This window comes from Paenibacillus sp. KS-LC4, assembly GCF_036894955.1.
GTDB lineage: Bacteria > Bacillota > Bacilli > Paenibacillales > Paenibacillaceae > Pristimantibacillus.
Genome location: NZ_CP145905.1, coordinates 12,501 through 120,000 on the forward strand (window position 1 = coordinate 12,501; position 107,500 = coordinate 120,000).

A 107,500-nucleotide genomic window follows, 5' to 3' on the forward strand; every position below is an offset into this window, starting at 1 on the left:
AGCTAAGGTCCCCAAGTGTGTGTTAAGTGGGAAAGGATGTGGAGTTGCAAAGACAACCAGGATGTTGGCTTAGAAGCAGCCACCATTTAAAGAGTGCGTAATAGCTCACTGGTCGAGTGACTCTGCGCCGAAAATGTAACGGGGCTAAACACACCACCGAAGCTATGACATGTACCGAATGGTACTTGGGTAGGGGAGCGTTGAATATAGGTTGAAGGTATACCGTAAGGAGTGCTGGACTGTATTCAAGTGAGAATGCCGGTATGAGTAACGAAAAGACAAGTGAGAATCTTGTCCGCCGAAAGCCTAAGGGTTCCTGAGGAAGGCTCGTCCACTCAGGGTAAGTCGGGACCTAACGCGAGGCCGAAAGGCGTAGTGGAAGGACAACAGGTTCAAATTCCTGTACCACCGTAAACCGTTATGAGCAATGGGATGACGCAGAAGGGCAGTGACGCGGACTGATGGAATAGTCCGTCCAAGCAGTGAGGCTGATGAGTAGGCAAATCCGCTCATCATAAGGCTGGGCTGTGATGGGGAGCGAAAATTACAGTAGCGAAGGTCATGCACTCCGGCTGCCGAGAAAAGTCTCTAGCCAGGTGAAGGTGCCCGTACCGCAAACCGACACAGGTAGGCGAGCAGAGCATGCTAAGGCGCGCGGAAGAACTCTCGTTAAGGAACTCGGCAAAATGACCCCGTAACTTCGGGAGAAGGGGTACCTCGGTAGGGTGAATAGCCCGAGGGGGTCGCAGTGAAAAGGCCCAAGCGACTGTTTAGCAAAAACACAGGTCTGTGCGAAGCCGTAAGGCGAAGTATACGGGCTGACGCCTGCCCGGTGCTGGAAGGTTAAGGGGAGCGGTTAGGGGTAACCCGAAGCTGTGAACCGAAGCCCCAGTAAACGGCGGCCGTAACTATAACGGTCCTAAGGTAGCGAAATTCCTTGTCAGGTAAATTCTGACCCGCACGAATGGCGTAACGACTTGGGCGCTGTCTCAACGAGAGATCCGGTGAAATTTTAATACCTGTGAAGATGCAGGTTACCCGCGACAAGACGGAAAGACCCCATGGAGCTTTACTGTAACTTGATATTGAACTTTGGTACGATCTGTACAGGATAGGTGGGAGCCTAAGAAGCATGAGCGCCAGCTTGTGTGGAGGCGACGTTGGGATACCACCCTGATCGTATCGGAGTTCTAACCTAGGACCATGAAACTGGTTCGGGGACCGTGTCAGGTGGACAGTTTGACTGGGGCGGTCGCCTCCTAAAATGTAACGGAGGCGCCCAAAGGTTCCCTCAGAATGGTTGGAAATCATTCGGAGAGTGCAAAGGCATAAGGGAGCTTGACTGCGAGACCAACAAGTCGAGCAGGGACGAAAGTCGGGCTTAGTGATCCGGTGGTACCGAATGGAAGGGCCATCGCTCAACGGATAAAAGCTACCCTGGGGATAACAGGCTTATCTCCCCCAAGAGTCCACATCGACGGGGAGGTTTGGCACCTCGATGTCGGCTCATCGCATCCTGGGGCTGAAGTAGGTCCCAAGGGTTGGGCTGTTCGCCCATTAAAGCGGTACGCGAGCTGGGTTCAGAACGTCGTGAGACAGTTCGGTCCCTATCTGTCGCGGGCGCAGGAAATTTGAGAGGAGCTGTCCTTAGTACGAGAGGACCGGGATGGACGTACCGCTGGTGTACCAGTTGTTCCGCCAGGAGCACCGCTGGGTAGCCAAGTACGGACGGGATAAGCGCTGAAAGCATCTAAGCGCGAAGCCCCCCTCAAGATGAGATTTCCCAATTTAGTAAGACCCCTTGAAGACGACGAGGTTGATAGGTTCGGGGTGGAAGCGCAGCAATGCGTGCAGCTGACGAATACTAATCGGTCGAGGGCTTATCCTAACAATACGCTAAAGTTTCAGAGCTTGTCTTTCGCATCCAGTTTTCAAGGTAGCAATACTTTGATAATCGTTGGATCTTTTCGAAGCTGATTCGAGAAGCAACTCAATGAAAAATACCCGTTTGGTGGCGATGGCGGAGGGGAACCACGCGTTCCCATCCCGAACACGACCGTTAAGCCCTCCAGCGCCGATGGTACTTGGACCGCAGGGTCCTGGGAGAGTAGGACGTCGCCAAGCACGAGAAGCCTGCCGCAGTTTGCGGCAGGTTTTTTGTTTTATTTTTAAACAAAGCCTTATAGTTTAGAGGCTGTGTATACATAAAAAGAAGCTGTTTCTCGGCCAACTATGGCGGAACAGCTTCTTTTTAATGATAATAAGGCTATGAAATAGTAAATTACCTATGGTAATACGAGGCTTCGTATTTTCCGAGCCGGAGAATACCTTCTTTTTTTTGCTTGCGGAAGGTAACGGATAAAAGGAGGCGTGGAACGATGAGCCACAGATGCCAACAGATAATGCTGATCATGAGCGATTCCGAAATCCATGGATACAAGATGCCCGTGCCGCAAAGTCCTATCCAGAACAGCTGGCGATGTACACGGCGGAACAGCTGAAGCTTAATATCGTTAGCAGGCTTAAAGCCAAACCAAGGTGGTGTAATACCCCAGACCCAGCGGCGATCAGCTGCCTCATCCACTCGAATAAAGGTTAGCAGCAAAATAATAAGATGAATGACCTGAATAACTGCAAATCCGAATAACCAGCTGAAAAGTCCATCTCTTCCATACATAATAAGTTGAAAAGCTACGAATATAACAGCAATAAGGATATGGCTTTGGACGAGCTCAGGCCTAATGATTTTGCGTTTAACGAGCTGGTATTGATAAATCGTTGCAGCTTGCTGCTCAGATAATGATTGGCGCATCTTTCTAACATCCCTTCTATAACGTTCAAGCTATTATATATATCGGTTAATTAGAGCTTTCCCGCCATAGCACAGAGCTAATTTTGTATTCACCATCTGGGCTATGGCGGCATACGATATATAAATATTTGAAATGGGCTATGAAACAAGTTTAAAAAGCTAGAATATATGCCATAATAGTAGCTATAGAGTTGCGATGAAAGGCGGGATTCGAATGCTTGAAAATCATCAGCTTCATTGTATTATATGCGGCGAGCATAAAGCCGAAGGTGAAGGAATTCGCATCGTTACTGAATTTATATGCCAATCATGCGAAATGGAAATGGTGCAAACCGATGTTAAAGATGCAAAATATCCGTTCTTTATCCATCAGATGAAGCGAATTTTCGTTGAAAAAAACGCTTGAGCGAACTCTAACTATAGAATTCGCTCTTTTTTTCTTATTCAAATCCTATACAATAGATTTAAGTTTATAGGGAAAGGGACGGCTATTTTTGATGCAACATGTACATGCTCCATTATATGAAATGCTGCTTAAACATACAGATTCACAGCCGGTTAGTTTTCATGTACCTGGGCATCGCTACGGTCAAGCACTTGGAGCGATTAAGACTGAGCGGGAAGGCGAAGGGCTGGAGTCCGATTATATAAAGGAAATGAAAGAAACCTTTGCAGCAATGATGAAGCTGGATGTGACAGAACTGTCCGCTACAGATGATTTGCATCATCCGGAGGGAGCCATTGCCGAAGCGCAACACTTGGCAGCACGCTGCTTTGGGGCGGAGGAAAGCTTTTTTCTAGTGGGAGGGAGCACCTCTGGCAATCTAGCTATGCTGCTGGCTGTATGTGAGCCTGGCGATTATATTCTTGTACAGCGTAACGTGCATAAGTCAGTTATTAACGGTTTGAAGCTGGCGGGCGCCAAAGCGGTTTTTATAATGCCGCAAATGGATGAACGAACAGGAATTGCGACGCAGCCTTCGCTAGCACAGGTGAAGATGACGATGGACCTATACCCGAAGGCGAAAGCTGTATTTCTCAATAATCCGAATTACTATGGGATGAGTGTGAATCTCCAGCCTTATGCTGAAGCGATCCATCAGAGCAACATGCTGCTGCTTGTTGATGAAGCACATGGTGCGCATTACGGCCTGCATCCTGAGCTGCCTGGCTCAGCGATTGCGGCTGGCGCTGATGCCGTCGTGCAGTCCACTCATAAAACGCTCACTGCACTTACAATGGGAGCGATGCTTCATGTGCAGGGAGAGCTCCTTAACCGATCCTCATTAAGGGAGGCCTTAGCTACAATTCAAAGCTCAAGCCCTTCTTTTCCCATTATGGCCTCACTCGATATTTCCCGTGCAATGATAGATGCGGCAGGAGCTGGATGTTTTGAAGCTGCTCTAGCTGCTGCGGCATATTTGCGTATGGCAATAGAAGAGAGCTGTGCCGCAATTGAGATATTAACACCGTATGCGAATACGTTAGTAGTATCTCCTGCATACAATCAATTAGATCCATTGCGAATTGTATTATGGGATCGAACAGGTGCGTTGAGTGGTTTTGAGATATTGAAGCTGCTGGAACAGCAGGGGTGCTGGGCAGAAATGGCGGATACGCGCCATGTCGTTCTTTTGCTGGGGATAGGCATTCAGTTCGCGGATGTGGATCGTCTTGTTCATGCCTGTCAGGCGGTAGAGATGATTATCGCTTCTAAAGGACGGGTAATAGCTGAACAACTGCCTGTAAGAGCTGGGAGCCCGCTGTTTTTACAAAAATCAGTAGAGCCTATTACCTTTTCAAGAGCAAGTATGGGGTCCGTGGTAAGAGTAAAGCTGGAAGAGGCGGTAAATTGTAAGGCGGCAGAGATGGTCGTTCCTTATCCACCAGGCATACCAATTGTATATCCCGGAGAACGGCTGACTTTGGAAATACTGGGCTATATACAGGAGCTTGCAAGCAGTGGTGCGAAGTTCCAAGGAGCGTTAGATCCAGCCATGCAAACCATTGCAATCGTGGAATAAATATGATTAAGCGGCAAAAGCTCGTATACAAGGGAAAGTCGCTTTGTTAAAATGGAAGTAAGCATTACGCTGAAAATTCAGTTTCATAGATTAGGAGTTACGAACCGTTGAATAAGGGGATTTTTATTACAATAGAAGGCGGCGAAGGAGCAGGGAAAACGACACTGATTGAGCAGCTTGCGCATAAGATGCAGCAGCAGGGCAAGGCAGTGTTGACTACTCGTGAGCCGGGAGGCATTCCTATTGCGGAGAAGATTCGATCAGTCATACTGGATCGGAATCATACCGCAATGGATGCCAGAACAGAAGCACTCTTGTATGCGGCTTCAAGACGTCAGCATCTTGTGGAGAAGGTTATGCCTGCACTTACTGCAGGTCAGCTTGTCATTTGTGACCGCTTCGTAGATAGCAGCTTAGCCTATCAGGGTCATGCAAGAGGACTTGGCATGGAGGAGGTGTGGTCGATCAATCAGTTTGCGATTGAAGGGGCGATGCCGCAGCTCACGATCTACATGGATGTGACGCCAGAGGTAGGACTTGCCCGTATTGGACAATCGGATGAGCGTGAGGTTAATCGGCTCGATTTGGAGGAAATCGCTTTTCATGAGCGAGTAAGGGAAGGTTATTTTATATTGCTGGAGAAATTCCCTGAACGAATGGTTCGTGTCGATGCGAATCAAGAGCCGGATAGCGTGCTGAAAGATGTTTTAGCCGCAATTGAAAGCCGAATCTAGCCTTTTTTGCAATTAGACAGAGTTACTTATTTCCGCATAAACGATAACGATTAATGGGAGGAATCAGGATGAAATTAGTCATTGCGATTATTCAGGATAAGGATAGCAACCGCTTGTCGAATGCGCTTGTGACCGAAGGATTTCGGGCAACAAAGCTGGCAAGTACAGGCGGTTTCCTGCGGGCTGGCAATACAACATTTATGATTGGTATCGAAGACGAGCGCGTACATGAAGTGTTTCAAGTAATTAAAACCAACTGCAAAGTACGTGATCAGCTAGTTACGCCTGTATCGCCAATCGGCGGCTCAACGGATTCTTATATTCCTTTCCCGGTAGAAGTACAAGTTGGTGGTGCTGCTGTATTCGTCGTTCCGGTAGAACGCTTTGAACATTTCTGATTGGACGTGATAACGGATGAAAATTGATCCAGGCTTTCGTCCGCTTGGGGCGAATCGCGCGAATAACGACCTAGCTTCCAAGCAGCCGCAGATGAAAAGCTTCGGCGATGTTATGGTTCAGCAGGAAGCACAGCGGACACAAGAGCAGTTGCAGCAGAAGCTGCAGGATATTCATAGGCAGGGCGATCATTTATCCAGAGTGATGACGGTGCGCGAATTAAAGCTGTACCGTCAGATGGTAAAGAAATTTCTGGAGGATACCGTTAGGCGCGGCATTGGGCTTAAAGAGCTGAGAGGCTTTGACCGCCGAGGCCGCACGAAGCGCTATAAGCTGCTTGACGAGATTGATGCAGAGCTCGTTAATATGGCCGAAGAGCTGTTGGAGACCGAGGAAGGGCGTATTGAGTTGCTAGCCCGAATTGGTGAAGTGCGTGGCATGCTAATTAATTTATTGTTTTAGGTCGTGTAGGCTACGATCGAGGAAGGAATATTTGAGCTTATGAGCATGGAGCAGCTAGCCGGTCAATGGAAAGCGAAGCGTATTTTACAGCATGCGCTGCAAAGCGGTAAAGTATCGCATGCTTATTTATTTTATGGACCGAAGGGCAGTGGCAGACTGGCGATGGCGGAGGCTTTCGCTAAAGCATTATTCTGTACAAGCGGAGGAGATGATGCCTGTGGGCACTGTCTGGAATGCCGTAAGTTCGATAATAACAATCAGCAGGATATGATTCGAATCGCTCCGGAAGGCCAGTCGATCAAGATTGATCAAATTCGCGAGCTACAGCGGGAGCTTGGACTGCGGGGCAGCGGGTCGAAACGAAAAGTATACATGATTGAGCGAGTAGAGACGATGACGCTTCAAGCGGCGAACAGTCTGCTGAAATTTTTGGAGGAGCCTCTATCCCCTGTTGTAGCGATATTAATAACCGATAATGGACAAGCTGTTCTGCCGACCATTCGTTCGCGCACGCAGTGGGTACCGTTCCTTCCGATGTCTTCCACCGAGATGCTTCAAACGTTAACAAATGAAGGACTGCCCTCCATTCTTGCCCGCGCAGCTGTGCAGCTGAGCTCAGGATTGGACGGTGCTAGGGAAATCATCCAGCAGAATCAGTTTGCAGAAATCCGAAACGTAGTGATACAATTAGGGAAGGACAGTCTGACCCGATTCACCGCGGCAATGATTACCGTTCAGCAGCAGTTCATCAAGAAGGATATTGGTGAAGATCCACAGCTGCTGTTATCTCTGTTTGTATTATGGTTTAAGGACATGATTAAATTTCAGGCCGGAAGGCAAGAAGATATTGTATATATAGATCAGTTGGAATGGATTAGCAAGCATGCATTCAGCCGGCCAGTTGAAGGCTGGGTCACTTGCATGGAGCATACACTCGAAGCAAGCAAGCGTATTCGGTCGAATGTATCTGCTCAACTCGCTTTGGAGCAATTAATGGTAAACTTACAGGAGGGTTAAATCCTTGTATAATGTCGTGGGTGTCCGCTTTAAGAAGGCGGGTAAGATTTATTACTTTGATCCAGCCCTGCATCCTGTTGACAAGGACCAGCATGTCATTGTTGAGACGGCCAGGGGGATCGAGTATGGCAAAGTAGTGGTTGGACAAAAGCAAGTCGGTGAATCGGATGTTGTCCTTCCGTTAAAGCGCGTTATACGAATCGCCAGCGATGTGGATGCGAAGGTAGTAGAAGAGAATCGTTCTGCTGCTCAAGCTGCATTCTCAACCTGTTCAGACAAAATAAAAGACCATCAGCTGAAGATGAAGCTGGTTGATGTCGAATTTACGTTCGATCGCAACAAGATCATTTTTTATTTTACAGCTGAGGGCAGGGTGGATTTTCGCGAGCTTGTGAAGGATTTGGCTAGCGTATTTCGTACCCGGATCGAGCTGCGGCAAATCGGGGTTCGTGACGAGGCGAAGATGCTTGGCGGTATTGGACCATGTGGGCGTATATTATGCTGCTCCTCATGGCTGGGCGATTTCGAGCCAGTGTCCATCAAGATGGCGAAGGATCAGAATTTGTCGCTCAATCCGACAAAAATCTCTGGTTTATGCGGTCGCTTGATGTGCTGCTTGAAATACGAGCATGACAATTATGAAAGCTCTAGAGAAGAGCTTCCAGCCATCGGCAAAATCGTTATCACTTCGCTTGGTGAAGGCAAGGTAACGGGAATCAATGTTGGCTCCAAAACCGTGTACGTGCACTTGTTTGAGGTTGCGGGGAAACCGAAGGAACTTCCGTTAGACGATGTTGTTTTAAAATGATAGCATTAAGAACAATTCATAGCATGTCCAAACGACCAAGCGCAATGCTTACAGCTAAGGTGCAAGACGATGCTTGAAGCTCTGGGGTGGGAACTTGGAGAAAAAAGAGATTTTTGTTCAAATGGATCAGCTTGATAGCCAGATGGGCGAGTTTCATCGCCAGGTTGGGGATCTGAAGCTGCGAGTGAAGGAACTGCTCGAAGAGAATAAGCGATTAAGCATGGAAAACCATCAGCTGCGCAAAATTTTGAAGCGGGAAACGATTCCGCCACAAGTGGAGGAGCCTCTGCCAGTTAAGGCAGCAGGAGCCTCAAAATCAATTGCGGGCAAGACGATGGGGACAAGCACAAAGGTAGAGCAGCAGACAGAAGCAGCCGATCTGTTCACCTCCGCTGAAGATGCAGCTGCATATTCAGTAGGAGAAGGACATGATAATTTGGCTAGACTTTACCATGAAGGCTTCCATATTTGCAATGTCTATTATGGGCATTTGCGGACAGAAGGAGATTGTCTCTTCTGCTTATCCTTCTTAAATAAATAATGCAATCGGTTAACACTATGCCGTCCTTGCTAAGAGGACGGTATCTTTATGTCAAGGGAGCAGTGGGAAAGTCGTGGATGATCAGATTAAGCTGGAGGCCAATGAACGATTGGATGATTTAATGATGGATACCGGACTGCGAATTATTCAGAGCAGAGAGGTATTCAGTTTTTCTACAGATGCGGTGCTGCTTTCCAAATTCGCCAGCATTCCGAAAAAAGGAAGGATCATTGACCTTTGTACAGGAAATGGAGTCATTCCATTGTTATTGACGGGGCGGACGAAAGCGCAAATTGATGCTGTGGAAATTCAGCCTAGACTTGCAGATATGGCTAGGCGGAGCGTTAGCCTGAATGGGCTGGAGCAGCAAATTAACATTGTAGAAGCAGATTTGCGACATTTTGCAGCGAATAAAGCGATTTATGGAACTTATGATGCGGTGACGGTAAACCCGCCGTATATGTCGACTGAAGCAGGCGACTCTAACGAAAACGAGCATTATGCGATTGCCAGGCATGAGGTACATGGTACCTTGCAAGATATTGTTGAAGCATGCTCAAGACTTGTGCGTCCAGCTGGAAAGGTAGCTATGGTGCACCGCCCATCGCGCTTTGTAGAAATTATCGAGACAATGCGTAAGTATAAGCTGGAGCCAAAACGGGTACAGTTCATTCATCCAAACAAAAATGGCGAAGCGAATATGGTGCTTATTGAGGCTATGCGCGATGGAAGACCAGAGCTCAGGCTGCTGCCGCCAATTATGGTATATGATATTTAGCCTAGTGGAAGGCTAGTAGGAGGACTCAATAATGTTTGTGCAAAAAAGCTTTAGCGGGCAGCAGCAAAATGGTGCTGGGACGTTATATCTAGTCGGAACACCAATTGGAAACTTAGAGGATATGACCTTTCGTGCGATCCGCACATTGAAAGAAGTTGACCTTATAGCTGCCGAGGATACGAGACAGACACGAAAGCTTCTTTCCCATTTTGAAATTGCGACACGCCTTGTCAGCTATCACGAACATAATAAGCAAGCCAGTGGCGTTGAGCTTATAAGATTGCTGCAAGAGGGCCAATCCATTGCTCTTGTAAGCGATGCAGGACTGCCTGCTATCTCCGATCCAGGAGCGGATTTAGTCGCTGAGGCGGTCGAGCAGGGTGTTTTCGTCGTTCCGATTCCTGGTGCAAATGCGGCCTTGTCTGCTTTAATTGTATCAGGCTTGCCAACAGAGCGTTTTATGTTCGCGGGATTTCCGCCCCGAGAGAAAAAGTCGCTTGCGAACTGGCTGCGTCAGCTTCAAGGACAGGAAGGCACATTGATGCTGTATGAGTCGCCGCATCGCTTGCGGAAGACGCTGGAGGCCATACTGGAGCATCTGGGAGATCGTCGCATCGCAATGGTGCGGGAGCTGACGAAACGTTTTGAAGAAATGGCGCGTGGAACAGTAACGGAATGTATCGCTTGGATTGAGGAAAATCCGCCTTTAGGAGAGTATTGTCTTATAATAGAAGGAAGTAATTCGGATGAGAATAATGGGGAGCTTGCTGCTGCTTGGTGGGCGGAGCTGAGCATGGAAGAGCATGTGACGCATTATGAGGCGGAGCTTGGACGTAAGGATGCGATTAAAAAAGCGGCTACAGATCGTGGACTATCAAGACGTGATGTTTATAATGAGGTAAACCGCTAGAAAAACAAAAAATAGAGAAAAAAAGACCTTCCTGGCCGGGTTCTAGCGCAGGAAGGCAATAAGGAGTATTAAAAGGTTAGAATTAACTAGTTGAATAAGGTTATTATAACCTATTTTTTTTATTTTGTCACAGGTGAAGGCATTTCTGATAAACAAATGTGACAAACAATTTTTCCTTTGAAGTAAGATACGTTCTCAGCGTTGCCACAGAAGATACAAGCTGGCTCGTATTTCTTCAACATAATGCGCTCGCCGTCTACATAAATCTCTAGTGCATCTTTCTCTCCAATACCAAGCGTGCGGCGAAGCTCAATCGGAATAACAACGCGACCTAATTCATCAACCTTACGGACAATACCTGTGGATTTCATCATAATAATTTGTTTCCCCTCTCATCAAAAAGTGTATTCGTCACTTTTCGACATAGTTTCTCTTTTTATGTCTACTATAATACCAACGTTTCCCATAATAGTCAACTGAAATTATTGAGGTAAATTGCAGGTAACAAGGGAGTTTGACTATATAGTAAGGTCATATTACTCTTACTATAGAATACAACAGGTTCGACATTTTGGAAACTGTTTTGCGACAATCTTCGACATATTTCTTACTTTTTTATGTCGAATCAGAGAACAAAAGGAGTTGATTTGTTGAATGAACCGACAGCTATCGGAAGAAAAAGTTTTTAAGGACCCTGTTCATAAATATATTTATGTGCAGGATCAGACAATATGGGATTTAATCAACACGAAGGAGTTTCAAAGATTAAGGCGTATACGGCAGCTTGGTACCTCTTATCTCACTTTTCATGGTGCTGAGCACAGCCGATTTTCCCACTCCCTCGGTGTGTATGAAATTACGCGAAAGATTATTTCGCAATTCGAGCGCAATGGTTTTCCCGGCTGGCCGCAGGAGGAACGGCTATTGGCGCTTTGCGCAGCCCTGCTTCATGACGTTGGTCATGGGCCATTTTCCCATTCGTTGGAGCAAGTGTTCGATACGCATCACGAGCAGTGGACCTGCAGCATCCTGCTCGAGGATACCGAGATCAATCGTATACTACGAAATGTAGCAGACGACTTTCCTGAACATGTAACTGCTGTTATTAATAAGACATATCCAAATCCAATTGTCAGCGGGCTCATTTCCAGTCAGCTTGATGCGGACCGCATGGACTACTTATTGAGGGATGCTTATTTTACAGGCGTTAATTATGGCAACTTTGATCTGGAGCGTATTTTGCGCGTGCTCCGTCCTATAAATGGAAGGATTGTTGTTAAAGAAAGTGGCATGCACGCCGTAGAGCATTATTTGATGTCGCGCTATCAAATGTATTGGCAAATTTATTTTCACCCGGTGACGAGAAGCTCGGAAATCATCCTTAGACAAATATTTCGTAGAGCGAAGGAGCTTTATGAGGGTGGCTATGCGTTTGACTGGCTGCCGGAGCCGCTGAGACGACTGCTTGACGGTACAATTGCCGTTAAACAATATTTGAAGCTTGATGAGGCGTATTTACAAACGGCCTTCACAGAATGGAGTGAAGAGGGCGATGAATTGCTCTCAGAGCTATGTGATCGTTTTCTGACGCGTCGCCTCTATAAATACATTATGCTGGATAAACCGGATATTAGCCTCTTTAATGAAGTAAGACAACAATTTGCGGCAGTTGGATTGAATCCGGATTATCATATGGAAATTGATTTTCCATTTGATCAACCCTATGATGTGTATCGGCCTGATACGAAAAAAGGGGGAAAGGAGGAAAAAACGCCGATTTTGTTAATGGACGGGTATGAGGCTGTCAGTGAAATTTCCACGAAATCCGACATTATTCGCTCCATCACCGGGCTTCATCAGGGCCAGTCCCATTTGTATTATCCGGAAGATAAGCTGCGTGCTGCTGCAGATCAATTAAGCGATAAAGTACGAAAATTATTTAAAATATAGTATAGAAGGAGCTTGCTCAGCTATGATTTCTTTATTCGACACACACACGCATTTGGACTCCCCGCATTTTGACGAAGATCGCGAGGCCGTTATCGAAAGAGCGCGTGCAGCAGGAGTAGACCTGATGGTTAATATTGGTTTCAATAGAGAAACGATTCCAACTACGCTTGCACTCGCAGAAAAATATGATTTTATATATGCAGCGGTCGGCTGGCATCCCGTTGACAGCATTGACATGCTGCCAGAGGATCTTAACTGGATTGAGGAGCTTTGCTCTAACCCTAAAGTGGTAGCTATCGGCGAAATTGGACTGGATTATCATTGGGATACGTCTCCTAAGGACGTACAGCACCGCGTATTCAGGGAGCAGATTCGCTTGGCAAAAAAGCTAAAAAAACCAATTATTATTCATAATCGCGATGCTCATGAGGACATTGTCAAGCTGTTGAAGGAGGAGGATGCCGCAGCAGTTGGCGGCATTATGCATTGTTTTTCAGGGAGTCCGGAAACGGCTCAAAAATGCCTCGATATGAACTTCTATATTTCGTTTGGGGGACCGCTTACATTCAAAAATGCAAGGGTACCAAAAGAGGTGCTCGCGATGGTCCCGAGTGACCGAATTTTGATCGAAACGGACGCCCCATATTTGACCCCTCATCCCTTCCGAGGGAAGCGAAATGAGACGTCTTATGTGTCGCTTGTTGCGGAAGCGGCAGCAGAAATATTAGGAAAATCGGTGGCCGAAATCGCCAATTTGACAACCGAAAACGGTAAAAAATGTTTTGGAATTAAGTAAAAATGGCTATAAAAGCGAGAATAAGTGACCTTTCCGGCGATAAAACTAATTTTTCATGCTGAAATAGACTCTCTTTTCCGTAAATATCCTAAAATTTCGCTTAAATCGGTTTTTATCTGATCTTTACAATTAGGCTCCGATGAAGGTATGATTCATTTCAGAGCTTTAAATTTTTGTATTGGATTTCCAGTTTGCGCTTAATCTTCGAACTTTGGAGAGCGGGGGAACCAGGCACGTTGCTGTGAGGAAATTGCGGATCACATTGCACGCGCACTTGAATTTCTTCTAGGGGTGAATTTGGCGGGGATTGCCATGAGCATTCTTCCGACGATAGGGCAGCTCTCTTGCCCGAACCCGACAGCTAACCTCGTAAGCGTTTATAGAGAGTGATCAACCTCGTGCATTCACCTTTCCTGAATAGTCTATTCGACATTCCCAGGAAGCCACGAAACAGATCCTCTGTCGACGGGCTTTCTTTTTATTTTTGAATATTGGGTAAATCGTCGTCATAGGGTAAATCTAGGAGGTTGCAGAGGAAATATACTGGAGCGTGCTAGAAGCACGCCAATATACTATAGTCGCGTCAATGGTATCATGCGTAATTCGACGGCGGGGCTATGAAGGAGGACCGATGAAGTGGGCATTATTCAAGCAAGTGAGACCCATGGGAAACGATCATCCAGCATGTCTTTCGCATTGCGATGGAAGCGTGAAAACTTGCGTTTGATTCTTTTGAGTACTACGATCTCAATCGCTATGACTTTCATGTTTTTGGTGTTGTTGTACGGATCGGCTGACAAAAGCGTATCCGTAGTAGTGAATGGACAAGAAACTGTTGTTTCAACGAAACAATGGGTCCTGCAACGCCTACTGGATGAACAAGCTATTACAATTGGCCCGCATGACGAGGTATCTGTACCTCTGAATACGGCTGTAAAGGATGGGGACCGCTTTGAGGTTAAGCATGCGGTACCGCTACTTGTAAAAGCTGATGGCAAGACATCAACGGTGTACACGACAGAGAAAACCGTGCAGGCAGCGATAAAGAAATTAAATATTCCTGTTGAAGATGATGATAAAGTATTACCTTCGCTTGGCTCGGGTGTCAGCGCAGATATGACCGTAACGGTCATTCGCGTCGATACGAAGCTAGGCAAGTCGTCCAGCACAACACCGTTCACCATTGTGAAGAAGGAAGATCCGAACCTGGAAGTAGGCAAGGAGAAGATTGTGCAGACGGGCAAAGAAGGCGTCGTAACGATCAAAATTGAGAAGCAGTTTGAAGATGGCGTGCTTGTCTCCAAGAAAGTGGTAGACAAGGTAGTCGAATCGGCTGCGGTTAATCAGGTCGTTGCAATCGGTACGAAAAAGCCGGAGCCTAAGGTTACTGTGCTGTCCACAGCGACAACCAGCAACAATGTAACGGTAGACGGCACTACGCTCAAATCCAAAAAAGTGCTTAGCAACGTCACATTGACCGCTTATTCAGCTGGAGTAGCTTCGACGGGCAAGAGCGAAGGCCACCCTGATTATGGTATTACGGCCTCTGGTGCTAAAGTTTCGGAAGGACGGACGATTGCCGTTGACCCGGATGTTATTCCACTCGGTTGGTGGGTGTACATCGAGGGCATAGGATTCCGCCGCGCTGAAGATACCGGAAGTGCGATCAAGGGTAGTAAGATTGATGTGTATTTTGACAGTGAAAAGCAAGCTAATCAATTCGGGAAGAAAAAAGGTTTTACCGTCTATGTGATTGGTCCTAATAAGCCATCTCTTAGCTGATTAGCGTCAGTTCTTTATGGAAATACAACGATTCATAAGTTTCACATTTATCATTAGGCTTATATTTCTCGGAGAGAAACGCGCTGCGCCGCCTGAGGAAGGTGACCGCCGTTTCACTTTGATTGTGCTCTAGTTTATCGCAATCATAAGCTAAATATGACAGGTTACGGAAGAGGCCTTGCCTCTTCTTTTTGTTTGCGTAGGATTCGCTTGAATCGTTAATTGGGGGTATAATATAACAGACGTAAATGAGCGGGTTGTTGTTGCAGCAATCGCCCATTTTTTTGAAATATAAGCATGTATAAGTTTCCCTTTGTGAAAGGATTGTTCGATGTGATCAAGGAAATGATTGTAGTAGAAGGCAAAGAGGATACGGTAGCGATTAAGCGGGCCGTTGAAGCCGATACGATCGAGACGAATGGATCGGCCATTGGCGAGGATGTGCTGCGGCGCATTGCGCTGGCACAGGAGCGCCGTGGCGTTATTATATTTACAGATCCGGACCATGCAGGAGAGCGCATTCGCAAAATTGTCGCTCAGCGCGTGCCGGGCTGCAAGCATGCTTTCTTACCGCAGGAGCTAGCCTCCTATAAAGGGGATATCGGCATTGAGAATGCGGCTCCTGATGCGATCAGGCAGGCGCTCTCGGAGCTGCGGACAGAAACGGCTGCAAGCGTGGGGAGCATTACTTGGGATGATTTGATGGCGGCTGGCCTAATCGTGCATGAGGAAGCGGCGAAACGGCGGCTGGTTATGGGCAAGCTGCTGGGCATCGGCTACGCTAACGGGAAGCAGTTCTATAAGCGCTGCACAAGCTTCTGCATTACGCGCGAGGAGTTTGACAAGGCGCTGCAAGCCATGGAACAACAGGAACAGGGGTGACGAGGGCGTATGACGGAACAACAGAGCTTGAATAAAGGCGCGGTTAAGAACGCAGAGGTAGCCACGCCTAAACGGACGAAGGAAATCATTGCGAAGTACGGCTTTTCCTTTAAAAAGAGCTTGGGACAAAACTTTCTCATTGACCAAAATATTTTAAACAATATTGTCAGTGCAGCTGAGCTTGACGAAACGAAAGGCGCGCTGGAAATCGGCCCAGGTATCGGAGCGTTGACGCAGCGCCTTGCGGCAGTTGCGGGTACCGTAACCGCTGTTGAAATCGACAATCGGCTGATTCCAATTTTGCATGATATTTTTGAAAACGAGGCAAATGTGGGCATCGTGCACGGCGATGTGCTCAAGCTAGACCTGAAGCAGTTGTTCGATGAGCGTTTCAGCGGCGTAACGGGTGTTAGCGTCGTGGCGAACCTGCCTTATTACGTGACGACCCCGATTCTGATGAAGCTGCTGGAGGAGCGCCTGCCGCTGGAAAATATCGTCGTCATGATCCAGAAGGAAGTTGCACAGCGGATGGCGGCGAAGCCAGGCGGCAAGGAATATGGCAGCCTAAGCGTGGCTGTGCAGTATTATTGCGAGCCGAAGCTTGTATGTACGGTTCCGCATACCGTGTTCATACCTCAGCCGAATGTAGACTCGGCGGTTATCAAGCTTGCGCTGCGGGATAAGCCGGCTGTTGATGTGCCCGATGAGGCACATTTCTTCCGCATTGTGCAGGCGAGCTTCGCACAGCGCCGCAAGACGCTTTATAACAATTTGACGGCACTTGTGGGCAAAGAACAGCGGGAGGCGCTGACAACGCTGCTGCAGGGGCTTGCAATCGATCCTGCGCGGCGGGGTGAAACGCTGTCGTTAGAGGAATTCGCCAAAATTAGCCGCGCATTTTTGGAAGCGGGCTGGAGAGGCTAAATAAAGATGGGCGCCGCCGGGCAATTGCCTCGGGGCGCCCGTTTGATTTTTCCGCACACTACACGCCATTTGCCCATAGGATAGACGAAGAGGTGATTTACCTATGGAGCAAGGGGAGCTGGTCGTCCGCAAATCGTATGGCGGTGACGTGCTATTCCGCGTAGAAGCTGTTCGAACGGATCATGCCCTGTTGAAAGGCACGGATTACCGTTTGCTTGCGGATGCGCCGATTCCTGATTTATCGGTTGTTCGCGATCCAAAGAAAGAAAAAGCTACGCAGCTGGTTCGAGTGAAAGTAAACGACTCGCTCAGCCGCATACGTCAGCAGCATGAGCAAATGGCCGTTCAGGTGAAGGCGGATATTCGGCATGCGATGCCACAAAGCCAGCCTTTCTTTGAGGTGCCCGGCAAAGTGCTGCATTTGGATGGCGACGGCAATTATTTGCGTAAAAGCATGCAGCTGTACCAGACGATGAATGTGCCGGCTCATGGCGTGCATGCGCATGAGTCACAGATGGCTGATTTGCTTTACCGGCTGCTGCCTCAAGTGAAGCCGGATATTGTGGTCATTACAGGGCATGATGGCGTGCTGAAAACAAGGCTGGAGGCAGATCTGCACAGCCTGAGCAGCTATAAAAACTCGCAGAGCTTCTATAACGCAGTTCGCGTAGCACGGGAGTATGAGAAGAATCGCGACGGTCTTGTCGTCATTGCAGGAGCGTGCCAGTCGCACTTTGAAGCGCTGCTGCAAGCCGGATCGAACTTTGCTAGCTCGCCCGGGAGAATTTTGATTCATGCGTTAGACCCGGTATACATTGCAATCAAAGCAAGCTATACGTCCATACGCGATACCATTAACCTGGCAGATGTCATTCATGGCACGATCAGCGGTATTGATGGCGTAGGCGGCATTGAGACGCTCGGAAGGTACCGCATTGGCTTGCCAAAGCCTAAATTGAAGGCAGCTGAGTCATCCTTGCAAAGCATTTCTTAACAATTAGCCGAGTGCAGTTGAGACTCGCAACCGTTCTCGGCTCCTTTGATTTTATAATTTTTCGAAAAATTATTCATGGAATGATAAAAATGGATGAAAACACCGTTGACAATTAAATCGGTTGACTGATATAATATTTTGCCTTGTTTGACAACCCCTCCCCCTTTTGTTATAATGGACAAGGAAAGAGGTGGTAGTGGACAATGGCAAAAAATGCCCTACTGGATATAAAACGCAATTTGGAAGCTCATGTGGGCTCCAAGATTCGTCTGCGAGCAAATGGCGGTCGTCGTAAGACCGTTGAGCGCACCGGTGTGTTGGAAGAAACCTACCCTTCTGTTTTCATTGTTAAACTGGATCAGGAATCGCAGTCATTCAAGCGTGTTTCCTACAGTTATGCGGATATACTGACGGAGTCGGTGGAAGTGACCGTATGCAATGATGAAGGTCAAGTCCGAATTACCCAGACATAACATTAGATCTATAGATGCCGATAGGCTATACTAAACGCGGAGACGATAGTTCTTCGCGTTTTTTTTCATTTTTCAAGCTGGAATCGTTCGGTTGGTGGTCATGCGTATAGGGCGGCTGGGTTGTCGCATACTAAGGGGGCGTAACCAATTCAGCCAATAAGGGGGGCCTCACGCATGAGCCGCAGAAGACGCAGTGTAATGTCCGAGGAATTGAAGTATGAGCTGGCGAAGGATTTAGGTTTTTATGATACGGTGCAAAAGGAAGGCTGGGGCGGCATTCGCGCCAAAGATGCTGGCAATATGGTAAAGCGGGCGATCCAGATGGCCGAGCAAGCCGCGGCAAATGGAATGAATCGGCCTTAACTGGGTATCTGGAATGCAACGAAGAAACGCAAATAATCGGCTAAGAGTTGCCGCTCTGCATATAAGCGGCAGGACTCTTAGCTTTTCTTCTGCCCGTTTGCTATAATATTGGATAAGTTAATGATAGGAACGGGAGAGCTTAGGATGAAAATTTATGAAAAAGCTCCGGCTAAAATCAATTTGTTGCTCGATGTGCTTCGTAAGCGTGAAGATGGCTTCCACGAGGTCGAGATGATCATGACGATGGTAGACCTTGCAGATCGTCTCGAAATGCAGGAGCTGCCGCGCGACACGATTATTATATCGAGCCAGGCCGGCTACATACCTTTAGATGAGAAGAACCTGGCGTTTCAGGCAGCGCGGCTTATTAAAGACCGCTATGATGTGCGTAAAGGTGTATATATTCATTTGGACAAAAAGATTCCGGTTGCCGCTGGCCTTGCCGGCGGCAGCAGTGATGCGGCAGCAGCCCTTAGAGGGCTGAACAGGCTGTGGCAGTTAAATATCCCTGAGCAGGAGCTGTGCACGCTTGGTGCGGAGCTTGGCTCGGACGTCCCGTTCTGCGTAACCGGCGGGACTGCCATCGCTACCGGACGCGGGGAGCGTCTGGAGCCGATTGAGAGTCCGCCGCAGTGCTGGGTCGTCCTTGCGAAGCCCCCCATTAATGTTTCCACCGCAGACGTGTACGGCAAGTTTCGGGTAGCGGGCATTGACCAGCATCCGTCTGCTGCCGACATGGTGTCAGCTATTCAGCGCGGCTCCTTCGCCGATGTGTGCGGGGGACTTGGCAATGTGCTGGAATCGGTAACGCTTGATCTATATCCGGAGGTGCGCCAGCTCAAGGAGAGCATGATTCGTCTCGGAGCGGATGGCGTGTTAATGTCAGGCAGCGGGCCGACGGTATTCGGGTTAGTATCGAAAGAAGGCAAGCTTCCACGTATTTATAATGGTCTGCGCGGCTTTTGCAAGGAAGTTTACGTGGTAAGAATGCTAACATAAAAGTGACGTTTCCCTTGCTAAAATCCGTATAAAAATGTTATATTAACATTATAATATTCGGATTTTAGCAGGGGGAGAATTCCTTGAAAAAGTTAAAACGCAGCGCAAGACTGGTAGAGATGACGCAATACCTGCTAAGTCGCCCACATACGTTAATCTCGTTGACAGCTTTTGCGGATCGCTATCAGTCAGCCAAATCATCCATTAGCGAGGATCTGGCGATCATTAAAGAAGTATTTGAAGAAGAGGGCATTGGCGAGCTTAACACCCTTGCGGGCGCCGCAGGCGGCGTAAAATTCGCACCGAAGATGCATGCCTCTGATGCACTGGGCATTATGAATAATATTTGCCGTCAGCTGGAGCAGCCTGAACGGGTGCTCCCTGGCGGTTATTTGTATATGACGGACATGCTCGGCCAGCCTGAGCTGCTGGCTGATATCGGCCGCATGTTTGCGACCGCTTTTGCCGCTAGGAAAATTGATGTCATTATGACGGTAGAGACGAAGGGTATTCCGCTTGCTTACGCAACCGCTGCCTGTCTGAATTTGCCTGTCGTTATCGTACGTCGAGATAATAAGGTGACGGAAGGCTCTGCGGTTAGCATTAATTACGTCTCCGGCTCTAATAAACGCATTCAGACGATGTCGCTTGCTAGGCGCGCACTTAAGGAGCAGTCCCGCGTGCTTATTATTGATGACTTCATGAAAGCAGGCGGCACCATTCAAGGGATGATGGATCTGCTCTTTGAATTCAAGGCGACGGTTGCTGGAGTTGGCGTATTTGTAGAATCGGGCGAGGTGGAGCTTGAGGAACGACTGCTTGAAGATTATGTGTCGCTTGCTAAGCTGGCGGCTGTAGATTTGAAGACCAAGCAGACGACGGTCATACCAGGCAATTATTTTCGCACAGAATAACGAGTATAATTAAAGAAGGGTTGGAATAAATGATGTCTCAGCATTTAGAACCGAAGGTTATTGCAACAGATAAGGCGCCTGCCGCTATCGGACCTTATTCACAAGCGATTCAGCTTGGAGGACTTCTTTTTACATCGGGGCAAATTCCACTTAACGCGGCTGGCGAGCTTGTGACAGGCGATATTACAGTGCAGGCGAACCAAGTGTTTCGCAATCTGGAGGCTGTGCTTGCCGAAGCGGGAGCGACACTGCAAAATGTAGTGAAAGCAACCGTCTTTATGAAGGACATGAACCAGTTTGTGGCGATGAATGAGGTGTATGCTTCTTACTTTGGCGACCACAAACCAGCACGTTCGGCAGTAGAAGTAGCAAGGCTTCCGAAGGATGTTTTTGTCGAAATTGAAGTGATTGCAGCGATTCCTGTCGAATAGAGTCAGATAAAATTCAAATAGAAAATTTTTTTTAAAATATGCACTTTTTTTCCAAAATAGGAGAAGGAATTGGCACAAAAATGTGGAATATTACACCAAGTCCCAGATAGGCAAAGGTGGTGAACACAAGTGCAAATTACTGATGTAAGACTCCGCCGTGTCAATTCGGAAGGTCGCATGAAGGCTATTGCTTCCATCACGATTGACAACGAATTCGTCGTTCACGATATCCGTGTAATCGACGGAAACAATGGAATGTTTGTTGCAATGCCGAGCAAGCGTACCCCCGATGGAGAATTCCGAGATATCGCTCATCCGATTTCTTCGACCACTCGGGAGAAAATTCAAGCTGCCGTACTCGCTGAGTACGAGCGCGCTGCAACGGAAGAAGAAGTGGCCATTGAAGAGGGTGCTTAATAGCAGCTTCGTTAGAGGGCAAAAATCAGTATCCGCATGAGAGGATAGGGGGGCCAAGGGGGCTCCCTTTTCTTTTTGCCCAAGATGGGATATATTCAACTAGACTTTTAACTTGGGAGGAATAGCAATTGAAAGTAATGGCGATTGTGCTTGCAGCAGGTCAAGGCAAGCGGATGAAATCCAAACGATATAAAGTGCTTCACCATGTATGCGGCAAGCCGATGGTAGGCCATGTGCTGGATACGGTGAAACAGGCTGCTAGCGAGCGGACGGTTGTCATCGTTGGGCATGGCGCAGAGACGGTTAAAGCTTATTTGGGCGAGCAGGCGGAATATGTGCTGCAGGAGCAGCAGCTTGGTACGGGCCATGCGGTGCGTCAAGCTGAAGCGCTAATTGGCTCAGAAGACGGCAAAACGATCGTTATTTGCGGCGATACGCCGCTGGTGCGTGCAGAGACGATTCAGGCGATGCTGGCCTTGCAGCAGTCAAGCGGAGCGGCGGCAACGGTGCTGACGGCTTCTTTCGCTGATCCGACAGGCTATGGTCGGATCATTCGCGGCGAGAACGGCGAGGTTGAGAAAATCGTCGAGCAGAAGGATTGCACGCCAGAGGAAGCAGCGACGAAGGAAATCAACACGGGTACGTATGTGTTCGATAACCGCAAGCTGTTCGAGGCGCTTGCCAAGGTAACGAGCAATAATGCCCAAGGCGAGTTTTATTTGACGGATGTCATTGGCATCTTCCGCCAAGCGGGCGAGTCCGTTCAAGGCTATTGTACAGAGGATACGGCGGAAGCGATTGGCATTAATGACCGTGTAGCGCTTGCTGAAGCGGAAGGCTTGATGCGGGCGCGTATTAATCGCAAGCATTTAATTGAAGGCGTTACGATTATTGATACAGCATCGACTTATATAGAAGCAGATGTACAAATTGGTGCCGACACCATTATTTACCCAGGTACAGTGCTTCGCGGCTCTACGGTTATTGGCGAGGACTGCATCATTGGACCAAATGCGGATATTCAGGATTCCGTTATCGGAGATGGCGTCAGCGTTAAATATTCGGTTGTTGCCGAATCAGAAGTTGGCAATAAAAGCTCGGTTGGGCCATACGCGAATTTGCGTCCTGGCTCCAAGCTGGGCGAAGACTGCAAAATCGGCGATTTTGTCGAGCTGAAAAATGCTACGCTTGGCGACGGCAGCAAGGTATCGCATTTGAGCTATGTGGGCGATGCAGTAGTCGGTAAAGATGTGAACATCGGCTGCGGCGCAATAACGGTCAATTACGACGGCTTCAATAAGTCGGTGACGGAAATCGGCGATGGTGCTTTTGTCGGCAGCAACGTTAATTTGATTGCTCCTGTGAAGATTGGCGACGGTGCTTTTGTCGTTGCTGGCTCGACGATTACAAAGGATGTGCCAGCAGGCGATTTAGCGGTTGCGCGCGCCCGTCAGGAGAATAAGGAAGGCTACGCCGAGAAGATTCGTACTCGTGCGAAAGCGAAGAAGGAAAAGAGCAAAAAGGATAAGAGCAAGAAGGACTGATGCTCCCATCCATCCTTCCTTTTTTCCATATCGAAGAAAGGGATTGCCGTTCAGGTTTGTTTATTTTTTGGCTCATTAGGGTAAAGCTATATGGAATATCACTTTTCTAGGAGGTTTCCATGATGTCTAACTCGATGATTGCCGAAACAAGAGCTGCTCTTACAAACGGTGAGCTGCGCTCCCTGAGACAGCGGGGCAAAGTGCCTGCCGTCGTATATGGCAAACAGTTGTCCCAATCTACAGCTGTCTTGCTTGAAGAGAAAGAATTGCTGGCTTTGCTCCGTTCGCATCCAAAGGCCGTACTGGAACTGAATATTCCATCCCATGGGAAAAAGCCGGTTATGATAACGGAGGTGCAGCGTGATCCCGTATCGCGCCAAGTGCTGCATGTGGATTTTCATCAAATTAACATGAATGAAGAAGTGAAAACGCAGGTTCGTATCGACTTTCTAGGTGAGGCGAACGGGGTGAAGGAAGGCGGCATTTTGCAGGTGATGCTCCATGAGCTTGAGGTGCAGTGCTTGCCGGGCAGCATTCCAGATTCCATTGAGCTAAATGTGGCGGATTTGGAGATGGGCAGTAACCTGCTCGTCAGCGATATCGTAGTGCCAAGCGGTGTGGAAGTGAAGTCCGATCACCAGCAGGTTGTCGTGACCGTGCTAGCTCCTCAGAAGGAAATTTCCGAAGAGGAAGCAGCGGAATCGGCAGCCGAGTCGTTTGCTCAAGAGGTACGCTCAGAGGATGCGAAAGAGGTTAGCAGCAGCTCGTAGCTTGCAGGCTCGCTGGTTGCTCTTAGCTAGCAGCTCGCAGCGCATAGGACAAGCGTGACAGGTCGCTTCTGCTGGATCATGATATAGGTATTGAGGAAATATTGCCATACGATAAAAGCGGCTAGCGGCTCCATGCATTTGCATGGGGCCGCTTTTTGTATGTCCGTTAAGGCAGATGATGCCCTCTAGCGTCAATGCAACGGATGGCAGCGCCTCGCGATGCATACATTGAGATACCGAAATTGAGATGCAAGGAATACTCAGGTACCTTTTTCGAAAAAGGCTCCCGCCTTGAGCTGATCCACGAATTGCTGGAGCCAAGCGTAATATTGTACAGCATGCCGCAGCTTCTGCAAATCCTCCAGGCAGCGCATACGCTCCTCCTCGCTCGTCTTCATGTCCAGAATCAGCTCGCTGAGCAGCGGAATCGTCGATTCGGCCGCTTTTGTCATGACATCCACTTCGTGCTGAAGCTTGGAGGTGAAAAAGTTTTGGAACGTTTTGAAAAAATCGGTCTCCGCCTGATACAGATCCTGCCGCTCCCGCTTCTCTGGCAGCTTCATAATCATTTGCGATGACATTAACGAGCGTACAGCGTAGCTCATATTGCTTTTGCTCATATTCATATGCGCCTTCATCTCATCAAGCGTCATCGGCTTATCCTCGAAAAACATAATGCCATATAATTGCCCGAACGAATAGTTCGCCCCGTATAAATTCATCGTTTGCGCGATTGCGTCAATCATCGTTTGGCGCAAGGCAAGCCGCTGCGTCTCCTGCTCCTCCATATGGTCTGGCATAACCATCCTCCATTTCTCCCGTCTGCCTCTTGTCCATATTATAGCGAACTCTTAGAAATCCAGCTTTATATTTGTATCTTTACAAGAAATTAAGCTGGTGATGACGATGCGTTAATAGTTCTACGACATAATGAGTGTACAATAAATTTTGAATTTATAGATTTTTATTTCGTTAAAACGGCTGAATGGATCATTAATTAAATTTTGATTGAATGGAGAGTTAAGGTGCTGAAACGGACAGAATGGTTGAACGAGTTAAAAGCAGTGCTGTTCACGCTGCCGGCAATGATTCCAATTACGGTCTTTTGGCTGGCGCCGCTGGTGTATGTCTTTTATTTGAGCTTTGTGGAATGGGATTTTATGAGTCCAGATAAGCTGTTCGTCGGCTTGGACAATTATGTATATTTGCTGCAAAATCCTGCCTTCTACCAGTCGCTGAGGGTGACGCTTCTATTCTGCCTTGGCAGTGTGCTGCCTATTATGGCAGGCGGGCTTGGGCTGGCGCTGCTGCTAGGGCGCTCGCTTAAGGGCTCCGCTCTGTATCGAACGCTAGTATTTGCACCTTGGGTAACGCCAACGGTAGCCGTTTCGATTGTATGGTCATGGATATTAGAGCCTAAGGTCGGGCTTGGCAATACGATTCTAGGGGCGATGGGGCTTCCGGCAATTGGTTGGCTGCAAGACCCCAAATGGGCATTGGTCGGGGTGCTGCTGGTCGGCATCTGGAAATCGGTCGGATGGGCGATGATCTTCTACATTGTAGCGCTGCGAAGCGTACCGACGGATATGCTGGAGGCGGCGGGGCTGGATGGAGCAGGTGCTGTTCAAAAATTTCTGCATGTCACGCTTCCGCTTATCTCGCCAACAACGTTTTTCCTGTTCGTTGTACAGACGATTGAGGCGCTGCAAGCTTACGATTCCATTAATGTATTGACGCAGGGTGGTCCCTCAGGCTCGACTCGGACGCTGCTGTATCTGTATTATCAATCGGCCTTCGAATCATTCCAGGTTGGCGAAGCGTCGTTGATTTCTATCGTCATGATCGTCATTTGCGTTCTATTGTCCGCGCTATCCTTCACGGTCAGCCGCAAAATGGTCCATTACAACTAGCTATTAGGGAGGAATTAGGGGTTATGAAGGCTGTTTACCAAGCAGGGCTGGCGCTGCGGCATATTAGCTTGCTGGCTATAGCGCTGGCAATGGCATTTCCATTCTATTGGATGATGACAAGCGCGCTGAAGACAAACGATGAGATTTGGCAGTTTCCGCCGACATTATGGCCGGAGGTGCCGTTATGGAGCAATTATGCGGAGGCGTGGCTTGCAGCACCGTTCGGTCAATACATCGCCAACAGCGTTATCGTGGCGGGTGCCATCGTTATTTTGCAAATGATTAATTCGGCAATGATGGCGTTCGCCTTGACCCATATGAGCTTTCGGTTAAAAGGCTTTTTGACCAGCATGATTATGCTCGGTTACATGATTCCAAGCACAGCGGTGTATTTGCCCAGCTACATGATTTTGTCCAAGCTCCATTTGCTGGATTCATATGCGGGCCTGATTATATCAAACGCGGTCAGCGTCTTCTCGATTTTTCTCATCAGACAGGCCTTTCTGCAAGTGTCGCATGAAATGGTAGAAGCGGGACAAATAGATGGCGCATCGCACAGCCGGATTTTATGGACGATTATGGTGCCGCTAACCCGCGCCTCGTTCGTCGTGCTTGCGCTAATTACGTTTATCTCGCAGTACAACAACTATTTTTGGCCGATGCTGATTACGAAAAATCCCGATCTCCAGCTCGTATCGGCGGGACTGCGCAGCTTCTTCGTGGAAGGGGGTGCTTACGGGCTGAAATGGCCGCTCATTATGGCGGCAAGCTCTTTCACGATTATTCCGCTCTTGCTGCTGTTTTTGTTCGCTCAGCGGACGATTATGCAGAGTGTTAACTTATCTTCTGGCATTAAGGGGTAGCTTTAAGCAAAGAAAATAATAAAAAGTGGAGGAATGGACCATGTTGAAAAAAATGAAATGGATGAGCACGATGTCACTTACCCTTGCAATGGTGACGCTTAGCGCATGTGGACAGACGGCAGGCACACAGACGGGTGAAGCGGGCAGCAGCAGTACGCCTGAGCAATCGGCAGCAGCCTCGGAGGCGCCGAAAGCGCCGGTGCAAATTGAGTTTTGGTACGGCCTTGGCGGCAAGCTGGGCGAAAATGTAGAAGCGACGATTAAAAAATTTAATGAATCGCAAAGCGAGGTCATCGTCAAAGGTGTCGTTCAAGCCGATTACAACGAAACGGAGCAAAAGCTTCAGGCGGCTATTGCAGCGGGACAACCGCCTGCTGCGGTGCTGGCCTCCAATGTGGATTGGGCGGCTAAAGGGTATTTTGAGCCGCTGGATGACTATATCGCCGCATCGCCAGATTTTAAGAAAGAGGACTTTATTCAAACGTTTCTGGAGCAAGGACAAGTAGCGGGCAAGCAGTATTTTATGCCGATGTATGGTACGACTCAGCTCATGTATTATCGCTTGGACACGTTCGAGAAAGCGGGCATCAAGGCGGAGGAGATCAAAACGTGGGAGGACCTTGCGGCAGCAGCTGAGAAAATGGCAGTAAAGGAAGGCGGCAAAACGACCTTCTATGGCTGGGAGCCGATGTGGGGCGCAGACAATATGGTTGATGCGACGTTCAGCAAGGGCGGCAAAATTTTGAGCGACGACGGAAAGACGGTTGTCATTGATTCGCCAGAATGGATCGATACATGGGAATCATTCCGCAAATGGCTGCATGAGGATAAAACGATGGCGATTCACTCCGGTGGACAAGGCTGGGAATACTGGTACAAAACCATTGACGATGTTATGAAGGGTCAAGCGGCAGGCTATACGGGCTCAAGCGGCGATCAAGGCGATTTGGACTTCAGCATCGTTGGCGCTATGCAGCAGCCGGGCTGGGAAGGCGTAGGAGAGGGCAAGCCAGTGGCTCGCGCAGTTATGGCTGGCGTTCCTGCTAAAGCGAAGGAAGAGCAGAAGGAAGCGGCTTTTAAATGGCTGTCATTCTTTACGAAAAGCGAAAACACAGCATCGTGGTCGATGAACACAGGCTATATCGCGGTACGTCTATCTGCACAGGATGATCCGGCGTTCAAGGCGTTCAGCGAGACGAACCCGCAAATTAAAGTGCCGTTGCAGCAGGCGTCGCATGCCTCAAAGCCGTTCCTTGATCCGACTGGCGGCAAAATCACTGATGCGTTGACCGTTGCAGCTGATCAGGTGCAAATCGAAAATATTCCTGCCGAGCAGGCGCTGAAGCAGGCGAAGGAAACCGCGCAGCGTGAGCTGGATAAAGCGCTGAAGGGTAAATAAGCGATGATGAATCGTTTAGGTGAAAATAAACAGCGTACAATGGCTAGTCTTAAGGTTGACGACGGCAAGCCCTGTGACGTTGAAGCCATTCTTTTTGATAAAGATGGAACGATTATTGATTTTGTCTCCATGTGGGGGAATTGGAGCGAGCTGCTGGCGAGCCGTTATACGGCGCGCCTTGCGGCTAAAGGCTTGCATCTGTCCAAAGGGATATTCCCCTCCCTCTGGGGAACCAGCCTGGATGCGGCGGGAAAGGTACGCGCCTATGACCGCAATGGGCCGCTCGCGATGGGGACGATGAATGACTTATATGCGATTGCGGCCTTGCAGGGCTATAAGCTCGGCTTGTCTTGGGGCGAGTCGATGCAGCTAGTGAGGGAAAGCAAGGAAGAGGCCGATTTGGAGCTGAAAAGACGAAAATCTGCTATCCCGCTTGCGGGGGTCGTCCCTTTTATTGAACAGTGCAAAAAGGCAGGACTGAAGCTCGGCATCGTCACGGCTGATGATACCGAGGCGGCGCTTGAGCATTTGGAGTGGATGGGGCTGCTGCCCTATTTCTCCGTTGTTATAGGGGCGGATCTCGTGCCGCGCAGCAAGCCGTATCCCGATATGCTGGAGCTGGCCTGCCAGAGGCTTGATGTTGTCCCTTCGGCAATCGCTGTTATTGGCGATACCGATGGCGATATGCGAATGGGGCAGGCAGCGGGGGCAGCATTATGTATTGGCATAGCGAATCAGGCGGCAAGTATGCTTCCCTCGGCAGATGTCATCATTGCCTCCTATTCGCAGCTTGTTTTGGAGGAAGCTCATACTGAAGGGTGAGTAAATAGTGGGTTATGTATGGCTGGCACTGGCGATAGTGCTTGAGTTATCAGGTACAATATCAATGAAGCTGTCGGCGAGCTTCACGCGCGTGGTGCCGTCGATTGCTATGTTTATTTTTTATGGAAGCAGCTTTACCTGCCTGAACTTTGCCCTGCGTTATATGCATGTGAGCGTTGCGTATGCAGTATGGTCAGGGATAGGCATTACACTCATTACAGGGGCTGGCTATATCTGGTTCGGCGAGCGAATTCCGCTGTCGGCTCTGCTATGGGTCGGAGTGATTGTGATCGGTGTTGTTGGGCTAAATATGAGCATTAGCGCACATGGTGCAGCGGTTAGGGGAAATTAGCGGAGTTAGAGCGGTGAAGCAGCTAAGGCTAAGGAAGCGAAGCGGCAAAAGGAGTTTTTGTGATGAAGAAGGTTAGTTTGTGGTGTGAAACGGATAGGGTGTCAAGCCTCGGCGAGCCGCTGATGTTTTTTCAAGTCATTACGGATACGCATGTAACGGTTGACCCGAATCATGTGCATAATCAGCAATTTGAGCGGGCGCTGCTGGATATTCAGGAACGGGCGACAGCTTCGGGCAGCGCTGGCATTATGCATATCGGTGATATTACAGATCATGGGGCCGAAGCGGAATATGTACAGTTTTCAGCTATTGTCGAGCGTGTGAAGCAAAGCGGCACGCTTCCGCCTGTGCTTTATACGATTGGCAACCATGATACGTGGCTGGATTGGGAGCAAGGGCAGGAGCTTGGAAGCTTTAAGCAATTTACGGGAATGAACAGCGTTTATTATGATCGCTGGATCGCGGGCAGTCATTTTATTTTTCTTGGTTCTGAGGCGCAGGCGGCGAAAAATGCGGAGCTATCCAGCACGCAGCTGGCATGGCTTGGAGAAAAGCTGGAGGAGCACCAGGGGGATGCGCGTCCCGTGTTCCTATTCCTTCATCAGCCGCTGAAAAATACCGTTGCCGGCTCGTTGGAGGAGCAGGAGTGGTACGGCGTGAATCAGGACGAGGAACTGCGCGCGGTGCTGGCCGGCTGGCCGCAGGTGATTCTGTTCACCGGGCACACCCACTGGGAGCTGGGTGCGCCGCATACGGTGTTTGATGGGCAAGGCGAGATCGCGACTATGTTCAACGCAGCGTCCGTCGCGTATTTATGGACGGATGAGGATGAGCATAAGGCCGGAAGCCAAGGTTATTATATTGAAGTCTACGAGCAGGGCGTGCGTGTCCGAGGCCGTGATTTTGCGGCGCGCCAGTGGATGGAAGCCCAGGACTATTTTGTGCATAACGGTCATGCGGATAAAAAAGAAAGCTAGCTCCGCCATTTTTCGTCTTCAATATTGTTCCAAACGATAACGCCTGTCTTATTGATGTAAGCATGCATAGCGGGCGTTTTCATTTTTGAATTTTCACGAAGCTCCACAACAGCCAGCTCTCCCCGGAACGGCTCGGCATTGCTATATGCTGCCGACGGTTTAATCGCATAAGCACCTTGCTGATTGATATAGCCAAAGGATGAGCCCGCTTGAACAGGGGCTAGTCCGTTTGAGAAAGGGCCGCCGGAACTTACGTTCATGGTAGCTCTTTTTCCTTGTTTATTAATGAAAAAGGATTTACCGTTGCGTTCAACATAGGCAAGACCTTCCGAGAAAGGCTGAACAGCGGTGAAATTGGGCTCGAACAGAAACTCGCCGCTCTTGTTAATAAAACCATAGGTATCTCCAGAAGACACGCGTGCAGCACCCTCCGTAAATGAATCGGCATAGTTGAAGCGGGCAGGAATTACGAGCTTTCCAGTTTGATCAATAAACCCGTATTTGATTGTCACGCCTTCCTTGCTTTTTTTTAAATAGCCCACTAAAGCCATGCCATCTGAAAAGCTTGTTGCGCTGCTGAACTGATAAGGAATAACAAGCTTTCCGTCCGTATTAATATACCCGCTGCCTTTACCTATCGTTACGATGGCGAGCCCTTCGGAAAAATCGCGAGCTTTATGAAAAATAGACTCGGTTACCTTTTCACCCTGGGCATTCAGATAACCATACCTCTTATGGAGTTTTCCATCTGCTTCCTTAACTTGCTCTGTGTAAATCACCCGCTCGTTCTGCATAATGCCGATGCAGCGCGTCTGAGGGCATTCCAGCAGCTTCGTTCCGTCAGCCGAAAAATAAATGACCTTTTTCTGTTTGTTGTCGTAAACTTGTACCGGCTCATTCGGCTTTGTAGAGAACGAGCGTGAACCGCTGTCGTATACGGGCTCGATGACGATTTTCCCGCTTTGATTAATGTAACCGTATTTGCCGTCCTTCTTAATCAAATACAAATAATAGCGCGCCTCAGCCGCCGGTTTCGTCTCCTTTTGCGAACCATTGCCTTCTGCACTGCTTGCAGATACCGTACCTGTAATCAGGCTGGTGATGATGGCAAACATAAATAATGCTCGAATTAATCGCATACGCTCATTTCCTCTCTGGTAGCTAGTTTGGTTGGATATGGAATTAATTTACCACGTCTAATGGACGTTGTGGTGGTGAGTTAGGTTGCAGTGTTGGAGTCTTGTATACAAGGTTTCATAAATATATAGAATTAAAATATCGTGAAATCAACTTTATGCTGAATATTAAGAAGGCAAACAGATAGAAGTGCAGAGGTCATTTTTTCACGTGGAACATTTTTCGAAAAGAAGGGGTAAGCCATGTTAACGTTCATAGCGGTTATCTGCTGCAATATATTGCCCGCAGTGAAGGAAAATAAGGTAAAATGGAGAACATAACGAATGATAAATAAGGATCGAGATAGCAAGGAGTGAAAGACCGCTATGAAATGGATTGTGGGACTCGGCAACCCTGGGACGCAATATCAGGGCACGAGGCACAACGTTGGATTTATGGTTATTGATGAGCTCGCACGGCGATGGGGCATTCAAGTAACGCAAAGCAAATGCAAAGCGCTGATTGGCGAGGGTAATGTGAATGGTACGAAGGTTGTGCTGATCAAGCCGATGACTTATATGAATTTGTCAGGAGAATCGGTGCGCTCGTTCATTGATTATTTTAAATCTGATGTGACCGAAGGACTTGTCGTATACGATGATCTCGATACGGAGGTTGGGCGTATTCGTCTTCGTTTCCAAGGCGGGCCCGGCGGACATAATGGCATTAAATCGCTGATTGCACATTTGGGCACGCAGACGTTTGACCGGATTCGGATGGGGATTACGCGTCCACAGCCCGGCGGCAACATTGCCGACTATGTGCTATCCAACTTTCCGAAAAGCGAGCAGGAGCAGCTGAAAATGATGATTGAGCAGGCTTGTGATGCAGCGGAATTTTCACTGAAAGCGTCTTTTGAGGAGACGATGGCGAAGTTTAATCGCTAGCTTGGTCAAAAAGGCTGTGCTGTTCATGGCGTACAGCATCTTTTTCCCGATGCTGCTGCAGTAGATGCGTAAAATAGGCTATAGCTGGGCATACTGAAGGGTATAACCATTCTTCAGGAGGCATACATATGGCTGTAAACTATATTTGCAAACACTGCCGTACGCCTATCGGGACGATTGCAGGCGGTGGCGAAATTACCGAGCAGCAGCTCGGTTTCGATTTCTTGACCCTTGAAGAGCGCAGCGATATAATTACGTATGACCAGCACGGAGACGTGACGGTTAAGGTAATTTGCGATTATTGCCGGGAGGCGCTAGAGGCGAACCCTGAGCTGAACTTAATTGCGAGCCCGTTGCAGTAGAATGAAATCAAGTTGAAAGAAGGACGGCTACAGCCGTTTCACCTTGAGCTCACAAGTAATGTAAGGCCTTGGCGGCTGGCTGAGGCTTCTTTTCGATGATAGCGATTCATACATGCAAAGCGAGGAGCTCACCTTTTTAGGTGGGCGGTTTTGCTTGAAATTTAAGAATTTATAAGTTGTATGCTTATAAGCCGCTTAAATTTCTACGCGAAACGACAGCCTTGCCGCAAGGGGACGGCATCAGCCGTTTACGCTTGAAATATAGGAAAGTATATCCTTTTGTTATCCTTTCTCTATATTTCTCGGAATGAAACGCGCCGCGCCTCCAAAGGATGGCTACAGCCGTTTCACCTTGAAATTTAAGAGTTTATAAGTGGTCTGTTTATAGAAATGGGGTGCCGAGACGATTGAAAGCGTTAATACAGGCTTTTGCGGCTGATCCGGATGTGCAGTCCATAATAGCCGGAATCCGTTCAGGAATGCGCGAGCAAATGGTATCAGGGCTTGCCGGTTCATCCAGACAAGTGCTAATGGCCGCAATGAAAGAAGAGATAGACCGTCCGATGCTTGTCGTGACACATAATATGTTTTCAGCGCAGAAAATTGCAGAGGATCTTCAAGAATGCTTCTCCTCGGATACTGTGCTGCTCTATCCCGCTAATGAGCTGGTAGCTGCCGAATCGGCGGTCTCGAGTCCTGAGACGCTGGCGCAGCGAATGGACGTGCTGATCAAGCTGTCCGAAGGCTTCCGCGGGATTGTTGTCGTGCCATTTTCCGGTATGCGGCGCTACTTGCCTGTAAGCGGCGTTATGGCAGAGGCGAAAATTACGATTAGCGTGGGCGATGTTCTGCCGATTGATAGCTTTCTGCGAAAAATGACTGGACTGGGCTACGTTCGTGCAGACCGCGTTGAATCCCGTGGTGAAATGAGCGTACGCGGGGGAATCGTCGATTTTTATCCGCTAACGGAGGCTTCCGCTTACCGGATAGAATGGTTCGGCGATGATGTCGATTCCATTCGGACATTTGACGCCGCTGACCAGCGGTCGCAAGGCAATATTCAGACTTATACGGTTCCGCCATGCCAGGAAATTGTTGCGAGCGCAGAGCGCTTTGCATCAGCAGCTAGCCATGCGGCCGCCTTGCTGGAGCAGCAGCTTGGCAAAATGTCGGATCGTACAGCCAAGGAGCGGCTTCGCTCGGAAATCGGCAGCGAGCTGGAGAAGCTGCGCGAGCATATGTATTTCACCGATATCTATAAATATATTTCCCTGCTGTATCCGGAACGCCAGACCATTATGGATTATATGCCAGAAGATACGCTGCTTATTATGGATGAGCCTACCCGTTTGATTGAAACGGCGAAGCAGCTTGAGCGTGATGAGGCGGAATGGGCGACGCATTTGCTGCAAAATGGAAAATCGCTGCCGGGCTTTGAGCTTGCGTGCAAGTCGGAGGAAGTTCTGTATAGTAAGCGGTTTCCTACCCTGCTCTTATCCTTGTTTTTAAGGCAAATTCCGCATTCGCAGCCGCAAAATATTCTCAATATGACGAGCCGGGCGATGCAAAATTTCCACGGACAAATGAATGTGCTTAAGGCAGAGATGGACCGCTGGCGCAAAATTGGGGCTAACGTGCTCATGCTCGCCGGAAATGCCGAACGCATGGAGCGCATGCGCCGCGTGCTGTTTGATTACAATATTGAGCCGCCTACGCTGCTGGAAGGCAACCTGCAATCTGGATTTGAGCTGCCCTCCTCGCATCTGGTCGTCATTACAGAAGGAGAAATGTTCTCTCAGAAGCAGCGCAAAGCGCGCCGTATCGACAAGAAGATAGATAATGCCGAGCGGATCAAAAGCTACACCGAGCTGAAGGTTGGCGATTATGTGGTGCATCAGAACCACGGTATCGGCAAATACGTTGGTATCGGCACGCTGGAAATTGCAGGTATTCATAAGGACTATTTGCACATCGTATACGCAGGCGGGGATAAGCTGTCTGTACCGATTGAACAAGTCGATATGATTCAGAAATATGTCGGCAATGAGGAAAAAGAGCCGAAGATTAATAAGCTGGGCGGCAGCGAGTGGACGAAGGCGAAAAGCAAGGTGCAGTCGTCGGTTAAGGACATTGCCGATGACTTGATCAAGCTGTATGCGCAGCGCCAATCGGCGCCAGGCTTCGCCTTTGGACAGGATACCGCTTACCAGAACGAGTTTGAGGAAATGTTCCCTTACGACGAGACGCGTGATCAGCTGCGTGCCATCGAGGAAATCAAACGGGATATGGAGAAGCCGATGCCGATGGATCGTTTGCTTTGCGGCGATGTTGGCTATGGCAAGACGGAGGTTGCTGTGCGGGCTGCATTTAAGGCAGCTATTGAGGGCAAGCAGGTTGCGATTCTCGTGCCGACGACCATTCTTGCGCAGCAGCACTTTGAGACTTTCCGCGAGCGATTCTCCGGCTATCCATTTAATATTCAAGTGCTGAGCCGTTTCCGCTCCCGCAAGGAGCAAAACGATACAATGAAGGGCCTCAAAGCCGGGACCGTCGATGTCGTCATTGGCACGCACAGACTGCTGTCTCAGGACATTGTGTTCAAGGATTTGGGACTTCTGATTGTCGATGAGGAGCAACGGTTCGGTGTATCGCATAAAGAGAAGCTCAAGAAGCTGAAAAATAACGTCGATGTACTGACGCTGACAGCAACACCGATTCCGCGCACCCTGCATATGTCGATGCTTGGCGTTCGCGATTTATCGGTTATTGAGACGCCGCCGGAAAATCGTTTTCCGGTACAGACCTATGTGGTCGAATACAACACGGCGCTTGTCAGAGAGTCGATTGAGCGTGAGTTGGCCCGTGGCGGTCAAGTCTACTATTTGTACAATCGCGTTCAAGGAATCTATCAGATGGCGGAGCTGATTTCAGAGCTGGTGCCGGATGCGAAGGTAGCGGTCGGGCATGGACAAATGTCGGAGCAGGAGCTGGAGAAGACGATTCTCGACTTCCTCGACGGCGAATCCGATGTGCTCGTCAGCACGAGTATTATTGAAACGGGCGTTGATATTCCGAACGTCAATACGCTTATCGTCCATGATTCGGATAAAATGGGCCTGTCGCAGCTTTATCAGCTGCGGGGACGGGTTGGCCGCTCCAATCGGATCGCTTACGCCTATTTCACCTACCAGCGCGATAAGGTGCTGACGGAGGTTGCCGAGAAACGGCTGCAATCCATTAAAGAGTTTACAGAGCTTGGCTCCGGGTTCAAAATCGCGATGCGCGACCTTGCGATTCGCGGTGCCGGCAATTTGCTTGGCGCAGAGCAGCATGGTTTTATTGCGTCGGTCGGCTTTGACTTGTACTCGCAAATGCTTGCCGATGAGATTAGCAAGCGCAAGGCGGAGCTTGATGGCGCCCCTGTACAGGAAACCAGAGTTGTTAGTACGCTCATTGATGTCAGCGTAGATGCTTACCTGCCATCCGATTATATTTATGACAGTATTCAAAAGATTGAGATTTACAAGAAGGTGGCGTCAGTGCGCTCCTTCGATGAGGCGGAGGATCTTACCGAGGAAATCATCGACCGTTTCGGCAACCTGCCGCAGGCGGTAGAGAATCTGATGATGGTAGCCAAATTGAAGGTGTATGGCGCAATGTATGGCATTGAGCAGATTAGTCAGCGCAATGATGAGCTCGTCGTACGATTTGCCTCCGCCGAGAAGAAGCGGATTGATAGAAAACAGGTCGACAAGCTGTGCCTGCATTTCGAAAATCGCTTCCACCAAGGCAGCTCGTTGGAGGACAATCCGGTAATTACCCTTCGAGGCAAGGGACTCGATATGGATCAGCGTCTGCTGCTGCTTGAGCAGTTTTTGAAGCGTTACGCGGATGCACGAATTGTGAAGGAGGAGCTGCAGGATACAGCTCCTTGATTTCCGGTAAATTCGCAATAGGACCCACATATCTGTTACAATACAATCAACTTTATGATTTGAGAGGAGATTTATTAATGTTGCACAATACACGTAAATCGACATGGCGCAGAATGGCTCTGCTCGTAGTTGCGGCCGTGCTGGTCATGTCGGTTTTGGCGGCTTGCGGCTCGAAGAAAGAAGAAGGAAACGGTACAGCGTTCAGCGGTACAAGCGAAGGGGCGACTGTTGCTACTTATAAGGACAATGGCAAAGTAACAGAAGCTGAATTTACAAAGTATTTGGCGGTATTTAATTTCTTGCAGCCAGGCTATGAGTCCGTCACGGCTCTGCCGCAATTCCAGGAGCAATTGCTACAGCAGTACATTGCTTACAAAATCTTGGCGGCTCAAGCAAGCGAAGAAACGGTAAAGCAGGCTGCTAAAGATACGGACAAGCAGTTCGCGGATTTTGAAGCGGCACTGGCGCAGCAAGCCGAGCTCAAAACGCAGCTGGAAGCGAAAAATATTACAAACAGCGATGTAAAAACCTACATGAAGCTGATGCTTGTTGTTGTAGATCACATGAAATCCAAAGTGACCGACGAGGAGCTTAAGAAAGAGTTCGAAACGAACATTGCCAAATATTCGACTGTAACGCTCCGTCATATTCTAATTGCCACTTCCGAGAAGGATTCGGAAACACAAGAAACGAAGGAGCTGCGCACGAAAGAAGAAGCGCTGAAAATCGCGAAAGAAGTAAAAGCGAAGCTGGATGAAGGCGGCGACTGGGCAGCTCTTGCTAAGGTCTATTCTGATGATCCAGGCTCGAAGGAGTCTGGCGGCCAATATGCAAATGCAAAGCCAGGCGACTGGGTTGAAAACTTCAAAAATGCTGCCATGACGCAAAAAATCGGCGTTATCGGCGATCCAGTAGAAACCGAATATGGCTATCATGTCATTATGGTTGAGAAGCGCGATGAGCTGACGTACGATAAGCTTGACGATGCGACGAAAGAAGCTGTAGAGAGCGCTGTGGCTTACGCCCACATGAGCACTTTCATGAGCGAAGATATGAAAAATCAAGATGTGAAAATTACGCTGCCTGAGCAATCTCCTGCACCAGATGCAGAGCAATCCCCAGCAGCAAGCGACGCTGCGAAAGCGACTGATGATGCTGCGGCATCACAAGAGCCTGCTGCATCGGCTTCACCTAGCGCGTCGGTAGAGCCGTCCGCATCGCCTGCGGCGAAGTAATAAACGCCTATCGCATATGCGATGAGTGTATAGAATAAGCAAAATCCCCATGCCTTAGCTAACTAGCTGAGGCATGGGGATTTTTGCTGTGCCTGCTTGGCGCACGCGTTTAACCATGCGAGAAGCGCTGGCGGTATTGGCGCGGCGAAAGCCCCTCATAACGCGAGAAGCAGGAGGTGAAATAGGCAGGCTGATTAAAGCCGACCTCCTCGGCAATGCGGGCGACTGCAAGGTCAGTCTGAAGCAGAAGCAGCTTTGCTTGTTCTAAGCGGAAGCGCATTAAATAATCGAAGGGCGCGCAGCCGAACTCTTTTTGCATGCATCTGGCAATGTAGACGGAATGGAAGTTAACCGCCTCGCTTAGCTCCTGCGCTGTTATGTTATCACGGTAGTGCTCACGCAAATAGGAGGCGGCTTGCTCGGCGCAATGTGCGGAGGGTGAAGGCCCGGCTACCTCCAAGGAGGCAGATAGCTGCTCCATAATCTCTTGAAAAGCGAGCTGCTGCTTCCATTTGACGCCGGAAATATGATCATTTGTATTCAACTGCACGAGCTGCCGCAGCAGGCTGTCCATCCGCGAAGGCTGGAGCAGCCTGGCAAACTGCGGGAGCTGTTTTGTAAAGGTTGGCATCGTGTAAAAGTTATTGTTTTGTATACGTTCAAGGCTGCTGCCGCCAGGCTGTTGATCGGCGAGCCTTTCTGAAACACTCCATGCACCGGTCGTCTGAAAATGTATCCAGTAGTAAGCCGTTGTTTCTTGGCAGGCCCTCGTCGCGTAATGATGAGCATCAGGCCGCAAAATGAGGGCGTGACCACCACGCACCTCATATTCTCGCTCTTCCTCCCCGATATAAAGGCAGCCTTTATTCACGACGAGTAGGTCGAACACGCCAATATTTCTTCTGCTCGGGTGTTTCCGTCCGGCAGGGGCGATGGAAAGACCGCCTATAATGTAATGGGGAAGCGGGGGAATCGTCAAATGAATCATCGTCATCTGGCCATGCCTCCTCCTTGCCTTGAAGTTTGTATTTTAATAGTTTCGGTTTTGAAAATGATACATCATGCTCAGTATAGCATCTATAATTTGAGAAGACGAATGACATAAGAGCAACGGATGAGCCAGCAAGTCTGGCTCCAGAGGGAGATAGGAAGATGGCAGTAAAGAACAAAAAATTATCGCTGTGGCTGCTGGCGTGGCCGATTTTTATTGAGTTGTTTTTACAATTTTTGCTTGGCGCGGCAGACACGCTGATGGTAAGCCGGATATCGGATCAGGCGGTTGCCGTGGTCGGCTTCTCCAATCAGCTGTTTCAGGCGCTCACGACGCTGTTTATTACAGTGGCCAGCGGAGCAGGCATACTCATTGCTCAAAAGCTGGGTTCACGCAAAAACGAGGAGGCTCGGACGATTGCGATAATGGCGGTCAGCGTGAGCGGTATTATCGGCATTGGGCTGAGCATCGTACTATTTACGATGCCTGGGCAAATCGCTTCGCTCCTTAAGCTGCCGGAGCATTTGATGCCGCTTGCTGAAACTTATATTTCTATCGTGGGCGGGGGCATGGTACTCATTTCCTTAATGGCGGCGCTGAGCACGGCGATTCGCAACACCGGCAATACGAAGGGGCCGATGTATACAGCCATTGGCATGAATCTTATACATGTCGTTCTCAACTATGCGTTTATTTTTGGCGCCTTCGGCTTTCCGGAATGGGGGCTGAAAGGAGTAGCGATATCGACCGTTATCTGTCGTGTGCTTGCCGTCACGGTGCTGTTTGTTATGTTCATGCATGCTTTTGAACGTACCATTCGGGTCCGCGATCTTACAAGCTTCAGCCGCAAGTTGTTTGGCGATGTGCTGCGAATCGGTTGGCCGCTTGGCGTCAATGTGTCCTGCTGGGTATTTACACAGCTGCTTATTTATACGTTTCTGGCGATGCTCGGCACGACCGAGCTGGCGGCTCGCACGTATTTAAATACACTGGAATCGTTTTGCTTCATGTTAGGCTATTCCATTGCTTTGGCGGTGCAAATTCAAATTGCTCATTTGTTTGGAGCCGGCCGAACGAAAGAGGCTTATGGCATAGCGTATCGCGCCATGTGGATTGGGCTTGCCATCGTTACGGTCAATGCCATGCTTATCTTCCTATTCGGCAAGCAGCTGCTCGGATTATTTACGGAAAATCGCGAAATTATAGCGCTTGGCGTTTCGCTGCTTGGGCTCAATCTAATTCTGCAACCAGGAAAAATGGTCAATATGGCGATGGGAAATGCGCTGAACGCCGTCGGCGACACAAGATTTACAATGTGGAGCTCGCTAATTTCCATGTGGCTCGTTGCAACGGCGCTGGCGTACTGGGTTGGCATTGAGCTGGGCTGGGGGCTGCTTGGCATTTATGCCTGCATGATTTTGGATGAGTACATTCGGGGGGCGTTAGCTCTATTTCGCTGGCGGGGGCGGAAATTTCTGCTCAAAGCCGAGCTGCAGAATGAACGGGAGCAAAAGGCTGTACAAGGCACGCTAGCGGCGGGCTCGGGTGCCCTTGCTAAGTGAAGATGGGTCCAAAACATTGGGGTGTCGTTTGAGGTTATTGCATGTCATTGCATCACAAAAATAGCCGTACCAACAAGAGTAAGTATCCATAAACAAGGAAAAGCAGCTATGCGCCAAGCGTGTAGCTGCTTTTTTATGCTTGAAAACAAGAGCTGAGCATGAACGAACGGGCATCATCCTTAGTAAAAGCGAGTTGAAAGTCTAATTTTATGTTAGATAAAATAACTTAAATATAAAGAGGGAAGCGGATTGAAACGCGAATGAGGCATTGGAATCATTTTCAGACTGAATAAATATGTCATAAAAACTATCTTTTTGTCGATTGAAATAAAAAAAGAAAAAGTTGTGTTAGATATATTGACATGAGATAAAATGCCAATCTATAATGAACCTGCGAACGTTCCCTCTGGACGAACGATTTATACATAACTTCTCATAACGTTCGGTTTTAGCTGTCTCTTATACAAATAATGCGTCACTTAGGGGAGTGGGAAAATGAAAAACAGAAATTTCATTCAAGCGGGGATTATTGTATTGCTTATTAGTCTTATTGTAGCGGCATGCGGGGGAAATAAAGAGACGGCCTCGACAGCAGCTTCGGAAACGGCGGGGGGAAGCGATGGGGCTGCACCGTCAGATGGCATTAAGGTAGGTATCCTTCACTCGCTTAGCGGGACGATGGCGATAAGCGAAGTGTCGGTAAGAGATGCAGAGCTAATGGCTATTGAAGAAATTAATGCGGCAGGCGGTGTGCTGGGCAAGCAGATTGTTCCGGTTGTGGAAGATGGGGCGTCGGATTGGCCGACCTTTGCCGAGAAAGCCCGCAAGCTTATTTCTGAGGATAAGGTGGCGACTGTGTTCGGGGGATGGACCTCCTCAAGCCGTAAGGCAATGAAGCCGGTATTCGAGGAATTGAATGGCTTGCTCTGGTATCCAGTGCAATATGAGGGGCTGGAGGCATCGCCAAACATTTTCTACACAGGAGCGACGACGAACCAACAGATTGTGCCGGCGGTTGACTGGCTGCTCGAAAATCGCGGCAAAAAAATGTATCTGCTTGGCTCGGATTATGTATTTCCGCGCACGGCTAATCTGATCATTAAAGAGCAGCTCAAGGCTAAGGGAGGCGAGCTTGCAGGCGAGGAATATACACCGCTTGGACATACCGATTACAGCACTATTATTAGCAAAATCAAAGAAGCGAAGCCGGACATCGTATTTAATACGCTAAACGGCGACAGCAACGTCGCTTTCTTCAAGCAGTTGAAGGATGCAGGCATTTCCGCCCAGGATTTGACGACATTGTCGGTATCTGTGGCAGAGGAGGAAATCCGCGGCATTGGGGTTGATGTGCTGGAAGGGCATTTGGCGGCATGGAACTACTATCAGACGACAGATACGCCGGCCAATGCGGCTTTTGTAGCTAATTATAAGAAGAAATATGGCGCGGATCGGGTGACGGCTGACCCAATTGAAGCTGGATACACAGCGGTGTATTTGTGGAAGGCGGTCGTAGAGAAGGCGGGCTCCACTGAGGTTGCCAAAGTAAAAGAGGCGGCGAAGGAGCTAGAGTGGGATGCGCCGGAAGGCAAGGTGCGCATTGACGGGGAGACGCAGCATATTTACAAAACGGTAAGGATTGGCGAGGTTCAGGCAGACGGGCAGTTCAAGGAGCTGTGGAATTCTGGCGAAGCGGTGAAGCCTGACCCATATTTGAAAAGCTATGAATGGGCAGCAAGCATTCAGCCATCCGAGTAGAAGGCTTGGTTTTATAATTTCGGGATGCTCTGGGGCTTCGGATGTGTATGGCCTATAGCAGCAGCGGTATAATGGCGATGGCGCAAGCCATCGCAGGAGGTGGAGAGTGGGATGGATGTATTTATATTGCAGCTGTTCAATGGCATTAGCGTAAGCTCGATTTTGCTGCTGATTGCACTAGGGCTGGCGATTACATTTGGTTTAATGAAGGTCATTAATATGGCCCATGGCGAGCTGATTATGATTGGCGCTTATTCCACCTATTTGACGCAAAATCTGTTTCAAGCTTATATGCCGGGCTCTTGGTTCGACTGGTACTTTATTTTAGCGATTCCAGCAAGCTTCCTGATTGCGTTCTTGTTTGGATTTCTCCTTGAAGTTAGCCTGATTCGCCATTTGTATGGCAGGCCGCTTGACAGCTTGCTGGCAACCTGGGGCGTTGGGCTTGTGCTTCAGCAGCTGGCACGGTCTATTTTCGGAGCCCCCAATGTGGCGGTAACCAGTCCTGCTTGGCTGAATGGTGGCATGCGTCTATTGAACGATGTCGTGCTTCCTTACAAAAGGCTCTTCATTGTCGCTTTGGTCGCGGCCTGTCTGATCACCATGTACTTCTATATTTATCGCAGCCTTGAAGGCAGGCGCATGCGTGCCGTTATGCAAAATCGCGATATGGCGGCATGCCTTGGTGTATCGACCCGTCGCGTAGACGCCATGACCTTCGCGATTGGCTCAGGCATTGCTGGAATTGCGGGCTGTGCACTCACGCTGTTGGGGCCGATTGGGCCCTCTCTGGGCACCTATTATATTGTTGATGCGTTTATGGTTGTCGTGCTTGGAGGTGTCGGCAAGCTGGTTGGAACGGTGCTTGGTGCGCTCGGCATCGGCGTGTTTAATACAATGTTTGAGTATTGGACGAATGCTTCGCTTGGTAAGGTGCTGGTGTTCTTGTGTATCGTGGCATTTCTGCAATGGCGTCCATCCGGGTTTGTGGCGATGCGTACACGCTCGCTTGATTAATAGAGAAAGGGGTGACGGGTGTGAAAATAGAGCAGCGAGGTTTATCACCCCAGCGTTTGTGGATTTTGGCGGGTTATGCAGCTGCGGCCGTGGCGTTGTTCTCGGCGCCGATGTTTTTGAGTGATTTTCGCCTCAACCTGCTCGCAAAGTTTCTTGCTTTTGCTATTGTGGCGCTAGGGCTGGACTTAATTTGGGGCTATACCGGCATTCTCAGTCTCGGCCATGGCATATTCTTCGGCATCGGCGCGTATGCGATGGCGATGTACTTGAAACTTGCGGCAAGCGGTGGGAAGCTGCCGGATTTTATGGGCTGGAGCGGACTTAACGAGCTGCCGCTGTTCTGGCAGCCGTTCAGCAGCTTTGGCTTTGCGGTAGCTATGGGGATTATGCTGCCTGCACTGCTGGCGCTATTTCTCGGCTTTTTCACCTTCCGCAATCGCATTCGCGGTGTGTATTTTACGATTTTGACGCAGGCGTTGGTCATTATTACGACGACACTGCTAATCGGTCAGCAGGCTTTCACTGGGGGGACGAACGGCGTAACGGGGTTTAGTCAAATATTAGGAGCTTCGCTCGCCTCCCCTGATACGAAGCGGATTTTATATTTTGTTACGGTGCTGGTGTTGATTGCGGTTTTTGTAGCATGTCGTTATGTTGTCGGCAGCCGCTTCGGCAAGGTGCTCCGCGCCATTCGCGATGGAGAAAACCGCGTGCGCTTCATCGGTTACAATCCTGCTATGTATCAGATGGCTATTTTCACTTTATCCGCCGCGTTTGCGGGTATTGCGGGTATGCTGTTTGTGCTCCATGTGGGCATTATTTCTCCTTCCATGATGGGCATTGTGCCCTCCATTGAAATGGTGCTGTGGGTGGCTATTGGCGGGCGCGGCACCTTAATCGGAGCGGCGCTGGGCGCTGTATTGCTTAATTGGGCAAAAAGTGAATTCAGCACCTCCTATCCCGAGGGCTGGACGTATTTTCTCGGTGCCATGTTTGTCGTCGTTGTCGTATTCCTGCCCAATGGCTTAACGGGACTGCTCGGCAAAATCAAGCTCGGCAAAAAACGGAGGGTGACGAAAAATGAGCCAACCATTGAGTATCCTGCAATGTAATGACGTGACGGTGGAATTTGACGGCTTCAAAGCGATTCAGGGCATGAGCCTCAACTTGGCAAAAGGGGAGCTGCGCTTCCTAATCGGTCCGAACGGCGCGGGCAAAACGACGATGCTGGATGTTATTTGCGGTAAGGTCCGCCCTTCAACGGGGCAGGTTACATTCAATGGCGCTATTGATATTACGCGAAAAAAAGAGCATCAAATTGCCGAGCTTGGCATCGGGCGCAAGTTTCAGGCGCCTTCGATTTTTCCTTCCATGACCGTGCTGGAAAATCTGGAAATTGCACTGCGTCAGCGGCGCGGCGTGTTCGCTACGCTGTTTGCAAGGCCGCAGGCAGAGGAGCAGAAAAGGATGAGAAGGCAGCTGGAGATGATCGGTTTATCCGACCAAGAGGATAGCCGTGCAGGCGGGCTTTCGCATGGCGAGAAGCAGTGGCTGGAAATCGGCATGATGCTGCTGCAGGAGCCCGATATTTTGCTGCTCGATGAGCCGGTGGCTGGAATGACCGATAAGGAGACGGATAAAACAGGGGAGCTGCTTCAGGAAATTGCTCGGGAACGCTCCGTCGTCGTCGTCGAGCATGATATGGAGTTTGTGCGCGGCTTTGCGAGCAAGGTGACGGTCATGCATGAAGGCAGACTGCTCAAGGAAGGCACAATGGAGGATGTGCAGCGGGATGATCGGGTAGCCGAGGTGTATTTGGGGAAAAGGCGGGATGCGGATGCTAGCCGTTCGACAGCTTGAGGCCGGATACGGGGAAAGTATTATTTTGCGCGATGTATCCTTGAAGGTGGAGCCGGGTCAGGTGGTATGCCTGCTCGGTCGTAATGGCGTTGGGAAAACGACGCTGATGAAAAGCATTATGGGGCTGCTGAAAGCGCGGCATGGTACAGTGGCCTATAAAGGTGTGGATCTGACAAAGAGAGCGCCGGGCAGAAGGGCGAAGAGCGGCATGGGATACGTGCCGCAGGGAAGAGAGATTTTCGGGCAGCTTACGGTATACGAAAATATATTGATTGGCTTGGAGGCTGCGCCGCGGGAGGGGCGAGGGCGTGGACAGGCGAATAGAATTCCGCCTGCGGCCATTGCGAAATTTCCGGTGCTGCCGGAAATGTATGCGCGGCGCGGCGGTGATCTGAGCGGCGGACAGCAGCAGCAGCTTGCTTTTGCCAGAGCGCTCGCTTCGCAGCCATCTCTGCTGCTGCTCGATGAGCCTTGCGAGGGCATTCAGCCCTCCATCGTGGAGGATATCCGCGAGGTCATTCGTTCCGTTAAAGCGGATGGCCAGACGGCGATCCTGCTCGTTGAGCAAAGCCTCGATTTTGTAAAAAGCGTAGGCGATTATTTTTATATTTTGGAAAAGGGCGCTATGGCTTGGGAAGGAACACTCGCGCAGTTGAGCAACGACGTGATCAAAAAATATTTGACGGTATAATACCGCGTTTCAACTAAAAGAATGGCCTACTTCTCTAAAGGTGCAAGCTGCTTTTTAGAGAGGTAAGCCTTTTTCTGTATTTATTTTCTATTGTTGTTATCGTTGAAGCCGCTTTGGTCTGCTTAACGTGCTGGGACAACGTGGTTACATTTTCGTTTTGCGATAATGGTTCCACAGCATAACAATAAATAAGGGAATGGCAACTGCATTTGTAGTGTGGGCAAGCGGCATGTCGGTGATAGGGGAGATAAGCTTGCTTAAGAGACTTACAAGCAATAAGAGGATGGCTCCGATAATGGCTGATCCTGGAATAATAATTCGGTAATTATTTCTGGACCATTTGCTGAGCAGGGCGGCTGTTACAAATCCTACGCAGGCTACTGGTCCAACAAGCCACACGGCCATACCCGTCATAACGATAACGACAATAGCGGACAGACTATATACAACAACACCGGCATTTTTCTCTTGATAATAATGTTTGGAAATAAAGAATGACAGAATCATAGCGCCAATTAGAGCGACGACAATCAGGGAAGCTAGGGCATACGATTCTCCTTTAAAAATGCCGTGCCCTAATACTGAAATGAAAATGGCACCTTGATCAAAGGTGTGACCCATATATAGACGCAATAATAATGAGAAGAAATGGGCAGTTGTTCCGATTAAAGCGCCAGCAAAAATAAGCTGAATCGAGGTCAATGGGATTTTGAGCATTCGAAACATGATATATAGGATGATGCAGCCTATGAGACAGCCTGTTATAGCGCTTACTGCTGTAATGATAGAGACTGTGCTTGAATGAGGAATATTAGTCATACTTGGCCAGGTGACAAGCAGGGCAAGGCTTGTCATTTCCGTCAGCCCAAAGGTTGTGGGTGCAGCCATACGATTGCGCGTAAGTCCTTGAAGCATAGCGGCAGATGCGGCGAGTGCTGCTCCTGCTAATGTAATGGCAAGGGTATTGGGGAGTCTTAATGTCATCAGCACTTCGTATGTGTTGGATTCCCAATCCTTTGCAAAAATAACTTCTTTAAAATCAATGAGGGTTAGTCCCATGACACCAGTTGACAAATGCCAAGCAAAACAAGCAATTAACAAAATTGGCCCTAAAATAAACAAGGCAGAGACAAACAGAGGATTCGCTTTCGTACGTGTGGTCATGAATCAATAGTCCTTCCTAAAAAATCTATTTCCCTTTATATCGGAAATATAGAGGGAATATTACACCCGGACTGTTCATCACACTTAGTAGGTCTGCTTATAGCTTGAGCCATTGCCGCAGCAACTGGGCTGTTTGCTCTGGGTGGGAGATCGGAAAATGATGCCCATAAGAAAGGCTGCTCAGCATCAAATGGCGGTAGCGCTCAGGCAGCTGATAGTTCCGTTCCTGTTCTCCCCATAAAATATGAACCTTCTTCTCGTCCCACTGTTCCGGCGTTAGCTGAAAGCTTTGCGGACGCGTCAACTCGCGCAATAGCTCGGCAAGTGTCCTCCTTACCCGCGGTGAGCGCAGCTCATCTTGGACGTATCGGGTATATTCGGCTGGAATTTGTGCTGCTGATTCGAAGCAGCTTTGCTTAATCAGCGACTTGATGAGCGCGTCCTCACTCATGCGTGAGAGCGCCATTTCCGTAAGCCAGCGCTGTTTATACATGGAGGGTGCCGGATGAAAAACGGGCTGCAGCAGTCCGAGCGCTTGAATGCGTTCGGGCAGTCGCTCCATGACCTTGGCGGCAAGGAGAGCTCCATAAGAATGCCCGATTAAGATAACGGGAGTATCCATTTCGGCAATGGCTTCTATAAGGCTCTCCAAGTGGCCTTCTATGACGTTGGACTTATGGTGATAGGGGCTTCTGCCTAGTCCAGGAAGGTCGGGGAGCCAGACGTTGGCATTTTGAAAATAATTGGCTAGAGGAATCAGGCAATCCGCTCCGCTAAAGGTGCCGGGTATGAACAAAATTGGATTTCCGCTGTGGTTGTTATTGTGCAAGGCAGTCATATTGCCTAGCTTGCGCTGATGGTAGCCCTTATGCGCCATCACGGAATGCGAGAGGCGAAAATCGAGATCAGCGATTGTGCGGCGCAAAGCAGACGGTGTCACCGTGTAGTCCAGCGCATATTTTTGTTGAATGTATCGGGCGGAATCGAGCGAATAAGAATCGTCTACGACAAAGTTCAGTGATTGTTGAGGAATGCCCAGCTTGCCGCCCAGCGGGCTTCCGAGTACTTTGGATAAGATCCCCAGCGGTAGAGAGCCGACAGGCTTAGCTACGCGAAGCTCCTTGGCCATCGTTGTAATAAGCTCCATCATATTAGGATTGTCCTCCTTCGCTTGCAGCAAATAATACGTTTGACTGAGAGGCTGCTCTTCTTGGGCAAGTGCGGCGAGAAAGGCGGCGGCGTGATCAAGGTGAAACAGGGGCAGCCAATATTTTTCACCCCCCGGCGCAAGGGCCATCAGTTTTCGGCGTGCAGCATCAACGAGAATGCCGAGACCGCCAAGCTGCTCTGTCTCTCCTGTTGCGGAATCGCCGATGACGACGCCGGGGTGGACGACGGACAGAGGATAGCCTTGTTTGGCGCTTTGCTCCCGCAGGTGAAGGTCAGCAAGGAACTTGGCCTGCTCATAAGGCGGCTCATGGTTTAAAGAGGCAAGAGCCTGCGCTTTCTGCGATAGATCCTCATTGCGAAACGGGCTTTTAAAGCCGACCAAGTGGATAAAATGGCGCAGCGACTTTTCTGTATGAATAAGAGAGGCGATTTCAGCCATATGCTGTGAGGCCTGTAAAAACACCAGCTTGGCCTGTTCGTCACTCAGACTGATATCCATAGGACCGCCCGCATGAATAATGACATCCGCTGTTTTCACTCGCGCCAAATCCTCTCTGCTCAAGCCCAATAAAGGCTGTGTCAAATCGCCGCATACCGGCTTAATGAACTCGTTATGCCGTAGGTTCAGCTTGTCCAAAAGCTGCTCATACTTGCTTAAAGAACGAACGAGAACGGTTGTGTGCTGCTTGGTTTGTGCAAGGGCCTGTATTAATCGTTGTCCAATAAATCCTGTGCCGCCTGTAACAAATAAATGTGTCATCATTTTGCTCCTTCTATATCCATCTTTTTGTGAGTTAAAAGGGGGTTGCTGTCTAAAAATTAGTACTTAGTAGTACTAAAATGGTTAAAAAAATTACTTTAGCAAGGCTGCTAAAGCATGAAACGCATGTGTAACGGTATTTGGATTCTGGCTGGCATGCTGCAAAAATAAAGCTCCTTCTATCGTAGACAGCATAAGGGCGGCGGTTGGTTCGACCGGCAAGTCGGGCTTGAGCTCTTTGCGCGATATTCCCTCGTGCAGCAACTGCTCAATAAAGGAAAGCTGGCTTTGGAAAAAACGGCGGAACTGCTCGCTGAAGGGGCCGTTATCCAGCGGTGCCTGCGTATAGAGAGTCAGAAAGGGGCAGCCGCCAAGGCAGCGTGCATCCTGCTCGGTCAATAGCCAGGCGAGCTTAGTCAGACGCTCAAGTACAGGCAGATCATTTTGTCTGCCAATTTGCTCGAACAAGCTTTCGTATTGGTTAATCATTCGTTCAATAATGGCGGACAGCAGCTCTTCTTTGCTTTTGAAATAATAATAGATGTTCGTTTTGGACACTTTGCTGGCAGCTACGATGTCATCCATGCTCGTAACCAGATAGCCTTTGCTCAAAAATAACTGTTGGGCCGCGTGCAAGGCGACCTCGCGGTTGGATTGTTTTGTTTTCATATTAGTACTGTATAGGACTAATTTTAATTTGTCAATGCTTGAATATACGCAGATATTTGTAATAGGGACCTTAAATAATTGTTAAGTTAATGTTATATATAGTTACATAACTAGGTATAAAGTCACTTGTTCAATTTATTTATGTGAGATAATATAACGCAATAGAGATTATAATATAGTTAAAGTGGAGGGAACCAAGATGATGCTGTCTATTAAAAGGATGACTGTTTTTTCGCTTTCTGCCATTATCGCACTGATTACATTTATTTCCCCTGTAGGAGCTGCCGAGGCTGCTATTCAGGCCATTGCTTTTCCAGAGGTACCTGCTTCCTTCCAGAAATCGAAGCTGCCTAACATTTTGGTTATTGGTACAGGCGGTACAATTGCTGGACAATCGACGGATGAGACAAGCTTTCAAACGTACCGTGCGGGTACGCTTTTAATTAAAGATATGGTGAAAAGTCTGCCGAATCTGGATAAGATGGCGGACGTTGAGACTGTGCAATTTGGCAACAAAGGCTCATCGGCTTATCTGATGGACGATCTGGCAAGCCTGTCGATGACGGTGGATGCAGCGTTGAAGAAATACGATGGTGTCGTCGTTACGACGGGTACGGATACGATGGAAGAGATCGGTTATTTCCTCGACCTTACGGTTCGCAGCTCGAAGCCGGTTGTTATTACAGGCTCTATGCGTCCGTGGACGGTAATCGGAAGTGATGCTCCGGCGAATCTGTTCAATGCCATCAAGCTGGCGGCCAGCGGCAAGACGAAGAAATTCGGCACCGTGCTGATGCTGAATGATGAAATTCATGCTGTGCGTGAAGTGACGAAAACAAATGCACTTCGTCTCGATACTTTCGAATCGCCTGGATTTGGTCCGCTAGGCTACATTGACGAATCAATTATTCAAATTTACCGTGTGCCGACAAGAGCGCTGAAAACCGATGCAGAGTGGGCGACACCATTCGATCTGTCTAAGCTGCCGAAGGCAGGCTTCTCGAAGGTCGAAATTGCTTATTCGTATCAAGGGGCTGGCGGTGAGGCCATTAAAGGCTTTGTAGACGGTGGTGCAAAAGGGATTGTTACAGCGGGTACGGGAGCTGGCGGCATTTCCGCTGCAATGAGAGAAGAGCGTACGAAAGCGATTGAAAAAGGCGTGATTTTCGTAACGACGACAAGAACCGGATCGGGCAATATTTACGGCGGCAGCGAGGGGATTTTGGCAGGAGATAATTTGAATGCGGCTCATGCTCGTATCCTGCTTATGCTGACTCTGACGTACACAAGCGATTTCCCGACTATGCAAAAATGGTTCACCGTTTATGGTGCGCTGGAAGTGCCTGAAGCTACAGCGGTGAAAGCTGCTGCGTAATAGAAAGTATTTAGACGAGGGTTGAATAAATAAGACGGAAGGATAAAAGCCTGGGAGATCACAATCTCCTGGGCTTTTGTTTTTTTAGAAATATACACATGTATGAGTTATACCCTTGTACGTGCTTATATAACACCAGCGGAACGGCAGCTTCACCGCCAGAGGATGACGGTGGCTGTGGGCTTTTTTAGAATTTGCATATAAATGTAAAAAGTGATATCATAAATATATCAAATTAATACTAAGGGGTGTGCTGACAGATGAAGGAGTTCAAGGCTTGGCATGTGAATGGATTTTTGGCATTGCTGGTTGGCGTATTGTCGCTTATTGGGGGTGTTATTCTGATTTTGTTTGGCGCATCGGGCGCACAACCGGACTTTCTTTCGATTATCGCGGGTGCATTGCTGATTTTTGTTTTTATTATCGCGGCCTCCTCGCTGACGATTGTGCAGCCGAATGAAGCGAAGGTCATTACCTTTTTCGGAAAATATATCGGTACGGTCATAAGTGCGGGGCTGTGGATGACGCTTCCGCTGACGAACAAGCAGAAGGTATCGCTTAAAGTGCGCAACTTTAACAGCCATACGCTGAAGGTCAATGATGCCGACGGCAATCCGATTGAAATTGGTGCGGTTGTTGTTTTTAAAGTAACGGATACGTCCCGTGCAAGCTTTGATGTCGACAATTATGAGCGTTTCGTGGAAATTCAAAGCGAGACGGCTGTTCGCCACACGGCAGCACAGCACCCTTATGATACGCATATGGATGAGAACGCGATGTCTCTGAGAGGCAATTCCGAGGAAGTGGCAGAGGAACTGCTCAAGGAGCTGCAAAGCAGGCTTGCGGTTGCAGGGGTTGAAGTCATAGAAACTCGGCTGACGCATCTGGCCTACGCGCCGGAAATTGCTAGTGCAATGCTGCAAAGGCAGCAAGCGACAGCGATTGTGGCGGCTCGCCAGAAAATCGTTGAAGGCGCGGTTGGTATGGTGGATGCGGCATTGAAGCAATTGGAGGATAGCGGAATTGAGCTGGACGTGGAGCGGCGTGCGGCGATGGTCAACAATCTGATGGTGGCGATCGTATCGGATCGTTCTGCCACGCCGGTCATTAACACCGGGTCTTTGTACACGTAGGGAGCTGTCGATAATGGGAAAAGAAAAGAAAGCTTTTCCGCTCCGACTGAATCCTGACATTCACCGTGCTCTGGAGCAATGGGCTAATGAGGAATTTCGCAGCGTCAATGGTCATATTGAGTTTTTGCTCCGCGAAGCACTTAGTCGTTCGGGCAGGCTGCCGAAGCCGCGGCCAGCCGAGCCTCTGGAAAACGCCGGTGAGTCTAGGGAATAGAGAGAAGCAGATAATGAGCTTGAATATAGGCGAGAAATAAAGCCAAACAGCAGCTGCCGTCAAATGGTGATGGCGCTGCTGTTTGGCTTTGTTTGAGGTTGGTAAGTCCCTGGAGTAAGGGTCATTGAATGAGCACTGCCGCCTTGTAACTTTTTTGCAGAAGAAAACGTCGTTAGCTATAAATTTCCTGGCAGGAAGATTATTGCTATGGGCCAGCAAACGGATATTGCGGATAGTGAAAATGAGGCTGCCCGACCCAAATTGGAGTTGCTTGATCTCGCAGACCAAGAGCGATTTATTTTGCTGAAGTACAATTGTGCCAATAAGCGATGCTCGACTATTTTGGTAAAGGAACATGATTCCAAAGTAGAGAGCGTTGGTTTGGCGGATGGCATTTTTCAAGATTATAAGCTTTCCCCCGAGAAAAACAAGCTGCTGTTGAGATATGGCTACAATGAGGGTGGACAGGTTATTAGGCATGTGTTGTTTGTTGTTGATTTGGTGCAGATGAAGGTCGTTCCTTATGAGAGTGCGGAGATGAGCAAGGAGTATATGTACACGCCAACTTGGCCTGTCGTCGACTACCAGTGGATGGATAACAATCAGTTTTGGGTGGAGTCTGCTGATTTACAAAACTGGAGGGAATATCAGCGAGCAAGTAGTCTAATGTAAATAAATCTAACATATAAATTGACAAACCATAAAAAATTACGGTATTCTAATAAAAAATGTTAGGTTATCTAACGATGAGGGCGGCGGCTATGACAAATACGCCGCCAGCCCGCTTGCTGGATTGTAAGCGGGGCAGGCGGTGTAAATTGAACGTTTCATAAAGCGATTTTTCTGTCGCAGCGTATTGTCGTAATGGGAGCTGGACCTGTACGAATTTTAAAGCAATTTGAAGTGGATTTGCCTTCAGAGCGCTTGCCGGAGGTGCGTGAGCACAAAGCGTTTTTAGCTTTAAAGCGGAAGCATGCCGAACTGCTGAGGCGTGATTGATTGATTTTAAAGGAGGAGTTAATAATGGAGAAGCTGACTAGGGCTGTGCTGGAAGAGGATCGGAAAGATCAGCGTAATTTTCCTACTGCCGAGGTTCTCAAGGCTCGTCCCAAAATGATTGCGGCTATGACTTTGCTTGCTACCGTCATGTTATTTAGGCATCCTGCCGCTCTTAATGGAGCAGCGGGATGTTTTACTTTTCGAGGAGAAGGGAAAAATGCGAAGGCAGACGGTGGGCAAGAGATACAGGTCTAACCACTACGTACAGGGATATTAACCCGCTGGAACTAGGAAATAAGTCGGGGATTGAGCTGCCCGCCGTCTTTCAGGAGTGCTGAAAGGCGGTGTTAATGCAGGGGATGCAGAGGGTAAAATAGTTTAAAGGGTTGCTGTTCAAGGTTCGTGCATAAGAAATTGGGAGCGGATGAATACTATGGTCAGATTCACAGCAAACGCATTGCCTAGCCTGATCAAGTAGAGAACGATCCTTCGAGTGGCGGCCTTCGTCATGCATCGGAAAACGACTGCTTCAGCATTCGAGGATTCCCCTGTTAGCCGTGTTTTTTAAATATAAGACTTTATAAGTTCCTGCTTATAACCCGCTTATATTTCAGTGCAAAACGAGCCTTTGCCGATAAATGACGGCGATAGCCGTTTACGCTATTAGACAGGCAGTTCGTACCCAGTAGACTTAAAATCCTCTAGGAAAGTGGGGCAACATGAAATGAAAGCAACTGGAATTGTACGCCGCATTGATGATCTTGGGCGTGTAGTTATTCCGAAGGAAATTCGCCGGACACTACGCATTCGGGAAGGTGACCCGCTTGAAATATTTGTAGATCGCGATGGGGAGGTTATTCTTAAGAAGTACTCTCCGATTGGCGAACTTGGGGATTTTGCCAAAGAATACGCAGAATCATTGTTTGAGAGCACGAATCATGTGGCGCTCATCTCTGACCGGGATACGATTATTGCGGTAGCCGGCGCTTCCAAGAAAGATCTGCTGGACAAGCAGGTGGGGCCGATACTGGAAAGCTGCATGGAGAACCGCAAAGCTATAGCTGAAACGACTCCTGGTGCTTATGAGATGATTAAAGATATAAGCGACACTTTCTCGGCCTTCGTTGTAGCGCCGATTATTGCAGGCGGAGACCCGATTGGTACGGTTGTGCTGCTTAGCAAGGATGATGCTGTGAAAATGTCGATTATGGAGCAAAAAATGGCAGAGACTGCTGCGGGCTTTTTAGCGAAGCAAATGGAGCAGTAAAACAGGTCGTCCCATCAAATGCAAAAGCCCGGTGCAAGCAGCGAGTTTAGCTGTTTAAGCACCGGGCTTTTGTGTGATTGTGATAGCTGGGTACTGGTTGTCTGAGTATAGATGAGCTCATTTTATTCTGGAATTTAAAAAGCGTCATCGTCTTGAACGGCGAGCTTGCCTGCATAAAGCAGCTTGAAATATTTGTAGGCGAATATACAAAAAGCAATTAAAAAAACGAGTTGTTTAATCAGCATAGGCACAGGAATGAAGTCGGAAACGATCCAAACATCGAGCAGGACGGTGAACACGATGATTCGGGTCATAACCTTTGCTCGCAGCTCCGTCCTGATCCATTTTTTCACATGTAAAAGAGCGATTCCGCCGCCCAGCATCAATAGGAGCCAAATGAAAAAAATGTCTTTATTCAGCGAGTAGCCGAATAAGGAGCCATAAAGGAGTGATGAGGCAATGCCGGAGAATTTATGCAATTTTTGTTCGTTGGCAGTTAAATGGTAATAGGTTCGTTTCATTATTAAATTTAAGGATTTTTTCAAATCAACTCTCCACCTTTCGGGCTGTAGAGGCTGTTAATCAAATGAATAATTGGTGAGTGTGAACCTTTCTGAGTGATTTATACCTCATATTCCCAATTTGGGGGATGGAAATGTACGATTGTCGACTTTTTTGTAGTTGCGGCGCCTTCTTTAGTATACTAATGGGAGAAGCTAATTGTAGGAGAGTGTGAGAAAAATGAGTGAACCACATATTACGGTTGTCGGTCTTGGTTCTGGCGACGCCGATCAAATGACGCTAGGCGTATGGAAAAGGCTCCAGCAGGCTGCTCGCATCTATGTCAGGACGGAGCAGCATCCGGCGATATCGCTGCTTAAGGAGCATCAGCTTGCTTATACCTCGTTTGATTCGGTGTACGAGAAGCATGATACGTTTCCTGAGGTGTATGAGGACATAGCGGCTTCGCTGTTATTAGAGGTGCAATCGTCGCAGGGAGAGGTCGTGTACGCCGTTCCGGGGCATCCGATGGTTGCAGAGCGCACGGTTCAGCTTCTTCGCGAGCGCTGCGCGGATACAGGCGTGCAGCTCGACATTGTTGGTGGAGAAAGCTTCTTGGATCAAGCGTTTATTCGACTTGGCATTGATCCGATCGAGGGCTTTGCGCTGCTGGATGCCGCAGAGCTTCAGCCTGCGATGCTTCAACCGCGCGTACATACGATTATTGGGCAAATTTACGATGCGTTTACTGCATCAGACGTAAAGCTGGCTCTAATGGAGCGTTATCCTGATGATTTCGAGGTTGTCATAGGTCATGCACTCGGCGTTGCTGGCGAGGAGCAAATTATTCGCGTGCCGCTCTATGAGCTGGATCGTACACCGGGCTTTGGCAATCTTTCGCTGCTGCTTGTGCCGCGTACGACGGAGGATGCGGTGCTGAACCGTTCTTTTGACCGGCTGCACGAGATTGTTGCGATTTTGCGCAGCCCTGAAGGCTGTCCGTGGGATCGGGAGCAAACACATTCATCTATCCGCAAAAACTTTATCGAAGAGCTGTACGAGGCGCTTGAAGCGATTGATAATGATGATCCGGACGCTATGCGCGAGGAGTTTGGCGATGTGATTTTGCAGGTGATGCTGCATAGCCAGATGGAGGAGGAGACAGGCGCGTTCACCGTCTATGATGTCATTGAGACGCTGAACGAGAAGCTGTTGTTCCGCCATCCCCATGTATTTGGCGCCAGCAGTGCCACGGATGCTGATGAGGCGCTAGGCAACTGGGAGCAGATGAAGGCTGAGGAGAAGGAGCGCAATGGTACAGCTGCCAGCCGTCAATCTCAGCTGGATGGCATTCCGCCAGACCTTCCAGCGCTGATGAAGGCCTACAAGCTTCAGAAGAAGGCGGCGAAGGTGGGGTTTGACTGGGATGACCTTGGGCCTGTACTGGACAAAATCCAAGAGGAGCTCTCCGAACTTCGCGAAGCGATTGCCTCGAAGGATGAGCTGGAGCAGGCGGGCGAGCTGGGCGATTTGCTGTTTGCCGTCGTCAATGCAGCGAGATTCATTCATGCCGATCCCGAAGAAGCGCTGACGATGACGAACCGGAAGTTCAAGTCGCGTTTTGCTTATATTGAAGAGCAGCTTCGTATAAACAACAAAACATTTGACCAGACTGATTTAACAGAAATGGACCGCTGGTGGGAAGAAGCAAAGCGACAATAGGGGACGCGGTTCGCTAAGTGAAGCGAGGATTCCGCACTTTTCGAGAAAAAAATTTGTGGTCAGTGGCAGGAATTCATGTCAGCAAGCAGAATAAGTTAACTTCGTAAGTGTAACAGTTTTAGACTATCACGAACGTACATCGTACTAAGCGGCTATACCACTAGCTAAGCTTATCATTAGGAGGATTTTAAAATGAACAAAACTGATTTGATTAACAACATTGCAACAAAAAGCGGTTTGACTAAACGCGATGTAGAGGCTGTTCTTAACGGCTTTCTTGGTGAAGTAACAGATGCTCTTGCTGGTGGAGACAAAGTACAATTGATCGGCTTCGGTACTTTCGAAACGCGCACACGCTCAAGCCGTGTTGGCCGCAACCCACAAACAGGCAAAGAGATTAACATTCCAGAATCCAAAGTTCCTGCATTTAAAGCAGGCAACAAGTTGAAAGAAGCTATCCAGTAATTCATGCGTCTGGATAAGTTTCTCAAAGTATCCCGCCTGATCAAGCGGCGCACGGTCGCTAAGGATGTGTCCGAGCAGGGACGCATCTGGATCAACGGACGCGAAGCGAAAGCAAGCAGCGCCGTAAAGGTTGGGGATGAGCTTGCTATCCAATACGGGCAGAAGACAGTAACCGTTCGAATCGAGCGAATTGCCGAAACGACCCGCAAGGATGAAGCCGGTGAGCTCTACACGGTGCTGAAGGAAGAACAGCGTCCGCGTGACAATGATCTTGAATGGCAATAATGCATAGCAAGGGCCGTTCCCGGATTTTATCGTGCGGGAACGGCCTTATAAATTATAAAGATAGCTAGTTAGTGGCTGCTTTCATGAAAAGATATTGCTTAAAATAACATGTAGAAATAGATCCGCTCCCATGTGAGCAATCATTGCGTACTCTAAGCCCTTTTTCCAATACAGAAATCCAAACCAAATACCAAGTATGCTATTTAGCACAATGGCTCTGAGGACTAAGAGTAGCGTCAACTCCCCGAAGACCGTCGCGGTTGCAGGCAGGTGTCCAATGCCGAATAAAACGGACGCAAGCACTATACTCACCCATAGGATCACAGCAGAATCGGCGTTGTTTTTTCTACGGAATATTTTCGCTAGAAGCCATACGATGAGCGTCATGGTAAACAAACGCAGCATGATTTCTTCGGTTAAACCGCCATAAAACATAGTCAAAAGCCCTTGCCACCAATAGGCTTCAATGGGTTGAATGCTCGACAGGTCTATATTGGGCACTAATATGAAATGATCGAGAAAAACGACAAGTAAGGTCAAGAAAAAACTGATTGTCAGGCTTAAGAGAATCCATTTGGAGGAAAAGGGTGCTTTTGCCGTTTTGTATACCCATGAACGTATATGTGGTATGTCTAATCCTGTTTTTTCCTGAAGCTGTATTCCAGCAAAAGTAAGGAGAAATAGCATAGCAATTTGCTGTAGCAGGCTGAATGCTATAATGATTGATATAGGAATTGGAATTTCCGGAATAGCGGTGCTTTGCAGCAAGGAAATTTGATTGGGAACATTGAACAATATGCCTAATGCACCCAAGGCGGTTATAACCAATATTAACCTCAGGTTTTTCTTCATCTTTTTTCACCTCAGCATGGTCATTATTTATATGAAAGTAAATAAAACGAGACCTAATGCAAAAACGAAAGGGGCTACAAGGAAAGCCCAAGCCGCGGGACGTCCGAAGTTGACGGTCCAACCATTCCCCCCCAGTCGTTCGACAAACAAAGCTGAATCATCCTTATTAAAATAAAATAAGCCCATTTTCCAGTATTTCTCCAGTTCATCATAGGGTTTATCATGAGGTGTAGGGATTTTCTCTAATAACTCCACGCTCTTCTTCGCTTTAATGGATGTCACAATCGCCCCGGCAATAATGAGCAGCGGGAGTATCAAAATGAGCCAGTCCACCCAACCCGAATCAATAACCTGAATGATGGAGCATTGAATAACGGTATTAGTTAGAACTACTAAAATAGTAATGACATGAAGAAAAATAGCATGAGCGCGTCGGAATGTTTTTTGTTGATTTTGGGAAGCGGCTACATCCTGGAGATTCAGCTGTTTTTTACTACGGATAATGCCCTCATGAATAAAAAACATCATTAAGGTAATCCCTATTTGAACGAATGTAGTAGCAAACACAATCCCGATGGATTTATCGCCTACTTTGTCAACCTCTCCGTTAGAATTATAGTGAAGAGGAATCTGATTCGGTATGCTGTCATAATATCCGGCCACAGCTATCGTATTAATAACAATGATTAAGACAGGGATTAAATGCCACAATCTTGAAACGGTCAGTCGATTTCTGTGCGAGGTATCAACGCCGATACGCGATGAGAGCTGCGTTCTCCAATTTTGTGCGGTTTTTAATACCTTCACCTTTTTATGCGTATTTCGGTAAATGAGTACATGTGCAGCTAGATATACGGGTATTGCAACCATTAATGAAACAGGGACTGATACAATACTCAACACAGCTGATAGAATTGAAACGATTGCGATCATGCTTCCTGTTGTCGTGCTCTTGATAAAATAGCTTCTCCGAATATCTTTAATGGCCTGATGTGAGATGAATTCCGAAGGAATTCGTATTCCAAAATGAATTAATGGATTAGAAGATAGGGACCATCTTGGCCCGAATACGGTTACACTTACTACGATTACCCAAGTAACAATTAGAAACGTCAATATTAAAGTGTTCATATATGGTTCTCTCCCTTGAATTCTTTTATATTGCGATATAGTTCATTAACTAAGCTTTGAAGCTGCTCTTCGGATATTCCCTTGCAAATAGCGCTAGCAACGACGGGGCGAAGTGATTCGATTAATAAGGGTCTATATTGACTAATCAATGAGGTTGGGGGCATTGATTGAATGATAACCCCTTTACGTTGATGCATTTCAATAAAATCGCCTTGTTTCAGCAAGTGGTAGGCTTTATTAACGGTATGCATATTAATGCCGATATCGCTAGCCATTCTTCGAACGGAAGGCAGCGACTCCCCAGGTTGGAGCATGCCTTTAGCTATTCCTTCAATAACTTGATTTACTAGCTGGATATAAATAGGGACCTCTGATTGCATGTCAATGTGTATAATCATCAAGTACACCCCCTTGACTATTGGTTAAAATGGATAGAATGAAGAAGTCTGTTATACATTAAGTATAACAGACTTCTTCGCATTGTAAATATTTCCTTCAAATGTTAATAGGAATTTTTATGATTCGTCATTTATAAAACCATTATTCTGAAGCAAGAGCTTTAATAAGACAGTTGCTTGTGCTCTGTTGGCGATGCTATGAGGAGAGAAAATATCGTTACTTAGCCCAGTCATCATATGATTTTGAATTAGATAGTTAATGTCCGCTTGGGCCCATTTGCTGATTTTGTCTTGATCCTGATACGTTTTTATTGCTTGCTTGCTTTCGCTGTTCGGCAAAGCTTTTTTGTTTTCTATAAACCTAATAGCGTTTGCTGCCATAACGGCCATCTCTTCTCGCTTTATTGGCTGGTTAGGGCGGAAGGAGCCATCCTTGTACCCATTAACCAGTTTGGCTGTAACAGCTGTATTCACTTCGCTCCAGAACCAATCAGAACTCGCAATATCTTTAAAAACGACGGTATCTGCATTTTGATCTGTGCTTAATCCAAGCGACCTTACCAGCATGGAAGCAAATTCTGCTCTGCTGACAGCCTTCTCCGGGGCAAATTTTGTATCGCTAATTCCGCGTACAATCAACTTGTTTGCCATAAGATTAATACTGCCTTGTGCCCAATGACCTGTTATATCAGTAAAATGATTTTTGGCCTTAACGACACTATATATGCTATTTCCAGGGCGCTTCATTATCACCGCCATTCTGTTATCCGAAGCTTTATGAAATGTAGCTGGAACGAAGGATATGCCCCCATTATCTGGGTTTATGGTAACAGCTGTCATCTCATTCGCTTGATAAGGAAGAGGTAATGTCATTATTCGCTCAACATAAATATTGTCATAATCGTTTAGGGTGATTATATTTTCACCAGCTTCAGCTGTTATATCGAATTCAATAAATCCGCCGAGCAGTTGGAGATCAAATTCGTGAATCTGTTCAGCCAGTTTAACTGCGGTGTTGTTACTCACCTCTCCCATTCGAATATGAACATTGATGTCATTGCTGGATGCCTTTAAGGTGCGCATTAAATTTTGTATATCTAATACACGCAATGGCAGTTTATACGAAATGTCGCCTAATTGTATAAATAGAACGATGTCTTCAGCACTATTCTTTGCCTCTGCTAATGAAGCAAGCGGCAATTTCATGTGGATAGGGCCTTTAATTTCGTCCAAAACAAATTTTAATACTTTATTACCGCTGTAATGGCCTTCTTCTAACGATTTAAAGCTTTGATTTAGGGCATCTGGGGTTATCGTTAACTTACTGACATTTTGCCCGTTCTCAGTTATCGTGTTTTTCAATAACAACTGATTATCAAATATAAGCGTACCGTTTTTTATAGCGGGTGGCTTATTCGTGTCGAACGTATAAGTGGAGCCTATAGCCCCTCCGTTTTTTATAGTAGGATCCATTCGATTCACGGTTATCGTCGTGACGGCTGCATTTCCTGCCTTATCCAGCACGTCTACGGTAATTATATTTTGCCCCATCTGTAAATGAACGGTGTGGCTAAATGAGCGGGCAGCTTGTTTGCCATAATTGGATTGCTGGCTGTCGCTATACACCAGGTTGCCATTAACAGCGATCTCTTGAAGGGATAAATCATCAGCTGCCGTCCCCTTCACTATAAACGCAGATTCTTCGGTAGTAACCTGACTAGCAGCTTCCAACTGTATTGACGGTGCTTTCGTATCTACGAGTAGGGAGCGATTTAAACGTGCAATATTTCCTGCTTCATCAATTGCTTCAATACTTATAGTCTGTCGCCCCTCTGTTAACGGAAGCGTTCCGTTCAAAACAGACGAGCTTCCGGTATAAAATGAGCTACTATGACTGACTGACATGCCGCTTACCTCTACTCCATTAATACTAAGTGTGGTATCTACTTTTGATTCACTGTCGCTTATTTTGAACTGATTAAATACTAAGCGGTTTGTGCTCAAAACCTGATTTGGAGAAAAAGGAATACTGAAAAGGTCTATGACTGGCTTCGTGTTATCAATCCGGACAGGATAAAATAAATGGCCTGTTTGCTCGCCGTTAGCATCGAAGGATTGAATAGCTATTAGAGCCATTTTATAGCCTGAATTTTTAGAGAACGCGGGAATATTTAAATGGGAAGCTGCCCCATCAAGTATTCCAGTGCTTTCATTTATATAGCTAATTCCATCACTCCAGGCTATTTGATACGTGTAATGGTCTGGGTTTCCGTAGCCAGGGGTTACGGTCCAATCAATCGTATTTACCTGATCAGCTTTAAAAACAGGCCACTCAGATTGTTCGTAAGCGACGTTGAGCCCTAATCTGTTTTCTTGGAAAAGTCCGATATACTTTTCTGTAAGCAGCTTGCTTCCGTCCTCCTGATAGGCCTCAAAACGCAAGCGATATGCATGATTATCATCTGGCGGCAGCTGGTTTATATGGACGGACACAGAGTTGTTTGAAGGATATACAGAGTTAATAACGGTCCAATCTGATGAATCCTGCCCCCATGACTGAGAGGAGACATCTATGCGGTATACTTGCTCCGTAACGGACATTTCGGCTATAAATGGATGGTTTACCGTTAATGGAGCCACCTTGAATAGCTCAGATTCAAATTGTGCCTGTGCACCATTTGTGCTTATCACTGTCATATCTGCTGGCTTCAGACTGTTAATAAAGTTCCAATCATGCCCAATTTTATTGTCCTCTTCGTCATAAGCATCCAACTCATAGTAGACCCCTTCATTGTAACCAGCTACATGCTTTACAGTAATGGGTGTGTGGAGGCTGCCTAAACTTTGCTCGGCACTTGACAGCAATTGATAATTGCCGTATAAAGTAGCCTCGATGCGTTTAACATCCTGCATCGCATCGCTGTGAATGGTATAATCAATCATAATGGATTCGCCTTCATTTATGTCCCCTGTATGGCTAGCCATTGATTGACTAATCGCATTTACATGAACCTGTATGGGCTTGGAGGCGGCTAATTCTACTCCGTCATTATCATAGGCTCGTATAACAAGCTCATGATGGCCTGTATCCAGCTGTGCCTGTAATTGAAGGGTGCTGCTGAGTTGTTCGTCTAAAACAGCATCCTCTTCCATTAACCTTACAGCGGCCACTTCATCAGAAATGCTGTAATGAAACTGTACTTTCCCATTAGCAGTAAATATGTCATCCTCTACATCATCAATTTGCAAATGAGATGAGCCAACATTCACTATTGTGGAGACTTCTTTAAAGTTTCCTGCGTAATCCCAAGCCTGTACTGTTACCTTATGTTGTCCTGTGGGAACATCATGGATCGTATAGGTTTCTGTGGCTGGCGCTAAATACTTGTAATCAATTACTCTGTCATTCAACAAGACATCATAGCCCCACATCCCGCTTCCGCCTTGATCTGAGCCGTTTATTTGAACTTCGATGTCGCTTTCATTTTTTTGCGACAGCTTTGGCTCCAAGACAGGCTGCGTTAAATCAATAAGTACCGGCAGCTCTATCGTTTGCCAGTCATCAGGAGAAGCAGCATCTCCAAATTCAGATAACGCTCGAACACGCAGCTTGTAACGCCCTTCCGACACTAGCTCCTTTGCTCCTGTTTGGGAATTATAATACAGGCCATCCCATACTAGCGGTAAAGACTTATTCCAGTACCATCCTCCATTGAGCAGAAATCCTTTAGATATTTTGTCAAAATGATAATTGAATAATACTTCGTTATTTTCATTTACAATTTGAAACACTTGCTGTTTGGCAAACCGAAGCAATTGGTAGTTAAACATGACCAAGGGTTCCCGATTAGTTGCTAAAGGTGAAAAGGCTACTTTTTGCGGATCCATTTTCTCATAGGCGTAGTCATAGCCTAGAGGGACGTTATTCCGATAGTTATATAGAGCTGTTGGACTCAATTTATTGAGGTTGTTATCTGTTCCGTCGAATCTGGCAATTTCATTGAACATGGGAATGGAGTTCCAATCGCCGTAATAACCGAAATACGGAATGCTAAGAGATGTTAGGTTTTCACCTGTTAATGTAATCCATCCTCCTAAGTATCTTCCGAGCTCTAATTCACTTGGAATTTGGACTTGTATTTGAAAACTGGCTGTGCCGTATGGTTCCAGTGTAAGGCTATCATTCGGTTGATTAGTCGAAATAGTAGCCTGATCCACTTTAGATACAATAGATTCGGCTTCATTTAAATCCTCGGTATACAGTCCATTGCTGCCGATAGCATAGGTGATGGTTTGATTAGTAAGGTTCCTTGCTTTTAAAGTGAAGGAAACTTCTTTATCTAAAATTTGTTTCAGTGCAACGCTGGGTTTGTCTGTATTTTCAGTTAAAATAGCTTGGGCTGCGACTGCCTTCTCTACTTGAATAAACCCTGCGCCTTGAGCGTTGGGGAGAAATGGGATATCGCCATTGGTATATAAAATTTTCGCAGTATTAGACAATACCGCTTCAATTTGCGAAACAGAGGGATCGGCTAATCCCTTCTCAAGCATAGCTTGCTTGACAAGGGCTGCTGCTCCTGCGACATGGGGAGCAGCCATAGAGGTGCCATCTAGAGCCTGATAAGCCTGCTCTCCACCATATATAGCTGTCGAAACTATTTGAGACCCAGGGGCGGTAATGTTAGGCTTGAAATCCAAATTAGGGGCGGGTCCTCTGGAGCTAAAAGCCGCTACACGCTGCTCTTGATTTGCTGCCGCTGTTGCGGCGGCTACAGTGAAGGCTCCCGGCCATACTCCAGGGCTCCCGACTATTCCGTAATCCTTCCAGTCCGGCTTATCAGGATACATACTCCCTCCAAAGTTGCCTGCTGAAGTGGTCACTACAATTCCGGCATTGACTGCACGCTGAACAGCCTGCTGCTCAGGGTCGTTCTCATCGACATCTTCTGCGGGGCTTCCAAGACTCAAGTTGATAACATCTGCATGATGAGAAATAGCATGGTCGATCCCGGCAATAATATCATCTGCTAATGCAAAGTTGGAGGCGGGATCATTGGAAAAAACCTTTTCGGCCAGCAGTAGCGCTCGTGGCGCAACTCCGCTACCATACTGCTCTTGATTGCGGTCGCCTGTTCCAGCGGCAATTCCTGCTACATGTGTACCGTGCCCTACATGTGTACCGATGACATCATTATTGCGGTCAGCCCAGTTGTAGCCGCCGATGACTTTAGGGGTATAACCGCCAATACCTGTTAAGTCAGTGCTGGACACCGTTTTGGTAGTGCCGTCTCCCTCAAATTCTGCAAAACGGTAATCAATGCCATCATCAATAATGGCTATAATCATATTTTCTCCCTTTAGAAGGGTATCATTGACTTGAAGGGCTGAAGCTCCAATGCTAGGAACGCTTGTTGAACGGTTGCGCTCGTATCTATTGGCAATGTGCACGGATTTGACTTCCGTGATGCTTTGAATGGAGGAGATGTCTTTATATTGAACGGTTCCGCTAAATCCATTAATTACATTTGTAAAATGAGTACGTTGTTTCAAGTCGATGCCAGATTCATCTATTTTTTCTACTACTGATGTTTGGAGCTCCTGTATCTCTGATTGAATTTCTAAAACTTGATTCTCAGAGGCGGTATTAAATGCCTTGCCTTGTTCCTGAAGTGCCTCTGAAACGGGATCGCTCTTTAATTCAATAATGACGCGAAGTTCATCATCTGGCTTGTAATTAGTCTCTTGCTGATCCACTGAATGGTTAAATTGTTTAACAATTTGATCGACTGCTGAGTTTGGAGGGATTCTTCTGGTTGGGGGTTCTTGTAATTCTGAATTTTGGCTCGTTTCTTGAGCCATGATGCTTATTGGGGTTATACAGGATGTAAGCAGCAAGGCAACCAATATCATGCATAAAAACCGAATGTGTAATCTCATGAAAGTCCTCCGTAAATAAAAATAGGTAATAGAAATTAGTTAATCATACGACTTTGGAGCTCTTTTGACGGAAGCTCACAGTAATTATGCTTATTGAAAATGCGGTATCTATTTTTAGCGATGAAACGATATACGGTATCACGTATGAATTTAGGAATGATTATCGTGTAATAGCTAAGTCGTATAGGCCCTTGCAAATTGCTGAAAATACGCAGCACAGCAGATGATTCGGTGTAATAGGCATCTTCTTCAATAAGAACGATTGAGTCAAATTTATCGCGATCTACTTTATATTGTTGGAGTAGGGAGCTAGCATAATCTGATTGAAGGGAAGCGAATTTATAAATGCCCTTAGAATCTCTTTTATAAATAAACTGAACCCAGAAGCTGCAGAAATTGCATACACCGTCAAATAGAACTATAGATTGCGAGTTTTGATTTGTTGGCGAAACCGTCATATCCTCCACGTAAACACCCTTTCTAAAATAAGTCTTCTCCTGCGGATTTCATAAATAAAAACAGCCATCGTTGCGAGGGATGGCCTCTGTTTTTGTTTATGAAATCCAGAAGAATCTTATATTAGGAAATAACAATGGCATACGCCGTAATAGATTTTATTACGGCGTATGCACAGACAGTTCATTATTTTGCGAAAGCTTTAACAACACTGTTAACAAGCATATCTTGTTTCAAAGAGCTTTCTTGAGCGGATGCGGAGCTGGTCCAGAAATATTTTCCGCCAACAACAACGAGATAAGCGGCTACTGCGCCACCAGCTGTAATAACTGCAACGTGCGTAACTGCTGCGCCAGTAGTAAATACAGCGCCAGCATAATAAAGATAACCTGCAACGACTGCTGCGCAGTCGCCAGTACCCGTTCCTACTTGAGGATTGCTTACTTGGCTGCCTTGGAATGCTTTCTCAATAAGCTCGCCACCACGGTTCAGGGCGGCTCTTACTTGTATGTGGTTTCCGCTATAAGCGGCTTTTTCCAGCGTGTTGAAATAAGTTGGATCAAGCTTTTTGATGCTTGCTACAACATTATTGGCTACTGTTGCAGCCTCAGGAGTGTTTACTTTGCTAAGCAAGTCTTTTGTCCAAATATCAGGTAAAAGCTTTGCTGCTTCCCCTTGTCCAAATACTAATCCCCGAAAGATCGTCTCGCCGTTAAATTTTGTTTTTGCAGTGCTGCCAGGACTTGCGGCAATCGCAGAAGAGCTTGTCATAATAAATACTGCTACCATTAAAATAGAAATAATTCCTTTGAAATTCACAAACAACGTCTCCTTTAAATCAATTTTTAAGTACTCGAAGAGGTGCTTCTGTTTTATCGCTGTAACCTATGTATCATAGATCACCCCCTTAAAAGAGCTGTTGGCTAATATTTCGCTTCTAAGGTGTAATCGCTAGTTGTTGGTTGGTTTCTCTTTTTGAAAAAGTTTAATTTTTTGAAAAATGTGAGCTCGCGTTCGACAGGTACTAGATACAGAATCAATGCGGCGCTCATGCTGATCGAGAAGCTGATTAGTCCTAACATCAAGGCAATAATCTCATGCAAGAATAGCGCTGCGTACAAATAGTAAATCCAGTGTTTTTTTGGAGCGAATAACGCGCCAAATAAGCACATTTGCAGGACAAGAGTGCCCCAAGTGACAATGGCGACAAGGGGAGAAGTCAGTATTGGATTTACTAAGTCAAGAAGGAGTGATGGCAAACCCAACATTGGATCACTAAGGTAGTAATAAACAGCAGTACCGTCTACCCAGGTTGGTTCAAATATTTTGGCAATGGATGAATGAAGATATAAAATAGCAACTTGAAATCGGATGGCAAAGATACAGATTATCGCTATAATCCGCTTGGTGATCAATTGATCACCAAGCGGATTTGTATCAGTTGTATCAGAGTCGCTTGTTTTCCAATGCCACTTTCGTGAATCCAACAATGTAATCGGTAAAAGCAATAGGGTTAGAACGGTGTTTACTTGTTCTCCGCCGTCAAGTGTAAGCGCAGAGACATTCAAGCTGTAAGCAATCCACCAATGGATGATGCCTGTAAATCTTGGGCGCCAACCGGAGGCGACAATAATTAAAAGGAGGACGGCGATCCATCTTACAATATTCAAGTAAAAATAATCATTAGGGACGGTGCAAAATAGACTTAATGTGTTTTGGCAATTAGGATATATCTCCGATCCTGAGGAGGGACGGAAGAAAATCCGGGCGTCATTTAAGGCTAGTGTCATCGCTGTAGCAACAGCCAACAGTGAACGGGCAAATCCGTATACATTTGTCCACGGATTTGTATTTATGGCTAGCTTATGTGCGAATTCGCCTACTTTGCTGAACATTGGATATTCACCCTCACTACTTCTGATGGCATTTCAATCGGTTGCTCACTGCTGCTCCATGCCCATGGTACCGGCTCCTGAAACGTGAATCCCACATCTCCGCATATCGTAGGAGAAGGATTGTCATTCAAAATTTCCAAAGTCGGTTCTGATTCTTGCAAGCAGCTGTAAGGATCGGTCGTACATGGTATTCTGGAAGACTCCGGTATTTTAGAAATCAGATATCCTCCTTCTATCCCTTGACTTCTTCCCAATCGTTGTATCCCAAATAGGTTTTTTGGAATGTTGTTAGGCCAGAGCGGAGCCAAATTTCCGTCTGACATGTTTACAATGCGTAACTGCGGCTCTTTAGGGTCTTTGCTAAAGAACCCCCAGCCCTGCGGGAACCAAGTAATGATTTTGAGTGAGTTTCCATCGGACAGAGAGCTCAAAGCCGTGGTAGGCATTGCTGCTAGAATGGAAGCGGCAAAAATGTAAATCCAAAAAAGGGAGGTAAACAGAAAAAGGATACCCCACTTGAAGTATTTGTTCGACAAAAAAGACGACAACAAAAACTCCTCCTTATTTAAATAAATATGGTTCAATTATCTAAATTAAATTATTTCATGCGAGAATATTATGGAAAGGTATTAGTCACTGAATAAATGCGCCAAGTTGAAAAGAATATTCTAAGGTGAAAGTATATGGGGGTGTGAGCTTGTAATTATGATATTTCTTAGCTAACAATCACCTTCTTATTCTGATTTTCATAATAAATTGATAGTGAAGTGAGTGAATGATTATTTTATATTGAATAAAAATGAGCTGTTAGCCCCTCAAGTGACATGAATACTATGGTAATATTTAATTTATTAATAGTCAATAATATTTGCTAATTATTTATTATTCTATTTGAATATAAATGGTTATTACTAAACTGGTATATTGTTGATTTAATGGGTGGTATCCTCGGCGATTGCGCGCCAATTACTGACATTCCAATGACGGTGCGTTTATTTTAGGAGCATACATTTCCCTATTTATAAAATGTTGACTAGGCGGCTGTGTTGCCTGAATATAGTTCTTATTCGATTGCGAATTTTTTATATAAAATGGACTATAGAAGGTTGAAGAAAATATAAGGGAAGGAAAGTGGAGCATGACAAGAATCGGTTGGATCAGACATGGCGTTACGCAGTGGAATATCGAGGGGAGAGCGCAGGGGGCTACGGATATTCCGCTGAATGAGGAGGGCAAGCGGCAAGCGGTTGTTTTGGCTGAGCGTCTAAGCAAGGAGGAATGGCATCATATTTACTCCAGTGATTTGCAGCGGGCGCTTGTGACAGCAGAAACGGTAGCGGCGCGCCTAGGCGGCATGATGGTCAAGCAGGATGAGCGGCTGCGGGAAATGGGGGGCGGCCTTCTGGAAGGGATGACGGAAGCGGAGCGTATTCTGAAGTGGGGAGCCGACTGGCGCAAGGTCGATTGGCAGGGTGAAAGCCATGAATCCGTTATCGGCCGCGGTTTAGAGGTGCTGAGGGAGATTGCCCATAACCATCCGGGTCAAAATATACTTATTGTCAGCCACGGAGCGCTCATTGGCCGCTGCTTGAAGGAGCTTGTGCCGGATGCTTATAAGAACGAGCCGCTTCAAAACACGTCCATCTCGACGATATATGCGAATGCGGCAGGCGGCTGGTCCTGTGAGAGGTTTAATTGTGCGCTGCATTTGAACGGTGTGGCTGATGAAGTAGAGGCAAAATGATTCATTTTCCAAGGTGAAACGACCGCGCGCCGTCCTCTGGCGGAGCGCGGCCGTTTCAGTCCGAGAAATATAGAGAAAGGATGGCGGAATCATATACTTTTCTATATTTTAAAAAAGCTGCTGCTGTTTGGGTATTTGCAGGCGCTGAATTGTCTATTTCCGGTGACGATCTTCGGGGCCATGGCTCTTACGCATTACGTCCAGGTGCCAGGTATTGCAAGGTATGACCTCATTCTGCTCATCTGCTTGGTCATGCAGGTTGTTATGGTAGCTACAAAGCTGGAGACGTGGGATGAGCTGAAGGTCATTTGCCTGTTTCACATTATCGGTCTGGCCCTTGAGGTATATAAGGTAAAGATGGGCTCTTGGTCATATCCGGGGGAAGGGTGGTCAAGGGTATTCGACGTTCCGCTTTACAGCGGCTTCATGTATGCGAGTGTAGCAAGCTATATTTGCCAGGCTTGGCGCAGGTTCAAGCTAGAGATGGTCGGCTGGCCCAAAATGGCGTATGCGGTAGCAATCAGCGCAGCGATTTATTTGAACTTTTTTACTCATCATTATTTGTGGGATTTCAGATGGGTGCTGCTGGCGGGCCTGATTATCGTATTCTGGCGCACCTATGTTCACTTCACGCTCGGGGAAGCTGTATATAAGATGCCGCTTACGCTGGCTTTTGTTCTAATCGGATTTTTTATATGGATTGCGGAAAATATTATGACCTTTTTCGGCGCGTGGGCCTATCCGGATCAGGAAAAGCAATGGACGCTCGTCCATGTGAGCAAAATCAGCTCATGGCTGCTGCTCGTCGTGATCAGCATTATTATAGTGGCTCAGTTGAAACGGGTAAAAAGCGCTCGCTGAGTGCAATAGTGTGTTCAGCTAATCGTTACTGCGTGCAAGGCATTCTGCTGTTTCATATTTATAGAATAGGGTATATATCGGTAGCCGTTATATTTTCATGAGCGCCTTTCATAGATTTCATAGGTTCGTCCCTCTGGACAGGTTCTAAAGTTCGTCCAACACCCATAAGCTTTAGCATAAGCTACGCTTTGAAGTGGAGGGACGGGTTAATGGTGGATCAGAATAAAGGGCAGAAGCGTCAGGAAGTGAAGATGCTCAATCGTAAGCTTCTGGAAATTACCGGGGTATTAAACGTGGAAAGCTTTGACAGCGAAGAGTTTTTGCTGGAAACGGATCTGGGTTTTCTGACGATTAAAGGGCAGAATCTGCATATTAAGCATCTCAGCCTGGAGCAAGGCTTTGTCGCTATAGAGGGGCTCGTTCATTCGCTCGCCTATTTGGACGGCAATACCCCGAGTAAATCCAAAAGCCTGTTTGGAAAATTATTCAAGTGACACTGACGATGCAGTGGTACACGCTCGCGATGATGCTTCTGTCAGGAATCGGCATGGGTGTCGCCTTTGACGGCTATCGTGTGGTGTCGAATGAGCTGCGGTTTCCACGTTGGTGGCTGCCGTTTCTGGACATTATATACTGGCTGGCAGCGTCGATTATCGTGTTTCGTGTGTTGTACGCAAGCAACAATGGCGAGGTGCGGGCGTACGTCTTTCTAGGGCTGGCCATAGGTGTGAGCAGCTATTACTTTCTATTTAGCAAGCCGGTCGTCAAGCTGGTGCAGGGCATTATTCGCGCTATCCGCGCGCTGGTCAGAGGAATCGTCAAAACGGTGGAATTTGTCATTATTAAGCCGATTCTACTTTTGTACAAAATAGGTATTGTGGCACTGGGATTTGGGACTGCATTCACTATTTTTGTACTAAAGACTATGTTAAAATTGACTCGTCCATTATGGCTATTGCTATGTTGGGTATTAGGTCCTATCATACGACCGTTGAGCCGCTTATTTATGAAATACGCCGATAAGTTTAAGCTTACAGAGCGCTTTAAGGCAGCGGTTGCACGCGTGGTTGCGCTTTGGCGGAGGTTATTCTAAGTTTTCATGGCATGGAGCAGATCGAGTGATGGATGCATCTGGTGCTATTTCTTAAGGGGGTACAAGCAATTGGCGACAGCAGCAGCAAACAAGTTAACCGTTAATCCAGGCTCCAAGCGTCGGATCAAGATGTGGATGATGTTTATTGTCCTCTTCATGGGCTGGGCGGCTTATACCTTCTTTGGACAAATCCAGCAGCAAAACGCTACCGAACTGCGGCTCGCAGCTGTAATGAAACAGAAGGAAGATGCCACAAATCAGGCGCAGCAGCTGCAACAGGAAATTGAGCGTCTTAACGATCCGGAATATATTGCACAGCTTGCAACCAAAGGTCAAGGCATGGTTAAAGAGGGAGAACAACAGATACAGGTAGTTAAATAGACGCACAAACGGGTGAACGTCTGTTGACCTTCCTTCTTCCGTTCGGTTATAATCACGTTAATAGTACATTAAGCGAAACTTTTAGGGAGGAACATTTTATTTTATGGCAATTGAAGTAGGCGCGAAGTTAGAGGGCAAAGTGACAGGCATTACGCATTTCGGGGCATTCGTTGATTTGTCTGGAGGTGTCACAGGTCTCGTTCACATCTCGGAAATTGCTGATAATTACGTCAAGGACGTGAAGGATCACCTGAAGATCGAAGACGTGGTCAAGGTTAAAGTCATTAACGTTGACAAAGACGGAAAAATTGGACTTTCCATTAAACAAGCCATTGATCGACCAGAGGGCCAGCTTCCTCCTGCACGCGAATCACGTCCAAGCACTCGTCCAAGTGGCGGACCTGGTGGCAGCGGAGAACGCTTTAACCGCGGCGGCGGTGGTGGCGGTCAAGATCGCGGCGATCGTGGAGGACACGGTGGCGGCGGTGGTGGACGTCCATTTAAGCAGCAGGCCGGCGGCAGACCAGCTTATGGAAAACCAACGTTTGAGGATAAAGTGTCGCGCTTCCTGAAAGACAGTGAAGAACGCATCTCCTCCCTGAAGAAGAATACCGAAGGCAAACGCGGTGGACGCGGAGCCAAGCGGGTTTAAGCAAGAGCATAATCTAATGATAAGAGCAGAGCCTTTATGGTTCTGCTTTTTTTGCGTTTATGTGCCGCCTCGAAGTTTTTTCCTCCCCTACTCTTTCAATACCGACACATTCACCTGCATATTCGCCAACAAATGGAGATGCTGATAGACGGTTTTTGTTGAAGCTGTTCGAGGCGCTGACGGCAAAGAGGGGGGCATGAGCCCAGACAGGGCAAGTGAAAATTTGATTTTGACAAGGACTGCGAGGGCAGTTGATTTTGTCGGAAAAAACTTTTGGGCCGCCTACGTTAAACTGACAAACTTCCTATGGACGACCTCCTATAATGGGAAACACAATACATTCGGAAATGGTGGTGTCTGCGGATGAACAAGGAAAGTGTACTCGTATTTCCCAGAGGAAAGAAAGAAGGATGGCTGCAGCCTCGAATCGGTAAAGTTAAGGAGCGTATTGCCTCGCAGCGATTTATTCAGCTGGTGCTGGCAAAAAAATGGACCTTCCTGCTTGTTGCTGTTGGTTTTTTGCTTGGACGAGCTGTCATATTGGAGTCGCTTATGCCGTTTGCCGCTGCTTATTTCGCCGTTATTTATTTTCTTCGAAAGGATGCGGTTGCTTGGGTCGGGCTGTCAGTGGTGGTGGGCAGCTTTTTCGCGGTTACACCCTCCCCAGTCTGGATTGCGATGGAAATTGCCGCATTATTTCTTTTGTTCAAGGGGCTCGAAGCCTACGAGAAGGCTGAGCTTGCTTCGGCTCCGCTGCTCGTATTTACCGCCACCTTGCTCGTCCAATTGTTTCATGTTTTCACCTTGAACACGCTGACCTGGTACAGCATCATGCTGGTTGTCGTGGAAGCGGCACTCGGCTTTGTTCTCACGCTCGTGTTCATCCAAGCTATCCCGGTGCTGACGATGTCTAAGAAGACAACAGCGCTGCGCAGCGAGGAAATTATATGCCTGATGATATTGCTCGCTTCCGTCATGACAGGGGCGGTTGGCTGGGTGGTCTACGGCATGTCGGTGGAGCATATCATGTCGCGTTATATGCTCGTGCTATTCGCGCTTGCTGGGGGTGCGCCGCTTGGAGCGTCGGTCGGGGTCATTGCTGGACTCATACTCAGTCTTGCGGATTTTAACGCGATTGTGCAGATGAGCCTGCTGGCGTTTGCGGGGCTGCTGGCGGGGCTGCTGCGGGATGGAGGGAAGATGGCTGTAGCCTTTGGCATGCTGCTCGGAACATCCATTCTAGCCGTATATGTAGGCGGTCAAGGCGATGTGATGGCGTCCACCTGGGAATCGGTTACAGCGGCTATTATGCTGATTTTGACGCCGCGCGTCATGATCCGAACGATATCCCGCTATGTGCCGGGAACGAATGAGCATGCGAAGTCGCAGCATGAATATGCGAAGCGTGTGCGTGAGGTGACGGCTGAGCGGGTCACGCAATATTCGGAGATGTTTCGTCAGCTCTCGCGAAGCTTTGGTCAATTAAACGGCGGCGCTGTGGCGATGAATCGCGAGGATGAGATCACCCATTTTATGAATGAGGTGGCGGCACGAAGCTGCGCAAGCTGCCATCGGCAAAATGCATGCTGGGGGGATAAATTTTATCAGACCTATAAAGTGATGACTGAGATGATGACGACGGTTGAGCAAGAGCGTGCACCTGGAGCTAAGGAAATGCCGCGAACGTGGACTGCCCATTGCTCGAAGTCAACGCAGGTGATGTCGGTCATGAAGCAGCAGTACGAGCTTTATCAAAATAATATGCACTGGAAGAAGCAAATATTCGACTCCCGTCAGCTGGTAGCTGAGCAATTGACCGGCGTGTCCCAGGTCATGGAGGATTTGGCGAAGGAAATTCGCCGCGAGGGGCAGACGCTGCATTTGCAGGAGGAGCAAATTAGGGAGGCACTGGAGGGGCTTGGGCTGTCGATTCGAGAAATTGAAGTGATTAATTTGGAGGAGGGCAATGTTGATATTGAGCTGTACCATACATTTAGCAAGGGATATGATGAGTGCCGCAAAATTATTGCGCCGCTGCTTACGGATATTTTAGGTGAGCATATTGCAGTTAAACTTGAGGAGGAACCCGAGAAAAATGGAGAAGCAACAAGGGTCGTATTTGGCTCCGCCAAAGTGTTTGAAATTGAAACGGGCGTTGCTGGTGCGGCAAAAGGGGGCGATCTGCTGTCAGGCGACAGCTTTAGCATGGTGGAGCTTGGCAACGGCAAATTTGCCGTGGCAATTAGCGATGGCATGGGAAATGGAGAGAGGGCGCGCCAGGAAAGCAGCGCAGCGCTGTCGATTTTGCAGCAGTTGCTCAAGTCGGGTATGGACGAGAAGCTCGCGGTCAAATCGGTCAATTCCATCCTGCTGCTGCGTTCGTCAGATGAAGTATTCGCAACCGTGGATCTCGCCATTATCGATCTTTATACCGCCTCAACGATGTTTATGAAAATCGGATCAACACCGAGCTTTATTAAGCGCGGCAAGGAAGTAATTCCAGTTACGGCCAATAATTTGCCAATCGGCATTTTGCAGGACATTGATGTAGATATGATTTCGATGCAGCTTCAGCCCGGGGATGCACTCATTATGATGAGTGATGGTATTTATGATGCGCCAGGCCACGCGGTCAATAAGGAGATGTGGATGAAACGAATGATCCATGAGCTGAAAACGGAGGACCCGCAGGAAATGGCCGATGTGCTGCTGGACACCGTTGTTCGTTACCATAAGGGGGAAATTATAGATGATATGACCGTGCTGGTGGCGCGTGTGGACAAGCATTTGCCAGAGTGGGCGGCATTTCGTTGGCCGGGTATGTCGCGAATGGAGCGCCCGCGGACGGTAAGCTAGCAAATAGGGGGCTGCAAGGGAGGGTGATCAGGAACGGCGGCAGAAAGTTTATCTTGGATCACATGATAAATTGGAGGTGAAGAGGCTAAATGTTAGCTAAATAGAATGCTCTCTTGGAGGTGATTAACCAAACCGGCGTTTATTCATAGTGCGCTTCAAAGGAAGCGGCTATGAATAAACGCCGGTTTTTTCTGCGTATAGCCGTTTATCTCTCTTAAAATGGGCAAAACTGATAGAGTCAGCTCCTTGTCACTCTAGGTGGGTCAGCATGCTGGCTTGTGGCTGTTTGTGCAAATATAAGGATTTTTAAGTTGTTATTAGGAAGGGAGATTGATAGGGATGAAGCAAATTTTACTTATAACCGATGGTTGTTCGAATGTAGGGCTTAGCCCGATTGTAGCAGCGGCTCATGCGAAAGCGGAAGGTATTGCAGTCAATGTTGTTGGGGTGCTTGATTACGGCGATGCGGGCGAGTCCGGCAGCATGGAGATTGAGGAAATTGCAAGGGCTGGCGGAGGCATCAGCCGGATGGTTCATACGCGCCAGCTGGCGCAGACTGTCCAGATGATGACGCGCAAGACGGTTGTACAGACGATTCAGCTAGCTGTACAGAGGGAGCTTAAACATGTGCTTGGCAGCGGGGCGATCGAGGATTTGCCGCCGGAGAAGCGCAGCGAGGTCGTGAGGGTGATGGATGAGCTGGGGGAAAGCACCGATCTACAGGTGGCGCTGCTTATCGACGCCAGCGCCAGCATGAAGCCAAAGCTGATTGCGGTAGAAGAAGCAATTCGCGACTTGATGCTAAGTCTGCAAGCAAGGCAAGGGAAAAGCGAAATTGCTGTCTTTCATTTTCCGGGCGGAAGACATGGAGAAGAGTGCAAAATGGATCTGGGCTGGACGGATAATTTGACAGGAGCGCAGTCGATTTTTCCGAAATTGCAAATGAGCGGCACGACGCCAACGGGTCCGGCGCTAATGCAGGTGATTGATTTTTATCGTCAGGGGGATTATGGTAGGAGGAGCAGAGAAGAAACGGATGGGATGATGAGTGACTACGTCGTTTAGAATCAGTCTCCGCCGTGGTACTGTGGTGACTGGAAAATGGAAGCGCCGTAAGTATCGGGTTGAGCGTCTGCTTGGGGAAGGCGCTAATGGAAAAGTATACTTGGTTCATTCCGATCAGGGGTGGGTTGCCCTTAAGGTTGGCGCTGATGCAGTAGACCTGCAATCGGAAATCAATGTGCTTCAGACGCTTGCGAAGCAGGGAAGGCGTCAGGCGCCTGCGTTTTTGTATGATGTGGATGATCTGCAAGGCTCCGATGGACGCGATTACCCTTTTTATATTATGAAGTATGTGCGCGGGGTGAATTTGTCTGCGTATTTACTTCAGAACGGTAAGGAATGGTTCCCGCTGGTCAGCCTTAATCTATTGAATAAATTGGCTGAGCTTCACAGCAAGGGATGGGTATTCTGCGATTTAAAGATGGAAAATGTGATGGTTGCTGATTATGGACATGTCGAGCTGGTGGATTACGGCGGGGTAACAGCGGTAGGAAGAAGCATTCGCCAGTTTACTGAAATTTATGACCGAGGTTATTGGAACGCAGGTTCCCGGTCTGCCGATTTGAAATACGACTTATTTTCTTTTGCGGTGCTGTGCATCCAAATGCACGAACCGAAGAGACTGCACCAGCTTACCTTGACGCTGCTCCCGCAAAATCGTTCGACCGATGATTTGGAGCAGCTGATAGCGACCAATGCTTCTCTCAAGCCGATTGCAGGCTGGCTTGCAGAAGCGCTTGCTGGACGTTTTGCAGATGCTGCTGAAGGTGCGGAGGCGTGGCGTGTGCTGATGCATGGAACGAATCGCAAGCAAGCCGCCCCGACCCCTTTCTGGCTCAAAGGACTAGTTGCGGGTTCGGCAATTATGCTGGCTGTATCAGTTTATTGGCTGCTTCGCGTGGGTATGTAATGACATAAGATGTTATAGCAAGGCTTCGCCAGCTTTTGTGATGAAGGCGGCGGCCAGAAGGGAATGAGGGAAGAGGAATGACGATAGGAATGGATATGCTTCCCGATGTTCAGAAGCTGGCAGCAGTGGAACGGTTATGGAGCGAAGGGGACTGCATTGTTGTTGCTGTCTCCGGGGGGCCGGACTCCATGGCTCTGCTGCATCTCATGAGCCGTCTGAAGTCAAGCGGGGTGCTAAACATTGTTGCGGCTCACGTGAATCACGGCTTTCGGCCGAAGGAATCGGCGCTGGAGGCGGAGGTAGTTAGGCGATATGCAGGGAAGCTTGGACTGCCCTTTGAGCTGACAGAACTGGATTTGCCTGCTTATATAGAAGAAACAAAAATGAACGCACAATCGGCGGCGCGCGAAAAACGCTACGCCTATTTGCATGAAGTTGCGCAGCGATGGGGAGCGCAGGCGATTGCCCTTGCCCATCATGCAGATGACCAAGCGGAAACGGTGCTCATGCATTTAATTCGAGGAAGCGGTATATCGGGACTTTCTGGCATGTCGCTGCGCAGGCGGGAAAAAAACGTGGAACTCATTCGCCCCCTCATGCGTAAGAACAAAACAGACCTTTTACAATACTGCCGTCATTACGACATTCCGTATTGCGAGGACAGCAGCAACGAGAAGCGCCATTACTTTCGCAATGTTGTCCGTCTGGATGTTATTCCGCAGTTATCCAGCTACAATCCGCATCTATCTGAATCGCTTGGCCGCCTTGCTGAAGTGGCTGGTGCCGAGGATGAATGGCTGGATAGGCAGACTAAAGCTTTATTTGAAGAGTTAGCCTATATGAAGCCGGAGGAATGTTCTGTAAGCTGCAGTCGTTTGGCGGGCCTTCATGTCGCTTTACAAAGGAGATTGATTAAACTAATATTAGATTATCTTTCGAGGGAAGCTGATGTGGTCTCCTTCGAGCATATCGAGTCTATGCGGCTTGCCGCAGCGCCCGAAAGTTCAAGCACTTGGCGTATGGATATTGGAAACGGTTTGCGCTGCTTGCGCGAATACGATCATATGCGTTTTGTCAGGATGTCGAAACAAGAGGAAGCGAGTATAGACTATGCGCTTGTTGTACCTTTGACCCAGTCATACATAGAGGTAGAGGCGGGCGGCTGGAAGCTCGCATTTGAGCGGCGTACAGCCGATGGCCAGGCTGCTGGAAAACTGGCGGGCCGCCATGAAGCTGGCTTCGATTTGGAGCAGCTTGCGTTTCCGCTGACTGTACGAAATCGGCGCCGTGGTGACCGAATTCAAGTTTTAGGATTAAATGGGTCTAAAAAAGTGCAAGATATGTTCGTTGACGAAAAGCTGCCTCCTTCACAGCGCGAACGCTATCCACTGCTTTTCGATGCAGATGGGCGGCTGCTGTGGATTCCAGGCATAAGGCGATCCGGCCATGCGCTTATCAGCCCAAGCACGAAGGAACTATTATTCATTCGTTTGACGAAAGAATAAGAAGCACTGTTACACTCATAAACATAAGTACTGTAGGGGGATTAATCCGTTGTTAAACGACATTCAAGAAGTGCTGTACGATGCACAGCAGATTCAGGCCAAGGTGCGTGAGATGGGCAAGAAGCTCAGTCAGGATTTTGAAGGGCGTGATCCTCTCGTTATTTGTATCCTTAAAGGTGCCATTATTTTCATGTCCGACCTGATCAAGGAAATGACGATTCCGCTGGAGATTGATTTTATGGCGGTGTCGAGCTATGGTCAGTCGACCAAGTCCTCAGGTGTGGTCAAGATTATTAAGGATCTTGATGTATCGGTTGAAGGCCGTGATGTACTCATCGTTGAGGACATTATTGACAGCGGTTTGACGCTAAGCTACTTGATTGATGTTTTGGAGCGCCGCAATTCCAAATCGGTTACGGTCGCTACGCTGTTTGATAAGCCGGCACGCCGTACAGTAGATCTCGAAGCAGACTATACGGGCTTTACGCTGCCGGACGAATTCGTTGTCGGTTACGGGCTTGATTTTGCTGAGCGTTATCGCAACCTGCCGTTCATTGGCGTTTTGAAACCGGAAGTGTACGAGAAGTAATTTGAATGGGCTTAACCAGTATGACTGTCCTCCAAGTGGTTCTATTGTGATGGAAAGTCGTGCTATGTTAAAATATGAAAAGCGTCTTGAGAGGAGGTAGGAGATGAATCGGATCATCCGTAACACTGGATTTTATTTGATCATCTTTTTGGTAACCGTCGGGATTATTCAGTTTATCAGCAATCAGAATGATACTACCGTCGAAATACGATATGATCAGCTTCGCGCTGCTATTAATGAAAACAACGTCGCGGAAATGATGATAAAGTACGATGGTCAGTCTTATTATATTTCTGGTAAATACAAACAACAGCCCGAGAACGCGAAGAGCATACAGTTCACATCGCGTGCAGGGATTGATTCAGGCGAGGTATTGCGTGAAGCCGCAGTGAAAAACGGTTTTGAGTTACAGTATAAACCAATGGATACGCCAAGTGTCTGGCTTACACTCCTTACTTCCATCATTCCGTTTGTGATTATATTTGTTTTGTTCTTCTTCTTAATGAATCAAGCGCAAGGCGGCGGCGGCAAAGTCATGAACTTCGGGAAAAGCCGTGCCAAGCTTTACAATGAAGAGAAGAAGCGCATCACTTTCGAGGATGTGGCAGGGGCGGATGAGGAGAAGCAAGAGCTGGTTGAGGTTGTTGACTTCCTCAAAGATCCGCGTAAGTTTAATCTGGTAGGCGCCCGTATTCCTAAAGGTGTTCTGCTTAACGGACCTCCGGGAACAGGTAAAACGTTGCTTGCCCGTGCAGTAGCTGGTGAAGCAGGCGTTCCATTCTTCAGTATTTCGGGTTCGGATTTTGTGGAAATGTTCGTCGGTGTTGGTGCATCCCGTGTCCGTGACTTGTTCGAAAATGCGAAGAAAAATGCTCCTTGTATTATCTTTATTGATGAAATTGACGCCGTTGGACGTCAACGTGGTGCAGGTCTTGGCGGCGGTCATGATGAGCGTGAGCAAACGCTCAACCAATTGCTCGTCGAAATGGACGGATTTGGAGCGAACGAAGGTATTATTATCGTTGCAGCAACGAACCGCCCTGATATTTTGGACCCAGCCTTGCTGCGTCCGGGCCGTTTTGACCGTCAAATTACGGTAGATCGTCCTGATGTGAAGGGCCGTGAAGCGGTGCTTAAAGTTCATTCCCGCAATAAGCCGCTTAACAAAGACGTCAAGCTGGATATTATCGCAAAACGTACAACAGGCTTCTCTGGAGCCGATCTTGAAAACTTGCTGAACGAAGCGGCATTGCTTGCTGCCCGCCGCAACAAGAAGGATATTGCTATGGTTGAGGTTGATGAAGCGATTGACCGCGTAATCGTAGGTACGGAGAAGAAAAGTCGCGTAATCAGTGAGCGTGAGAAGCGTATTGTTGCTTTCCATGAAGCTGGACATACGATTATTGGTTTCTTCCTGGAGCATGCGGATCTCGTTCATAAGGTGACCATTATTCCTCGCGGCAAAGCAGGCGGCTACGTCATCATGATGCCGAAGGAAGACCGGATGCTGGTAACGAAGCAGGAGCTGCTGGATAAAGTGACTGGATTGCTTGGCGGACGTGTAGCTGAGGAGTTGTTTATCGGCGAAATTGGCACAGGCGCATACAGTGACTTTAAACAAGCGACAAGCATTGTTCGTGCGATGATTATGGAATACGGAATGAGCGATAAGCTCGGTCCATTGCAATTCGGAAGCTCGCAAGGACAGGTGTTCCTTGGACGTGATATCGGCCATGAACAAAATTACTCCGATGCGATTGCTTATGAGATTGATCAAGAAATGCAAACGATTATGAGAGATTGTTACGAGCGTGCAAAAAAATTGCTCACCGAAAAATCAAAAGAAGTACACATAATTGCGGAGACGCTTCTGTCTGTAGAGACGCTTGAAATGGAACAAATCAAACGTTTGATCGAAACAGGCACGCTTGAATTGGCGGAAGGTGAAACAGAGAATGTTGCTGTTGAGCCTACAACTGAACCAATCGTCGATACTATCGGCGATGTTAAGGTTCGTATTCAATCAAGAGAAGCAGGAGAAATCCCTTCATTGGATAAATCTGATGATAAACCGAATGATGGGGAAGACTCGAAGTAAGCAGGCTGAAGAGACTTTAGAAAACTACCGTTTTCGGTAGTTGAATAATCGTATTCGTCAGTTATTTATGGAGACAGCTATTTTCTCAGTAGTGACCGAGAAAATAGCTGTCTTTTATTTCATCGCGTAACGATAGCTTTAACTCGAGAGTCAGCTTTAGCCCTTTTACACTTGATTAATTTTACTTTATTAATGTTCGGATTTAGCCTATAATAATAGAGGTAAAACTTAGAAGTTTTTTGGTTTTGTCGGGAGTGTGTGAGGTTTTATTGGTGTGTTTGGCACGAATGTTAAATAATTGTGAGATATAGGCGTGAACAAAATTTCTGTGTTATGTTACATGACGTAAAAATGTTGACGTATGTGGATAAGCAATTATAATAAAGAGAATAGCAGCCAAGCACAACAACAATAATATAAGCAAGCAGGTTGCAGTAACAACACATCTATATTAAGGGGAGAAATCGAAGATGAAAAAACGTTTAGGTTTTATGTTGTCTATTGTTCTTATGTTCGCATTAGTATTGTCTGCTTGTGGTGGCGGCAGCAAAAACAATAATGCCGCTTCTGGCACAAACGGAGCAGCATCGCCTGAAGCCTCTTCTGAGGCATCGACTGAAGCAGGTGCTAAGCTGAAGATTGGTATGGTTACTGATACAGGCGGCGTAAATGACAAGTCCTTCAACCAAAGCGCTTGGGATGGTCTGCAACGCATATCGAAAGATACAGGCTCTGAGACGAAATATTTGGAAAGTAAAGGCGACGCTGATATGGAACCAAATCTGCGTGCATTTATTTCTGAAAAATACGATATGATTTGGGGCGTAGGCTTCTTGTTCCAAGATGCAATGGGCAAAGTAGCGAAAGACAACCCGGACTCCAAGTTTGGTATCATCGACTCCGCTGTTGACGCACCAAACGTTGTTTCTGTTAACTTCGCAGCTAACGAAGGTTCGTTCCTTGTAGGTGTAGTTGCCGGCTTGACAACAAAAACAAATAAAATTGGTTTTGTAGGCGGCATGGAAATTCCGAGTGTTACTGTATTTGAAGCAGGCTTCAATGCAGGTGTTGCAGCAGTAAACCCTGAAGCGAAGGTTATTCGCAACTACACAGGTGAATTTAACAAACCAGATTTGGGCAAAGCCGCAGCAGCAGTTATGTACAATGACGGCGTAGATATTATTTTCCAAGTTGCTGGTGGTACGGGCAACGGCGTATTCAACGAAGCAACAGCTCGTAAAAAAGCAGGACAAGATGTATGGGTAATCGGTGTTGATAAAGACCAGTCGATTGAGTTCGGTAACGAAGTTACGCTTACTTCCATGCTTAAAGGCGTTGAAGCTGCCATTTATCAAGTTTCCAATGACCTGATTAACGGCAAATGGGAAGGCGGCAAATCGGTTGTTCTTGGTCTGAAAGACGGCGCGGTAGGTCTGCCGGAAAGCAACCCTAACGTTTCTGAAGAAATTATGAAAAAAGTTGAAGACTACAAACAACAAATTATTAGTGGTTCGCTTGTCGTTCCTTCTGAAGTGAAATAGTTTTAAACTTATGATTTAATGTCGTTTGTTTATTATGTACAGCCGACAAGACCTGCCTTCAAGCCGGTCTTGTCCTTTTTTGAGATTGGGAGCTAACAAACCGGGGAGGATAACTGGATGAAACAAAGTGCAGCGGCTGTCACACTTAAGGGGATTACGAAACGCTTTCCCGGGCTTGTAGCCAATGATTCGATTGATTTTGAGCTCAAGAAAGGCGAAATCCATGCTTTGCTGGGCGAGAATGGTGCAGGTAAGTCTACGTTAATGAACATATTGTTCGGCTTATATCAGCCGGATGAAGGGGAAATTTGGGTCAACGGCAATAAAACGGTTATTGAAGGTGCAGGAAAAGCGATCGAGCTTGGAATTGGCATGGTACATCAACACTTTAAGCTGGTACAGCCATTTACAGTGGCGGAAAATATTGTGCTTGGCAATGAGCCGCGTAAATTTGGCACATTCGTCAATTATAAGCAAGCCAATGAAAAAGTCCGTTCCATTTCGGAGCGTTATGCATTGAAAGTAGATCCGCAGGTGCGGATTAAAGATATTACGGTAGGTATGCAGCAGCGCGTGGAAATATTAAAAACCTTATACCGTGGCGCAGAAATTTTAATCTTTGATGAGCCTACTGCTGTGCTTACTGTACAGGAGATCGAAGAGCTGATTGGCATTTTGCGCAATTTGGCAGCAGAGGGCAAGTCCATTATTTTGATAACGCATAAGCTAAAAGAGGTTATGGCGCTTGCGGATTCGGTTACGGTTATTCGTCGGGGCAAGGTGGTTCGAACCGTCACGACAAAAGAAACGAATGAGCAGCAGCTTGCGGAGCTTATGGTTGGCCGTGACGTTAATTTTCAGGCGGTAAAGACCAAGAAAGAGCCTGGAGAGCTTATCCTATCTGTTGATAACCTTACGATGAAGGGCGAGGAGAATAAGCTCGTTTTAAATGGGGTCGCTTTGGATATCCGCGCAGGGGAAATTTTGGGTATTGCTGGGGTTGATGGCAATGGACAAAGTGAACTGGTACAGGCTATTACGGGTATGCGTAAAGCGTATGGCGGCTCTGTGAAGCTATCAGGTAAAGAGATGATTAATAAAACACCGCGCCAAATGTCCGTTGCAGGCGTCAGCCATATTCCAGAGGACCGTCACAAGCATGGAATGGTGCTTGACTTCACGCTCAGCGAAAATATGGTATTGGATACGTACTTTAATCCACAGTTCGGCAAACATGGCTTTATTGATTTTAAAGCTATAGATGAACTTGCGAACCAACTCGTAACGGAGTTTGATGTACGTTCATCAGGTATTGGAGCTAAGGCTCGCTCCTTATCAGGCGGAAACCAGCAAAAGGCTATTATTGCCCGTGAAATATGGAAAAATCCGTCCTTGCTCATTGCTGTACAGCCGACTCGTGGTCTAGATATAGGCGCGATTGAATATGTGCATAAGCGGCTAATTGAAGCGCGGGACGCAGGCAAAGCGATTTTGCTCGTTTCCTTTGAGTTAGATGAGCTGTATGCTTTGTCTGATCGCATTGCAGTCATGTATGAAGGAAAAATAATGGGCTACGCCGATGCCGACCAGCGTGACGATCAACAGCTGGGTCTACTGATGTCAGGCAATTCATCAGCGAAACAGCCGAATAAAGGTGGGAGCTAGCAGCCATGGATAAAGTCAAAGGAATTGCGGATAAACTATTCAATAAAACATCCTTCCTCGTCCCCTTGGTGGCTATCATTTTGGGTCTGTTATGTGGGGCAATAGCCATGCTGGCAGGTGGGTTTGATCCTATTCTGGCTTACCAATCACTGATTAAGAAGCTGTTTGGAAGTCCTTATGATATGGGCGAGGCTATCCGTGCGATTACTCCGCTAATCTTCACAGGTACTGCGGTTGCGTTCGCTTTCCGTACGGGTCTGTTTAATATCGGGGTAGAGGGCCAGTTCATGATGGGTATGACTGGTGCGACCGTCATAGGAATTACGCTTGACCTGCCGTGGTTTTTGCATGCTCCGCTTGCTATTATTGTCGGAGCGCTGTGCGGAGGCTTATGGGCGGCGTTGACTGGCTATTTAAAGGCGGTTCGCGGCGTTAACGAGGTTATTTCTTCGATTATGTTGAACTGGGTTGCGCTTTATTTATCCAATTACATTATTCGTGCGTTTTTTGTGGCAAAAGGCCAGCAAAAATCGGACCCGATTCAAGAGTCGGCACTCGTATCGATTGGCTGGTTATCTGACGCGATGGATCATGCCCGGATGCATTGGGGTACTGTCATTGCGTTGCTTGGTATCGGTGTATTTTACATTATACTGTGGAGAACGAAGCAGGGCTATGAGCTCAGAGCAGTGGGACAAAGCCCTGACGCAGCGCTGTATGCCGGGATTAATGTCAATCGCACCATTGTAAAGTCGATGTTTATTAGCGGATTGTTTGCTGGACTTGCAGGTGTGTTTGAGACGCTGGGCGTATTTGGCTATCAGACGATTCTGGCAGCGCCATGGGGCTATGGCTTTGATGGTATCGCGGTTGCTTTGCTTGGCGGCAATACGCCAATTGGTGTATTGTTCGGCGCTGTACTATTCGGTGGTCTAAGCTATGGCTCTGCGGGTATGAGCTTTGGAGCGGGCGTACCGCCAGAGCTCGTTCGAATCGTTATTGGTTCGATCATTTTCTTTATTGCTTCGCATGGCATCGTAAAGTTTTTCTTAAAACCATTCCTTGGACGACGTGCAGACAAGCGTAAGGAGGCGATCTAATATGAATGCACTGGAGATATTGGGTCAGCTTATTAACGTTACGCTTGTATTTTCTACGGCGCTTATTTTTACCGGTCTTGGTGGTCTATTCTCTGAGCGCTCCGGCGTTATTAATATCGGTCTCGAAGGTTTGATGGTGTCTGGCGCGTTCGCGGCGGCAGTCATTACCGACTATGCGATACAAGCTGGTTATGAGGAATCTGCCCCGTGGATAGGTTTAGTAGGGGCAGCGATTTATGGGGTGATATTTGCCCTGCTACATGCGGTATCTACCATTACATTTAAGGCGGATCAGACGATAGTCGGTGTCGTTATTAATATTTTGGCAGCGGGAATCGCAATTTATTTGACGAAAAGCCTATATGAAGGCTCAGGACAGACGACAACGCTGACTCATGTGTTCAACAAATGGGAAATTCCTTATTTATCGGATATCCCGTTTTTCGGAGAGGCATTCTTTAAAGCTTATCCGACAACATATGTTGTTATTTTGCTTGTCATTATCAGCTATATCGTGCTGTACAAAACGCACTTCGGCTTGCGCCTTCGCGCAGTGGGCGAATACCCAAGCTCGGCCGATACAGTGGGCATCAGCGTAACAAAATACCGTTATATCGGCGTGCTGCTCAGCGGCGCACTTGCTGGTCTTGGCGGTGCGACCATTACGTTAACAACGACGAGCAACTTTGCACATAACACCATCTCCGGGCAAGGCTTTATTGCTATCGCGGCTGTCATTTTCGGAAAATGGAATCCGCTCGGCGTTGCGGGAGCTGCTATTTTCTTCGGCTTCGCGCAAGCGATTCGGAACTTTGCTCAGCTGTTCGATTGGTCGCAGCAAATTCCGACCGAATTTTTCTACATGCTGCCATACGTACTGACGCTGGTTGTACTCGTTGGCGCAGTAGGACGTTCTTCCGCTCCAGGCTCGCTTGGCGAACCATACGATCCGGCTAAGCGCTAATTGAAAGAAGCAGCTTCAAGCTTCCCATGGTTATCACGTAAGTGATGATAAAACCATGGGAAGTTTTTTGTTTTCTAACCATCTCTACAAGGTTAGTCACAGAAAATCCACGATTGTGGATAACTTGTGGACAACCATGTGCGCAAATGCTGCACTTATGCACAATAGCCGCCAATGATGGAAAGTTTGGCTGTGTCAGGAGCTATTTTTAAAGGGAATTCACACTTTTGTCATAAACGCATTGACAGCATGATCTGCCTGGAGTAAATTAAACCTTATCAAATGAATTTACCGTAAAGGTTAAATGAAAGGCGAACGACTTTTTAGGTTTGTGCATCAATTCACAAAGTCGGTAGTAGCCATATCTGGAATGGGCAATCAGCTTGCCCTTCCCTCATAAGAGGAGAGGATTAACTGTGGAAGCACTGGCACTGGAACGCAAGGCGGAGCAGAACCGCGAACTGCGGGAACGGCTAATGCAATTGAAGAAAGAGCGCAACGCCATTATTCTTGCTCATTATTATCAGCGTGATGAAATTCAAGAGGTTGCGGACTTTCGCGGCGACTCGTTTTTGCTAGCTCAAAAAGCGGCTCAAACCGATGCAGATGTCATCGTATTTTGCGGCGTGCATTTTATGGGGGAGAGCGCTAAAATTTTGGCTCCCAATAAAACCGTCATTATACCGGACGAGCGTGCAGGGTGCCCGATGGCCGATATGGTCAATGTCGATGGTCTTCGCAAGCTGAAAGCCCAGCATCCGAATGCGACTGTCGTTACGTATATTAACTCTTCCGCCGAAATTAAGGCAGAGACTGACATTTGTTGTACATCAGCGAATGCGGTTAACGTTGTAAATTCCGTTGAAGGCCAAGACGTCATTTGGGTGCCGGACAAGAACCTTGGACACTATGTGCAGCAGAAGACCGATAAGAACATGATTATCTGGGAAGGCTACTGCAACACGCATGACATGTTGACGGTGAAGGATGTAGAGGAAATGAAGGCGAAACACCCGAATGCGCAGTTTGTTGTGCATCCTGAGTGCCGCCCTGAAGTGGTTGAGTTAGGTGATTTTGTCGGAAGTACGACAGCAATTATTAAATACTGTAAGGAATCGGATTGCAAGGAGTTCATTGTCGGCACGGAGGATGGCACAGGCTATCAGCTGAGATTGGACAGCCCGGACAAAACATTCCTGTTTGCATCTAAATATTTGGTTTGCCCGAACATGAAGGTTAATAACTTGAAGAAGCTGGTTAAATGTCTTGAAACGATGCAGCCGCAAATCTATGTACCGCCGCATGTGGCGGATCAAGCACGCTTGTCCCTGGAGCGCATGTTACTCGTGAAATAGGAGCAGCATGCGCTACTCCTATGCCTGGAGGCGCTAGAATGATTCCCAGATACCTTATAGACATCAAGCTGGATGAACTGCCGGTAATCGAGAAGGATGTTATTGTGATTGGGGCCGGCATTGCCGGTCTTTTTACCGCACTTCGGGCCAGTGATCGGCATTCCGTGCTGATGATTACGAAGAAGTCGCTGCTTGACAGCAACACCCGCTATGCGCAGGGCGGCATTGCCGCGGTCATATCGGAGGATGATTCACCCGCTTACCACAGCGAGGACACGCTACTTGCCGGAGCGGGGTTGTGCTCGGAGGATGCGGTCAATGTGCTCGTGCATGAGGGTCCGGAAGGTGTAAATCAGCTTATTGAAATGGGCACGCAATTCGATTTGGAAAATGGCGAGTTCGCGCTGACGAAGGAGGGCGCTCACAGCCAGCGTCGTATTTTGCATGCGAATGGGGATGCGACGGGCTACGAAATAGTCCGAGCCCTATCGGAAAAAGCGTTATCCAAGCCGGGTATTGAAGTATGGGACGACCATTTTGTCATTGATTTGGTTACCAATGATGGAGAGTGTGTGGGCGCTGTTGTGCAAAAGCCGGACGGCTCGCGTCTGCTCGTGCGCGGCAAAGCGACCGTTCTATGCTCGGGCGGTGCAGGTCAGCTTTACCGCTATACGACGAACCCTGAGGTAGCGACAGGTGACGGGATTGCTATGGCTTATCGAGCAGGAGCTTTTATTCAGGATGTAGAGTTTGTCCAGTTTCATCCAACCTCCCTATGCTATCCCGGAGCGCCACGTTTTCTGATTTCAGAGGCCGTACGCGGCGAAGGGGCTGTCCTCCGCAATACGCGAGGCGAGCGTTTTATGGAACGCTATCACCATCAGCTGGAGCTGGCGCCGCGTGACGTAGTGGCCCGCGCTATCATTAGCGAGATGGAAGCAACGAAATCAACATTTGTTTATTTGGACGTGACGCATGAGTCGCCGGATATGGTGAAGCATCGTTTTCCGAATATTTATGAATTTTGCTTGCAATATGGTTTGGATTTGACGACAGATTGGATTCCGGTCGCCCCTGCTGCACACTATATGATGGGCGGCGTTAAAACCGATCTCGATGGAGAAACCAATATAAGAAGGCTGTTCGCCTGCGGCGAAGTTTCTTCGACAGGTGTTCATGGAGCTAACCGATTGGCTAGCAATTCGCTTTCGGAGGCAGTCGTGTTCGGTAAGCGGATTGTCGAGAAGATTGATAAACTTGCAGAGCATGCAGAGATTCAGCCTATAATAGAGAGCAGTGTACCGCGCAGCAGTGTGCCGATTCAGGCAGTGGTGGAGCGAAGATTGAAGCTGCAAAAAGTAATGGTCAGGTATGCGGGCTTACAGCGCGATGCCAAGGGTCTCGAGAAGGGGCTGGAGGAGCTGCGGCGCCAGCTGACTATTTTTCAAGCGATGCTGACCAAGCGGGAGGAATTTGAATTTGCCAATATGCTGACATGCGCCCTGCTGACAGCAGAATCCGCTTTGCAGCGGGAGGAGAGCCGCGGCGCGCATTACCGTGAGGACTTCCCAGAGCGCAATGATCAAGTATGGCGCAAGCATACTGTAATGCACCGTGTATACGGAAGAACAGAGGAGCGGTTAACCAATGTTTGAGACAACGCTGGATGGCTATAATGAAGCGCTGCGCGCGCAAATACGCGGCTGGCTCGCTGAAGATATCGGAAGCGGCGATGTAACGACGGCTATGACTATTCCGCATGGGGCGCAGGCTAAGGCCGTCATTCATGTGAAGGAAAATGGACGGATCGCGGGCATTCCAGTAGCGCGCCTTGTGTTTGAAATCGTTGACCCATCGCTAGTTTTCACGGCAAAGGTCGAGGATGGGGAGTATGTTGAACAAGGCACTGTACTCGCTGAGGTAGAAGGCAGCATCCATAGTCTGCTTACAGGAGAGCGTCTAGCGCTTAATTTGATGCAGCGGATGTCCGGCGTGGCGACGAAGACTAGTGCGTTTGTAGCAGCGCTGCAAGGCCTGCCCGTTCGATTGGTCGACACTCGCAAAACGACCCCAGGGCATCGCCTGCTTGAAAAGTATGCCGTTCGCGTAGGCGGCGGCTCGAATCACCGCTTCGGCTTGTATGATGCCGTAATGATAAAGGATAATCATATTAAGGGAGCAGGCGGTATTCGGGAAGCAGTGGAAGCGGCTCGAGCAGGTATTCCCCATACGATGAAGATCGAGGTGGAGACGGAGTCTTTGGAGCAAGTCGATGAGGCGATTGCCTGCGGAGCGGATATTATTATGCTCGACAATATGCCGCATGAGATGATGAAAGCTGCTGTACAGCAAATCAAGCAGCACGCGCCGCATGTTATTGTAGAAGCCTCCGGCAATGTGCGTCTTGATACGATACATGGTATAGCTGCTTGCGGTGTCGACGTCATTTCGGTAGGAGGACTCACCTATTCCTTTCAATCACTCGATATTAGTCTCGACCTGTTTGCGAAGAAGGGAGGAGCCAAGTCTTGATTCTCGTCATTGACGTCGGCAATACGAATATCGTGCTGGGCATTTATCAAGGCAAGGAGCTGCTTCATCACTGGAGACTCAGCACGAATCGTTCTGCTACAGTTGATGAATATGGCATCAATTTTCATCATTTGTTTCATTTTGCCGGCATGCGTCTGGAGCAGATGGAAGGTGTCATTATTTCATCGGTCGTTCCGCCGCTCATGCGGACGTTGGAGCAGCTGTGCATGAAGTATTTGCGCAAAACTCCTTTTATCGTTGGTCCAGGCGTGAAAACCGGACTTAATATCCGGTATGAAAATCCCCGCGAGGTCGGTGCTGACCGCATTGTGAATTCGGTGGCGGGCATCGTCAAATATGGCAGTCCGCTTATTGTCGTCGATTTCGGGACGGCAACGACGTTTGATTACATTGATGCTGCTGGCAGCTATTTGGGCGGCGCTATTGTGCCGGGCATTGCGATATCGACAGAGGCGCTTTATCAGCGGGCGGCGAAGCTGCCGCGCATTGAGCTGGTGAAGCCGCCAAGCGTCATCGGCCGCAATCCGGTCACCTCCATGCAGGCGGGTATTATATATGGCTATGCAGGGCAAGTGGACGGTATCGTGCGCAGAATCCGCAAGGAATTTAAAGTATCGCCCCGAGTTATCGCCACGGGCGGCTTGGCTGAGTTAATTAGCTCGGAATCGGAAACGATAGATGAGGTTGATCCGCTGCTGACGTTAGAAGGCTTGCGTATCATATATGAACGGAATCAGGAGGGATAAATGATGGAGCAAAGGAAAGATTTTTTGGTGCGCGGCACGGCATGGGAAGGGAAAATTCGTGTTTTTGCTGCCCGTACGACGCAATTGGTCGATGAGCTGCAACGCCGGCACGGCACTCTACCGACGGCAACGGCAGCGCTGGGCAGAACGGCAACGGCTGGAGCTATTATGGGCGCCATGCTGAAAGGCGAAGAAAAGCTGACGATTCAAGTGAAGGGCGAAGGCCCAATGGGACAAATTGTCGTCGATGCAAATGCTCATGGAGAAGTGCGAGGCTACACGGACAATCCACTCGTTCTGCTTCCAAGCAATGCGCAAGGAAAACTGGACGTTGCAGGTGCCGTAGGCCATAGCGGTTATATTCATATTACTAAGGATCTTGGGCTGAAGGAGCCTTATCGCGGCAGCGTTCCGATTGTTTCCGGAGAGCTTGGCGAAGACTTCACCTATTATTTTGCTGTATCGGAGCAGACGCCTTCCGCAGTTGGGCTTGGCGTGCTGGTTGATGAAGACGGCCGCGTCATTCATGCTGGCGGCTTTATCGTACAGCTGATGCCAGGACTTACAGATGCGGAAATTACGAAGCTGGAGAAAGCGCTCAGCACCATGCCTCCGCTCACAGCCCTGCTTGATCAAGGCGAGACGCCAGAAGGGCTGCTGAAATGGGTCGTCGGCGATGATGTTGTCATTCATGAGTCGCTGGACTTGCATTTTCAATGCAAATGCTCCCGCGATCGCGTAGAGCAGACCTTGATCAGCATGGGTGAATCGGAATTGCAGCAAACGATTGAAGAAGAAGGTAAAGCAGAGGTCGTCTGTCACTTCTGTAATGAGGCGTACCAGTTTAACCGTGTAGAGCTTGAGCAATTGCTCGAACAAGCCAAACCGAAGCCGATCCATTAATATGGAGGCTACCGGGCAATGAATAAAATCGGAGTAGTGAGGACGATTGTCGTCATTCAGGCGTTATGTATGATCGTGCTAAGTGTAGTTGTTGTAGTGAGATTGTCGCCTTTTTCTGAAGGGATGCCGGATCATGACTCAGATTCAGGAACACGTGCAGAAACAGGCAATGAGGTTGTGCCAGGCGGCTTGGATCATGATAAAATTGTAGCCATAATTGGCGATCGCAGCATTAGGGAAAGCGAATTGATGAATGTGCTTAGCGAGCAATATGGCCAAGCTACCCTCAAGCTGATGATGATTCACAGCGCCATTGACCAAGAGGCCGCCTCGCAGCAGCTTGAAGTGACCGCTGCGGAGCAGCAGAGAGCTGTTGAGGAGCAGGCAGCGGGATATGATAGCGAAGAGGACTTTTACCGCATAATGGACCAGCAGTTGGGTATGTCCAAAGAGGATGTTTTGAAGGATACGAAGTACAGGCTGTTGACTGAAAAAATAGCAATTCAAAAAGTGGATGTGCCTGATGCTGAGGTTGAACGCTACATTGCGGATCATGAGGAGCAATACGGCGACAGGCTGCAATATCGCTTATCCTGGATTGTGACGGCGAATGTGGAAGAGGCGAACCGCGTGCTGGATAGGCTCTCTGAGGGAGCGGACTTTGCGCAAGCAGCGGCTAAGTATTCGATAGATGCCTTTACAGCAGATGCTGGCGGTGATTTAGGCCTAATTGATGCTGATGACCCGTTTCATGAGCAGGCAATTCTTTCGGCGGCAAGCAAGCTGGGTACGGGAGAGATTGCTGGCCCGATAGCGATTGCCGAAGGGTATGCCATCATTCGTTTGATGGAGCGCCACACAACGGATAAGCCACAGGGTCAGCAGCTATATGAGCTGGTCCGCAAAGAGCTGGCATTATCACAGGCTCCTTCCCTAAGCCAAATTGAGCAGCAGCTATTGGAGAAATATGACGCTGTCACCTTTCCATAAATATAAGAAATTTTAGGTTTGTCCATAAGCTTCCATTATATTGGAGCATCATATAGTTGTGTTCGCCAGATGATTAGAAAATGGGCGAACCATTCTGCTTTTTCAAAATGTAAGCATTTATAAGGCTTCCACTTATAGCGGGCTTATATTTCAGCGCAAATGGATGCTTTATCGGTCAGGGATGGCGTTAGCCAGCCGTACTCGCATGAAGGAAATGAAGGTATTGACAACGAATACAACTCATTGATAAGATGGAATTAGTTTAAAAACCAACTGAATCAGTCGGAATAAGGAGGAAGTATGACATATGGCAAAAATCGTGCAAAGCATTACTGACCTAATTGGTGATACACCGCTAGTTCGCTTGAATCGTCTAGTTCCTGAGGATAGCGCTGAGATTTATGTAAAGCTTGAATATCAAAATCCAGGTGCGAGCGTAAAAGACCGTATCGCAATCAGCATGATTGAAGTAGCTGAGCAGGAAGGCATCATCAAGCCAGGCGATACAATTGTTGAGCCTACGAGCGGCAACACGGGTATTGGTCTGGCATTGGTAGCAGCAGCTAAAGGCTATAAAGCTATCCTCGTTATGCCTGAGACGATGAGTATTGAGCGCCGCAACCTGCTTCGTGCTTATGGTGCAGAAGTTGTTCTGACGCCAGGCTCAGAGGGCATGAACGGAGCTGTTCGCAAAGCGGAAGAGCTGGCGAAAGAAAATCCGTCCTATTTTATCCCGCAGCAGTTCAATAACCAAGCGAATGTGAAAATCCACCGCGAAACAACAGGTCCAGAAATTGTTGAGGCGATCAACTCTCTGGATGGCAAGCTGGATGCATTCGTAGCGGGTATTGGTACTGGCGGTACGATTACGGGTACTGGTGAAGTACTGAAAAAGAACTTCAAGGATATTAAAATTTATGCGGTTGAGCCTGCGGCTTCCCCACTGCTTTCGGGTGGACAGCCGGGACCTCACAAAATTCAAGGAATTGGCGCTAACTTTGTGCCGACGATTTTGAATCGTGAAATCTATGACGAGGTCATTACGGTTGAAAATGATGATGCATTCGACTACGCACGCCGTGCTGCGAAAGAAGAAGGCATCCTGTGCGGAATTTCCTCCGGTGCTGCGATCTATGCTGCTTTGAAGGTAGCGAAGGAGCTTGGCAAAGGCAAGCGCGTTATTGCGGTTGTTCCAAGTAACGGTGAGCGTTACCTCAGTACGCCGCTGTTCAATTTCGAGAACTAACACTTATGTCTAATCGGAGCCGTGCCCGAAGCAGGAGCGGTATACCGTTTGACTGGCCTTCCATTCATTTGAGTGGAGGGCTTTTTATATTCTAACAATTTATAAGTTTCATCCTTATATCCGCTTAGAATACTCCGACAAAGCTCTTCGCTCGTCCCAAAAGGACGACGAAGTCGTTTTTGCTTGTATGGCGGCAGCGCTCTTTCCTTTTGGGCGGGTATTCTGTATACTAGGCAAAATAAACATGCTTGTCGATCGGGGGTTGGAAGGTGATGTTCACCGCCTTTGACTATTGGTTAGGGTGGCACGCCGAGCGGAAGTATACGACTTTTCCACTGCTGCGGGAGCTGCCGCTTGGAGAAGAAGGCGTCGCTTCATGGGAAGAGGCATGGCGGGATGCATCGCCGTATGCTTTTGTACTGGAGAGCGGTAAGGATGGACGCTATACGTATCTCGGCTTGCAGCCGGAGAGCGTCATTCGCGGCAAAGGCTTGGAGGCGGAAGCCCGGACGCTGCGGATAGATGGAGCTGAAGCTTCAGATGATGCTGATTCGACCTTGCGCTACCAGGGCAAGCCGCTCGAAGTGGTGCGGAGCTGGATGGAGCCATATCGCTCGCCAAAGCTTGAAGCAGCTGGCACGCCGAAGTGGACGGGCGGATGTGTCGGATTTTGGAGCTATGACGTCATTCGTTCGATTGAACGGCTGCCGGAGCTGACGGAAGATGATTTGAATGTGCCGGATTATTTATTTTTGCGTTTAAATGAGCTATGGATTGTCGATCATAGCGACAAGAAGCTATATTGCGCTGTGCACACTCCTGTGCCAAGTGAAGCAGGGCAAGAGGAGCTGAGACTGCTATATGTGCAGGCTTGCTCACGAGCCGGCGAGATGGCTGCTTATTGGCAGGAGCGCTTCGGGAGCGCAGCGAATGGCCAGCGAGAAGAGAAGGATGCTGAAAGCAAAAGCGATAGCCGCCGATTGCGGCTTGAGCGGCAGCGGCTCGCTGACGATGCTTCCCTGCACGGCAATGGGGACGCGCTGGATGGGATCAGCACGCGGTTTTCGAAGGAAGCTTTTGAAGAGGCAGTTCGGCAAATTCAGCGCTACATCGGACAAGGCGATGTATTTCAGGTGAATTTATCGGTACGCCAGAGCCGGGCGCTTGCTGCGCAGCCGGAAGAGCTGTACGAGTGGCTGCGTCTCATTAATCCTTCTCCTTATATGGGCTTTCTGCGCTGCCCTGACTTTCAACTCGTGTCGGCTTCGCCGGAGCTGCTGGTTGAGCGTCGCGGCGACTTGCTTGCAGCCCGCCCTATTGCCGGAACGCGCAGGCGCGGCCGTACAGAAGCAGAAAATGAGCTTATGGCGGAGGAGCTGCGGACAAGCGAGAAGGAGCGAGCCGAGCATATTATGCTGGTCGATCTGGAGCGCAACGATTTGGGACGGATTTCGGCTTACGGCACAGTGAAAGTGGAAGAGCTGATGGTAATTGAGCAATATTCGCATGTGATGCATTTGGTATCCCAGGTCGAGGGGCGGCTTGCCGAGGGCAAGGATGCTTATGATGTCATTGCGGCGACTTTCCCGGGCGGCACCATTACAGGCGCTCCCAAAATCCGCACGATGGAAATTATTGAAGAGCTGGAGCCTGTGAGGCGCGGTCCTTATACCGGCTCGCTCGGATGGATTGACTATAATGGCGATATGGAATTTAATATTATTATACGAACGATGGTCATCAAGGATGGCATGGTGCATATTCAGGCTGGAGCAGGCATTGTTATTGATTCCAAGCCGGAGCGCGAATATAAGGAATCATTAAGCAAGGCCAAGGCGTTGTGGAAGGCGATTGAGTATAGTGAGCGGTTCAGGCAGGCTGCGCCAAGCGGGCGCAAACAATAGAGGGGGCGCATGCGATGATTCTCGTAATAGATAACTATGATTCGTTTACCTACAACCTTGTGCAATATTTAGGCGAGCTTGGCGAGGACATTGTGGTCAAAAGAAATGATGAGCTGGAGCTGGCGGACATTGAGCAGCTGGCACCTGATCATATTTTGATTTCTCCGGGACCCTGCTCTCCGAATGAGGCGGGCATCAGTCTGTCGCTGATTGAGCATTTTAAAGGGAAAATTCCGATTTTCGGCGTATGCCTTGGCCATCAGGCAATCGGACAAGCGTTTGGCGGCGATGTCATACGCGCAGAGCGCCTGATGCATGGCAAAACCTCGCAAATGGTGCATGACGGCAAGACGATTTTTGAAGGCATCCCTTCACCGTTCACCGCAACCCGTTACCATTCCCTTATCGTGAAAAAAGAAACCCTGCCTGACTGTCTTGAAATCAGCGCAGAAACAGCGGAAGGCGAAATTATGGCCCTTCGCCATAAAGAATACCCGATTGAAGGGGTGCAATTCCATCCAGAATCCATTATTTCCGAGCATGGTCTGACGCTGCTGCGTAACTTTTTGAAAATTCGTACAGGCGCGCCGCGATGAAGGTTGCGTTGGGCGGCGTTGTCTTGGATGCTGAGCAAGCTGTGATCTCAATATATGATCACGGCTTTTTGTACGGTTTGGGTTTGTTCGAGACGTTTCGGACCTATGGCGGCCGCGCATACTTGCTGGAGCGGCATTTGCGGCGTCTGGAAGCAGGTTGTTTGTCGCTGGGCATCCGCTACAAAGCGGATCAAACCGCGCTGGAGGCGAGCATTGCCAAGCTGCTTCAGGCAAATGAGCTGACGGACGGCTATGTCCGGCTGACCGTTACAGCGGGCGAAGGCGGGCTAGGCTTGCCGATGGGCGATTACGAGCAGCCGCAGGAGTTGATCTTGATGAAGGCGCTGCCTCCCTATCAGGCGGAGCTTTATGAGCATGGCCGCGAGCTTAGGCTGCTGCATACGAAGCGCAATACGCCAGAGGGCGAGATCCGACTTAAATCGCTGCACTATATGAATAATATTATAGCGAAGCGCGAGCTTGCCGCGAGCGATGCCTCGCCGGGGGCAGAGGGATTGATGCTGAGCGGCGATGGCCTGCTGACGGAAGGTATCGTCAGCAATCTTTTTTTCGCCCAGGACGGGGTTATTCGGACGCCTGCGGTAGATACGGGCATCCTGCCTGGCATTACGCGAGAGCGTGTGTTAGAGCTTGCCCGTGCGGCGGGCTTTCAGGTGGAGGAGGGCTACTACAGCTGGAATCAGCTGCTGGGGGCAGATGAAATATGGCTGACGGGCTCTGTACAGGAGCTGGTCCCGGTGACGCGGTTAAGTGGTACCGACGGCACTCAGGTGCAGGTTGGCAAAGGGGCAGCTGCGGGAATCGGCGTGGGCTACGAATCGGCAAGAAATGCAGCCATGCTTGAACCCGCCGCGGCAGAAGCTAGGCCTATCGCTGGGCCGATCACTCGTCAGCTTCTAAAGGCCTATCGCTCTGATACGATGAGAAGCAAGTAAGGCAGGAGCGTCAGGCGACTGCATATTAAGACTAGTATAGCTAAAGGTGTGAGCGTAGCTTATGAATACAGCAAGAGAAGGCAAGCTTGAATATTACAGCAGGAGCTATGGGCTGGCTTGCGGCAATCGGCTGGAGCTGGGCAAGCGCACGCTGATTATGGGCATATTGAATGCGACGCCGGATTCTTTCTCTGATGGCGGGAAATTTAATGCAGTGGAGGCGGCTGTCAGCCGCGCAGTGGAGATGGTCGCGGAGGGCGCAGATATTATTGATATCGGCGGCGAGTCCACACGTCCAAACTTTGTGCCGGTCGATGCGGAGGAGGAGCTGCGCCGCGTAATTCCGGTCATTCAAGCTGTCCGCGCCGCACTGCCGAACATCGCCATTTCGATTGATACGTATAAGGCAAAGACTGCGCGCCATGCGCTCGAAGCAGGAGCAACGATTATTAATGATATTTGGGGACTCAAATATGATGAGGAAATGGCGTCAGTCGCAGCCGCGTGTGGCTGCCCGGTTATTTTGACACATAATCGCACGAATCCCGTCTATCTGGCCGCTGATTTTGTAGAGGATGTTATTGCCGATTTGAAAGAAAGCATTCAAATCGCAATACATGCCGGCGTGAAGGAGGAGCAGATCTGGCTCGATCCCGGCCTTGGCTTTGCCAAAACCTATGAGCAAAATATGGAGCTGCTAGGACGGCTCGCCGAGCTGCATGCTCTTGGCTATCCCGTGCTGCTAGGTACTTCACGCAAGAGCTTTATTAGGCAGACGCTTGATCTGCCAAGGGAAGAGCTGGTCGAGGGTACGGCAGCAACGACGGCGCTTGGCATTGCCCAAGGCTGCCAAATCGTTAGGGTGCATGATGTTCGCGCGAATAAAAGAACAGCTGTGATGTCGGACGCGATTATTTATCCGCGTTTTTCAAAATATAAGAATTTATAAGTTATGCACTTATAAATGAGCTTATATTTCTCTGACAAAGCTCTTCGCTCGTCCTAGAAGGACGAAGAAGTCGTTTTTGCTTGTAGATTCAGATATAAGTATAAGGGGCGTAAGCTTATGGATAGAATGCTTGTGAAAGGCATGCAGTTTTACGGTTATCACGGTGTATTTGCTGAGGAGAACAGGCTGGGCCAAAAATTTGGCGTCGATTTGGAGCTGTTGCTCGATTTGGATAAGGCGGCAACGCTGGATGATTTGGAAGCAACGGTGAACTATGCCGAATTGCATGCGTTAACGAAGAAAATTGTCGAAGGAACGCCGTTTAAATTGATTGAAGCTTTAGCGGGTAGCATTGCAACCCAGTTGTTAGCGGCTTATACTATGATAAATGAAGTAACGGTTCGTGTGACGAAGCCGAACCCACCGTTCGACATTCATTTTGATGGCGTGACGGTAGAGCTGCGCAGAAAGCGGGATGCTGATGGACGCGTTGTCACCGTTTAATTCGCCCGCCTACGCTTATGTGGCTCTAGGTTCAAATGTAGGTGATCGGCAGCAGCTATTGCTGCAAGCGATCCAGCAGTTAAGTGGCCGCTCAGACATCGAGGTGCTTCGCGTTTCTGGCGTGTACGAGACCGATCCGGTCGGCTATACGGATCAGCCCCCTTTTCTGAATATGGCTATCGCCGTGCGAACTACGCTGTCCCCGCTTGCTTTACTGCACGTTCTGCTGGATACCGAGCAGCAGCTTGGACGTGTCAGAGATATTCGCTGGGGGCCGCGCACTATAGATCTCGATTTGCTGTTGTATGCTGATGTCGTGATGGATGGCGAGGAGCTGACGCTTCCGCATCCACGAATGATGGAACGCGCCTTCGTGCTCGTTCCGCTTGGTGATGTGATCGAGCAGTCCCATCCGTTTAAGGAACAGGTGGCTGCGGCCGCGGCTTCAGCGCTTCAGGATGGAAAGGAAGGCATCATGTTATGGAAAATCATCAATTGGCACAGCGAGTCCGGGCATTTCGTAAGCTAAAGGGCTACACACAACAGGAATTAGCAAAAGTACTTGGCGTTTCGGTAGCGGTATTAGGCTCCCTTGAGCGCGGTACACGCAAGGCGGACGCCAAGTTATTGCTTCATATATCAAACACCCTTGGCATTAGCTATGAAGAGTTGACGAATTCGGGTTCGAACGGAGCCGTGTAAGAAACTCACGTATTAGGAAACAAACCAGAAGGAGGAGCGGGGAGAAACATGCTGAAAATCGGAGAAATCGAGATGAAGAATAGAGTTGTGCTTGCACCGATGGCCGGCGTGTGTAATCCCGCTTTCCGTCTAATTGCAAAGGAATTTGGAACAGGCCTTGTATGCGCGGAGATGGTGAGCGACAAGGCGATTTTGCACGGCAATAAGCGGACGATGGAAATGCTGTTCGTGGACGAGCGCGAGAAGCCGCTGAGCTTGCAAATTGTTGGCGGTGACCGTGAATCGCTGGTCGAGGCGGCGAAGGTCGTGGATAAGCAAACCAATGCTGATATTATTGATATTAATATGGGCTGCCCGGTTCCAAAAGTAACAAATTGCGATGCTGGAGCACGTTGGCTCCTTGACCCGAACAAAATTTACGAAATGGTTTCTGCCGTAGTGGAAGCTGTGGATAAGCCAGTAACGGTGAAAATGCGTATCGGCTGGGATGACGAGCATATTTATGCGGTGGAAAATGCGCGCGCCGTTGAGCGTGCTGGCGGCAAGGCGGTCAGCGTTCATGGTCGTACGCGCGAGCAGCAGTACACAGGCGTAGCGAATTGGGACATCATTCGCGAGGTGAAGCAGGCGGTGTCGATTCCGGTAATCGGCAACGGGGATGTTTTTTCACCTGAAGATGCCAAGCGCTTGCTGGAGCATACGGGCTGTGACGGCGTCATGATCGGACGCGGTGCGCTTGGAAACCCTTGGATGCTCTACCGAACCATTCAGTATTTGACGAATGGCGAGCTGTTGCCCGATCCGAAGCCGCGTGAGAAGCTGCTGGTCGCTACCTTGCATTTGGATCGTCTCATTGATCTAAAAGGAGAAGCGGTTGCCGTACGGGAAATGCGAAAGCATTTGGCTTGGTATTTGAAAGGCTTGCCGGGCGGTGCGCGCGTCAAGGATGTTATTATGGAAGAAACCGGCCGTGACCGGATGGTGGGCATTTTGGAGCGATATGTGCTGTCGCTTGAAGAGCAGGGTCTTGCTGCTGCGAGCCTGTAGTTCGAAATAGCGGACTGTTCGGATACAGCTGTGCGACATGCCGAACATGCTCAAACTTGATTTGCGAATAAAATAAACGGGCAGGTTATCTGAGAACGTTCAGAGGCCTGTCTTTTTTTCAAGTTATGCCCGCTGTATGTGAAAATGGAAAGGTTATGTAAAAAATCTTATATATTTGGAACTTTGTGTTTTTTGTAAACGAGCTAGGAAGGAATGAGCGGTTTTACAACGAATAAAAAAAGAAGGGCCGTGCTGCTGTCTCGCGAAGTGCAATAGTTGGCATAGACATAGGCGCTTTTACAATCGGCGCGTTCCTTTCAGACGGGTATACATAAATGGTGGATAACGCTTTCAAGGGTCTCAAGCGAAAGTCGTTCCAGTCGTTTGGCTTTGATTGACATTCAGGAGAACATTGCATATAATCGTGCAATATAACCTTAATGACTATAGTCAACACGGCTTATCTGCTCCCTCAGCAGGTCTGAGGCAAGAGGAGCGTAATATATTAATTAACAGTGAATTCATACCTGGTATGAAAATTGGTCACACGACGGGAGAATCGGAAAGATGAGCGATAAAGAGATCATTCTGACTCAGGAAGGTTTGAGAAAGCTTGAGGACGAACTGGAGATGCTGAAATCGGTCAAGCGTCGCGAGGTAGCTGAGCGGATCAAGATCGCGATTGGCTACGGCGATATTAGCGAAAACTCCGAGTATGAAGATGCTAAAAATGAGCAGGCCTTCATCGAAGGTCGGATCATCACGTTGGAGAAGATGCTCCGCAACGCTCGGATCATCAATAGCGATGAAATTGATACGGACGTGGTCAGCATCGGCTCCACGGTAACCGTAGAAGATTTAGAATTTGGCGATAAAATGGAATATGCGATTGTCGGTTCTGCTGAATCGGACCCGCTTAACAATAAGATTTCCAATGAGAGCCCTGTTGGCAGAGCGATTTTGGGTAAAAAGGAAGGCACGGTCGTTGATGTCAGCGTACCTGCCGGCGTTATACAGTATAGAATCATTGATATTAAAAAATAAGGTTTGCACTGTGTCTGATTCAGAAAGCTTCCTTAAGCGGAAGCTTTTTGAACGTTAAAGCGGTGCCTTAGGAGATGAAATCAAGTTGGAACATCAGAACACCGAGACAGGTCATGAACAAGAACAAGAGCTAAGCGAGCTGCTGCAAATCCGTCGTGACAAACTGGACGAGCTGAGAGGACTCGGCATTGATCCATTCGGCAGCAAATTCGAGCGTTCGCATAATGCGAAGGACATCGTGAGCGCTTATGAATCGTTTACGAAGGAAGAGCTGGAGGAGAAAGCTGTACAGGTAAGCATTGCGGGCCGGATTATGCAGAAGCGCGGCATGGGGAAAGCGAGCTTTGCCCACATTCAGGATCTAAGCGGCAAAATTCAAATTTATGCGCGCAAGGATACGGTTGAGGAAAATCAATTCGCAGCGTTCACCCTGCTTGATATCGGCGATATCATTGGCGTGAAGGGAACGGTATTCAAGACGAATACTGGCGAAGTGTCTGTAAAAGCGCTGGAAGTGCTCGTACTTACGAAATCGCTTCTGCCTTTACCGGACAAGTTCCATGGACTGAAGGATGTCGAGCTGCGTTACCGCCAGCGTTATGTTGATCTAATTGTGAATCCTGATGTTCAACAGACGTTCATCTCCCGTTCCCGAATTATCCAATCTATGAGACGGTATCTGGATGGCCAGAACTATCTGGAAGTGGAAACACCGACGCTGCACACCATCCCAGGCGGAGCATCTGCACGCCCTTTCATCACGCATCATAATGCGCTTGATATGCAGCTGTACATGCGTATTGCGATTGAGCTGCATTTGAAACGCCTCATTGTTGGCGGCATGGAGAAGGTTTACGAGATTGGTCGCGTTTATCGGAACGAAGGCATGTCGACACGCCATAATCCAGAGTTTACGATGCTGGAGCTGTATGAGGCTTACGCTGACTACAAGGACATTATGGCATTGACTGAAAACATGATCGCGCATATCGCGCAGGATGTGCTCGGCACAACCAAAATCATGTACCAAGGCCAAGAGGTCGACCTGACGCCGCAATGGCGCCGTATTTCAATGGTTGATCTCGTTAAGGAAATCAAAGGCGTTGATTTCAGCGTTCAAATGACGGATGAAGAAGCGCATGCCATTGCGAAGGAGCACAACGTCAAAGTTGAGCCGCATATGACGTTTGGTCATATTGTGAATGCATTCTTTGAAGAGTTTTGCGAGCATACGCTCATTCAGCCGACCTTCGTTACAGGGCATCCGGTTGCGATTTCGCCGCTGGCGAAGAAAAGCCCGGTTGATCCGCGCTTTACCGATCGCTTTGAATTGTTTATCGTGGCGCGCGAGCATGCCAACGCGTTCACAGAGCTGAACGATCCAATTGATCAGCGCGAACGCTTTGAAGCGCAGCTGCTGGAGAAGGAGCAAGGCAATGACGAGGCGCATGAGATGGATGATGATTTCATCCGCGCGCTTGAGTATGGCTTGCCGCCAACTGGCGGACTAGGAATCGGCATCGACCGTCTGGTCATGCTGTTGACCGATGCACCTTCCATCCGCGACGTGCTGCTGTTCCCGCATATGCGCAATCTGGCAGGCGAATAGCCAATCATAGTTTTCCACTAACCTGTTGAGGCCTAGGGCTTCAACAGGTTTTTTTTCTGTAAATAGGCTAGAATAGCTGTTTGATCGCACCTTAGGCTAGGCATTGGGCTGATGCCTCCTCCATCCATTGACCCGTGCCTTATTTTCCTTTAAAGTGAATATGTATTTTCAGACAAAAAAAGCTATCTTAGCGAGGTATTAACTATAGAAATCAGAGGTGAACAGACGTTGCTGAAAGGTTCGATGAGAAGTTTGCGGTTGGTCATATGCATGGTAATGCTCTTATTCAGTTTTTTGCCTGATAGCAGCAAGCAGGTGTTCGCGGAGGAATTTAATATTATACATAATGCAGGCTTCGAAAGTAGCGAGTCTGGCGTGCCTTTGTCATGGACGCAGGATGTATGGGAGGCAGGCGAGAGCATTTCGCGCTTCACGCTGGAGCAGTCCGATGTTTATTCGGGCACCGGCGCAGCTAAAATTCAAAATTTTCAACCGAACCATGCCAAGTGGATACAGAAGCTGACGGTTAGTCCAGATGCCTATTACCATGTGAGTGGCTGGGTCAAGGTTTCAGATGCGAAGAGCGACGCAATCGGCGCTAATTTGTTTATTGTAGGAGTTGGCGATCCATTTCCGCAGTTGACCGATACTGCGGGCGAATGGAAGCTGCTTGAATTTTACGGTCGTACAGGCCCGGAGCAAAAAGAGCTGCAAATGGGCATCAGCCTTGGCGGCTACGGAAGCTTGAATACGGGAACAGCGCTGTTTGACGATTTGAAAATGGAGCAGCTTCCAGCAAAGCCGGAAAATGTTCAAATCATGTCCTTCGAGCCATCAAAGCTGACAGGTGGCGGGGGAGCAGCTTCCGGAACTGATAATTTGGACCCCAAAAAAATATCCGCTTTCCCCGTCTTATCAATATCGGCCCTATTCGGCCTCTTGTTTGCTTTTCTTTATCGAAAAATGCTTCGGACTCAGCCGCTCGGCAAGCCTCACGCCTCATACCGTGGCTGGCTGATTGCCGCTATGGCGGCGGCTCTTATTTTCAGGCTATGGGTTGCAATTAAGGTGCCGGGCTACGTCAATGATATTAAAACCTTTATGTACTGGGCGGATCGCGCCTATCAAAATGGCGTACAGCATTTTTATGAAGAAGGAGTTTTCGCGGATTACCCGCCGGGCTACGTCTACATTTTGTATGTTCTTGCTGCCATCAAGTCATGGTTCAGCATAAATCCGGATACAAGCGGAGTAACGCTGCTGTTTAAGCTCCCGGCCATCGCGGCTGATCTAGTCTCCAGTTGGCTCATTTACCGTTTTGCCAAAACAAAGCTCAATCCAGTGGCAGCGGCAGGCCTTGCCTTGCTCTATGTCTGGAACCCGGCGATCTGGATTAATTCAGCGGGCTGGGGACAGGTGGATTCCTTCTTCACCCTGTTCCTCATTATGGCTATTAGCAGCATGGCAGGGGAACGCTTGGAACGAGGAGGCATCTGGTTTGCGCTTGCCGTACTCATTAAACCGCAGGCGTTGATTTTCGCTCCAGTCGTATTGCTTGCGTACTGGCATAAACGGGATTGGAAGCGTGCCTTGCTGAGCGTCGCTTATGGCGTAATTGCGTTTCTGATATTCGCGGCTCCGTTCTTCCTGGGCAATGGCGGTTTGATTGGCGTTATTGAGCTTTACAAAGCGACGCTGTCCTCCTATCCATACGCAACGCTGAATGCGTTCAACCTATATGCGCTTACTGGGGGGAACTGGGCACCGCTGGAGAGCAGCTGGCTTGCACTGTCCTATAAAACGTGGGGCAACATTGCCATAGCGCTAGCAGTTATAGCCGCACTTTGGTTCTCCTTTAAGGGCAAGCCAAAGCGCAATTTGGGCATTTCTTATTTTATCGCGATCATTCTCATTACAATCGTCTTTCTGTTTGCGACAAAGATGCATGAGCGATACTTGTTCCCTGTTATTTTGTTGTATGTTTTTGCCTATATCGAGTCTCAGGATCGGCGACTGCTCCATCTCTTAATGGGCTTCAGTGTCACGCATTTCATTAATGTCGGCTATGTGCTTGCATTTAGCGAGGCGGGCCAGCATACGGTGACCGACGGCATTGTCATTTTATGCTCGATTACGAATTTGTGCCTGTTCGCCTACTTGCTCTATGTCGGCTATTCAATCTATGTGAAAAATGCTCCCAAACCAGTTCCTCCACTTACACAGGAACAATTGCGCGAAGCAGACCGTCAGGCGCTGAAGGAGCTGGAGCAGCAGAGCGTCCCTAAGGGCAAGGAGCCTCAAGCTTCTTCCTCTGATAAGAGCAGCAATAAGCTCTCTCGCAAGGACTGGTGGTGGATGTGCGGCATTACCGCTGTCTATGCCATTGTGGCGCTGCTTAATTTGGGCTCGTTTAACAGCCTTAATACAGGCTGGAAGCCGCAGCAGAATGGCCAGAGCTTTTATGTTGACCTTGGTCAAACACAGCAGCTGGAGCGGGTCAACATGTTCGGCGGCGTAGGCTCCGGCAAGCTCAAGCTGGAGTTTGGGAATGCGCCGGATGCCTGGAGCGGCAGCATAGATGTTGAGCTGAAAATCGGCGACAATCTAAAATGGGTCGTCCAGCCGCTTAACGTGAGCGCGAGATATGCCAAGGTGACTGTCGTCTCAACGGGCTTCTCGTTGCAGGAAATGGCTTTCTATCCAATTGGAAGCGATCAGCCGCTGCCTATTGGAGACATTGTTTATATCGGCTCTAATGCGGCAGCAGCCGAGGACCCGCGTTTTGGGCCTGTGGAGCATCTATTTGATGAGCAAAGCTCGGCAGCTTACAAGTCGACCTATTGGAACGGCTCATATTTCGATGAAATTTATCATGCACGAACTGCGTATGAGTTCCTTGAGGATTTGCCAGTATATGAAAATACACATCCGCCACTAGGGAAAATACTCATCGCCATCGGCATTAAGCTGTTTGGGCTCAGCCCATTCGGCTGGCGGATCATTGGGACGCTGTTCGGCATTGCGATGATTCCGCTTATGTATATATTCGTGCTGCGATTGTTCCGCTACCGCACGGTTTATGCAGCCGCTGGCGCGATTTTGCTGGCAGCCGATTTCATGCATTTCACACAGACGCGCATTGCGACGATTGATGTGTACGCCGTATTTTTCATTATGCTGATGTTCTATTTCATGTACCGTTACTATAGAATGAACTTCTATATAGAAGCGCTAAGCAAGACACTTGTTCCGCTTTCCCTTGCGGGGGTCGTATTCGGCATCGGTGCAGCGTCCAAATGGATCGTGATTTACGGTGGAGCAGGGCTTGCCATAATGCTTGGCTTATCCTTGTTCGATCGCTATAAGCAGTATGCAGCCTCTAAGCGTGCGCTTGCATCTAGTACAGCGAGTGCCGAGCAGAAGGAAACGTATAAGCGCGTCATTAAGGCTTTCCCGCGCAATGC

The 107,500-nt window shown here is 48.3% G+C and carries 100 protein-coding genes, 2 rRNA genes and 1 riboswitch (2 of these 103 only partly in view); of the genes, 85 read left to right on the forward strand and 17 right to left on the reverse strand.

What is annotated here, in order from left to right; all coding sequences use genetic code 11:
* A 23S ribosomal RNA gene (locus V5J77_RS00060) occupies positions 1-1,888 on the forward strand (it extends 1,046 nt beyond the left edge of the window).
* Between the two features lie 119 nt (positions 1,889-2,007).
* Positions 2,008-2,124, forward strand: a 5S ribosomal RNA gene (gene rrf / locus V5J77_RS00065).
* Positions 2,125-2,281: 157 nt separating this feature from the next.
* On the opposite strand, the gene V5J77_RS00070 is transcribed toward rrf, so the two are convergent.
* Entirely contained in the window at positions 2,282-2,812 is a 531-nt protein-coding gene (locus V5J77_RS00070; RefSeq protein ID WP_338553784.1) for a transposase, read from the reverse strand.
* A gap of 214 nt (positions 2,813-3,026) precedes the next feature.
* Here V5J77_RS00070 and V5J77_RS00075 point away from each other — a divergent pair, with 214 nt between their 5' ends.
* The 10 genes from V5J77_RS00075 to rsmI all read left to right on the forward strand — a co-directional run bounded on the left by V5J77_RS00075 (position 3,027) and on the right by rsmI (position 10,482).
* Positions 3,027-3,218, forward strand: a complete 192-nt coding sequence (locus tag V5J77_RS00075) for a sigma factor G inhibitor Gin (RefSeq protein WP_338553785.1) — start codon at positions 3,027-3,029, stop codon at positions 3,216-3,218.
* Between the two features lie 91 nt (positions 3,219-3,309).
* On the forward strand, positions 3,310-4,836 hold the full coding sequence (locus V5J77_RS00080) for an aminotransferase class I/II-fold pyridoxal phosphate-dependent enzyme (protein WP_338556472.1): 1,527 nt from the start codon (positions 3,310-3,312) through the stop codon (positions 4,834-4,836).
* A gap of 107 nt (positions 4,837-4,943) precedes the next feature.
* Positions 4,944-5,570, forward strand: coding sequence for a dTMP kinase (gene tmk / locus V5J77_RS00085; RefSeq protein WP_338553786.1), 627 nt, complete (start codon positions 4,944-4,946; stop codon positions 5,568-5,570).
* Between the two features lie 68 nt (positions 5,571-5,638).
* Complete coding sequence (locus tag V5J77_RS00090; RefSeq protein ID WP_099517854.1) at positions 5,639-5,968, forward strand: cyclic-di-AMP receptor; 330 nt, start codon at positions 5,639-5,641, stop codon at positions 5,966-5,968.
* Between the two features lie 16 nt (positions 5,969-5,984).
* Positions 5,985-6,428 carry a YaaR family protein gene (locus V5J77_RS00095; RefSeq protein ID WP_338553787.1) on the forward strand — a complete coding sequence of 148 codons (444 nt, stop codon included), beginning with the start codon at positions 5,985-5,987 and terminating at the stop codon, positions 6,426-6,428.
* Positions 6,429-6,467: 39 nt separating this feature from the next.
* A complete protein-coding gene (holB, locus tag V5J77_RS00100; protein ID WP_338553788.1) occupies positions 6,468-7,445 on the forward strand; it encodes a DNA polymerase III subunit delta' in 978 nt (325 codons plus the stop codon).
* 4 nt (positions 7,446-7,449) lie between these two features.
* On the forward strand, positions 7,450-8,253 hold the full coding sequence (locus tag V5J77_RS00105; RefSeq protein WP_338553789.1) for a stage 0 sporulation family protein: 804 nt from the start codon (positions 7,450-7,452) through the stop codon (positions 8,251-8,253).
* 94 nt (positions 8,254-8,347) lie between these two features.
* Entirely contained in the window at positions 8,348-8,794 is a 447-nt protein-coding gene (locus tag V5J77_RS00110; protein WP_338553790.1) for a DNA replication initiation control protein YabA, read from the forward strand.
* Positions 8,795-8,915: 121 nt separating this feature from the next.
* A complete protein-coding gene (locus V5J77_RS00115; RefSeq protein ID WP_338556473.1) occupies positions 8,916-9,572 on the forward strand; it encodes a tRNA1(Val) (adenine(37)-N6)-methyltransferase in 657 nt (218 codons plus the stop codon).
* Between the two features lie 31 nt (positions 9,573-9,603).
* Positions 9,604-10,482: a 16S rRNA (cytidine(1402)-2'-O)-methyltransferase gene (rsmI, locus tag V5J77_RS00120; protein WP_338553791.1), complete on the forward strand. Its 879-nt coding sequence runs from the start codon at positions 9,604-9,606 to the stop codon at positions 10,480-10,482.
* Positions 10,483-10,601: 119 nt separating this feature from the next.
* Here the strand turns inward: rsmI and V5J77_RS00125 are convergent, their stop codons facing one another.
* Entirely contained in the window at positions 10,602-10,856 is a 255-nt protein-coding gene (locus V5J77_RS00125; protein WP_012772023.1) for an AbrB/MazE/SpoVT family DNA-binding domain-containing protein, read from the reverse strand.
* Between the two features lie 280 nt (positions 10,857-11,136).
* On the opposite strand from V5J77_RS00125, the gene V5J77_RS00130 reads away from it, so the two are divergent.
* The 14 genes from V5J77_RS00130 to V5J77_RS00195 all read left to right on the forward strand — a co-directional run bounded on the left by V5J77_RS00130 (position 11,137) and on the right by V5J77_RS00195 (position 23,721).
* Positions 11,137-12,432, forward strand: coding sequence for an HD domain-containing protein (locus tag V5J77_RS00130; protein ID WP_338553792.1), 1,296 nt, complete (start codon positions 11,137-11,139; stop codon positions 12,430-12,432).
* A gap of 22 nt (positions 12,433-12,454) precedes the next feature.
* Positions 12,455-13,228, forward strand: coding sequence for a TatD family hydrolase (locus V5J77_RS00135; protein WP_338553793.1), 774 nt, complete (start codon positions 12,455-12,457; stop codon positions 13,226-13,228).
* A gap of 184 nt (positions 13,229-13,412) precedes the next feature.
* Positions 13,413-13,620: riboswitch (cyclic di-AMP (ydaO/yuaA leader) on the forward strand.
* Between the two features lie 244 nt (positions 13,621-13,864).
* Positions 13,865-15,010 carry a ubiquitin-like domain-containing protein gene (locus tag V5J77_RS00140; protein ID WP_338553794.1) on the forward strand — a complete coding sequence of 382 codons (1,146 nt, stop codon included), beginning with the start codon at positions 13,865-13,867 and terminating at the stop codon, positions 15,008-15,010.
* Between the two features lie 333 nt (positions 15,011-15,343).
* On the forward strand, positions 15,344-15,892 hold the full coding sequence (gene rnmV / locus V5J77_RS00145) for a ribonuclease M5 (RefSeq protein WP_338553795.1): 549 nt from the start codon (positions 15,344-15,346) through the stop codon (positions 15,890-15,892).
* A 9-nt stretch (positions 15,893-15,901) separates the two neighbouring features.
* A complete protein-coding gene (gene rsmA / locus V5J77_RS00150) occupies positions 15,902-16,816 on the forward strand; it encodes a 16S rRNA (adenine(1518)-N(6)/adenine(1519)-N(6))-dimethyltransferase RsmA (RefSeq protein ID WP_338553796.1) in 915 nt (304 codons plus the stop codon).
* Positions 16,817-16,919: 103 nt separating this feature from the next.
* The gene (yabG, locus tag V5J77_RS00155) at positions 16,920-17,810 is read left to right on the forward strand and encodes a sporulation peptidase YabG (protein WP_338553797.1); all 891 of its coding nucleotides are present in this window, start codon (positions 16,920-16,922) and stop codon (positions 17,808-17,810) included.
* Between the two features lie 203 nt (positions 17,811-18,013).
* Positions 18,014-18,283 carry a Veg family protein gene (locus tag V5J77_RS00160; RefSeq protein WP_056034935.1) on the forward strand — a complete coding sequence of 90 codons (270 nt, stop codon included), beginning with the start codon at positions 18,014-18,016 and terminating at the stop codon, positions 18,281-18,283.
* A gap of 174 nt (positions 18,284-18,457) precedes the next feature.
* The gene (locus V5J77_RS00165; protein WP_338553798.1) at positions 18,458-18,646 is read left to right on the forward strand and encodes a small, acid-soluble spore protein, alpha/beta type; all 189 of its coding nucleotides are present in this window, start codon (positions 18,458-18,460) and stop codon (positions 18,644-18,646) included.
* A gap of 144 nt (positions 18,647-18,790) precedes the next feature.
* Positions 18,791-19,645 carry a 4-(cytidine 5'-diphospho)-2-C-methyl-D-erythritol kinase gene (gene ispE / locus V5J77_RS00170; protein ID WP_338553799.1) on the forward strand — a complete coding sequence of 285 codons (855 nt, stop codon included), beginning with the start codon at positions 18,791-18,793 and terminating at the stop codon, positions 19,643-19,645.
* 83 nt (positions 19,646-19,728) lie between these two features.
* The gene (gene purR / locus V5J77_RS00175) at positions 19,729-20,559 is read left to right on the forward strand and encodes a pur operon repressor (protein ID WP_338553800.1); all 831 of its coding nucleotides are present in this window, start codon (positions 19,729-19,731) and stop codon (positions 20,557-20,559) included.
* Positions 20,560-20,591: 32 nt separating this feature from the next.
* Complete coding sequence (locus V5J77_RS00180) at positions 20,592-20,990, forward strand: RidA family protein (protein WP_338556475.1); 399 nt, start codon at positions 20,592-20,594, stop codon at positions 20,988-20,990.
* Between the two features lie 129 nt (positions 20,991-21,119).
* Positions 21,120-21,407 carry a septation regulator SpoVG gene (gene spoVG / locus V5J77_RS00185; protein ID WP_020620824.1) on the forward strand — a complete coding sequence of 96 codons (288 nt, stop codon included), beginning with the start codon at positions 21,120-21,122 and terminating at the stop codon, positions 21,405-21,407.
* A gap of 128 nt (positions 21,408-21,535) precedes the next feature.
* Entirely contained in the window at positions 21,536-22,951 is a 1,416-nt protein-coding gene (gene glmU / locus V5J77_RS00190; RefSeq protein WP_338553801.1) for a bifunctional UDP-N-acetylglucosamine diphosphorylase/glucosamine-1-phosphate N-acetyltransferase GlmU, read from the forward strand.
* A gap of 119 nt (positions 22,952-23,070) precedes the next feature.
* Complete coding sequence (locus V5J77_RS00195) at positions 23,071-23,721, forward strand: 50S ribosomal protein L25 (protein ID WP_338553802.1); 651 nt, start codon at positions 23,071-23,073, stop codon at positions 23,719-23,721.
* 260 nt (positions 23,722-23,981) lie between these two features.
* On the opposite strand, the gene V5J77_RS00200 is transcribed toward V5J77_RS00195, so the two are convergent.
* Positions 23,982-24,527, reverse strand: coding sequence for a transcriptional regulator (locus tag V5J77_RS00200; RefSeq protein WP_338553803.1), 546 nt, complete (start codon positions 24,525-24,527; stop codon positions 23,982-23,984).
* A 279-nt stretch (positions 24,528-24,806) separates the two neighbouring features.
* On the opposite strand from V5J77_RS00200, the gene V5J77_RS00205 reads away from it, so the two are divergent.
* The 6 genes from V5J77_RS00205 to V5J77_RS00230 all read left to right on the forward strand — a co-directional run bounded on the left by V5J77_RS00205 (position 24,807) and on the right by V5J77_RS00230 (position 30,044).
* Positions 24,807-25,631 carry a sugar ABC transporter permease gene (locus V5J77_RS00205; RefSeq protein ID WP_338556477.1) on the forward strand — a complete coding sequence of 275 codons (825 nt, stop codon included), beginning with the start codon at positions 24,807-24,809 and terminating at the stop codon, positions 25,629-25,631.
* 23 nt (positions 25,632-25,654) lie between these two features.
* Positions 25,655-26,494 (forward strand): carbohydrate ABC transporter permease, encoded by an 840-nt coding sequence (locus V5J77_RS00210; protein WP_338553804.1) that lies wholly within the window; start codon positions 25,655-25,657, stop codon positions 26,492-26,494.
* A 40-nt stretch (positions 26,495-26,534) separates the two neighbouring features.
* The gene (locus tag V5J77_RS00215; protein ID WP_338553806.1) at positions 26,535-27,893 is read left to right on the forward strand and encodes an ABC transporter substrate-binding protein; all 1,359 of its coding nucleotides are present in this window, start codon (positions 26,535-26,537) and stop codon (positions 27,891-27,893) included.
* A gap of 3 nt (positions 27,894-27,896) precedes the next feature.
* A complete protein-coding gene (locus V5J77_RS00220) occupies positions 27,897-28,715 on the forward strand; it encodes an HAD family phosphatase (protein WP_338553807.1) in 819 nt (272 codons plus the stop codon).
* Positions 28,716-28,722: 7 nt separating this feature from the next.
* A complete protein-coding gene (locus tag V5J77_RS00225) occupies positions 28,723-29,067 on the forward strand; it encodes a multidrug efflux SMR transporter (protein WP_338553808.1) in 345 nt (114 codons plus the stop codon).
* A 62-nt stretch (positions 29,068-29,129) separates the two neighbouring features.
* A complete protein-coding gene (locus V5J77_RS00230; RefSeq protein ID WP_338553809.1) occupies positions 29,130-30,044 on the forward strand; it encodes a metallophosphoesterase in 915 nt (304 codons plus the stop codon).
* On the opposite strand, the gene V5J77_RS00235 is transcribed toward V5J77_RS00230, so the two are convergent.
* Positions 30,041-31,183, reverse strand: coding sequence for a WG repeat-containing protein (locus V5J77_RS00235; RefSeq protein WP_338553810.1), 1,143 nt, complete (start codon positions 31,181-31,183; stop codon positions 30,041-30,043). The two genes, V5J77_RS00230 and V5J77_RS00235, sit on opposite strands and share 4 nt — an antisense overlap.
* Before the next feature lie 363 nt (positions 31,184-31,546).
* Here V5J77_RS00235 and pth point away from each other — a divergent pair, with 363 nt between their 5' ends.
* The 4 genes from pth to V5J77_RS00255 all read left to right on the forward strand — a co-directional run bounded on the left by pth (position 31,547) and on the right by V5J77_RS00255 (position 37,639).
* On the forward strand, positions 31,547-32,107 hold the full coding sequence (gene pth / locus V5J77_RS00240) for an aminoacyl-tRNA hydrolase (protein WP_338553811.1): 561 nt from the start codon (positions 31,547-31,549) through the stop codon (positions 32,105-32,107).
* 128 nt (positions 32,108-32,235) lie between these two features.
* Complete coding sequence (locus tag V5J77_RS00245; RefSeq protein ID WP_046234476.1) at positions 32,236-32,469, forward strand: anti-sigma-F factor Fin family protein; 234 nt, start codon at positions 32,236-32,238, stop codon at positions 32,467-32,469.
* Positions 32,470-32,876: 407 nt separating this feature from the next.
* The gene (gene mfd, locus V5J77_RS00250) at positions 32,877-36,404 is read left to right on the forward strand and encodes a transcription-repair coupling factor (protein ID WP_338553812.1); all 3,528 of its coding nucleotides are present in this window, start codon (positions 32,877-32,879) and stop codon (positions 36,402-36,404) included.
* A gap of 77 nt (positions 36,405-36,481) precedes the next feature.
* The gene (locus V5J77_RS00255; RefSeq protein ID WP_338553813.1) at positions 36,482-37,639 is read left to right on the forward strand and encodes a peptidylprolyl isomerase; all 1,158 of its coding nucleotides are present in this window, start codon (positions 36,482-36,484) and stop codon (positions 37,637-37,639) included.
* 109 nt (positions 37,640-37,748) lie between these two features.
* Here the strand turns inward: V5J77_RS00255 and V5J77_RS00260 are convergent, their stop codons facing one another.
* Positions 37,749-38,633: an AraC family transcriptional regulator gene (locus V5J77_RS00260; protein WP_338553814.1), complete on the reverse strand. Its 885-nt coding sequence runs from the start codon at positions 38,631-38,633 to the stop codon at positions 37,749-37,751.
* A gap of 158 nt (positions 38,634-38,791) precedes the next feature.
* Between V5J77_RS00260 and V5J77_RS00265 the strand changes: the two genes are divergently transcribed.
* From V5J77_RS00265 to urtE, 6 genes are all read left to right on the forward strand, one after another.
* Positions 38,792-40,192, forward strand: a complete 1,401-nt coding sequence (locus V5J77_RS00265) for an MATE family efflux transporter (RefSeq protein WP_338553815.1) — start codon at positions 38,792-38,794, stop codon at positions 40,190-40,192.
* A gap of 495 nt (positions 40,193-40,687) precedes the next feature.
* Positions 40,688-41,950, forward strand: coding sequence for an urea ABC transporter substrate-binding protein (gene urtA / locus V5J77_RS00270; RefSeq protein ID WP_338553816.1), 1,263 nt, complete (start codon positions 40,688-40,690; stop codon positions 41,948-41,950).
* A 111-nt stretch (positions 41,951-42,061) separates the two neighbouring features.
* Positions 42,062-42,967, forward strand: coding sequence for an urea ABC transporter permease subunit UrtB (gene urtB, locus V5J77_RS00275; RefSeq protein WP_338553817.1), 906 nt, complete (start codon positions 42,062-42,064; stop codon positions 42,965-42,967).
* Between the two features lie 26 nt (positions 42,968-42,993).
* On the forward strand, positions 42,994-44,079 hold the full coding sequence (urtC, locus tag V5J77_RS00280; protein ID WP_338556478.1) for an urea ABC transporter permease subunit UrtC: 1,086 nt from the start codon (positions 42,994-42,996) through the stop codon (positions 44,077-44,079).
* On the forward strand, positions 44,048-44,827 hold the full coding sequence (gene urtD / locus V5J77_RS00285) for an urea ABC transporter ATP-binding protein UrtD (RefSeq protein ID WP_338553818.1): 780 nt from the start codon (positions 44,048-44,050) through the stop codon (positions 44,825-44,827). Before urtC ends, urtD begins: the two co-directional genes overlap by 32 nt.
* Positions 44,805-45,518, forward strand: coding sequence for an urea ABC transporter ATP-binding subunit UrtE (urtE, locus tag V5J77_RS00290; protein ID WP_338553819.1), 714 nt, complete (start codon positions 44,805-44,807; stop codon positions 45,516-45,518). Before urtD ends, urtE begins: the two co-directional genes overlap by 23 nt.
* Before the next feature lie 144 nt (positions 45,519-45,662).
* Here the strand turns inward: urtE and V5J77_RS00295 are convergent, their stop codons facing one another.
* From V5J77_RS00295 to V5J77_RS00305, 3 genes are all read right to left on the reverse strand, one after another.
* On the reverse strand, positions 45,663-46,682 hold the full coding sequence (locus V5J77_RS00295; RefSeq protein WP_338553820.1) for an iron chelate uptake ABC transporter family permease subunit: 1,020 nt from the start codon (positions 46,680-46,682) through the stop codon (positions 45,663-45,665).
* Between the two features lie 97 nt (positions 46,683-46,779).
* A complete protein-coding gene (locus tag V5J77_RS00300) occupies positions 46,780-48,615 on the reverse strand; it encodes an alpha/beta fold hydrolase (RefSeq protein WP_338553821.1) in 1,836 nt (611 codons plus the stop codon).
* Positions 48,616-48,705: 90 nt separating this feature from the next.
* Complete coding sequence (locus V5J77_RS00305) at positions 48,706-49,281, reverse strand: TetR/AcrR family transcriptional regulator (RefSeq protein ID WP_338553822.1); 576 nt, start codon at positions 49,279-49,281, stop codon at positions 48,706-48,708.
* Between the two features lie 199 nt (positions 49,282-49,480).
* Here V5J77_RS00305 and V5J77_RS00310 point away from each other — a divergent pair, with 199 nt between their 5' ends.
* The 6 genes from V5J77_RS00310 to spoVT all read left to right on the forward strand — a co-directional run bounded on the left by V5J77_RS00310 (position 49,481) and on the right by spoVT (position 54,269).
* Entirely contained in the window at positions 49,481-50,656 is a 1,176-nt protein-coding gene (locus tag V5J77_RS00310) for an asparaginase (RefSeq protein WP_338553823.1), read from the forward strand.
* Between the two features lie 260 nt (positions 50,657-50,916).
* Complete coding sequence (locus tag V5J77_RS00315; RefSeq protein WP_338553824.1) at positions 50,917-51,789, forward strand: SPFH domain-containing protein; 873 nt, start codon at positions 50,917-50,919, stop codon at positions 51,787-51,789.
* Positions 51,790-51,802: 13 nt separating this feature from the next.
* Positions 51,803-52,003 (forward strand): hypothetical protein, encoded by a 201-nt coding sequence (locus V5J77_RS00320; RefSeq protein WP_338553825.1) that lies wholly within the window; start codon positions 51,803-51,805, stop codon positions 52,001-52,003.
* Between the two features lie 207 nt (positions 52,004-52,210).
* Positions 52,211-52,675 (forward strand): hypothetical protein, encoded by a 465-nt coding sequence (locus V5J77_RS00325; RefSeq protein WP_338553826.1) that lies wholly within the window; start codon positions 52,211-52,213, stop codon positions 52,673-52,675.
* Positions 52,676-53,026: 351 nt separating this feature from the next.
* Positions 53,027-53,257, forward strand: coding sequence for a hypothetical protein (locus V5J77_RS00330; RefSeq protein ID WP_338553827.1), 231 nt, complete (start codon positions 53,027-53,029; stop codon positions 53,255-53,257).
* A 469-nt stretch (positions 53,258-53,726) separates the two neighbouring features.
* Entirely contained in the window at positions 53,727-54,269 is a 543-nt protein-coding gene (gene spoVT, locus V5J77_RS00335; RefSeq protein ID WP_338553828.1) for a stage V sporulation protein T, read from the forward strand.
* A gap of 134 nt (positions 54,270-54,403) precedes the next feature.
* Here the strand turns inward: spoVT and V5J77_RS00340 are convergent, their stop codons facing one another.
* On the reverse strand, positions 54,404-54,814 hold the full coding sequence (locus tag V5J77_RS00340) for a hypothetical protein (RefSeq protein ID WP_338553829.1): 411 nt from the start codon (positions 54,812-54,814) through the stop codon (positions 54,404-54,406).
* Between the two features lie 196 nt (positions 54,815-55,010).
* Between V5J77_RS00340 and mazG the strand changes: the two genes are divergently transcribed.
* The 3 genes from mazG to V5J77_RS00355 all read left to right on the forward strand — a co-directional run bounded on the left by mazG (position 55,011) and on the right by V5J77_RS00355 (position 57,242).
* The gene (gene mazG / locus V5J77_RS00345) at positions 55,011-56,492 is read left to right on the forward strand and encodes a nucleoside triphosphate pyrophosphohydrolase (RefSeq protein WP_338553830.1); all 1,482 of its coding nucleotides are present in this window, start codon (positions 55,011-55,013) and stop codon (positions 56,490-56,492) included.
* A 192-nt stretch (positions 56,493-56,684) separates the two neighbouring features.
* Entirely contained in the window at positions 56,685-56,957 is a 273-nt protein-coding gene (locus tag V5J77_RS00350) for an HU family DNA-binding protein (protein WP_046234423.1), read from the forward strand.
* A 3-nt stretch (positions 56,958-56,960) separates the two neighbouring features.
* Complete coding sequence (locus V5J77_RS00355; protein ID WP_338553831.1) at positions 56,961-57,242, forward strand: RNA-binding S4 domain-containing protein; 282 nt, start codon at positions 56,961-56,963, stop codon at positions 57,240-57,242.
* 81 nt (positions 57,243-57,323) lie between these two features.
* Here V5J77_RS00355 and V5J77_RS00360 read toward each other — a convergent pair whose 3' ends face one another.
* The 8 genes from V5J77_RS00360 to V5J77_RS00395 form a co-directional block, all read right to left on the reverse strand.
* Positions 57,324-58,094: a CPBP family intramembrane glutamic endopeptidase gene (locus tag V5J77_RS00360; RefSeq protein ID WP_338553832.1), complete on the reverse strand. Its 771-nt coding sequence runs from the start codon at positions 58,092-58,094 to the stop codon at positions 57,324-57,326.
* A gap of 27 nt (positions 58,095-58,121) precedes the next feature.
* Complete coding sequence (locus V5J77_RS00365; RefSeq protein WP_338553833.1) at positions 58,122-59,225, reverse strand: DUF1648 domain-containing protein; 1,104 nt, start codon at positions 59,223-59,225, stop codon at positions 58,122-58,124.
* The gene (locus V5J77_RS00370; RefSeq protein WP_338553834.1) at positions 59,222-59,623 is read right to left on the reverse strand and encodes a GntR family transcriptional regulator; all 402 of its coding nucleotides are present in this window, start codon (positions 59,621-59,623) and stop codon (positions 59,222-59,224) included. Before V5J77_RS00370 ends, V5J77_RS00365 begins: the two co-directional genes overlap by 4 nt.
* Positions 59,624-59,740: 117 nt before the next feature.
* Positions 59,741-65,560: a S8 family serine peptidase gene (locus V5J77_RS00375; protein WP_338553835.1), complete on the reverse strand. Its 5,820-nt coding sequence runs from the start codon at positions 65,558-65,560 to the stop codon at positions 59,741-59,743.
* A gap of 35 nt (positions 65,561-65,595) precedes the next feature.
* Positions 65,596-66,018 carry a thiol-disulfide oxidoreductase DCC family protein gene (locus tag V5J77_RS00380; RefSeq protein WP_338556480.1) on the reverse strand — a complete coding sequence of 141 codons (423 nt, stop codon included), beginning with the start codon at positions 66,016-66,018 and terminating at the stop codon, positions 65,596-65,598.
* Positions 66,019-66,202: 184 nt separating this feature from the next.
* Positions 66,203-66,835: a sporulation delaying protein family toxin gene (locus tag V5J77_RS00385; RefSeq protein ID WP_338553836.1), complete on the reverse strand. Its 633-nt coding sequence runs from the start codon at positions 66,833-66,835 to the stop codon at positions 66,203-66,205.
* A gap of 104 nt (positions 66,836-66,939) precedes the next feature.
* Complete coding sequence (locus tag V5J77_RS00390; RefSeq protein ID WP_338553837.1) at positions 66,940-67,911, reverse strand: sporulation-delaying protein SdpB family protein; 972 nt, start codon at positions 67,909-67,911, stop codon at positions 66,940-66,942.
* Positions 67,896-68,459, reverse strand: coding sequence for an SdpA family antimicrobial peptide system protein (locus V5J77_RS00395; RefSeq protein ID WP_338553838.1), 564 nt, complete (start codon positions 68,457-68,459; stop codon positions 67,896-67,898). Before V5J77_RS00395 ends, V5J77_RS00390 begins: the two co-directional genes overlap by 16 nt.
* Before the next feature lie 590 nt (positions 68,460-69,049).
* Here V5J77_RS00395 and V5J77_RS00400 point away from each other — a divergent pair.
* The 34 genes from V5J77_RS00400 to V5J77_RS00565 form a co-directional block, all read left to right on the forward strand.
* Complete coding sequence (locus V5J77_RS00400; protein ID WP_338553839.1) at positions 69,050-69,655, forward strand: histidine phosphatase family protein; 606 nt, start codon at positions 69,050-69,052, stop codon at positions 69,653-69,655.
* 93 nt (positions 69,656-69,748) lie between these two features.
* Positions 69,749-70,516, forward strand: a complete 768-nt coding sequence (locus V5J77_RS00405; protein WP_338556481.1) for a DUF817 domain-containing protein — start codon at positions 69,749-69,751, stop codon at positions 70,514-70,516.
* 209 nt (positions 70,517-70,725) lie between these two features.
* Positions 70,726-71,010, forward strand: a complete 285-nt coding sequence (yabP, locus tag V5J77_RS00410) for a sporulation protein YabP (RefSeq protein ID WP_338553840.1) — start codon at positions 70,726-70,728, stop codon at positions 71,008-71,010.
* Positions 71,007-71,609 carry a spore cortex biosynthesis protein YabQ gene (yabQ, locus tag V5J77_RS00415; protein ID WP_338553841.1) on the forward strand — a complete coding sequence of 201 codons (603 nt, stop codon included), beginning with the start codon at positions 71,007-71,009 and terminating at the stop codon, positions 71,607-71,609. The genes yabP and yabQ overlap by 4 nt, the downstream gene beginning before the upstream one ends.
* Before the next feature lie 69 nt (positions 71,610-71,678).
* The gene (locus V5J77_RS00420; RefSeq protein ID WP_338553842.1) at positions 71,679-71,990 is read left to right on the forward strand and encodes a septum formation initiator family protein; all 312 of its coding nucleotides are present in this window, start codon (positions 71,679-71,681) and stop codon (positions 71,988-71,990) included.
* Positions 71,991-72,093: 103 nt separating this feature from the next.
* Positions 72,094-72,642, forward strand: coding sequence for a S1 domain-containing RNA-binding protein (locus tag V5J77_RS00425; RefSeq protein ID WP_338553843.1), 549 nt, complete (start codon positions 72,094-72,096; stop codon positions 72,640-72,642).
* A gap of 363 nt (positions 72,643-73,005) precedes the next feature.
* Positions 73,006-75,498, forward strand: a complete 2,493-nt coding sequence (gene spoIIE, locus V5J77_RS00430; RefSeq protein WP_338553844.1) for a stage II sporulation protein E — start codon at positions 73,006-73,008, stop codon at positions 75,496-75,498.
* A 339-nt stretch (positions 75,499-75,837) separates the two neighbouring features.
* Positions 75,838-76,563: a VWA domain-containing protein gene (locus tag V5J77_RS00435; protein ID WP_338553845.1), complete on the forward strand. Its 726-nt coding sequence runs from the start codon at positions 75,838-75,840 to the stop codon at positions 76,561-76,563.
* Complete coding sequence (locus V5J77_RS00440) at positions 76,547-77,470, forward strand: serine/threonine protein kinase (RefSeq protein WP_338553846.1); 924 nt, start codon at positions 76,547-76,549, stop codon at positions 77,468-77,470. The genes V5J77_RS00435 and V5J77_RS00440 overlap by 17 nt, the downstream gene beginning before the upstream one ends.
* A 77-nt stretch (positions 77,471-77,547) precedes the next feature.
* A complete protein-coding gene (gene tilS / locus V5J77_RS00445; RefSeq protein WP_338553847.1) occupies positions 77,548-78,975 on the forward strand; it encodes a tRNA lysidine(34) synthetase TilS in 1,428 nt (475 codons plus the stop codon).
* 49 nt (positions 78,976-79,024) lie between these two features.
* The gene (hpt, locus tag V5J77_RS00450; protein ID WP_338553848.1) at positions 79,025-79,564 is read left to right on the forward strand and encodes a hypoxanthine phosphoribosyltransferase; all 540 of its coding nucleotides are present in this window, start codon (positions 79,025-79,027) and stop codon (positions 79,562-79,564) included.
* A gap of 103 nt (positions 79,565-79,667) precedes the next feature.
* Positions 79,668-81,662, forward strand: a complete 1,995-nt coding sequence (ftsH, locus tag V5J77_RS00455) for an ATP-dependent zinc metalloprotease FtsH (RefSeq protein ID WP_338553849.1) — start codon at positions 79,668-79,670, stop codon at positions 81,660-81,662.
* 470 nt (positions 81,663-82,132) lie between these two features.
* Complete coding sequence (locus V5J77_RS00460; RefSeq protein WP_338553850.1) at positions 82,133-83,203, forward strand: BMP family ABC transporter substrate-binding protein; 1,071 nt, start codon at positions 82,133-82,135, stop codon at positions 83,201-83,203.
* 117 nt (positions 83,204-83,320) lie between these two features.
* On the forward strand, positions 83,321-84,868 hold the full coding sequence (locus V5J77_RS00465; RefSeq protein ID WP_338553851.1) for an ABC transporter ATP-binding protein: 1,548 nt from the start codon (positions 83,321-83,323) through the stop codon (positions 84,866-84,868).
* 5 nt (positions 84,869-84,873) lie between these two features.
* Positions 84,874-85,968, forward strand: a complete 1,095-nt coding sequence (locus tag V5J77_RS00470) for an ABC transporter permease (RefSeq protein ID WP_338553852.1) — start codon at positions 84,874-84,876, stop codon at positions 85,966-85,968.
* Position 85,969: 1 nt separating this feature from the next.
* Positions 85,970-86,932: an ABC transporter permease gene (locus tag V5J77_RS00475; protein ID WP_056034787.1), complete on the forward strand. Its 963-nt coding sequence runs from the start codon at positions 85,970-85,972 to the stop codon at positions 86,930-86,932.
* Between the two features lie 416 nt (positions 86,933-87,348).
* Positions 87,349-88,287: a quinolinate synthase NadA gene (gene nadA, locus V5J77_RS00480; protein WP_046234439.1), complete on the forward strand. Its 939-nt coding sequence runs from the start codon at positions 87,349-87,351 to the stop codon at positions 88,285-88,287.
* Between the two features lie 38 nt (positions 88,288-88,325).
* Positions 88,326-89,942, forward strand: coding sequence for an L-aspartate oxidase (gene nadB / locus V5J77_RS00485; protein WP_338553853.1), 1,617 nt, complete (start codon positions 88,326-88,328; stop codon positions 89,940-89,942).
* Positions 89,935-90,819: a carboxylating nicotinate-nucleotide diphosphorylase gene (gene nadC, locus V5J77_RS00490; protein WP_338553854.1), complete on the forward strand. Its 885-nt coding sequence runs from the start codon at positions 89,935-89,937 to the stop codon at positions 90,817-90,819. Before nadB ends, nadC begins: the two co-directional genes overlap by 8 nt.
* On the forward strand, positions 90,816-91,586 hold the full coding sequence (locus tag V5J77_RS00495; RefSeq protein ID WP_338553855.1) for a type III pantothenate kinase: 771 nt from the start codon (positions 90,816-90,818) through the stop codon (positions 91,584-91,586). Before nadC ends, V5J77_RS00495 begins: the two co-directional genes overlap by 4 nt.
* A gap of 3 nt (positions 91,587-91,589) precedes the next feature.
* Positions 91,590-92,489, forward strand: a complete 900-nt coding sequence (gene hslO, locus V5J77_RS00500; protein ID WP_338556483.1) for an Hsp33 family molecular chaperone HslO — start codon at positions 91,590-91,592, stop codon at positions 92,487-92,489.
* An 18-nt stretch (positions 92,490-92,507) separates the two neighbouring features.
* The gene (locus V5J77_RS00505) at positions 92,508-93,479 is read left to right on the forward strand and encodes a peptidylprolyl isomerase (protein ID WP_338553856.1); all 972 of its coding nucleotides are present in this window, start codon (positions 92,508-92,510) and stop codon (positions 93,477-93,479) included.
* Positions 93,480-93,786: 307 nt separating this feature from the next.
* Positions 93,787-94,725 carry a cysteine synthase A gene (gene cysK, locus V5J77_RS00510; protein ID WP_338553857.1) on the forward strand — a complete coding sequence of 313 codons (939 nt, stop codon included), beginning with the start codon at positions 93,787-93,789 and terminating at the stop codon, positions 94,723-94,725.
* A gap of 272 nt (positions 94,726-94,997) precedes the next feature.
* Complete coding sequence (locus V5J77_RS00515; RefSeq protein ID WP_338556484.1) at positions 94,998-96,629, forward strand: anthranilate synthase component I family protein; 1,632 nt, start codon at positions 94,998-95,000, stop codon at positions 96,627-96,629.
* Between the two features lie 14 nt (positions 96,630-96,643).
* Positions 96,644-97,225, forward strand: a complete 582-nt coding sequence (pabA, locus tag V5J77_RS00520; RefSeq protein WP_338553858.1) for an aminodeoxychorismate/anthranilate synthase component II — start codon at positions 96,644-96,646, stop codon at positions 97,223-97,225.
* Positions 97,222-98,181 (forward strand): aminotransferase class IV, encoded by a 960-nt coding sequence (locus tag V5J77_RS00525; RefSeq protein WP_338553859.1) that lies wholly within the window; start codon positions 97,222-97,224, stop codon positions 98,179-98,181. The genes pabA and V5J77_RS00525 overlap by 4 nt, the downstream gene beginning before the upstream one ends.
* Positions 98,182-98,242: 61 nt before the next feature.
* A complete protein-coding gene (gene folP, locus V5J77_RS00530) occupies positions 98,243-99,130 on the forward strand; it encodes a dihydropteroate synthase (protein ID WP_338553860.1) in 888 nt (295 codons plus the stop codon).
* A gap of 117 nt (positions 99,131-99,247) precedes the next feature.
* Entirely contained in the window at positions 99,248-99,634 is a 387-nt protein-coding gene (gene folB / locus V5J77_RS00535; RefSeq protein WP_338553861.1) for a dihydroneopterin aldolase, read from the forward strand.
* Positions 99,612-100,163 carry a 2-amino-4-hydroxy-6-hydroxymethyldihydropteridine diphosphokinase gene (gene folK, locus V5J77_RS00540; protein WP_338553862.1) on the forward strand — a complete coding sequence of 184 codons (552 nt, stop codon included), beginning with the start codon at positions 99,612-99,614 and terminating at the stop codon, positions 100,161-100,163. The genes folB and folK overlap by 23 nt, the downstream gene beginning before the upstream one ends.
* Positions 100,115-100,336: a helix-turn-helix transcriptional regulator gene (locus V5J77_RS00545; RefSeq protein ID WP_338553863.1), complete on the forward strand. Its 222-nt coding sequence runs from the start codon at positions 100,115-100,117 to the stop codon at positions 100,334-100,336. The genes folK and V5J77_RS00545 overlap by 49 nt, the downstream gene beginning before the upstream one ends.
* A 48-nt stretch (positions 100,337-100,384) precedes the next feature.
* Positions 100,385-101,383 carry a tRNA dihydrouridine synthase DusB gene (gene dusB, locus V5J77_RS00550; RefSeq protein WP_338553864.1) on the forward strand — a complete coding sequence of 333 codons (999 nt, stop codon included), beginning with the start codon at positions 100,385-100,387 and terminating at the stop codon, positions 101,381-101,383.
* 567 nt (positions 101,384-101,950) lie between these two features.
* Positions 101,951-102,427, forward strand: coding sequence for a transcription elongation factor GreA (greA, locus tag V5J77_RS00555; protein ID WP_338553865.1), 477 nt, complete (start codon positions 101,951-101,953; stop codon positions 102,425-102,427).
* A gap of 85 nt (positions 102,428-102,512) precedes the next feature.
* Positions 102,513-104,036 carry a lysine--tRNA ligase gene (gene lysS, locus V5J77_RS00560; protein WP_338553866.1) on the forward strand — a complete coding sequence of 508 codons (1,524 nt, stop codon included), beginning with the start codon at positions 102,513-102,515 and terminating at the stop codon, positions 104,034-104,036.
* A 270-nt stretch (positions 104,037-104,306) separates the two neighbouring features.
* On the forward strand, positions 104,307-107,500 hold the 5' portion of the coding sequence (locus V5J77_RS00565; RefSeq protein ID WP_338553867.1) for a glycosyltransferase family 39 protein. The gene runs 661 nt beyond the window's last position; only the first 3,194 of its 3,855 coding nucleotides appear in the window; its start codon is at positions 104,307-104,309; its stop codon lies off the right edge, out of view.

What these genes read in the sequence shown, in the direction of transcription:
- ispE (WP_338553799.1), top strand. Translation starts at nt 18,791, where the DNA reads ATGAAAATTTATGAAAAAGCTCCGGCTAAAATCAATTTGTTGCTCGAT.
- urtD (WP_338553818.1), top strand. Translation starts at nt 44,048, where the DNA reads ATGAGCCAACCATTGAGTATCCTGCAATGTAATGACGTGACGGTGGAA.
- V5J77_RS00215 (WP_338553806.1), top strand. Translation starts at nt 26,535, where the DNA reads ATGTTGAAAAAAATGAAATGGATGAGCACGATGTCACTTACCCTTGCA.
- V5J77_RS00435 (WP_338553845.1), top strand. Translation starts at nt 75,838, where the DNA reads ATGAAGCAAATTTTACTTATAACCGATGGTTGTTCGAATGTAGGGCTT.
- V5J77_RS00205 (WP_338556477.1), top strand. Translation starts at nt 24,807, where the DNA reads ATGATTCCAATTACGGTCTTTTGGCTGGCGCCGCTGGTGTATGTCTTT.
- dusB (WP_338553864.1), top strand. Translation starts at nt 100,385, where the DNA reads ATGCTGAAAATCGGAGAAATCGAGATGAAGAATAGAGTTGTGCTTGCA.
- V5J77_RS00325 (WP_338553826.1), top strand. Translation starts at nt 52,211, where the DNA reads ATGGGCCAGCAAACGGATATTGCGGATAGTGAAAATGAGGCTGCCCGA.
- holB (WP_338553788.1), top strand. Translation starts at nt 6,468, where the DNA reads ATGAGCATGGAGCAGCTAGCCGGTCAATGGAAAGCGAAGCGTATTTTA.
- yabG (WP_338553797.1), top strand. Translation starts at nt 16,920, where the DNA reads ATGGAGCAAGGGGAGCTGGTCGTCCGCAAATCGTATGGCGGTGACGTG.
- urtE (WP_338553819.1), top strand. Translation starts at nt 44,805, where the DNA reads ATGCTAGCCGTTCGACAGCTTGAGGCCGGATACGGGGAAAGTATTATT.
- rsmA (WP_338553796.1), top strand. Translation starts at nt 15,902, where the DNA reads ATGACGGAACAACAGAGCTTGAATAAAGGCGCGGTTAAGAACGCAGAG.
- V5J77_RS00400 (WP_338553839.1), top strand. Translation starts at nt 69,050, where the DNA reads ATGACAAGAATCGGTTGGATCAGACATGGCGTTACGCAGTGGAATATC.
- V5J77_RS00475 (WP_056034787.1), top strand. Translation starts at nt 85,970, where the DNA reads ATGAATGCACTGGAGATATTGGGTCAGCTTATTAACGTTACGCTTGTA.
- V5J77_RS00160 (WP_056034935.1), top strand. Translation starts at nt 18,014, where the DNA reads ATGGCAAAAAATGCCCTACTGGATATAAAACGCAATTTGGAAGCTCAT.
- nadC (WP_338553854.1), top strand. Translation starts at nt 89,935, where the DNA reads ATGTTTGAGACAACGCTGGATGGCTATAATGAAGCGCTGCGCGCGCAA.
- V5J77_RS00075 (WP_338553785.1), top strand. Translation starts at nt 3,027, where the DNA reads ATGCTTGAAAATCATCAGCTTCATTGTATTATATGCGGCGAGCATAAA.
- V5J77_RS00070 (WP_338553784.1), bottom strand. Translation starts at nt 2,812, where the DNA reads ATGCGCCAATCATTATCTGAGCAGCAAGCTGCAACGATTTATCAATAC.
- V5J77_RS00360 (WP_338553832.1), bottom strand. Translation starts at nt 58,094, where the DNA reads ATGAAGAAAAACCTGAGGTTAATATTGGTTATAACCGCCTTGGGTGCA.
- spoVT (WP_338553828.1), top strand. Translation starts at nt 53,727, where the DNA reads ATGAAAGCAACTGGAATTGTACGCCGCATTGATGATCTTGGGCGTGTA.
- folB (WP_338553861.1), top strand. Translation starts at nt 99,248, where the DNA reads ATGGATAGAATGCTTGTGAAAGGCATGCAGTTTTACGGTTATCACGGT.
- V5J77_RS00350 (WP_046234423.1), top strand. Translation starts at nt 56,685, where the DNA reads ATGAACAAAACTGATTTGATTAACAACATTGCAACAAAAAGCGGTTTG.
- tilS (WP_338553847.1), top strand. Translation starts at nt 77,548, where the DNA reads ATGACGATAGGAATGGATATGCTTCCCGATGTTCAGAAGCTGGCAGCA.
- V5J77_RS00115 (WP_338556473.1), top strand. Translation starts at nt 8,916, where the DNA reads ATGATGGATACCGGACTGCGAATTATTCAGAGCAGAGAGGTATTCAGT.
- V5J77_RS00515 (WP_338556484.1), top strand. Translation starts at nt 94,998, where the DNA reads ATGTTCACCGCCTTTGACTATTGGTTAGGGTGGCACGCCGAGCGGAAG.
- V5J77_RS00365 (WP_338553833.1), bottom strand. Translation starts at nt 59,225, where the DNA reads ATGAACACTTTAATATTGACGTTTCTAATTGTTACTTGGGTAATCGTA.
- V5J77_RS00130 (WP_338553792.1), top strand. Translation starts at nt 11,137, where the DNA reads ATGAACCGACAGCTATCGGAAGAAAAAGTTTTTAAGGACCCTGTTCAT.
- V5J77_RS00370 (WP_338553834.1), bottom strand. Translation starts at nt 59,623, where the DNA reads ATGATTATACACATTGACATGCAATCAGAGGTCCCTATTTATATCCAG.
- V5J77_RS00470 (WP_338553852.1), top strand. Translation starts at nt 84,874, where the DNA reads ATGGATAAAGTCAAAGGAATTGCGGATAAACTATTCAATAAAACATCC.
- V5J77_RS00080 (WP_338556472.1), top strand. Translation starts at nt 3,310, where the DNA reads ATGCAACATGTACATGCTCCATTATATGAAATGCTGCTTAAACATACA.
- V5J77_RS00210 (WP_338553804.1), top strand. Translation starts at nt 25,655, where the DNA reads ATGAAGGCTGTTTACCAAGCAGGGCTGGCGCTGCGGCATATTAGCTTG.
- V5J77_RS00545 (WP_338553863.1), top strand. Translation starts at nt 100,115, where the DNA reads ATGGAAAATCATCAATTGGCACAGCGAGTCCGGGCATTTCGTAAGCTA.
- V5J77_RS00330 (WP_338553827.1), top strand. Translation starts at nt 53,027, where the DNA reads ATGGAGAAGCTGACTAGGGCTGTGCTGGAAGAGGATCGGAAAGATCAG.
- V5J77_RS00245 (WP_046234476.1), top strand. Translation starts at nt 32,236, where the DNA reads ATGGCTGTAAACTATATTTGCAAACACTGCCGTACGCCTATCGGGACG.
- rsmI (WP_338553791.1), top strand. Translation starts at nt 9,604, where the DNA reads ATGTTTGTGCAAAAAAGCTTTAGCGGGCAGCAGCAAAATGGTGCTGGG.
- V5J77_RS00525 (WP_338553859.1), top strand. Translation starts at nt 97,222, where the DNA reads ATGAAGGTTGCGTTGGGCGGCGTTGTCTTGGATGCTGAGCAAGCTGTG.
- V5J77_RS00200 (WP_338553803.1), bottom strand. Translation starts at nt 24,527, where the DNA reads ATGGTTATGCCAGACCATATGGAGGAGCAGGAGACGCAGCGGCTTGCC.
- V5J77_RS00265 (WP_338553815.1), top strand. Translation starts at nt 38,792, where the DNA reads ATGGCAGTAAAGAACAAAAAATTATCGCTGTGGCTGCTGGCGTGGCCG.
- V5J77_RS00390 (WP_338553837.1), bottom strand. Translation starts at nt 67,911, where the DNA reads ATGTTCAGCAAAGTAGGCGAATTCGCACATAAGCTAGCCATAAATACA.
- V5J77_RS00180 (WP_338556475.1), top strand. Translation starts at nt 20,592, where the DNA reads ATGTCTCAGCATTTAGAACCGAAGGTTATTGCAACAGATAAGGCGCCT.
- yabP (WP_338553840.1), top strand. Translation starts at nt 70,726, where the DNA reads ATGGTGGATCAGAATAAAGGGCAGAAGCGTCAGGAAGTGAAGATGCTC.
- mazG (WP_338553830.1), top strand. Translation starts at nt 55,011, where the DNA reads ATGAGTGAACCACATATTACGGTTGTCGGTCTTGGTTCTGGCGACGCC.
- cysK (WP_338553857.1), top strand. Translation starts at nt 93,787, where the DNA reads ATGGCAAAAATCGTGCAAAGCATTACTGACCTAATTGGTGATACACCG.
- spoIIE (WP_338553844.1), top strand. Translation starts at nt 73,006, where the DNA reads ATGAACAAGGAAAGTGTACTCGTATTTCCCAGAGGAAAGAAAGAAGGA.
- V5J77_RS00425 (WP_338553843.1), top strand. Translation starts at nt 72,094, where the DNA reads ATGGCAATTGAAGTAGGCGCGAAGTTAGAGGGCAAAGTGACAGGCATT.
- V5J77_RS00165 (WP_338553798.1), top strand. Translation starts at nt 18,458, where the DNA reads ATGAGCCGCAGAAGACGCAGTGTAATGTCCGAGGAATTGAAGTATGAG.
- V5J77_RS00320 (WP_338553825.1), top strand. Translation starts at nt 51,803, where the DNA reads ATGGGAAAAGAAAAGAAAGCTTTTCCGCTCCGACTGAATCCTGACATT.
- urtB (WP_338553817.1), top strand. Translation starts at nt 42,062, where the DNA reads ATGGATGTATTTATATTGCAGCTGTTCAATGGCATTAGCGTAAGCTCG.
- V5J77_RS00315 (WP_338553824.1), top strand. Translation starts at nt 50,917, where the DNA reads ATGAAGGAGTTCAAGGCTTGGCATGTGAATGGATTTTTGGCATTGCTG.
- V5J77_RS00295 (WP_338553820.1), bottom strand. Translation starts at nt 46,682, where the DNA reads ATGACCACACGTACGAAAGCGAATCCTCTGTTTGTCTCTGCCTTGTTT.
- V5J77_RS00195 (WP_338553802.1), top strand. Translation starts at nt 23,071, where the DNA reads ATGATGTCTAACTCGATGATTGCCGAAACAAGAGCTGCTCTTACAAAC.
- nadB (WP_338553853.1), top strand. Translation starts at nt 88,326, where the DNA reads ATGATTCCCAGATACCTTATAGACATCAAGCTGGATGAACTGCCGGTA.
- V5J77_RS00125 (WP_012772023.1), bottom strand. Translation starts at nt 10,856, where the DNA reads ATGATGAAATCCACAGGTATTGTCCGTAAGGTTGATGAATTAGGTCGC.
- pabA (WP_338553858.1), top strand. Translation starts at nt 96,644, where the DNA reads ATGATTCTCGTAATAGATAACTATGATTCGTTTACCTACAACCTTGTG.
- V5J77_RS00090 (WP_099517854.1), top strand. Translation starts at nt 5,639, where the DNA reads ATGAAATTAGTCATTGCGATTATTCAGGATAAGGATAGCAACCGCTTG.
- V5J77_RS00300 (WP_338553821.1), bottom strand. Translation starts at nt 48,615, where the DNA reads ATGATGACACATTTATTTGTTACAGGCGGCACAGGATTTATTGGACAA.
- V5J77_RS00230 (WP_338553809.1), top strand. Translation starts at nt 29,130, where the DNA reads ATGAAGAAGGTTAGTTTGTGGTGTGAAACGGATAGGGTGTCAAGCCTC.
- V5J77_RS00460 (WP_338553850.1), top strand. Translation starts at nt 82,133, where the DNA reads ATGAAAAAACGTTTAGGTTTTATGTTGTCTATTGTTCTTATGTTCGCA.
- V5J77_RS00465 (WP_338553851.1), top strand. Translation starts at nt 83,321, where the DNA reads ATGAAACAAAGTGCAGCGGCTGTCACACTTAAGGGGATTACGAAACGC.
- folP (WP_338553860.1), top strand. Translation starts at nt 98,243, where the DNA reads ATGAATACAGCAAGAGAAGGCAAGCTTGAATATTACAGCAGGAGCTAT.
- ftsH (WP_338553849.1), top strand. Translation starts at nt 79,668, where the DNA reads ATGAATCGGATCATCCGTAACACTGGATTTTATTTGATCATCTTTTTG.
- hslO (WP_338556483.1), top strand. Translation starts at nt 91,590, where the DNA reads ATGGAGCAAAGGAAAGATTTTTTGGTGCGCGGCACGGCATGGGAAGGG.
- V5J77_RS00095 (WP_338553787.1), top strand. Translation starts at nt 5,985, where the DNA reads ATGAAAATTGATCCAGGCTTTCGTCCGCTTGGGGCGAATCGCGCGAAT.
- V5J77_RS00380 (WP_338556480.1), bottom strand. Translation starts at nt 66,018, where the DNA reads ATGACGGTTTCGCCAACAAATCAAAACTCGCAATCTATAGTTCTATTT.
- V5J77_RS00235 (WP_338553810.1), bottom strand. Translation starts at nt 31,183, where the DNA reads ATGCGATTAATTCGAGCATTATTTATGTTTGCCATCATCACCAGCCTG.
- V5J77_RS00310 (WP_338553823.1), top strand. Translation starts at nt 49,481, where the DNA reads ATGATGCTGTCTATTAAAAGGATGACTGTTTTTTCGCTTTCTGCCATT.
- V5J77_RS00135 (WP_338553793.1), top strand. Translation starts at nt 12,455, where the DNA reads ATGATTTCTTTATTCGACACACACACGCATTTGGACTCCCCGCATTTT.
- folK (WP_338553862.1), top strand. Translation starts at nt 99,612, where the DNA reads ATGGACGCGTTGTCACCGTTTAATTCGCCCGCCTACGCTTATGTGGCT.
- V5J77_RS00260 (WP_338553814.1), bottom strand. Translation starts at nt 38,633, where the DNA reads ATGACGATGATTCATTTGACGATTCCCCCGCTTCCCCATTACATTATA.
- V5J77_RS00355 (WP_338553831.1), top strand. Translation starts at nt 56,961, where the DNA reads ATGCGTCTGGATAAGTTTCTCAAAGTATCCCGCCTGATCAAGCGGCGC.
- V5J77_RS00375 (WP_338553835.1), bottom strand. Translation starts at nt 65,560, where the DNA reads ATGAGATTACACATTCGGTTTTTATGCATGATATTGGTTGCCTTGCTG.
- urtA (WP_338553816.1), top strand. Translation starts at nt 40,688, where the DNA reads ATGAAAAACAGAAATTTCATTCAAGCGGGGATTATTGTATTGCTTATT.
- V5J77_RS00505 (WP_338553856.1), top strand. Translation starts at nt 92,508, where the DNA reads ATGAATAAAATCGGAGTAGTGAGGACGATTGTCGTCATTCAGGCGTTA.
- pth (WP_338553811.1), top strand. Translation starts at nt 31,547, where the DNA reads ATGAAATGGATTGTGGGACTCGGCAACCCTGGGACGCAATATCAGGGC.
- V5J77_RS00255 (WP_338553813.1), top strand. Translation starts at nt 36,482, where the DNA reads ATGTTGCACAATACACGTAAATCGACATGGCGCAGAATGGCTCTGCTC.
- V5J77_RS00305 (WP_338553822.1), bottom strand. Translation starts at nt 49,281, where the DNA reads ATGAAAACAAAACAATCCAACCGCGAGGTCGCCTTGCACGCGGCCCAA.
- V5J77_RS00220 (WP_338553807.1), top strand. Translation starts at nt 27,897, where the DNA reads ATGATGAATCGTTTAGGTGAAAATAAACAGCGTACAATGGCTAGTCTT.
- greA (WP_338553865.1), top strand. Translation starts at nt 101,951, where the DNA reads ATGAGCGATAAAGAGATCATTCTGACTCAGGAAGGTTTGAGAAAGCTT.